Here is a 115,343-nt window from a genome sequence, read left to right as displayed (position 1 = left end):
AAAAAAACGCAGGATCCGGTGATTATCGCCAATGCAGAGAACACCTTTAAAGACTGCAAAAAGGAAAAAGACCGGCTGGAAATCTTCAAAAAAGACCTCGGCAGCTTTGTCCGTTTCTACGAGTTCATTTCGCAGATCGTCGATTACGATAATAAAGATCTGGAGAAACTGAGCCTGTTCGCACGGCATCTGCGCCCGTTACTGCGTGAGCAAAACGTGCAGGAAGACGACGTGGATTTGCATAACGTGGTGATGAGCCATTACCGTTTATCGAAAATACGCGAGCAAAGTCTGCGGCTTGCCGACAGCAGTCGTGACGACCGGTTGCAACCCGGCAATGACGTCGGCTCGGCGAAACCCAAAGACAAGAAAGAGGATTTTCTGTCGCATGTGCTGGAGCGTTTAAACGAACTGTTTATTACCGATAATCTGACGGATAAAGATTTGATCAGCGGCTTACACACTGTTTGCGGCAAGATTTCTGAAAACCAGACGGTTATGACACAACTTGCCAATAATACGTCTGAGCAGGTGATGCTGGGAGACTTTCCAAAAGCAGTTGATGAAGCCATCATGGACTGTAACGCCGCCCAGCAGGAAATCATGCTGCAATATCTCTCCAGTCCCGCCATCGCTAAAGGCTATGCAAGAGTCATTTTAGATATGCTGAAAGCCGGTTAACACATGAATGGGCTGCGGCGAAAGCCGCAGCGACACCAACAGATACTTATTTAATCGAAGATGTTCTCTCTAAAATCGCGCTCAGTGAATTTTTCTTGTGCCAGCTAACCAGTAAACTCTGAGTCGCCCGTGTAAAGCCAACATATAACCGGCGAACAGAATTTGTAAGATCTTCACCAACCTCAATAAGATGGCTGCTGTCTATTACTGCAACTGAATTAAATTCCAGACCCTTACTGCTGGGTAATGGAATAACACATATTTTATCCTCGGAGGGATTGTATTTCTTTTTTTCATAGGAAGAGGATAAAAAATTACAAGGGATATCTTTGTTAGAAAATTCACTTTTCAAACGATCAATGATTTTTATTGAGGTGCAGATAATCGCGATGTCATTCCACTGTACTCCTCGTGAACGTTCATTGTTAATCCATGTAATAAGGTGAGAGATTTCCTCGGACAGTGAAGTAAATGATTTTATGACAGGTCGATGTCCTATTACACCAACTGCTTCCGGTTGCATAAAGGCCATATGCTCGTCGTCATGAGAGTCAAAGTATTGTTTTGAAAACGCATAGGAGAAATTCAAGATCTCTTTGGTGTTTCTATAATTCAGTTTCAGAATTGAAGTTCTGCCCAGAGCTTGTATACCAACGCTGGCGAGAGAGAAACCCAGCGCGGCTCGTTTTTTATATATTGATTGTGCATCGTCATACATGAAAAGAAGTGCATTTGTTTTTTCATCGACCATCTTAGTTATAAGAGATAACCATGCTGAATCGAAATCATGCCCTTCATCAATCAATATTGCGCCATATTGACCCACTGGAATCTGGCCATTTTCGACGCCCAGTATTACTGCATCCACCTGCAGTTCCCAGGTTTTATCTGTATTTTGAGTTTTAATATTAAATTTATCGAGCTGATTTTTGCACCAGCCATGAAAGTGAAATATTTCTATTCTGTTTGCCAAGCCGCGCTCGGCAATCAGGTTTCTAAGTTTGGCAGCAAGTGTGACATTAAAACAAATCACCAGAATTGGCGTAGAAATAGCTGCAGCAAGATGAAGGCATCTGTATAAAAGAATTAAGGTCTTACCTGAACCCGCAACGCCATGAATAACTCTATGCCCCTCACCCAAACTTCGAGCAAGAAGCTCCTGTTGGATATCCATAATTTTAATTATTTCAGGAGGTTCTGAATATGATGAACTTTGCTCCTTTGTCGTTTCTTCTCCAAACAAATCAAGTTGAGTATGGTTGATCCTGATTTCAGGGAATAAATGCCAGCGTATACGATCAATTTGTGAAGGTTCTAATGGCTTTTTAAAATCATAACGAAACATCTTCCACACTCTGTCAGAAAAATCTTGTTTACTGACAGATTCAGTCATTTCATCACTACAAATAACCTGATGAGGAGGGAGTATCTCTTCTTGTATTTCAAGGGGGATGGCCGAGTTTAGCTGTCTTCGGGTGATATTGCTGAAAACAACCCCCCAGCTATAGGGAACACATAATTTCCCTTTATATCGTTCATTATCCTGCTGTAATTTTATGTCACGTTCTAACTGATTAATTGCAGAGTAACCGGACTGACGGACCTGTTCAAAAGGATTAGATTTTATTTTGACGCCATCATTACCTTGAAACTTAACGCTACATTTGTCGATTTGCAGGATATTTTGAATTGACCAATCCTTCACTTCCAGAAACAATAATCCGCGCTCTGGATTGAGAATGATGAAATCAGGATAACGTCGCGATTTTCCAACAGGAATGTCGTACCAGCATAAGCAGTTATCATTTAGAGTTGCTTCAATTTTTCTCGCAAGCCGTTTCTCCCCGAAAGTTGATTTACCTGGGAAACTATTAATAGTTGGAATTATTTCAGCCATGATGAGCCTAAAGTTTTTAAAGTGTAATGAAAATTACCATGATAACCACTTTTTTTAAAAGGCTATTCATCATTTTATAGATGCAGTTCAGATAAATTATGCAGGTAATAATGCGAGGAATCATATAATTTATGATGAGACCCGTTTCAGGAAATACTACCAGGGTCTTTGCATGCTATTACATATTTATAAAACTTAATTTACATCTGACTCTGATTAATCATAATCAGCAAAAAAATTATTGCCCTTCATTTTTATGAAGGGCAGCCTCAGTACTTACTCTTCGCCAGTCTTCTTCTTATCCACATGCCCCAGCGGTCTGTCCGGGAAACAGATATCGCGCACGCGCTGTTTGAGCGGCGCGGCATCCGGAAAACCGCCGTCGCGTTTGCGTTCCCAGATAATTTCATCATCGACTTTGATTTCGTAAATGCCACCGGTGCCGGGAACCAGCGTCACGGAAGCCAGATCGGTACTGAACGAATTCAGCAGTTCCTGCGCCATCCATGCGGCGCGAAGCATCCAGTTGCATTGAGAACAATAAGTGATGGTAATAGCAGGCAGTTTTTCCATGGTGCTGACCCTTTTTGGAAGATTTTATCGATGTTTTAGAAAGCAGATATTAGTGTCCGCTACAGACCTGCGCCAGTTGTTGTCTAAGCCACTGATGCGCCGCAGAAAGATGCGAGCGTTCGTGCCACGCGGCGACTTTAGTAAAGCCGGGAATGTCCAGCGGTGGCGGCATGACTTCCAGCCCTGTGACGTCGCGCACCAGCCGTTCCGGTACCACGGCGATCAAATCTGTGGTCTGTAAGACCGGCGGCAGCACCAGAAAACTGTTTACCGACAGCACCACATTGCGCTTTTTACCCAGCGCCTGAAGCGCGGTATCCGTCACGCCGGTAAAATTCTCTCCGCTCAGCGACACCAGCGCATGATCGTACTGACAAAAAGTCTCGAGCGAAATCGTCCCTTGTTCCAGCGCCGGATGGCCTTTGCGCAGCGTACAAACATAGCGCTCATCGTATAAATGGCGGATATGCAGATCAGGCGGGGTTGTCTCCGGCGTCAGCAGCGCGAGGTCGATTTCACCGCGCTCCAGCCGCCCCTGGATGGTCGAATCCTCAACCCGCTGGACTGACAGATGAATGCCGGGCGCCAGCTTCTGTAGCAGGGAAAAGAACGGCACGATAATCACACTTAGCGCGTAATCGGTGGCGGCGAGGGTAAACGTCATCTCGCAGTCAGCGGGCACAAAGACTTCCGGTTGCAACAGCGCCTCGATTTCCGCCATCACCCGTTTCACCGGTTTAGCCAGCGCCAGCGCGCGTTCGGTCGGTACGATGCCGTAGCGCGCCCGCACAAATAACGGGTCGTCAAAACTTTCCCGCAGGCGCGTCAGCATGCTGCTCACGGCGGGTTGAGTCAGGGAAAGACGCTCTGCGGCGCGGGTCACGTTGCGTTCGTCGAGCAATGCATCGAAAGTCTTTAGCAGGTTGAGGTCGAGACTTTTCAGATTGCGCATGGGCAGGGCACCGATTGAGTTATAACGAAATTTGATACGCACTATAATATTTCTACACTTCTGCTTATAGCTCTTTGGCAGCACTCTGAGTGCTGAATGTGCCAATCCACCGAGGAAATATTATGTCTGCACTATTTACGCCGTTTACGTTGAAAGACGTCACCTTAAAAAACCGCATTGCGGTTCCGCCTATGTGCCAGTATTCCGCCACTGATGGCGTGCCGAATGACTGGCATCAGGTGCATTACGCCACGCTGGCACGCGGCGGCGCGAGCCTGGTGATTGTCGAAGCGACGGCGGTTTCACCGGAAGGCCGTATCACACCGGGATGTCTGGGGATCTGGAACGATGAACAGGCTGCTGAACTGGCGAAGATCGCCAAATCCATCAAAGCCGCAGGCGCAGTACCGGGGATCCAGATTGGTCACGCAGGCCGCAAAGCCAGCGCCAATCTGCCATGGGAAGGGGACGACCATATTGCTGAAGGCGATCCGCGTGGCTGGGCGACCATTGCGCCATCCGCGGTAGCATTCGGCAAACATCTGCCAAAAGTGCCGAAAGAAATGACCAAAGCCGATATCCAGCGCGTGATGGCCGATTTTGTCGCTGCCGCAAAACGCGCACGCGATGCCGGTTTTGAATGGCTGGAACTGCATTTCGCCCACGGCTATCTGGCGCAAAGCTTCTTCTCCGTGCATTCCAACACCCGCACCGACGAATACGGCGGTGATTTCGCTGGTCGCAGCCGTTTCCTGATTGAAACTTTCGATGCCGTGAATGCCGTCTGGCCGAAAAACCTGCCGATCACCGCGCGTTTTGGCGTGATCGAATACGATGGCCGTGATGAAGAAACCCTGGCGGAATCTATCGAACTGACCCGTATTCTGCGTGAGAAAGGGCTGGATATGCTTAACGTCAGCGTCGGTTTCTCGACCTGGGAAGCACAGATCCCATGGGGTGCTGGTTTCCTGGCACCGGTGTCGCGCCGCGTACGTGCCGAAGCCGGTTTACCGGTGGCAAGTTCATGGGGCGTCGCTTCCGCTGAAATCGCCGAGCGTTGTATCAGCGAACAAGATATGGATCTGGTGATGATTGGCCGCGCTATGCTCGCCAACCCGCATTATCCGTATGCGCTGGCGAAAGAACTGGGCGAGGACAACCCTTCATGGGTTCTGCCTGCGCCTTACGCGCACTGGCTTGAGCGTTACAGCATCAGCTGATATTCGTTTTACATCAGCGCATTAACTGACAGGCAGAAGCTTTCTTCTGCCTGTTTTTTTGTCCGGCGCTCAGATATAAAAATAATGAATATTTATCATCACGAGCGGTAATTTCCGTAATATCTCAGCGATGCGTATTCTTTGTGAACACCAGCCAGCGGGCTGTTCCACAGATAAAAAGGAAACACACATGAATGCGATTAACTGGCCACAGGGCTATATTCCCGGCGAAACCGACAACTTCGCATCTAACGAAATGATCATCACCGGTGTGACCGTGGAAGAACTCTGGGCACAACTCGATAACACGGCCGCCTGGCCGGTTTACTACAGTAATGCATCTGATATTGACTTCCACGACGGCAGCGGACCGGGCCTGAGCGACGGCGCACGTTTTCGTTTCAGCACCTTCGGTTTTCCGGTGGAAGCGCAGGTTAATGAATACGTCCCGCCGGTCAAAGGCCAGCCAGCGCGAATGGCGTGGCACGGCTGGGCAGAAGGCGATGCCGACACCCGTCTCGACGTGCATCACGCGTGGCTTATCGAAGAGCTGTCCGGCGGCCGCGTACGTATCCTGACGCAGGAAACCCAAAATGGAAAACCCGCACGCGAACTGGCAATAACGCGACCTAACCCGATGATCAACGGTCATCAGGAATGGCTGGACGGGATGATTAAAGCGGCGCGGGGATAAGTTAATATATGCGTGTTTATAAAATAAAATGGCGGGAATAACCCCGCCTTTTGTTTGATTTTAATAAAAAATGGATTCAATTACAGCTTTTTATATTAAAGTTATCTTATTAGAATTTTTGTCTTCCACAGATGTTATTATGCATTCAGTTGGGTTAAGGTCTTTGTCGTACTGACATAGGTTTTTACAACCCTAAATATTTTATCTTTTAATGCGTTCCTTAATTGGTAGTCGAAGGGTTTTGTTTTCTCATTTTGATACTCTAAGGTATTTTTAAAGTAAATCTCCCCAGAGAGATATGCTTCAACCTTAATAGGTAAACCAGTTGAGTTGGATTTATGGCTTGATATAACATCACCTGTTTTACTGTTAATTTCTTTATCTAAAAGTCCATTTTTGTCATATGTATATGACAATGCTCCAAACTTATCTGTTTTGGAAATTATTTGACAAGTACTGTTTAGTTTTAAAACTATATCAGATGTATTACCCATATCTGACACTTCAGTCCCCAATAAACCCTCGGTTGCTTTTCTCATTGTCATACTATAACCAATTGTAAGGTTTTTTACGTAAAAACTATCAATGCATCCAGATTTATCAAGTGCTAATTCACTTTCGTATGTAACCTCACCATTATTTTTTTTGATAACGCTATGAATAGACTTTACATTCCCTCTCACAGCATCGAAATCGTACATGGTAGCGAGATTTAAGACGATTGGGTTATATGCTGGGAGTGAGTCAGCATGAATAGTGAATGAACCCAATAGTAATAAAAGAAAATAGTTTTTTAATTTCATGTTGATCAGTTTTATTTATCGATAAATTTAACATTAGTTAACACTTTGTTCTTATCAAATGTCAGGATGAGTGTTTTATTAACATCCCGGTTTATTGGTACTATAAGAAAAATGTGGCGCTCTGTTTTCTGAGAGTAATAAATCCATGTATCTTTGAAGTTATAAACCTCCGGAGATGTAGGGGCTCCAAGTAAACCTATGACTTCTTTCTTTGTTGTTTTGCCTACCACAAATGATTCATTAATATTCTTTTCAGAATAGTCCCTTAAAACAGTTTCTCGCGTTTTGTCTATATTACTTAGACACCCCGTAATGAGTAATGATAATGTCGCTACTATAATTAATTTCATTTTTCAAGTCCTTTTATATTTTTTTCAATATAGGCATTGTTTTCTTTATCATAAACAATTTCTGTGGCGTACATTACGCAATAACCTGATTTGTCTGTTGTGTTAGCTCGGAACTGATAGAGTGCCTTTGATTTTGGAATGAATTTCATTTTTATATGGCAATTTAAGCCATAAAATATTTGAGTTTCTTTTTCCGGTATAAGATAAGTTTCAAAATATCCATCCGCGTAGATATTATTATATTTAGGGGGTTTTACGAAACCAGCATCTTTTATAAATGAAGTCATAAAGTTAGGCCAGTGATCCAGTATGAGTTCATCTCCCCTTGATTTTTCAGAGGTGTTTTGGCTGAGTGAAAAATAATAGGGGTTACCTACAAATCTTACTTTTGCTGCATTTTTCGTATCAGATGGCGGGGTGTATAAAGTATGTACTCTTTGGGGGAAGAGAGCGCAACCGGAAACAAGAGTAATAAGGATCATTAGAACTTTTTTATAATACATACGAGAAAACTCCCTTATAAATGATGATTTTTTAGTGTATTTTCTTTTTTGGTTTGTAATTTTTTTGACCAGTAACGATTTTTTTCCTGACTAAGACTTACCCTTTTTTGAAGGCTGGCGGAGTACTTGACGATGGGCTGAGTAGGAATGAAGGATAAAAGATCCCGGCGACTTGACCGGGATTAAAATCAGCATAACCATTTTCTAAATTGCATTAAAATAAAGTCGTACGCATCATCTTCTTTAACAAAGGAAGCGAGCATACAAGGTATGTCTCTTTCAACGTAATAAACAACCCAAAAATCCGATTCTCTGACAACGCAGATACAATCGCTGTTTCGCAATGCTCCTAAAGAATAACTATTCTTATTTACACCTAAGATATCTAATTGAGTTATAAGTTCTTCCGCTTTCATTTTTCTACCTTTTTCATATAGTCATTATCCAAATACCATTGTACCGATTGAGGCAATTCATACTGAGTTCCTGTACCTTTTTGTCCAAACCACGGCAAAATGTTTGATTTAGGAACATCTGGTACTGGCTTAATAATTTCGTATTGGAAATATGGTTTGGTTGTTTCATAAGATGAAGGTAACGCTCGATTCTCGAACGGGACACCAACAGGTGATACAAAACTACCTCCAGGATAACCATAGCGATCAACAACCGTTCCTGTCGGTAAAGTTACTTGCTCAACGGGTCCATAAGCACCTCGATTAGGTGGCCAAATCCCCAGCGATTCCTGAATAGCCCCTTCAGCCTTAATAAACTGGCTAAAATTAGATGACTCACGTGATTTTTTGCTAAGAGCTATATTCTCTTTTACGTAGTCTGCTAATGAGTTAGTAGATTTCGCGGTTTGTTCTGTTACAGAACTACCTTTTCCACTAAACGTCACTTTACTTGACGGCACAACTATTCCCGTCAATATTCCTGCCAGATTCTCCAGGGCAACCTGATCGCCCTGAGAGGCTTTCACTGCTGTTGTCTGGATCGCATTCCATGCATCACCACTAACCAGTGAATTAAGAACGTTTCCAGCGGCCTGATCTTTCTTGCTCAGGTCACTGATGGCTGTGCTGCAATAACTGTCGCCTGTTGCACAGCTTGCAAGTGCCATAGCCGCATCCAGTATCGTATCACCACCGGCCATCGCGACATCACCCGCTTCACTCACTGCGTTCAGCACGCCGTTGGTTAGCTGAGAAGCAAGATTGTCCCCCATCTTTTCACGCACGTGAGCTTTCATTTCCTCAGCGCTTTTTTTCACCGCTGCCCGCGCTTTGTCTCCACTCAGTGAGTTATTCTCAACCTCATTCTTCCCGCCCTTAGCCCCATCAATCCCCGAGCTTACATCTCCTCCGACTACGCCACCGGCGATCCCCGAGGCTAACGTTGCCAGCGCAACTACGCCTTGTTTCTCTTCTTCGCTCAGATTTTTGATGTCTTTGCCGGGATAGAGCGCTTCGGCGATGTACTTCGCGCCTGCGGCTGAAAGCCCGGCACCGGCCGCGCCTGCTGCCGCATTGCCGCCTTGCATGTCGGCGACGACGGCACCGGCCAGCGCGTGGCTGATGATGCGTTCAGCGCCTTCGGCGGTATGGGTTTTGATGTATTCAGCCATGTAAGGCGCGGCTGCGCCCGCCACGGCGGAGCCCCAGTCGCCGCCCGTCAGACCTTGTATGGCGGCGGTGATCGCCTGTACGGCTTTCTGTTTATCGCTGCCGGTGCCGTAGTCGTTTAGCGCCGTGTCGTAGGCGCGTCTGGCGATGTCTTCACTGGTTGGCGATTTCCCTTCGGCTTCCAGCGCGGCTTTCGCCGCGGCGAGATTGTCGGGATTTTTCGCCGCTTCCTGTGCCGCGATTTTCCCTTCGGTGCGCACGATGTCCGCGACCTGCGAGCCAATCTGCGCGATGGCGCGGTTCTCATCGATGCGCTGCTGTTCTTTAGCAGCATCGAAGATCGGCGCCAGCGTGCTGTGGGCGTTGTCGGTGTCGCGGCTTAACTCAGCAACATCCTGCGTCTGTTTCTCTTTATCGCGGATGACGATCGTGCCGTCCGCGACAGCGGAACCGGTGGTGCTGGCGGCGCTGCCGTCGTTGTTCAGCCCGGCGAGCATGCCGTTAGCCATATTGCCCATGAACTGTGAGGCGGTGTTGCCGCTGGAGCTCATGCTGGCGCTGCTGCTCTCGACGCTGTAATCGGCTTTGTTGCGGATGTCGTTCCAGCCCAGCGTGCCGGTATCGAGGCGGTTTTTGTCCGACGTGGCACCGGAGGCAATCACGCCGCCGTTAAGCTGGGTGTGGTTGCCGACGGTGATGTCGAAGCCGCCGCTGCCCGCGAATATGCCGCTCTGGTCGGTGACGCTGGCATAGTCGGCGTTCATTTTGTCCTGCGTCAGGCTGATGTACCCGCTGCCGCCACCGCCGCCCCAGGTGAAGCTGCCGCCCGCTGCGGCGCTCTGCTGTTTCGAATCGAAATGTTCGGTGTCCTGCAGGCTTTCGACCGTCAGGTTGCGGCCAATCTCAGCGGTGATCTGCTCACCGGAAACCTGTGCGCCCCTGATGTTCAGATCGTTACCGGCATTGATGTTCAGGTTGTTGCCTGCGCCGATTTCGGAATTGGTCCAGGTGGTGCCGTCGCCGTGGTTTTTGCCTGCGGCAGCGTTGACGTCGGCGAAAATGCTCAGCCCGGCTTTTTCACCGCTGATGCCGAAACTGATGCCGATATCGCCGCCGGCGCTGCTGTTTTTGCCGGTGGTTTTTTGGGTGTTATCGGCCGCCAGCAGATTGATGTCGTCGGCCGCGGACAAGCTCAGATCACCGTCAGCTTTGATTTTGCTGCCGATAACGTTGAGGTCGCCCTCGCGTGCTTCGATCGTGGCGCTGCCGCCAGCCATCACCGACGAACCAGTGGCGGCGCGTTGATCGGTTATTTGCTCGGATCGGCTTTCCTGATGGCTGATGGAGGCCGAGATGCCGATAAAGCTATTTTCCCCGCTGTTGTTGCCGTCGAGCTGGGTACCCTGATACGCCTGATAGCCGTTCAGTCCGGCTTTGATGCCATCAAGTGCTGCCATCCGGCCGCTGCTGTCATCACTGGCACTTTGTGCGGCGGTATAGCCGCTGTTAGCTGCTGCACCGGCGGTACCCGACAGGGCGATGTTCAGGCCGGTGGTTTTTTGCTCGAAAGTCTCTTTGCGGTGCAGGGCGTCCTGACCGGGGTCAATCTGCACGCTTTTGCCGCTGATCAGCATGTCCTGAGTGGAGATCACGTCCGAGCCGCTGACGTGGACGTTGTTGCCCGCCATCAGGCTGATGTCGCCGCCGAGGCTGCCAATCGAGCTTGCGCTCTGGCTTTGTGTGGTGCCGTCTTCGTTGACGCGGTGGCGGGTTTCGGTGGTACCGAGGGTGAAGCCCAGTCCGCCGCCGCTGAACAGGCCGCTTTTTTTCTTCTCATCCAGACGGTAGGCGGATTGTTCTTCGGTGGACGCCAGAACGTTGATGTCGTTGCCTGCCAGCAGGCTGACATTGCTGTCGCCGATGACGCTGGATCCATTAACGTTGAGGTCGTGACCGGCCATCATCGAAACATTGTCGCCGCCGAGCTGAGTACCTTTCTCGTGAGTCGCGTAATCTTCGCGCACTGTGTGTGTGGTGGTTTTTGAGAAAATACCGCCCGAGGTTTTCGTCTGCTCGAAGAAGGAATAATCGCTTTCCGTGACGCTGTTAAGGGTGATGTCGCGTCCGGCGGTAACAGCCAGATCGCCCGTAGCATCGACTTGTGCGCCATTGAAGGTCACGTCCTGACCGGCCTGAATGCGGGTGTCGCCGCCGCTGGTCAGTCCGGTGCCTTGCTGACGGATTTGCTCATCGATCTGCTGTTTTTTCTTGCCGTGAGATTCGCTGTAGCTGCTGATGGCTTCGGCGTTCAGATTAACGTCACGTCCGGCCGCTAATGTGGCGTTATTGCCCGCACTCATGCTGGCTGCCTGCGAATTAAGGTCACGACCGACCACCAGCGTTAAATCTCCACCTGCGTTAAGCGTGGTGTTATCCACCAGGCTGAGGCGTTGTTCGCTGTTGCTGGTTTTGCTGCGGGCGCTCTGTTCCTGCGTTTGCAGGTTAATGTCGTTGCCGGCTTTGAGCGTGGCATCGCCTTTTGCGGCAATCTGACTGGCGCTGATGTTCAGGTCATGACCGGCCTGCATGGCGAGGCTGCCACCAGCGGAAATGCTGCTGGCCTGCGTGTCGGTACTCTCCGTCAGGGTGTTCTGGCCGCGAGAACTGCGCTGGTCAAGCTCACGGGTCTGGTTGGCGCTGATATTGATATCGCCGAGCGCCTGCATGGCAAGATCGCTGCCTGCGCTGAGGTGTGCACCGGTGATATCGATACTTTTACCGGCGTACATCGACAGGGAATCGCCCGCCGTGATTGAGGCCATATCGCCGGTCTGGGTGTCTGAGAGGGCGAGGGTATCGACGCCGGATTTACCCGCAGCGTTCCACTGGCTGGTCAGTGTCTTGTTGATCAGGTTGCCGTCGAAGCTGACCAGCGAAACGCTCTGGCCGCTGATGGTCGAGCCGATGTTACTGATGTCGCCAAGCGCGAACAGGCTGAGATCGCCACCCGCTTTCATCAGCCCGGCATCGAGGTTATCAATGGTGCTCTGGCCCGAAACGTAAAGACCGGAGCTGGCCTGCATCGTCGAACCGCTGTTGGTGACCGTGCCGCCCGCCAGCTGAATATTGTTACCGGCGATCACGCTGCCGGTAGCCGGGGCGACATCTTTCGGGGAAAGGTACAGTTTGGGGATCAGCACATTCTGGCCGTTCACTACGCTGTTTTCCCACCACAAAATACTTTTATCCAGTGAGGCCACTTGTGCCGCGGTCAGCGCCACGCCAAAGGATAAACCGAGTGACTGTTGCGCGAGGGCAGCGTTATCCATCAGATATTGCATCTGCGCCAGATCGGAGCCAAATCCGTTGATGTAGCGGCTGCCGGTGGTGTTAATCAGCGCGTTGCTGACGTAGCGGGTATCGAATGCCGCATCCCCGAGGAAGCGATAATCGTAATCAGGGTGCAGATTCAGGCGGTCGAGGAAATAGGCTGAGCCGATAAACGAGGATTCTTCCGTGTACTGGCGGCCGGTTTCACGTGGCGCGACCGGCGCTTTCATTCCCTGCATCGCATAGATTTCGTTGAACAGGCTGTTATCCAGTTGTCCGAGTCCGTCCAGTTTCGGATTGGTGATAATGAGATACGGACTTTGCGGGTCGGTGCTCACCACGAAATAGCCGCTGTTGCTGGTGGGCAGCGGGTAATCGCTGCTGTTGAGCGTCGTGCCGCCGTTCAGGGTTTGCAAGGCATCGGCAATACTGTCACGCCATTGCGGGGCGGTGATCTCTTCCTGTGAGGCGCTGGCCAGATCCTGCGACGATGCACCGGTGAATTCAGCCGGTGCGCTGAGGGAATTCAGCGCAGGGGCAGAAAGTTCATGGCTGATGCTGCCGGCATGGGCAGAGGATGAAGTGTTGCTGATATCGCTGGCAAAGGTAGCGGTCAGGTTGCCACCGGCCTGGATCACCGCGCGGTAAGCGGCGGCATCGCTGCTGGTTTCATAAACCGGTGCGCCGGTCAGGTCAAAACGAACGGTAGTTGATGATGCCTTCTGAGTGGCATATTCCGTCGCGCTCACAGATTCACGGCAACCGGCGGCTTTTGCACAGTTGTAATGATAAATCTGGTAGGCCGAGACGGTGCCGGTGTCGACAGAATTGTTGTTCAGCCGGTCGCCCGACAGCGTCATGTTACCGCCCGATAGCAGGCTGCTGGCATTATTGTCCAGCGTACTGGCCTGCACGGTGAGATCACGGCCTGCTGCAATCCTGGCCGCATTACCTCCCGCCGTTGCCGTCCATGTTTCATCGCTGATGAGGACTTTTTGATCCTCAAGTTGCGGGCTGATCAGTACAAAATAGCGGGTCGTACAGTGGTCGTTGACGCCGCCACCGCAAAGGGTTTCTTTATCGTAGGTCAGTAAAGCGGGATCAATGTCTTTCAGTGAAACGTCAATATAGGCCTGACCCGCCGGGACATACTGATGAGTTTCATGGGAGAAACTCAGCCCGTTGCGTTCATTGAGCAGATGGCCGGTGTAAATCGAGATATCGCCATGGGTTGTTTCGATGGTCCCGGAGCTGTTGACCGTTTCACTGCTGGCATTCCCTGCGGCATCTTTCATCATCCACAGGTTGTTTCCTGCCAGAATGTCGCCCTGAATATTACTGATCCGGTCAGCCAAAAGTGTCATGTCGAGCGCGGAATAGAGCAGGGCGCTGTTGGTCAGTGTGCCGGTGGCGCTCAGAAGCAGGTTCCCGGCAGTGCCGATAAACCCGCTGTTGGCGATATCTGCGCGGCTTTCAAGGCTGACATCACCGCCAGATTGCAGGCTGCCGCTGGCATTCTGCCGGATGTTTCCTGCACGGATGCTGAAGGTGCCGTCACCGCCCGTCAGGGTTCCCTGATTGCTGAAGTTGCCCCCGCTGGTCAGTAAGAGGCTTTGCCCCTGCATCGTGCCGTTTTGGATGAAATCACCTGACGTGCCGACGTTTAATGCCTTTCCCGCCGCCACTGTGCCGTTTTGGGTTAATGCTTCCAGCAACGTCAGCGTGACATTCCCCAGCGCCACAATCTGGCCGTTTTGCGCCAGCGTGCGGCTGTTCAGTGTGATATCGCCTGCACTGAAAATTTTCGCATTGCTGGCGTTGGCGAGCGTCTGTGTCGTCAGGTTGAGCATTTGCGCGGCAAACAACGTACCGGTGTTATTCACGCTGGCCTGATCAAGCGTCAGCGCACCTGCCTGAACCGTTCCGCTGTTTTCCAGCGCATTCCCGCCGAGCGTGGCCTGATTTTGGGCAATCAGCGTGCCGCGGTTGGTCAGCGTATTTGTGATATTCAGGTTAAGGCTGTCACTTTGCAGCCAGCCGGTGTTGAGGAAATCAGGGGCATCAAGGCTTAACTGGCCGCCGGACAGCAAACGTCCCTGATTACTGATGCCCTGCGAGAGCTCAAAGGTGGCGCGCGTCGTGCCCTGCGCGATGCCGTCGTTGTTAAACGTCGTTGCGTTAAGATTCAGCGTGCCGTCGCTGAGGATCACACCACCGGCATGGTTTTGTGCATCGCCGGTCAGGGTCAGATCCATTGATTCCCGCGCCTGCAGGGTGCCGCTGTTATCAAGACGGGCAGTATTCAGTGTCAGCGCGCGGGTTTGCAGTTGTCCTGCGTTATCAAGGTGGCTGGCGGTGATCTCTGTGCTGCCGTTACTTTGCAGTTTGCCGGAGGATTGCTGAGTCAGTGCGTTTTGCAGCGTGAGAGCCAGTCCGTCCACACCAGATATTTCGCCTTCATTATTCAGCGTGTTACCGGAGATGCTCAGGTTTTTGGCGATCCACTGCCCCTGATTGGTCAGCGCCAGTGCCTGAAGTGCCGCCGTTCCGCTGGCAGTCAGTTTGCTGTTTTTACCACTGATGAAGTTCTGCGTGAGCGTGAGTGTCAGCGCATCGGCGCTTTGAATCGTGCCGTTGTTGGTGAGCTGCTGGCCGCTGAGCAAAATATTCTGCCCCTGCCAGATACCGTCATTGACGACGGATTGTGCGGAAACCGACAGGTCGCCCTGAGAGAGCAATGCGCCTTGCTGACTGTTACTGAGATCCTGCAACAACGTCATCGCCAGCGTATTAAGACCAGTCAGCGCACCACGGTTATCCACCTGCGTTTGCTGGATATTAAGCTGGCTGGCCTGCACGGTGCCGCTGTTGGTCAGCCGGTTACCGTTCAGCGCGAGGCTGCCTTCACTGAGCAGGGAACCGCTGTTTTCCAGCGTTTCTGCGCTGATTTGCATCGCGCCATGGCTCATCAGTTTGCCGGTATTATCAAGCTGATGGCTGACCGTGGCCTCAAGTGATTGCTGCCCCAGCACGCTGCCACTGTTGGTAAAATCTGTGGCGAAGAGACGGGCGTTTTCACCCTGAATGATGCCGGCGTTGCCCAGTTGCGTCGCGCTGAGCGTCAGATCTGCGCCGCTCAGCAGACGACCCGACGCCGCATTGCCGAGCGTGTCGGCATGGATATCCAGCAGGGAAGAGCCCTGAATTGTGCCGGTGTTATTGAGTGAATCTGAGGTCAGGGAGAAGCTGTCCGCCAGCAGCAAACCGGCATTATTGAGTTGTGGCAGAGTAAGATCGAGCGCGCCACCGGTGACAATCTGGCCGCTGCTCAGGTTATTCAGCGAGGCGACATCCAGTTGCATGGCGCTGTTGCCCTGAAGGATCCCGCTGTTGATGAGTGAATCCGTGCTCAGACGCAACGTCTCAGCCGACACGTTGCCGCCGTTACTCAGGTTGTCCGCGCGCAGGCTGACATGTTGTGCCGCCGTTTGTCCCTTATGATTAAGCGTAACGGCCTGAATCGCCAGATTGTCCCCGGCGACCTGCGTTCCCTGCAAATCAGCCGATTCCTTCAGCGTTAAGGTCATGTCCTGTTGCGACTGCAAGTGCGCCTGCGTGCTGGTCACCAGCCGGTCTGCGTTGAGTGTCAGCGTGCCGAGTGAGGCCAGCTGGCCGTCAATTTGTGCATCGGACAGATGAAGCGACAACCCGCCGTCGCTGGTCAGTGAACTGTTCTGTGAACCGGTAAAACGATCGCCCTGAAGGGAGACCAGATTGTTTCCTTTGGCGGTACCGGCCAGAGAAAACTGACTGAACGTCAGCCCCAGATCATGTCCGGCAAGCAACTGCCCGTCAGCGTCCAGGTTCAGGGACGAACCGGTAAACGTCAGATCCTTTCCTGCGCTGACCGTGCCGCTGAGGGTGGCGGTTTGTGTGCTCATCGCCAGTGACCCGCCTGACAGCAAGTCTCCGGAATTATTCAGGGTGCTCAAGTCCAGAGTGAAATCGCCCTGAGACTGAAGTTTTCCTTTATTTTCCAGCGTGGCGGCGTGAACAACGGTGTTGCGGCTGGCGGTAATATTTCCCTGATTACTCAGCTTATTACCCGTGAGCCGGACATCCTGCCCGGCAGTCAGGTTACCCTGCAAGGCAAGGTCGCCGTTGCTGGTCAGCTCCACATCACGCTGTGCATCGATATGCGTACTGTTATCCGCCGTTAACCGGGCGCTTTGCATTTTCACCGTTTGACCAGAGGTTATCTGGCTGCCACTTGCCTGCAACTGACCATTGCTGGTCAGGGTGAGATTCTCGTTGCTGGTGATGGTGGCGTTATGCAGCTGCATTTCGCCCTGGCTGTTCATCGCGACGGACTGCGCCTGATGCTTGCCGCTGAGCTGAATGTCCTGCGCATTGGCAGCGAGCGAGCCTGCCGTCGCGCTGTTGCTGAGTGTCAGCCTGCCATTGGCGTCAAGCTGCATATCGCCCTGACGCGCATTGATATTGCTGAGATTGACGCCGACGCCTTTATCGCTTGAAACCAGTTTAATGCGATTGGCATACATGCCGCCCAGCGCGCCGGTGTCGATGGCAACGCGAGGGGTGTCGCCTTTGCCCGCTAACGGCGTGACCTTGCCGCTGGCGTCAACGCGGTTGGCTCCTGCGATCACGGTCAGATCCTGCGCATTAAGTTGCGCATTGATTTCTGTTGCGCGGGAAATCAGAGAGAAATAGCCACTCTGGCTGGCGTCCAGCCCTTTGCCTTCAACGGTGATCGCGCCTTGCGTGACTTCCAGGGATTGCAGTTTGCCGTCAGCACCCAGTACCGGTTTACCGGTGGTCAGGGTGGCATTCGGCGTATTGATAAATCCGCAGCCGTTACAGGTGATGCCGTAAGGGTTAGCAACCATTACGCTGGCGCCTTTCCCCGCCACTTCCATATATCCGTTGAGTTGTGAACGGTTTGCAGACGTGACTTCGTTAATGATGGCTTTGGCTTCCTGCCCGGCCTTCAGATTAGGGTTGTTCTGGATCAGGCCGCCGAGCTGGCTTTGGGTCAGCCGGTCAGTGCCGTTATTGAGGATTAAGCCTTCGGTGCCGACGTTGAAATTCTGATACTGGTTATGGGATACGCCCGCCTGATTCGGTGTCGCGATGTTAACCACCGGCACGCCGTTTCCTGCCTGATCGACCTGCGTCGCGCCGTTTGCCACCTGCACACCTGCCGCCACGGCAGGCATCACCGGCTGAATGGCGAGAAAGGTCATCAGGATGTAACTCATCAGACGACGCCAGACAGCGACCGGCGGTAACGTATTCTTTTCCATTTTCGATATCCTTATCAGAAATTACAGCACGACATTCAGGTGGTAATACACCGTGACGCGGTCAGGCGCTAAGTCGCCGGGGTAACGCAGGGGCCAGCCGACGGTAAACTGGCTGGAGAGATGACCGGCGCTGCTGCTGAGTCCTACCGCGCCGCCCCACAGCGTGCCTGCCGCGTTAACGTCGTGATTGTCATGATGCAGATATCCGCCATCCACAGCGGCCACCGCGCTGACTGCGCCCAGCAAAGGCATACTGAACAGCGCCGTGTTGAGTTCGTTGCGCCAGTAACCGCCGTTATCACCGGAAAGGTATTGCTCTTTGAAGCCACGCACCGAGCTTTCGCCGCCAATCGTCAGGCGTTCGTTGCCGTAAAGACGGTCGCCGGTCCACTGACCGTAAACGCTGGAAAGAAAGGTGACTTTCTGGCTGACCGGCTTGTAGTAACTGCCGGACAGTGACCATTTGGAGAACTCTGCTTTGGGCGCATCGTCCGGTTTATGCTGATCGTCTTCCGCGCCTAACCAGGGCACGCCGCGGCTGAATGTCGGGTTCAGCGTGGACAATCCTCCCCACAGTTTCTGGCTATGGTTGATGCCCACGCTGACATTGCTGAGCTTGCGGCTGCTGCTGGCCAGCGGAGCATCATTAAGATAGTTACGCGCCATATTGTTGCTGATCCCGACAGATACGCCGGTTTTGATATCGCTGTTTCGAAATACGACGCGGGAAAGATTGACGCGATGGGTTTGGGAATCGCCGGTTGACCGCCAGCCGAAGCCCTGAGAATTCACCGTGCTGAGATAATCGCTGTAGCTGTAACTGTAATTCATCAGCCAGTAGCCATAAGGCACGCTCATGCCAGCCTGCACGCTGCGGGCGTCGTGGCTGCTGGAGAAATCGCTGCTTTTCGCGCCGCTGACAAACCACTGATCCGCCAGTCCGAGCACGTTACTGGCGATCAGAGAGCCGTTCATCTGGCCGGTGCCGGTGCTTTTTTGCCCGCTGTTATCGAATCCCACACCCAGGCTGAGTGGAAACTCCGGCGTGGCGGTTAAATTCACAATGGAGTAACCCGGTTGTTCAGCCGGAAGGATCTCTATCTGGACCGGTGTCTGGCGCAACCGGTTAATCTGTTCCATGCCCTGTTCGATATCGCGCAGATTGAGGATTTTGCCTTTAAGGCCAGGGAAAGCCATCGCCAAAATACGGTCGCTGTGTTTATCTAATTGAATATCCTGAAGCTTGCCTTCCATCACGGTAATATTCAGCTCTCCCCGTGAGAGATCCTGCTCGGGAAGAAAAGCACGGCTGGTGATATACCCGCTTTCGATATAGGCATCAGATATTTCCTGCACGAGCTGGGTAATTCTCTTAATGCCTAAACACTTTCCAATTAAAGGTTTCGTTAACTTGTCTTGAGTGCTGGAAGATAAATGATTGGCTTGAGTAATATTGATAGTGGAAATAGTAAAGCACGGTTTTTCGTCAGCGTTAGCCGGGGCGGGGGCGGGTAAAGAGAGCGTCTGGCTTCTTTCCAGCTCATCACGCTGCATTTGCTGTTGTTGCAGGCGATCTCTTTGTTGTTGCTCAATATTGTCCTTGTCTGCCGGACTGAGCAAAGCGGCATGCACCGGAAAGGTGGCCAGAACGATAGCCCAGCAGATGGCTTTAATATTCATTGTAAATGTCCTTATTTACGAATCAATTAGTTTTAGTTATGCGTCAAAGGCCTGACGCCGTCTTTATATCAGTTTACGTTTCATTACACAAAATCTCATTTCTTAATATTTCTAAAACTCAGATTTTTATTTCAGATAAATAGAAAATCATTAGTATTCTTAGTATTTTATGAAAACTCTTAGTTAAACGATTGAATAAAAAGATCTGATAACCGAAAAACAAAGTTAACTCTCCGGCGGGATGAGGATGTCTTCTGGCCCTGCCTCTTTTCTTTTCTGTCCTTTCAATCCTTTCCAAATCAACGCAAAATCTCAACCCTGACAGGCGATAACAAGGGATGCGGGTGTGAATTCAGGTTTGATGGTATTACACGGAAATCACTCAGAAGCGCTGAGGGACGTGCTGGTCTCGTGGATGGCGGCGCATCCGCTTTCACCGCTGGAAAACGAAGTGATTCTGGTGCAGAGCAACGGCATCAATCAGTGGCTGAAACTGGCGCTGGCGCGCGATGTGGCAGAAGGCGGTTGCGGCATTGCGGCGGCGCTGGATATCAAACTACCGGCGCGCTTTTTCTGGCAGGTTTACCGTGCGGTGCTCGGCAAAGAACAGGTGCCGGAATCGTCGCCGTTCGACCGTCCGTTGCTGACCTGGCGCCTGATCCGCCTGTTGCCCGAACTGCTTGCCGAACCGGTGTTTGCACCGCTGGCCCGTTTCTTAAAAGATGACGGCGATATGCGTAAGCTGCATCAGCTGTCACAGCGGCTGGCGGATTTATTCGATCAGTATCAGGTTTACCGCGCCGACTGGCTGGAAGACTGGGGCAACGGGCTGGACGTCCTGCGCACCAGCCGCACAGGCAGCGAGCCGTTGCCGGAAAACCTGCTGTGGCAGCCGCAACTGTGGCGTGCGCTGCTGGCGGATGTGCCTGAAAACGAGCGCAACACCAGCCGTGCGGCGCTGCATCAGCGTTTCCTGCAACATGCGCAGACCCTTCCTGAAGACCAGCGTCCGGCCGGTTTACCCGCGCGGCTGGTGGTGTTTGGCATCTCCTCGTTACCGCAACAATCTCTTGAAGTGCTGGCAGTGCTGGGCCGCTGGACACACATCTTTATGTGCGTGCATAACCCGTGCGAGCACGACTGGAGCGATATCATTGCCGATAAAGATCTGCTGCGTGCGGAACGTAAGCGCCAGTTGCGTAAGCCGGGCATGCCGCAGGTGATTGCCGAAGATGAACTCCATCAGCATGCCCATCCGCTGCTGGCGGCGTGGGGCAAGCAGGGGCGCGACTATATCGGTCTGCTCAATGAATATGACAACCACGAATCCTATGCCTCGCAGCTGGCGCCGGTGATCCCGCGCATCGATCTCTTTACGTCGAACGGTACCGATACCCTGTTGCATCAGCTGCAGGAAGATATTTTGCAGCTGCGCCCGCTGGCTGAAACGATCGATGAATGGCCTCCGGCAGATGTTCAGCATGACGATTCCCTGCGTTTTTATATTACCCACAGCGCCCAGCGTGAAGTGGAAGTGCTGCATGACCGTCTGCTGGCGGCGCTGGCGGCAGATCCGACGCTGAAAGCCCGCGATATCATCGTGATGGTGCCGGATATTAACGGCTATGCACCGCACATTCAGGCGGTATTCGGCCTGACGGAGCGCAGCGATCCGCGCTACATCCCGTTCACCGTTGCCGATCAGGGACCGCGCCAGAACAACTCGTTACTCGGTGCGCTGGAAAGCCTGCTGGAACTGCCGCAGTCGCGTTTTGCGGTCAGCGATTTGCTGGATTTACTCGACGTACCGTCTGTGCGTCAGCGTTTCGGCATTGAGGAAGAACAACTGCCGCTGCTGCACCGCTGGATCCGCGCCGCCAATGTGCGCTGGGGGCTGCATGCGGAACAGCGTCAGAGCCTTGAACTGCCGTTATCGCCGGAACAGAACAGCTGGTTCTTTGGCCTGCAACGTATGCTGCTGGGTTACGCGGTAGGCAGTGGTGAAGCCTGGGAAAACATCGAGCCGCTGGATGAAATCGGCGGACTGGATGCGGCGCTGATCGGTCCGCTGTCGCATCTGCTGAACTGCCTTGATGACACCTGGCGTCAGTTGCGGGAACCTGCCGCACCGCAGGTATGGGGCGAGCGCCTGCGCACGATCCTTTCCCAATACTTTGCCGAAGATGACGGCGAAGACGGCTTTATTTTAGTGCGTCTGCACGGCGAACTGGAAACCTGGCTGGAAGCCTGCGAAAGCGTCGATCTGCAGGCTGAACTGCCGTTGTCGGTGGTGCGCGATCACTGGCTGGCGCAGTTTGACCAGTCCGGCCTGACACAACCGTTTTTTGGCGGCGCGGTGACCTTCGCCACGCTGATGCCAATGCGTGCCATTCCTTTCCGCCACGTCTATCTGCTGGGGATGAACGACGGTGATTATCCGCGTAACCGCGTGCCGATGGATTTCGATCTGATGGGGCGTGATTACCGCCCCGGCGACCGTTCGCGTCGTGAAGATGACCGCTATCTGTTCCTCGAAGCGCTGCTTTCAGCGCGTGAACGCTTACATATCAGCTGGGTAGGCCGCAGCATTCATGACAACACCGAACGCCCGCCGTCCGTGCTGGTGGCGCAGTTGCGTGATCATCTGGCGGCAGGCTGGAAAGCCGAAAACGGCGAAGATTTGCTGCATGCGCTGACCGTAGAGCATCGCCTGCAACCGTTCAACCGCGACTATTTCAGTCAGGAAAGTTCGTTGTTCAGCTATGCCCACGAATGGCGTGCCGGACTGGAAGCGGAAGCTGCGTCCGTGGCTGTACAACCGCTGCAACCGGTGGAACAGGAAGGTGCGCTGACACTGCGTCAGTTGTCGGATTTTCTGTCGGATCCGGTGCGCAGTTTCTTCCGTCAGCGGCTGAATATCTATTTCGAACTGGAAGATCCCGGCAGTGAAGATCAGGAGCCGTTCGACATTAATGCGCTGGAAAACTGGCGCTTGCAGGACGAACTGATCCGCGCGCAGAAATGGGCGCTGGAAGCGGGTGTTTCGCGTCAGGACGTTTTACGTCAGCAACTCGAACGCATTGAACGGCGCGGCGAGCTGGCACCGGGGGAATTCGCTGCGGTGCTGAGTGAAGATCTGGCCGAGCCGATGGACACCTTGTTTGCCAGTTATCAGCAGGTACTCGATAACTGGCCGCAAACGCTGGCAAATGAGGCGCTGGAAGATGACACCGGCGGCATGATGTTCTCCGACTGGCTGAGTGAACTGCGGGCAAATGCGGCGGGCGACCGCGCGCGCGTGGTGCTGGAAAGTATCGGCATCATGACGAAGGAGCGCAGTTACCGCTTCGACCGGCTGCTGCCTTACTGGGTCGCGCATATTGCAGGGCATCTCGACGGAAAGCCGATGCACACCGTGATTGTCAGTAAAAACGGCACGGCTGAATTGCCGCCGCTGGATATTGAACAGGCGCGCAATTTATGGGAAACGCTGATTGAAACGTGGAAAGCGGGTCAGCTGCGTCCGTTGCCGCTGGCAGTGAAAACCGCGTTTGTCTGGCTGAAAAAAGAGGGCACGGAGCACAGCGCACCCGACAGCGATGCCTGGTTTGCCGCCCGCGACAATTATGAAAATCATGACCCGGCGAACATGAAATTTGGTGAGCGTGACAGTAACGCCTATCTGGCCCGCGCGTGGCCGGATTTCGCCGCACTCTGGTCGGACGGTGAATTTGCCCGTCTCGCCGATACACTGCTGGCACCGCTGAGAAATCATCTGGCACGCAGCAAAAAAGGAGCGAAGGAATGACGGAGCAGACGTTGCCATCCACCCTGAACGTGCTGAGTTTTCCGCTGACAGGCAGCCGCCTGATTGAAGCCAGCGCCGGTACCGGCAAAACCTTTACCATCGCCGCGCTGTATGTGCGGCTGGTGCTCGGGCACGGCGGGGATAATGCTTTCAGTCGTCCGCTGACGCCGCCGGAAATTCTGGTGGTGACCTTCACCGATGCGGCGACCAAAGAGCTGCGTGACCGTATCCGTGCGCGCTTGTCGCAAGCGGCGGGATATTTTTTAGGTAATCCTGAAGCGGAAAAAGACAGCGACGAATTTTTGCAAAATTTGCGCGAGGAATATTCACCGGAGCAATGGCCGGGTTGTGCCCGTAAGCTGCAACTGGCGGCGGAATGGATGGATGAATCCGCCGTTTCCACCATTCACGGCTGGTGTAACCGTATGCTCGGCGAGCACGCGTTCGACAGCGACAGCCTGTTTACCCAGACGCTGGAAACCGATCAGACCGAACTGCTGATGAACGTGGTGCGCGATTACTGGCGCAGTTTCTATTTTCCGCTGAGTGAGCAGGAAATCCGTACGCTGCGTGGCTGGTGGCGTGCGCCGGAAGATTTACACCGCAGCGTGATGCCGTTGCTGGAATACGCTGAAGAGTTAGGCTCAGAACAGACGCCAGCCGACGTAGTCGAAACGGTAAACAACCAGAAAGCGGCTGAACTGGCCGCGCTGAAACAAGACTGGCCGCAATGGACGCAGGAACTTCGCACCCTGCTGGAAGGCGCAGTGGCGGCGAAAGTGGTCGATGGCAAAAAAATTCAGGCGCGATTTTTCAATCCGTGGCTGGAAAAGCTGTACACCTGGGCGACGTCCGATGAAGTGATACCGGATCTGAAAACCGGCTGGACGCGTCTGACACCGGAAGGTTTGGCGGAATGCTGGAAGCAGGGCGAACCGCCTGCGCATCCGGCGCTGACCGCGATGGAAACCCTGAAATCCCGCCTTGAAAGTTTGCCGGATGCGCGCAGCGGTTTGCTGCAACATGCCTGCCGCTGGATAAAAAATCGTTTTGACCTCGAGCAGCAGAAACGGGCGCAAATGGGCTTCAACGATTTACTGACCCGTCTGGATTCAGCCCTGCGCAGTGACAACGGCGCGCGGCTCGCAGAGATCATTCGCACGCAATTTCCGGTGGCGATGATCGACGAATTCCAGGACACCGATCCGCTGCAATACCGCATTTTTGATACCGTCTATCGTGTGGCAGAAAACGTGCCGGAGCAGGGACTGATCCTGATCGGCGATCCGAAACAGGCGATTTACGCCTTCCGGGGCGCTGACATTTATACCTATCTGCGCGCCCGCCGCGATACCGGCGGTCGCCACTACACGCTGGCGACCAACTTCCGTTCCACCCGCGCCATGGTAGCGGCAGTTAATGAAGTGTTCGAATTAGCCGAAAACCGCCGCGCCGGCGAGGGCGCTTTCCTGTTCCGTCAGGGTGATGAAAATCAGGTGCCGTTCCTGCCGGTAGCAGCCAAAGGACGTGCCGACACACTGGTCATTGACGATACCGAAGCCACTGCGCTGACACTGTGGTACCCCGAAAATCAGACGGAAACGCTGCCTAAAACGCAATACGTACAGCTGATGGCAGACGGCTGTGCGGCAAAAATCGTCCAGTTGCTGCGCCTTGGCCAGCAGGGTTCCGCCGGTTTTGGTCAGCCCGGTGAAATATTAAAACCGGTGATGCCGGGGGATATCGCGGTGCTGGTGAATACCGGCCGTGAAGCGGCGGCGATACGCCTCGCGCTGTCAAAAAGTGGCGTGCGCAGCGTGTATCTTTCTGATAAAGAATCGATTTTTGAAAGTGCGCAGGCAGGCGAATTACAGTACTGGCTGGCGGCCTGTGCCGCGCCGGAAAACGACCGTCTGCTGCGCGCGGCTCTCGGGACGCCTTCGCTGAACCTGAGCTGGGAAGCGCTGGACCGGCTGAATCAGGATGAAAACGAGTGGGAACGCTACGTTCAGCAGTTTCAGGCATTGCGAACCTGCTGGCGCAAACAGGGCATTCTGCCGATGCTGCGCCGACTGATGTGGGAATTCGACGTGCCGCGCCGTCTGCTCGGGCGTGGTGACGAACGCGCGCTGACTGATTTGCTGCATCTTTCTGAACTGCTGCAACAGGCCAGCGTGCAGCTCGATGGTGAACATGCGCTGATCCGTTATCTGGCGGAGCAATGTCAGGACGAACATCAGGGCGGCGATGCCCGCAAACTGCGTCTCGAAAGCGATGCGGATCTGGTGAAAGTGGTTACCGTGCATAAATCCAAAGGTCTGGAATATCCGCTGGTATTCCTGCCCTTTGCCTGTGCATTCCGCGCCGTGAAAAAGCAGGATTCACCGCTGAAATGGCATACGCCGGAAGGTGAGCTGGAAGTGGCACTGAGTGCATCCGATGAGCAACTGGTGCTGGCTGACCGCGAGCGGCTGGGAGAAGACCTGCGTAAGTTTTACGTGGCGCTGACCCGTTCGCGTTACGCGCTGTGGCTGGGCATGGCCCCGCTGAAAGACTTTGAAAAGAGCGCACCCGGTTATTTATTTTTCAGTGACCTTTTTAACGGCGGCGAGACGATGGATGCAGAGGCGCTTCCTGCCAGTTTGCAGGCACTGGAAACGGCGCATATTCGCGCGTGGCCGTTGCCGGTATCTGACGGCGCAGTGTATCGCAGCGAGCAGACATTGCCGGAACTCGGGCCGCGTCCGCCGCTGCGTCTGCATAAAGGGCCGCGCTGGTGGGTGACGAGTTTCTCCGGTCTGCAAATTGCGCCGGCAGGCACGTATATCATGCCGGAGACCCTGAACCGCGAGCCGCAGAGAGAAATCGAAAGCGCCGCGCAGGACAGTTATCTGGAAGATCAGAAAACGCAAAACAACGCGAAAGAGCCAGTGAAGGAGCCGCTGCATGAACTGTCGCAGCCTATGACCGGCGAGAATTTGTATGCCTTCCCGCGCGGCCCAGCGCCGGGTAATTTCCTGCACGGTTTGCTGGAATGGGCGGGTGACGAAGGGTTTGCAGCGCTGGCGGCAGACCCGGAAAGGATTGCCGATCAGGTTGCGCGGCGTTGCAATACGCGTGGCTGGGAAAAGTGGATTGTGCCGCTGACTGGCTGGCTGACCGCGCTGCTGACGCAGCCTTTACCGCTGCCGGGAGGCAATACTTTTAACCTGGCAGAACTGCCGCCGTATCAGGTTGAAATGGAGTTCTGGTTCTCGCTGACAAAGGTGCCGACACGACGTCTCGACACGCTGGTTCAGCAATATACGCTGGACGGCGCGGAGCGTGCGCCGTTACTTGCGGAAGATCTCAACGGTATGCTGAAAGGCTTTATCGATCTGGTGTTCGAACATGACGGGCGTTATTACGTGCTGGATTACAAATCCAACTGGCTCGGTGATGACGCCAGCGGCTACGACCAGGAAAATATGACGCAGTCCATGCGCGATCACCGCTATGACTTGCAGTTCTCACTGTATCTGTTTGCGCTGCATCGCCTGCTGAAATCCCGCATACCGGATTACGATTACGACCGGCATATCGGCGGCGCAGTCTATTTATTCCTGCGCGGCAGCCACGCGCCGGGTAACGGCGTCTGCGTTCAGCGACCGGATAAAGCCTTAATGGAACAACTCGACGCTCTGTTCAGCGGCACGGAGGAACACGCATGAAAATCAACAGCCGTGAAGCGCTTGCGCAACTGCTGGCGAGCTGGGTGGAATGTGGCTGGCTGCGGGAACTGGATCGCGCACTGGTGACGTTTCTGGCAAAAGAAGCGCCGGACGCGCATCCGTTGTTATTGCTGGCGACCGCACTGACCAGCTATCAGCTGGGGCGCGGGCATGTGTGTCTGGATTTGCAGGCCACGCTCGACGACAGCGCATTTTCACTCTCGCTGCCACCGGAAGGCGATCACGCTGACGGCGCGGTGATCCGCCCCGCAGCAGTGCTGGACGAGCTGAGTTTGCAGGAATGGCTGGCGGCGCTGGCGCACCCGACACTGGTCGGGCACGGCGAGGGGAATTCTCCGCTGGTGCTGAGCGGGCAGCGCCTGTATCTGCGCCGTTACTGGCAGTACGAACAGAATGTGCGCGCAGCGATAGAACAGCGTCTGACCCGCAGTGCGCTGCACACATTACCGGCGCAAACTTTACAGGCACCCCTGACGGCATTATTCCCGGCGGTGAACTCTGCCACCGTTAACTGGCAGAAACTGGCCTGTGCGCTGGCGGCGGTCAACGCGTTCAGCATCATTACCGGCGGACCGGGCACCGGGAAAACCACGACGGTGGTGCGTCTGCTGGCGCTGTTGCAAACACTGGCGCTGGAGGATACCGGCCAGCCGCTGCGTATCCGCCTTGCCGCACCAACCGGTAAGGCGGCGGCGCGTCTGAATGAGTCGATTGCCGGTGCGGTCTCTAAGCTGGATCTCAGCGGGCTCGGTAACGGCAATGATGTGCGTGAGAGTATTAATACGGAAGTGGTCACGCTGCACCGTTTGCTGGGCAGCCGCCCGGATACCCGCCATTTCCGCCATCATCCGGGAAATCCGCTGATGCTGGATGTGCTGGTGGTAGACGAAGCATCGATGGTCGATCTGGAAATGATGGCGGCGCTGCTGGCGGCATTGCCAGATCATGCGCGCCTGATCCTGCTCGGTGATAAAGATCAGCTGGCGTCGGTAGAAGCGGGCGCATTGCTGAGTGAATTATGTCAGCGTGCGGCGGGCGGACATTATCTGCCGCAAACCCGCGACTGGCTGCAAAGTGCAACCGGTGAGCAGATCCCGGATACGCTGGTGGATCCGCAAGGCACAGCGATGGATCAGGCGGTCGTCATGCTGCGCCACAGTTACCGTTTTGATGCACAGAGCGGCATCGGCCAACTGGCGGAAGCGGTCAACGACGGGGACGTTAGCGCGCTGAAACAGGTCTGGAAACACGGATATGCCGATCTCGCACAACTGACGTTAAGCGCTGACGATGACAGCGAACTGCGCAACTGGGTGGTTAAGGGCAGCGCAGCGCAGTTTCCTGCGGCGGCAAAACGCGAAGGCACCGAGCCGCCGGTCGGTTATCAGCATTATCTCAACGTGATGATCAGGGAGCGGCCTGCGGACGACGAACCGCAGGAAGCCTTCAACCGCTGGGCGACAAAAGTGCTGCTGGCCTACAGTCAGTTTCAGTTGCTGTGCGCCTTACGTGGCGGGCGCTGGGGCGTGGAAGGACTTAATAAGCGCATCGCTGAAATTTTGTATAAAGAAGGATTGCTCAAGGCTTCGGTCGGCTGGTATCCGGGACGTCCGGTGCTGGTGACCCGTAACGATTACAGCCAGCGCCTGATGAATGGCGACATCGGCATCACGCTGGAAATTCCGCAACGGCTGGCGGACGGTTCAGTCGTGCCGCTGCTGCGGGTGGCGTTTCTGGCCGGAGACGGTACGCAGGATATCCGCTGGGTCATGCCGGGGCGTTTGCAGGCGGTGGAAACGGTGTTTGCTATGACAGTGCATAAATCGCAGGGATCGGAGTTCACCCACACCGCGTTGCTGCTGCCGGAAAATCTGAGCCCGATATTAACCCGCGAGCTGATCTACACCGGTATCACACGTGCGCGTCACTGGTTCAGTCTGGGATGTGCCGGAGGCGTGAATGCGGTATTGCCGGAGGCCGTGAAGCGGCGGGTGTTACGTGCCAGCGGATTGATCGAAAGCGAGTAAGGCTTTGCAGAAGAGAAGCAATCAGTATTCGTATGCGTGAATTCTGACCGGTTTACGCAGCGTGCGGGCCTTGTTGCCCGCCACTTTGGTGGCTTTGTCCGGATCGCCTGCGACAAATTCCAGCGTCGGTGAGTAATAAAAAGGCAGCCAGCCGCCGTAGCCATTTTCCCACTCCCAGCGAACCGGGCAGGGCCACAGAATGTCTTCGTACATAATGTAATAGGTCCATCGCCCGTGGGGACGACGAGGTTTGCGGTTATTCATAAGCAGGCGGCAGGCTCTTAAAAAACACTAAGGATATTCTGGCTTGCGCAGCAGAAGGTTTCAAGCCCGCCGGCCGGGTTGTTGATTATTTAACCAGTGGTTATGGGGCAAATTTGCAAAACTTTACCCCCAGATCATCGCCGCCCAGCGCAACAGCATCAATGCGCCACAGATACACAGCAGTACTACAACCATTTTCCAGTGTTTGGTCATCATCCTTTTCGTTACCATAACTCCTCCTGCCATCAGGGCATTTTAGTGCGCCATGTGTTCATCCACATAGTGAATAACCTGCTCTTTCAGTTCAGGCACCGCCTGATCTGCCAGCCATTCGAACGCGATTAGCAGCAGGGCTGCGGCGAGAATCACTGACAAAAGTATAACGGCTTTATTACGTGCTTCCATTGTTCTCATTGTTTCTGTTTTGCCTGTTTTTTAGTCTGCCAGAAAAAGTGGCTTCCGGCAGATATTCAGGCATCTGGTTCCGGAAAGGTTTAGGAAATTATACCTTTCCAGCCGTTTCTAAACTTTGATCCTGTTCCTGCTCACTAGGATTTTGTGCAGTTTTGTCATGGCGGGCACCGGGCATGAAGCCGTGCTTTTTAGCGCGCCAGGCAATAATCAGTCCTGCCGCCAGCAGAATCAGCATTGTCTGCGGAAAAGTTTTAACACCGGCGGTTTCCAGCAAAATCCCTCCGGTTAAGCCGCCGCCCGCAATCGCGAGATTCCACGCCACGACCACCATCGACTGCGCCATATCGGCGTGTTCACCGGTGGCATCTGCGATAGCCGTTTGCAGTAAGGTCGCCGCGCCGCCGAACGTCAGTCCCCACAGCGCCACGCATAAAACCACCATCACGGGAGTCTGACTAAAAAACACCAGCGTCAGCGAAATCAGTGCGAACAGCAGAAGGCTGAACAGCAGAGTCTGGCGCAAGCGCCGGTCAACCAGCAGGCCTGTGATACCAATGCCAGCCAGCGCGCCAATGCCGAAGACCAGTAATATCTGGTCAGCCCGTGCGCTAAGACCGGATAAGTGCAGGAACGGCACAATGTAGGTGTAGAGCAGATTATGCGTCAGCATCCACAGCAGGATCACCAGCAAAATACTGCGCACGCCAGGCATCATCACCACATGAAGCAACGACTGGCGCTGACTGGCGGCCTGTCCGGGATAGTCCGGTACTTTTCGAATAACCCAGACCACCAGAATCAGCGTGAGCGCGGACATCACGCCGAACGCCAGCCGCCAGCCGAGCAGAGAACCCATCCAGGTGCCGAGCGGGACACCCACTGAAAGCGCCAGCGGTGTGCCGACCATCGCTACTGACAATGCCCGCCCTTGTTGCTCAACCGGCACCATCCGCCGCGCATAGCCTGCCAGCAAACCCCACGCCAGCCCTGCCGCTGCTCCGGCCATCCAGCGGGCCACAAGCGTCAGGATGTAATGCGTGGAAAAAGTGGTGAGTGTGTTGAAAACCAGAAAGCCGACGATGGCGGTCAATAATGCCGTGCGGCGGTTCCAGCCCCGGGTCAGCGCCGCAAGCGGGATCACCGCCATCAGCGAACCGGCGGCATACAGCGTGATTAATTGTCCGGCCATGGCCTGCGAAACATTCAGACCGGCGGCGATTTGCGGCAGTAATCCGGCGGGCAGGGTTTCGGTCATGATGGCGATAAAGCCAGTCAGCGCCATCGCCAGTAAAGCCGAAAGCGGCAGCGGGGATTTTTGTACAGCAGTATTCATGGCGTCTCTCAGTTTCTGAAAAAGTTAAATCACGATAGAGAACTCCCTGTTGCGGAAAAAGTAGGGTAGATTTCCAGAGTATGCGGACGCTGATGTCCGCAATCGGAGGTGAGGGTGGAAAGTCTTAGCAGCCTGAATACGTTTGTGCACGTGGCGGAAACCCGCAGCTTTGTCGCCGCCGGGCGGATCTTAGGGATTTCCGCGTCGGCGGTGGGTAAAAGTATTTCGCGGATGGAAACCAAACTGAATGTACGGCTGTTTCACCGCAGTACCCGCAGCGTGACGCTGACGGCGGAAGGTTCGCTGTTTCTCGAGCGTTGCCGGCGCATTGTGGCGGAGCTCGAGGCGGCAGAAAGTGAGCTGTCGCAACTGGCGGAATGTCCGCGCGGCAGGCTGCGGCTGAGTCTGCCGCAGGTCAGCACGCTGCTGTTGCCGGTGCTGGGCGAGTTTATGCGCCGTTATCCCGACATTGAACTGGATCTGGATTTCACCGATCGCATTGTTGACGTGGTGGAAGAAGGTTTCGACGCCGTGGTGCGAACGGGGCAGATGGCTGATTCACGGTTATCGATGCGCAAGCTCGGCACTTTCCATCATTTGCTGGTCGGCGCACCGGCTTACTTTGAGCAGTACGGCAGGCCTGCGAAACCGCATGATCTGGCCGATCACCGTTGTCTGCATTTCCGCTTTCCGAATAGCGGAAAACTCGAATCCTGGCCTTTGCCGGAATATCAGGATTTAGCGCTGCCGGTTTCGATGGTTTGCAATAATATAGAAACACGTCATTGCTTTGCCCTGCAGGGGTTGGGCATCGCCTGTCTGCCGGATTTCAGTATCCGCAAAGAACTGGCCCGCGGGCAGCTGGTGACTGTGCTGGATGAGCACGTGAAGCGCAGTGCCGACTTTTTTATTTTGTGGCCGTCGGGCGGTTATATGACACCGAAACTTCGGGTATTAATCGACTTTTTCAGCGAGCGGGTATTCCCTGAAAACCCGGAGCTGGCACTGCTATGTCCTAATTAAACTCAGGGAGTGTGCGATGAGTCATTCTGTCTTAATTGAACGCTTTTCTGCTGCAGATCAGCGCGGCGTGATTGATGTGATTTTGCCGATCCAGAATCAGGAATTTGGCATTCCGATAAGCGAACAGCAGCAGCCAGATTTGCACGATATTCCGCAGTTTTATCAGCGCGGAACCGGGGATTTCTGGATCGCCCGCTGTGACGGAAAAGTGGTGGGGACGCTGGGCCTGAAAGATATCGGCAATGCCCAGGCGGCTCTGCGCAAAATGTTTGTGAGCGCGCCTTATCGTGGCCGCGATTACGGCGTGGCGGCATTATTGCTGAAGGCGTTACTGCAACATGCACAGGCCGAAAAAGTGAAAGACGTTTTTCTGGGCACGACCGACAAATTTCTGGCGGCCCATCGTTTTTATGAAAAGAACGGATTTCAGGAGATACCGGTATCCGCGTTGCCGGAAGCTTTTCCGCTGATGGCGGTAGACAGTAAGTTTTACCGGCTAACTTTCTGATCACTAAGGCTGTCAGCGGGCTGTCGTGTCTGTGTCAGGTTGCTGTCGTGTTGATTTCTGATCCGGCGTTGCATGCTTATTAGGTGTTCAACATTCACTCTAAGGATTAATTATGAATCAGAGCAAAATCAGGCAACTTCGGATTTCCCGTGCATGGTCTCAGGAACAACTGGCAGAGCTTTCTTCGCTCAGCGTTCGCACAGTGCAGCGCATTGAGAACGGCGAACAGGCCAGCCTCGACACGCTTGGTGCTATCGCAGCAGCGTTTGACATCAAAGTTTCAGAACTGACGGAAAACGATACGCGAGATGGCAATTCGCCGGAACACGCGCTTGACGATCAGATTGAAAGGGCCAGGCAACAGGTGGCGGAGGAAAGCAGTTTTTACCGCTCTGTTCTGTTGTGGGCGGGGGTCAATGCGGGTCTGTTCGCGCTTAACCATTACACCTCGCCGGATTCCTTCTGGTTCGCATGGCCACTATGTATCTGGGGCGGTATTCTGCTGCTGCGCGGTTTACGCATTTTTGTTTTCCGGGGAACTGTAGAGCGCTGGCAGAAAGCGCGTTTACAGAAGTTAATCCGCAAACCCTGAGCAGTAAAAAGGCTAATGTGCAATTTTTAATCGCCAGTAAAACCGTCCTGACTGCGGCATATCAAAACCATGAGTAAACATACTGCTATCCTCTGTAATATTCGTGGTCATTTGCTCAACGGACAGAGAATGCGGCAGCACCGGCGGTTTGCTTTTGATCTTAAGAGATTGATATTGCTTCTGGCGCTGGTGAGTACGGTTATTACCTTGCTCACCAGTTATCTGGCAATTTTTCAGGTAGAAAAAAAACTTCTCATCGAATCGTCATTGCGGGCGAGTCAGTCGTATGCGGCCAGACTGTCGCTGACGGCCGATTTGTTTTTCAATGCGGCACAAAAACAGGTGGCCTACAGCGCGGATTTGCTGGGTGATGAATTTGATAATAGTGATGCCATCACCGAAGAAGCTGACCGTTTACAGGTACAGAGCAAGCGTTTCAGCTCGGTGCTGGTGGTGGATAAAACCGGTGTGGTGCGCGCGGCCTCAAGAAATTCGGCGGAGATGGTCGGTTTAAAACTGGTATCCGGCGCCAATACGGCAGCACTTTCAACCCAAAATCCGGTGCTCAGTTCGCCGTTTCGCACCGCGCAAGGCAATCACATCATGGTGCTTTCCTCGCCCATTCGTAATGCGCGCGGCGGTTATCTGGGGTACCTGGCGACTGAAATTGATCTCAGCAAAAGCAGTATCGTCGATACGCTGATTAATGCCCGCAATTACCGCAAAGACGCCTATATCTATGTCATCGACCGCGAGGGCGATGTGTTGTATCGCGACGCATCGGGATGGATCGAAAGCGTGCCGCAGGGCCATGTGAATAAGGCGCTGTTAGGCGATCGTGAGCAGGGTTTTCTGCTTATGGACAATCTGCAAGGTGAGGCGTCGCTGGCGGGTTTCGCCACCATGGAAGTGGCAGGCTGGACAGTGCTGGTGCTGCATCCCGCCAGGGCCGATGTGGTGCTGCTGTATAACGTGATGATGCAGGTATTGCTCTACACGCTGCCGATTGTGATTCTTGTTTTCATCTGCATCTGGTTGCTGACGCGCTATATTTCGATGCCGCTTCGCCAGCTCGCGTCCCGTGCTGACACGATGGATTCAGAGGACGTTTCTCAGGAAATTGAGCAGATCAACGCCTGGTATTATGAATCGTCTAAGCTGAAAACCGTGATGTTGCAGGGGATCCGACTGTTGCATCAGCGCATCGAAAAGCTCAGCACCGAAGCGCATACCGACCCGATGACCGGTCTGCTGAACCGGCGCGGTTTTTATGAGTTAGTGGATAAACAACTGACAGAGGTTTCACGGATTGCGGTCATTACGCTGGATATCGATCACTTCAAAAAAATTAATGACACTTACGGCCATGACGTCGGTGACGTGGTGATTACACAGCTTGCACGCCTGATTCTGGACAGCTCAAGGGAAGGGGATTTGCTGTGCCGCATGGGCGGCGAAGAATTTCTTTTACTGCTGCCCGGCGCGTCAGTCACGCAGGCTATCCAGCTGGCGGAACGGTTACGACGGCAGGTCGAGTCTCATCATTTTGAGGGCGCGGGTAACGTCACAATTTCGCTCGGCGTAACGCATTTCTATCCCGGCAGGGATAATATCGACGGCGCACTGAAAGCGGTGGATAAAGCGTTGTATCAGGCCAAGAATGAAGGGCGTAACCGGGTAATCAATCTGTAATGGCGGATGGCTGTAATAGCGGATGGTTTTAATAGCGGATAGCGATGAAAAGGCTCAGGCAGATTGCCCGGGCCTTTTTTGTGTTTTAGCGCGAGCCCGGCAACAAAGACTCTGTGCACTTGAAGACATCTTCGCGGAATTTGCGGGAAGCTTCATCCAGATCTGCCTGATTCGCGACGTCAGCGCGGTTGGCTTCCAGCGCCTGATTCACGGCGATAGTAAACGCGTTTTCCTGGCTGGCATTGAGCACATTGCCGACGCTGCCAAACAGCAGGCGCATGGCAGAAATCTGCACCAGAAGTTCACGGTTTACGCGCTCGAGCTGATCAACGCGTTTGTTCAGGGTATCGTCATTCATAGGTGTCTCCTTATTTAATTGCCGCACACCATAACAAAAGCACCGCCATGAAAAAACCGCCTTACGGCGGTCTGTATGCTGGCTGCGGGTTTAACGCACCATTTGTTGCATCTGGCGGCTCAGCTGCATCAGCTGCGCATTCAGCGGCACCAGCTTTTGCTGGATAGCATTGTATTTATCCAGTTGTTTCTGGTTGGCAAATTGCAGACGGTTACCAGTGATGGTGACATTCTTACCCTGACTTTTGATGAAATCGGCTTTCTCGACAATCAGGTTCAGCACCTGCGGCAGTAAGTCGAATACCTGTCCGGTGATCGCCGAAGGCTGAACGATGGTTTTATCGTAAGCCTGGTCATAGACTTTTTTCAGATCATCAGGCTGTTTCAGTGCCGCGTGTTGCGTGTCGGCCTGCGTTTTCAGCAGCGTGATTTTTTCTTTCCATCTTTCGCTGCTGTCCGCCATTTTCTTTAAATCGTCGCGTTGTTCAAGCAGGTTATTGACGCTGTTCACGCCGTTCATCCCTGCAAACACCGGCACCAGCGAGGAATCCAGTTCAATATTCATCTGATGATGAAAGCCGGTGATGATGGCGTAATCTTTACTGTAATCGCCAAACTCTTTCTGCTGCGCCTCGGTCAGCTGCGGCACGGCAAGCACGGGTTTATCCAGAATACGGGTCTGAAGAAAATCGATGAATGCTTTTCGCTGTGCTGGCTCTTTATCGCCACAGCCGCTGAGGGCAAACATCATCAGTAACAGCATAAAAGGCAGCAAAAATACGCGGTGCAGGGGTGTTGTCCGGGTCGCAGAATGCATCATTTCCTTGTTCCTTTATCTCCATCATCAGAGCTTTAACCTTAACGCATAAAGATAATTTTTTGCTAGATCAGCATGGCTATCTTCGTTAACGTCACTCTCAGAGTCATTAATTCAGGGAATGTATAACTTTGAAGCATAAGTCATTTTCGATAAAACACATTGCGCCAGTGCTGGCTATGATGATCCTTGCCGGTTGTACATCAACGAAAAAAAGTGAGGCACCGGCGCAAAATCCGCATGATGTGAAAGCGGACATTGTGCGGCTGATGCCTGCCAGCGCGCCGGACAAAAAAGGCTGGGCGACAGACATTACCGTCGCATTCACCACGCAAAACATTCCGGCGACTACCGAAAACATCTGTTCGGTGCTGGCGGTTGCGCAGCAGGAGTCCAATTTCAATACGGATGCGCCTGTGCCGGGCTTAGGCAAAATTGCGTGGAAAGAAATTGACCGTCGCGCCGATGCGGTTCATGTGCCTCATTTCCTGGTGCATACCGCGCTGCTGTTAAAATCGCCGAACGGAAAATCCTACAGCGAGCGGCTGGATAACGTAAAAACAGAGAAGCAACTGAGCGCGATTTTCGATGACTTCATTGATATGGTGCCGATGGGACAGACGTTGTTTGGCAACCTGAATCCGGTGCATACCGGCGGTCCGATGCAGGTCAGCATCGCGTTCGCTGAGCAGAATGCTAAGGGATATCCGTATAAAATTGACGGCTCAATTCGTCACGAAGTCTTCAGCCGTCGTGGCGGTGTGTGGTTCGGCGTGAAACATCTGCTGGGCTATCCGACCAACTACTCGCAATCACTTTACCGCTTTGCTGATTTCAATGCCGGCTGGTACGCCAGCCGTAACGCCGCGTTCCAGAGCGCGGTCAGTAAAGTGTCTGGCATTCCGCTGGCGCTGGACGGCGACCTGATAAACTACGGCACCGATAAACCGGGCAGCACTGAGCTGGCGGTCCGCACGCTGAGTAAACGTCTGGATATCAGCAACGGCGCAATCCGTAAAGCGCTGGAGAAGGGTGAGCAGCTGGAATTCGAAGACACGACGCTCTATAAGCAGGTTTATGCACTGGCGGATAAAACCACCGGTAAACGTCAGCCGCGTGAAATGCTGCCGGGGATTACGCTGGAAAGTCCAAAAATCACCCGCAAACTGACCACCGCCTGGTTCGCAAAACGGGTAGACGGGCGACGTGCGGACTGTGTAAAACGCGCTAACGCCAGCTAATGTAAGGTAAAGATTCTTAAAGCCTGTCAGATATTGGCAGGCTTAATATCCTCCTGATCAGGCTGCAGCCACCGTCAGTGGCGGGCTGTGCGTTATTTCATACAGAAATACAAATCCCATGAATATAATTCCGATGAAATTAACGCTTGCTTAATAAATCCCACTATGTGTAAATAGCGTCAACGGTTTGTGGTTAAGACCTATTTATGTAAGACATTTTAGTAAAGCAGTTCCTGGTTCAAGTGATATAGCAAATCCTTTCTCCGACGAATTTCCTTCTCTGATGCATCCATAAGTATTTCAAATAAAAACAGACCTATATTGCCCTATGGCATCATAAAATAAAAACGAAGAAGGTATTTCCTATGTCTAATAAAATGACTGGTTTAGTAAAATGGTTTGACGCTGGTAAAGGTTTCGGTTTCATCAGCCCTGCAGATGGCAGCAAAGACGTGTTCGTTCACTTCTCTGCAATCCAGAGCAATGATTTCAAAACCCTGGACGAAGGTCAGAACGTTGAGTTCACCATCGAACAAGGTCAGAAAGGCCCATCAGCCGGTAACGTTGTCGTTCTGTAATGTCGCCAGATATTGAAGTGAATACTCTGCAATAGCGAAGATGGGTTAAACCCGGAGCAGACAGAATAAATATTTCAGTATCGACATACTCAATGACAAAAATAAGCCCTGGCCAACGCCGGGGTTTATTATTTAAAAGCTTCTGAATTTATTTCCAGGAGCCACAACAGAAAAGCCGGTTGAATTATTTATCTCCCAGTCGATTTTTCTGTTGTGAAAAGGCCGTGCTCAGGCCGTGCAACGTTGGAGTGTACGATGGACGCTTGCACCATAATATGACGGCCGGGAAAGCACCGGCACTTCTTCCCTTCATACTTCAAGCCGCAGGTGCGTTGGCCGCACTCAGTCACCCGAATCACTTACATAAGTAAGCTCATCGGGACTCCTTCTCTTGCCGCCTTCCTGCAACTCGAATTATTCGTGAATAAGAGCAAATCGCTCATCTCCCCAAATGCTTTGTAGATAAGCTTTTTATTCAATCCAATCCAATTCAATCCAATTCAATCCCAATGGCTGCCTTTGCCGGAAAACAGGCAAAAAAAAGCCCGCACGCGGCGGGCAAAATAACAGGGTTCTACAGGGGTATTACACAGGGACATCACACAACATTTGATGGATTTAAGATATCAAACGCTGTGTATGGTTTTGTCATCACCCGGTAAGGTTAGTCCAGCAGATGTAAGGCTTATTTGTCGGCGTAATGTGAGATAACCTGATCGATTTTGGCGTCCGCCAGCGCAATTCCTTTCTGAATCAATGATTCAGAACCTATGCTTGCCAGTACAATGACGACGGCAACAATCATTAATCCTTTGTAGGTCATGTTTCAATCCTTCCGCTTTGACTGCTCAATGGCAGCATTATGCGGCGATACCGGTTGTATCGCCACGTGGCAAAACGGAAAACGGAAGAAAAAACGTTACGCGGCCAGGTGGGTGACAGTGAAATGCGTGACCAGACCGATGATGATCAGTAGCGCAATCGCAGCGGCGGTATAGAGGATAATGCGTTTAGGGCTGTAGAATTTCATTTAATATCCTTATTTTTCTGATGCATACAACGTTGCAGGATTAGAGAAACTCCATCATCAAAGCCATCATATAGCCGATCCCGACAGAGCCTCCGGCCATCATTAACCAAAATGCAGTTGCCTTCATTTCACACTCCTTGTGTAGGTTTGATCATTCAGATAATCAATTCACCGCAGAAATTATATCAAACATAGAAATTATAGGGATAAATATCTGCTCTAATTTTGATCACTTAGTCTGAAAAATCTCATGAAGTGCGGTCAGGAGGACGTTTGACCGCAAAACGCCGGGCAAGCGCAAAGGATTTATTTCAGGTAATCGCTGCTGGCGGTCAGTTTGGTATGCGCGCTGGCGTCGATGGTTGTGGAAGGGCGGGTACCGCTTTCACTGGCTTTACGGTTAATTTCGGAAGCCACTTCCTGTGCGCTGGAGGGATAAGCCTGGGCGAAACTGTTGAAAGTGGTCATTACGATCATCAGGCTAAAAAGAGCGAGGGTGGTGCGTTTCATTTTGCAGGTGTCCGGTCTGTTCACATTTTGTCATAAGGGTTGCGTGATTCAGCGGCCGATTTTAACTGCTTTATTCATAAGAAACGGGAGCAAATTGTGCTCCCGTTCATCATTTATGCTGCGATCAACTGCTGCTTTACACGTGCTGGAGCGTATTATGACCTGCTTCTGATTTATTCGGTAAGCGAATCGTGGCAGAAAGAACCAATGATACGATCAATAATACGGTGATGATGCTGAACGTCACCGCGAAGCCCCCGAACAGGGAAGCGACCAGGGAAGCAAAGATGCTGCCGATACCGAAGCCCAGATACAGCAGACCGTAGTTTTTGGTCATGTTGTTCAGGCCAAAGAAGTCGCTGACCAGTGACGGGTAAACCGTAATAGTCCCGCCGAAGCTGAAGGCGACGCAGGCGACCGAGAGGAAGAACATCATTTCGTTCATCTGAGTGAACAACATCAGGCTCATCCCTGCCAGTGACACAATCTGCGCGATGGAAATAACGCGGATACGCTGCATTTTGTCGGACAATACACCCAGCACCAGACGACCACTCAGGTTGGCAATCGCAATCACGGTTACGGCGTTGGCGGCGGTCATTGCATCCAGTTTTACCAGGCTCTGACCGATATCTTTCGCCACACCAATCACATATAAACCGCTCATGCAGGCCGTCAGGAACATCAGTGCCAGCATCCAGTATTGCGGCGCGCGGATGGCTTCTGCCAGGGTGAAATCTCGGGTGTCATTGGTGCTGTCATTCAGGCTGTTTTCTTCGCGGGTGACGTCTGCGGTTTCCTGTTTCGGCGCATCTTTCATCATCATCGCACCGGCAATAACCATCACCATCGCGATGCCGCCCCAGATCATGAAGGTATTTTGCAGGCCTTCTGTCGCCAGCAAATGACCGCAAACGAATTTGAATAACAGACTGCCCAGACCGTAAGCGCCGATTGAACAGGCGGAGATCAGACCTTTGCGTTCAGGGAACCATTTCACGCAGTTGGTCAGCGTCAGCAGATAACCGGCACCGTCCGCCAGACCGACCAGCACACCGGCGCTGATGTAAAGCATCAGAACATTGTCAGAATGTGCAGTCAGTGCAAAACCGGCAGCCATCAGCAAACCTGCGGCAATGGTCACGGTGCGCACGCCAAAACGTTCCTGAAGTTTACCGGCGACGGAAGAGGCCAGCGCCAGACACAGGCTCAGGATCCCAAAGGTCAGTGCCACGCGGCTCACCGGTTCACCCAGTTTCTCAGACAACTGACCGTTAAACAGACTCCATGTATAAACGGAACCCAGTGCAAGCTGAGTCAGGATAGTGCCGATTAACGTCAGTACGCGTGTGCGGTTGTAATTCTGGATGCCAGATTTGTCACTCATAGTGGGTTCTCCCGAGCGAAGTAGATTCAATTAACTGTGGCTATGATAAGTCTGGCGATGTGGGGCGGCGCATTTGCGGAGTGAGATGCATGAGTTGCGGAATGAAATGCATCCATGACGGTATGAGTCGCCATTTTTGGGCTAAAAACACCCCGGAATTGGACTTAAAACACCGCTGCAGCCCTTGCGGGGCGCGGGTTTTAGTTGATCTGGATCACTAATCCGTCATTTAGTTTTTCAGTCGCGGTTACAAATTTTGTTACAAAGGTTTCGTTGTATCATTTGGTACATAACGTTGTGCTCACCGGCATTTGGTCGTACCCTTCCGGCACTCCTCATTTTTACTTTCAGTGCTAACAAATGACTCTTTCTGCGGAACCGGCGCCTGCGTCACCGCTCCAGCGCGCCCGATTTCTGACGCCACGCCGGTGTTTTATTCTCAGCCTGCTGCTGTTGCTGGCCGGAATAATATATTCACTGACCATTGGCAGATATCCGGTTTCATTTGGCAGATTGATGAATTTCATCGGCTCTGATGCGTCAGCGCCGGATCACGCGCTGCTGCATAACATTATTATTGATTCACGTTTGCCACGGATTGTGGCAGCGGTGCTGGTTGGCGCCGGGTTGTCGGTTTCCGGTGCAGCGTATCAGGCTGTGTTTCGTAATCCGCTGGTGTCGCCGGGCTTGCTTGGCGTGCTGAGCGGTTGCGCATTCGGTGCGGCGCTCGGCATCGTGATCGGGCTAAACGGTTTGTGGATCCCCGCGCTGGCCTGTGCGGCGGGTTTACTGGCGGTGGCGCTGGGTGTGAGTATCGCCAGCCTGTTTGCCTCATCGTCCATTCTGATGCTGATCCTGGGCGGCATCATCAGCAATGCCTTGTTTACCGGACTGTTATCGATCGTGAAATACGTCGCTGATCCGCAGGATCAGTTGCCAGCGATTGTGTACTGGATGCTCGGAAGTCTGAGTGCGGTCGATAATCACGCGCTGTTGCTGACCGCGCCGGTGCTGGTTGTCGCCATTGTGCTGCTGGCCGCTATCGGGCGGGTGCTGGATGTGATGACACTCAGTGAGGATGAGGCATACAGCCTTGGCGTGCCGGTGCGTTTTTACCGCTATGGCATCATTATTCTGGCGACACTGATCTCTGCGCTGACGGTCAGTATTGCCGGCATGGTGGGCTGGGTCGGGTTACTTATCCCGCATCTGACTCGTCTGCTGGTGGGCGCGAGTAACGTCTGGTTATTGCCGGTAGCGGTCTGTCTGGGCGGCTGTTTTCTGTTGCTGTGCGACGGTCTGGCGCGGACGCTGGCACCGGGCGAAATTCCGCTGGGCATCATCACCGAACTTCTCGGTGCGCTGGCATTTATCGCGCTGCTGAAAACTGTCCGGCGGGGCTGGGCATGACTGCTTCTGCTAAACGTCTCTCGGTTAAAAATCTCTCATATCGGCTGGGTCAGCGCACCTTGCTCGATAACATTTCTTTCGACCTGAAGGCCGGAGAATGCGTGGCGTTACTTGGCGCGAACGGGGCGGGAAAAAGCACGCTGCTGAAATTGTTGTTGCGCTTGATAGCGCCCGCCAGCGGCCACATTGAACTGGTTGGAATGCCGCTTTCCACCCTGAAACGGCGCGAAATAGCCCGTCATATTGCCTATGTCCCACAACATCATCAGCCCCATTTTCCTTTCACTGCCTGGCAGGTGGTCATGCAGGGAAGATTGCCCGTAAATGGCATGGTCAGAAGCCCGTCGCCGCAGGATATTTCGCGCGTTGAGCTGGCGTTTGAAGACAACGGTATCGCACATTTATCTGCACGCATTTACACCGATCTTTCCGGCGGCGAGCGCCAGCGGGTGCTGATCACCCGCGCGCTGGTGCAGGACACGCCGGTCATTCTGCTCGATGAACCGGTGAATGGCCTCGATTACGGCCATCAGTTGCATCTGCTGACGCAGCTTAAAACCCTGGCTGCAAAAGGTTACACGTTACTGATGATCACTCATCAGCCGGAACACGCACTGATGGCCGCCAGCCGGGCATTAGTGCTGCACGAAAGTCGGCTGATAGCCGATGGCGCGCCGTCAGAAGTGGTGGACAGTGCGTTGATTTCCCGCATTTATCAGACACAGGTACAACAAATCGATCTGAACAGCGGACACCGTTTTTTTATTCCTTAAGGGACTGAACACAAATGCAAAGTAAAATAAAGGCGCCGCTTCTGGCTGGCGCTTGCGGCCTTCTTTTGTCTGCAGGATCTGCGCTGGCAGCCGGAACATCCGACACCATTACGGTTAACGGCAGTGCGAAAAATGCCGACATCGATGCCGGGGATCCCTCCGCCTCCAGTTCGCAAAGCGCCACGATGGGCGTGCTGGGCAAACGCGATGTGCTCAATACGCCTTATTCCGTACAGTCCGTGCCGGAAAGTGTCATCACCCGCCAGCAGGTCAAAAGCGTCAAAGACGTGTACAAATACCTGCCATCGGTACAGGGTGACGGCGCCCGCCCGCAGACGCGTGGGATCCAGGGCAGCGTGGTGCAGAACTCAATGATCGACGGACTTAATGTCGTATCGACCACCGATTATCCGGCGGAACAATTCCAGCAAATTGAAGTGCTCAACGGGCTGGCGGGTTCGCTTTACGGGCCGGCAAACCCGGCAGGGATGTTTAATTTTGTCTCCAAACGTCCGGGCTACACCACGAAAAACAGCCTGACGCTGGGTATGGGAACCGGGATTTCCGGACTGGGTGCGCTGGATGTAAGCGGTCCGCTGGACAGCGGCGAGCGCGTACGTTATCGCCTGAATCTGCTCAATGATCAGGGTGGAAGTTATACCTCAGGCAGCAGAAAAAAACGCCAGCTTGCCAGTCTGGCGCTGGATTTTAAGCTCAACGATCAGACCGTACTGGAAACCAATTTCAGCTATTACCGCTATGTGACAAAAGGCCTGCCTGGCACCTTTGCACTGGCGAGCGGCGTGGCATTCCCGAAAGCCATGAACCCGACGCAGCGTAATCTTGGGCAAACTTATGCCGGTGATGACAATCACACCAGCACCTACAGCGCGCATCTCAAACATGATTTTGACGGTAACTGGCAGTCGGATATTGGCTTCCTGCATCAGGTTGCCGATCGCCAGTCAACGGCGGTGACCAATACACTGGTCAATAATAAAGGCGATTACAAAACCACGGTGTCGAGCGCGACGGCGACGCGTTTTGTCATCAACAGTTATATGGCGACCCTGAACGGCACGGTGAATACCGGCTGGCTGCAGCATGATGTAGCCTTGGGTATGCGCGGTTTCGTGTGGAAAAACTACAACCCGATTAATGGCGGTACAGCGACGCTGGGCAGCGGCAATATCAATGATTTGCAACATTTCGCCGAGCCGGATTACCCCGATTTCTCTGACCGTTATCATTCCGCGACCAGCACCCAGCAGGCATTCTCGGTGGGCGATACGCTGACCTTCTCGCCAAAATGGAGTCTGTTACTGGCAGGCAGCGAAAGCTTCCTGACCTCGGCGAACTATGCCAAAACCCGTCAGCGCACCAGCGACTCAAACGACAGCGGTTTCAGCGGTTCGGCCAGTCTGATGTATAAACCGGTTGATAACCTGACGCTTTATACCACCTACGCCGACAGCCTGCAGCAGGGCGATACCGCGCCGGCTGGCTCGACCAACGCAGGGCAAATCACCGCACCGTACCGCAGCAAGCAGATTGAAGTCGGCAGCAAATTGCGTGTCGGTAAAGCGAATCTGTCGGCGGCGTTGTTCCAGATTGATCGTCCGTTTGCTTACACGTTGCAGGACGGCGAGTTTGCCAACGACGGCAACCAGCGCAACCGTGGGCTGGAACTGATGGCAGATGGCAACGTGAGCCGCGACGTGCACATTTTTGGCGGCGTGACCTTCCTTGATCCAAAACTGCGTGATACCGCGTCGGCTTCCAGCGAGAACAAACAAATCGTCGGCTTGTCCCGTGTGACCGCAAATCTGCTGACAGTCTGGAGTCTGCCACAGGTTGAAGGTTTGGATCTGGACGCGAACGTGCATTATGTCGGCAAACGCCCGACGGATAACGCCAACGATAACTGGGTTGGCAGCTACGCAGTGTTTGATGCCGGAAGCAGCTACCGCACGCGTCTGTTCAATACCAACACCACGTTCCGCTTCGATCTGACTAACCTGACCAATCGCCATTACTGGACCAATATTGTGCCTGGTGGCCTGAACGGTTACAGCGGTGCGGGTAATGCGTCAGCACAACTCGGCGCGCCACGCATGGCGCAGGTATCGATGCAGCTTGAGTTTTAAGTCCTCTGAGGAACAGAAATGAAATTACCGACAGGTTTGATTCTGGCGCTCGGGCTGAGTCTTTTCAGTCTGGGCAGCATCAGTGCAACCCGCGAAGTGACGGATGATTCAGGAAAACAGGTTTTGCTGCCTGCCAGGGTGGATCGGATCGCTGATGCCTGGTACGCGCATCATTCCCTGCTGATGACGCTCGGCGCAGGAGGGGAAATCGTTGCTACGGTAAATCATCCCGAAAGCCAGCCGTGGATGTTTCACATTCAGCCGTCGCTGAATCAGGCGCTGTCGGTAAAAGGCACCACCTTTAATGCTGAAAGTCTGCTGGCGATGAGAGTGGATGTAGTGTTTGTCAGTGCCGGTAACCGTGATGCGGTTGCGCTGCGTCAGGCTGGTTTACCGGTGGTTGAGATGAAATTCACCGATTTCGATTCCATGAAGCATTCCCTGCGCACCACCGCGCAGGTGCTGGGCACGCCGCAGGCTGCAAAACGTGCAGAGGATTACATTCATTATCTGGACGATCATTTACAGACGATTGCCTCGAGAACGGTAAGCCTGAACGTACAGCAGCGTCCGCGTGTATTACATATTCAGTCACTGGATCCGCTGAAAGTGGACGGCAGCGATACGCTGATCGACCAGTGGATCCGCGCAGCTGGGGGGCGTAATGCGGCCGACGGGCTGAAGGGCAATATGCAGTCGGTCTCCGCTGAACAACTGCTGGCGTGGCAGCCGGATGTGATTATTCTGGCTGCCAGCGCCGGAGATATTTCAACATCGGCGTATGCCAGTCAGTTTGCGCTGCTGGACGCGGTGAAACGGGGGCGCGTGTGGCGAAATCCGGCAGGCGTTTTTCCCTGGGATCGTTATGGCACGGAGACCGCGCTACAAATCCAGTGGGCGGCTCAGAAGCTGCATCCGGCGCTATTCCCGGATCTGAATATGGTGCAGGCCACCCAGGACTTTTACCGCCGTTTCTTTGATTATCCCCTGACGCCGGAAGAGGCACAGAAGATTCTGGCAGGGAAATTTTAAGCGGATTAAAAGCCGCAATATATATTTTTCAAATTGTCATTTTTTCAAGGTTTTAGTCCCTGTTGCAGGGATACACTTCCGGCGTGCATGAGGACGTATGCACGCTGGTGTTGACGAATGTCAACGGGTGGTTATACTACAGCAACAGGAGGCCAATGAAGGCACATCCTAATAAACATATTCACGCAGCCATTGAATATGCGATTTCTAAAGGCTGGCATTTTGTCGGTGGCGGCAGCAGCTCACACTGCTTTGGTCGGATTCGGTGTGGAATACCTGCTCATCGGGAACATATGATGAGTATCTGGTCTACTCCCCGAAATCCGGAAAATCATGCTGCTCAGATCGTCAGAAGGGTAGAACCTTGCTCTCCCGATAAGCCGTAATTCTAGGCGGGAAACCGCCTTTTTCTGCCCCCTGAATAAGGAAATTCTTTGCCACTTCATAACTTCACACTGACACTTTCAGGTGTCACCTCCGATACTACAAGGCTGGAAGATGCGCTCTTCGAGAGCGGTTGTGACGATGCCCTGATTGCCTTTTATGGCACCTCAGTTTATCTGGAATTTGACCGGGAAAGTGATTCCCTGGCAAAAGCAATCATGACAGCTATCCGTGACATTGAATCTGCAGGCCTGAATGCACGTGTTGAGTCAGTGGATACTGTTTTAGTCGGGCTGAGTGATATTGCCGGGCTGACGGGACTGACCCGGCAGTCAGTGGCGTTATTGAAGGAAGGTGCAAGAGGTCCGCGTAATTTCCCCAATCCTGTCCAGCGGCTTAAGGGGAATTCGCCTCTCTGGCGATGGAAAGACGTTGCGGGCTGGTTGGTCAGCGAAGGACGTATCACGGCCAGTGATGTGCTGGTTGAAAGCGCAGGAATATTGGAAAACATTAATCTGGCACTGCAATTGCGTTCTGCTCCTGAGCCCAAACAAGTCAGCCAGTTTGCGTACCTGCTTGAGCATCAGGAAGATATCACTGTTTTTTCGTTATGACTTACAACGCCTGTGCATTCAGCGCGGTATTAATTGCCGCCGCCACACCCGTCGGGTTTTCCCACATCATCGAATGACCTGCCTGCGGCACGACAGCGGTCTGAATGCCATGCAGCGGCAGAACGGCGACATCAGGCTCTGGAAGTGAAAACTCACCAAACAATACGGTCGCGGGCATTTTCAGGTGATAAAGCTGTTCGCGCCACGGCACCTTTTCGCCATTGACCAGCCCTACCGCCTGACGGTGGATCGCCAGCGGTGAGGCAATGCCCATGCATCCTGCCCAGATGTGATCATTTCCGCGAACCGCCACCTTAATCAGATGCCCGTGGCCTTCGCGCAGATAGTCTTCTTCAGAATACTGGGCAACTGCGCGGCTGAATATTCCGCCCCCGGCGTCCAGATTCGGCTCGGCGACAATCAGACGCTGGATCAGATCAGGGCGTTGCGCCGCTACCATAATGGCGATACTGCCGCCCATGCTATGACCGATTAAGTTGACCTGCGGTACGCCGAGGCTTTCAAGCCAGACAATCACGCAATCAACATGTGCCTGCAGGCTGTAGCTGAAATCATCGGGCTTATCGCTGTAGCCTGAACCTGCCAAATCGAGCAACAGTGAGCGGCGCGGACGTAATGAAGCATCAGTCGCCACGCGCGGAAAATCGCAGGAAGACGCACATCCCAGACCGTGAATAAAAACCAGCGGAACCCCCATCCCGGACAATTCATGGAAGCGTAAATGCATTTGCGTACCGGGTACTTTAAACGATTTCATCTCGATCCTTTGCTGACGGCTCACGTACTATTTTGCTTAAGAACAATCTGGCTTAAGAACAATCTGGCTTAAGTACAATCTGCGAATTATAGGCAGAAACTTCCTTACCGGCAGTACAAATAATAAGTAAACAAACAGAGTACGAAAACAGGCAAAAAGCTTTCCTTTTTTGTCCAGATAATCATCACATCACCGGTGCTTATTCAATAATTTGGCTTAAAGTATTTAGCCTGTGAATATTTCTTCGACAGGCTCTTTCTATCAGCCAGACAAGTGATAGCATGGGCCTCTTGCTCACTTTATGGATTCATCTGATGGTCAGGTTAGGCAGTTGTGTGACGGTGATTTTGGCGCTGGCGTCGTTTTCAGCATCGGCTGTCACGCAGTATCAGTGCGTGTTAACTCATCATACTCAGTCTGATGATGGCAATGATGTTTCTGAAGTCGTGAACAAAAATGCCCAGGTTTATGATGCGGGGAATACGTTCAGTTTCTCCCCTGATGGCAGCAAAATGGTCACCAGCCCTGAACTGACGGATATCATCGGCAAAGATAATCAGCCCATGAAAGCGGGCGCGCAAGATAACCTGATGTATATTCACGTCAAAGACAGCTTTGTTGTGGCAACCCAGACCGAAGGGTATGTTTACGGTGATTGCAAAGTGAATACCGCGAAGTAAAAATCTTTATCCGGGCGTTTTCTGAGCCCTGTGGGCGCATGAGCCATGTCTCAGCGCCCTGCAATATCGCACTGCAATAAATAGAAACACTCCTGCCAGTTCATTAGCACACTTCTTATAGTCGTCCGTGGCATGACGGGCTATCCTTTCGCACTTTTCCAGTCTCCGTTTATTCATTTCGCCCGCTTCAAGAAGCAGACAAAAAAGGTATTTGCCCGCTTATGGCCTTACTTAACGACGAAATTCGCGACCATACCGCCGAGTCCGTCCTTTTCGTTCGTCGTGCCGTGATTGCATTTTTGGTCGTGATCCTGCTGTCTTCTGCGCTGGTGTTCAATCTGTACCATCTGCAGGTGGGCATGCACGATTTTTACCAGACCCGCTCAAATCAGAATGACATCAAAATGCTGCCGATCGCCCCAAGCCGCGGGCTGATTATGGATCGCAACGGCGTGGTGCTGGCGCAAAATATTACCCTCTATCAGATTGAAGTGATCCCGGGCAAAGTGCCGGATCTTAACGCCACGCTGAACGCACTGAAACCGATTGTCGATCTCACACAAGACGATCTGGACAGTTTCCACGACGCCATGATCCACGGCCGTCGTTTTGCACAGATCCCGCTGAAGCTGGCGCTGACCGATGTGGAAGTCGCCCGTTTTTCCGTGAACCAGTTTGATTTCCCCGGCGTTTCCATCAGCACGTATCAGCAGCGTCGTTATCCTTATGGCGCGGAGCTGGCGCACGTGGTCGGCTACGTGTCTAAAATTAACGATAAAGATGCCAAACGTCTTGATGCCGAAGGTATTTCGGAGAATTACGCTGCTGACCACGATATCGGCAAGCAGGGCGTTGAAAAGTACTATGAAAATATTCTGCATGGCCGTACCGGTTATCAGGAAGTGGAAGTGGATAACCACGGCCACGTGGTGCGCCTGCTCAAAGAGGTTCCGCCGCAGGCCGGACAAAATATCTATCTGACGCTGGATCTGGGGTTGCAGCAGTACATCGAGAAAGTCCTGAAAGGTCAGCGTGCGGCGGTGGTGGTGATGGATCCCCGGGACGGCGGCATTAAAGCCATGGTCTCCAGCCCGAGTTATGATCCGAATCCGTTTGTGAACGGAATTTCCACTAAGCAATACAGTGCGTTACTGAAAAACCCTGACCTGCCGTTGATCAACCGTGTTACGCAGGGGCTTTATCCGCCAGCTTCCACGGTCAAACCTTTTATGGCCACGTCGGCGTTGTTTGAAGGGGTGATCACTCCGCAAACCACCTTCTTTGGTGCGCCGACCTGGACGCTGCCGGGCACCGAACGCCATTACCGCGACTGGCTGAAAACCGGCCACGGTATGCTGAACGTGACCAAAGCGATTGAGGAGTCTGCCGATACCTTCTTCTATCAGGTGGCCTATGAAATGGGCATCGATCGTATTCATACCTGGCTGAGTAAATTTGGCTACGGGCAGTCGAGCGGGATAGATCTCGACGAGCAATATAGTGGCGTGCTGCCAAGTCGTGAATGGAAAATGAAAGTCCATAAAAAAGGCTGGTATCAGGGGGATACGGTTTCTGTCGGCATCGGGCAGGGCTATTGGGTTGCGACGCCAATTCAGATGGTGCGTGCGCTCAGTGCGCTGGTGAATAACGGTAAGCTGGAAACGCCACATCTGCTTTATTCAGCAAAAAGCGGCAAAGTGATTACGCCATATAAAATGCCGCCGACGCAGCAAATAGCGGATCCGAAATCGCCGATCTGGGGGATTGTGAAAAACGGCATGTTTGGCATGGCCAATTTCCCGAATGGTACCGGCTATAAATTATTCCACACCGCGCCTTATCAGATTGCGGCGAAATCCGGCACCTCGCAGGTTTTCAGCCTGCGTGAGAATCAGGTTTATAACGCTAAAATGACGCCGGTTCGCTTACGTGACCACATCTTCTACACGGCGTTTGCGCCTTACAAACATCCGACGGTGGTGATGGCGCTGATCATGGAAAATGGCGGCGGTGACGGCGTGGTGGCCGGGCCGACCGCGCGTGCCATACTCGACCATATTTTCCTGCCGCCGCAGGCGGTGATGTGTGATCCGGCGAAAGCTGATAATCCGGCAGACTGCGAACAACCGGTTCCGGCACCTAATTCGCTGGGCTTTAGCGAGCATTGATGCCGGCCGTTGAGTCAGATCATCTCGAAGGGCACGTTGTTGAGCCGGGCAACGTGTTTTCCGATCTCTTCCGTGCTCTTCATGTGATCAAAATGGACATTACTGTAGTCAGGGAACAGGGTTCTATCGACGCCTAACACTTTGGTCACCCGGATGTTTTGAGTGGGAGGCAGCCCTGCATATAAATTCAGGCCCGGGCGTCCGATAACGAGTATTTCATTGTGGCTGTATTGTTTACGAATCAGATTATCTTGCGTCATGAGATTTGCAGGCGTTAATAGTTGCTGGTATCCACCGGCACATCTGAATTTCCCTTTCCCTCTGCCGCTCTTAATACAGTCCACAAGTTCGTAGGGTCTGACCACCGCTCCTGCGGGGTTGTAGTATTCCCGTCCTGCATGGTTGATAAAATTAACGTCACGCGGGAATGTGCCGAGTATATTTTGTCGGGGGACTTCAAGTACCAGCGCGACGTTGTGATACATCCCGGTGTACCTTGAGGTCTCTGCCGTGAGTTTTTTAATATCTTTTAAATCAACCAGTGATGTGCTGAAGATATCCCAGCCATTAAACAAAGAAGCGGCATCCTGGCGGCAGAACGGACTTTCGTGCAGTTGGAAAGTGTGGACTAAGACATGGTCCTCAGGAAGAACAGACCAGCTTTGCAGGGTGGCCATTCTCTGCATTTCGAGCATTTTTTTATTTTCCTGCTCAGCTAGCAGTAGTCCTTCCGGGGATAGTTTTGCGGTTTTTTTTTTGAGAAATGGCATTTTCTACATCCTGTAAACGTGCGTATTGTTATTGATTCGGGAGAGTCAAACAAAGCGACAACAGATGAAAAATATATCATGTTCATGTTTTTCATATAGTTAATAACATATTAAGAATAATTACAGGGGAAAACCTCTTACATTAACAGCCCGATATTGTCTGAGGGATTGTAATGTTGGGCTGGAAATCAGAACGGAGGATGCGGGTTGTTACCTTTATTGCTGATGGCGCCTGTTTTACTTTACAGACTTCTCTGAAGATGATGCCATCTTCAGCGTATTACGGGCGTTTCAATGTATCGAAAAGTATTATTGGTAATAAAAATCCTAATTTAATCTTATTTAAAACTAGCGGCGCACTCCCATCTTCTGCGCACATGCCATTCTCGATAATGCCATCATGCTTGTACACAGCACCCAACGCGATGAGTGTGTTTATGATAATCCGCTGGAGACCGGCGATCCGGGTGTGCAGGCCTTACTGGCAGATTCTGATCAGGCGATGTACAGCCATAAACAGCTTAGTAAAAAGGTTGTGATCAACCACTGACAGCCAGATGTCATAAAATGACGACAATGGACGTTATTGTTGTCTCTTTTTGGCGACATTTAATTTTATGATATTTAAAGGATATTTTTTTATTTCTCAATTGTGTTGTTTTTTGGCGACGCAAAGGTTGTTTATTCATCAAGTTAACCGTGCTTTTGCCGGTGCCTGAAAATGATTTAACTATAAATATCCTTTAAATACAGCTATATGATAATTTTTATTAAACATTGGCACGGAACGTGCTAGATTAGCGCAGTTGCTCATTCACCTGATTATGATTGGCTCACGCGAAAGCGTTGATATGCTCATAATGTCCGAATGACGCCAAAGAAACGGTGCCTATCGTTCACCCGACCGATAATCGTTGCGCAAGCACGTTATCAAACATCGAACGACACGTTGAGTGAGGCACCACCTCTTCCGGTTTGCTGAACATCCGTCTGGATGTTCAGCAATACCCACCCTTCATACTTCTCATACTTCTCATACTTCGCCCATTTAAACACTTTTCGTATCCTCTCAGACACTGGCTGTTTAAACCGTTGTCCGCTAGCATGACTTTATCTGTGATAAATGAGATGAATGCGTTGAAAAGAGGACGTTTATTCCCCGGTTCGCTACGTCAGCTGGTACTGATGGCTTTCCTGCTGGTGCTGCTGCCCTTGCTGGTGCTCGCCTATCAGGCCTATGACAGCCTTGATCAACTGAGCCGTCAGGCGGCGCGAATCAACCGGACTACGCTCAGTGACGCCCGCCGCAGCGAATCGATGTCCAGTATTGCGCTGGAAATGGAGCGCAGTTATCGCCAGTATTGCGTTCTCGACGATCCGACACTTTCCCGCCTTTATCAGAATCAGCACAAACAATATTCCCAGCTGCTGGATGCTCATGCCTCAGTACTGCCGGATTTACGTTATTATCAGACACTCCGCACCTTGCTGACGCAGCTTACACAGCCGACCTGCCAGAATAACTCCCCGGATAAAGATGCTTCTGCGCGTCTTGAGAATTTCTCGCGCACTAATGCCGAAATGGTACAGGCGACGCGGGAAGTCGTATTCTCACGCGGACAACAACTTCAGCGCGCGATTGCCGAACGCGGTCAGTTCTTTGGCTGGCAGGCGCTGGTGCTTTTCCTGCTCAGTGGCGCGCTGGTGCTGCTTTTCACCCGCATGATTATCGGGCCGGTAAAAGGCGTCGAACGGATGATTAACCGGCTGGGGGAAGGGCGTAATCTGGGGGATGTCACCCGATTTAAAGGGCCACGCGAAATCCGTTCTCTGGTGCAGCGCATCGTCTGGCTGAGCGAGCGTCTGGCATGGCTGGAATCGCAGCGTCACGAATTCCTGCGCCATATTTCCCACGAACTTAAAACCCCGCTCGCCAGCATGCGTGAAGGGACAGAACTGCTGGCGGATGAAGTCGCCGGTCCGCTGACGTCAGATCAAAAAGAAGTGGTGGCTATCCTCAACAGCAGCAGCCGCCATTTGCAGACGCTTATCGAACAACTGCTTGATTACAATCGCCAACTGGCTGATGTGCCGACGCTCAGTGTGGCCGTTGATCTGAAATCGCTGGTTGATGATGTCGTGACGGCTAACAGCCTGCCGGCACGCGCCAAGAAGATCCGCAGTGAGGTCACGATTGATGCGCCGACCTGTCTGGCTGAGCCGACATTATTGCGGCGCGTGGTGGACAATCTCTATTCCAATGCGGTGCACTACGGGGCTGAATCCGGTACTATTTGGGTCCGCAGCCGGGAATTACACGGACGGGTTATTATCGAGGTGGCAAACACCGGAACCCCGATCCCGCAGGCCGAGCGCGCGATGATATTTGAACCTTTTTACCAGGGTAGCCAGCAACGAAAAGGGGCTGTGAAAGGCAGCGGTCTGGGGTTGAGTATCGCCCAGGACTGTATTCGCCGCATGCATGGAGAGCTGCAACTGGTTGCCGTTGAAGATGCGGACGTTTGTTTCCGTATTGAATTACCCCTGACGGCTGAGAAGAAATAATAATGATGCTATTTGCTGACTGGTGCGTCTGATGAGCGCATTGTCTTTTATCACCCATATCACCACCCGTCTGGTGCGCGCCGTACTGCGCAGCCGGGCGTTTTTACTCAGTGCGCCACTGGCGCTGGCGGGCTGTGTCCCGCATTCTGCCGACAACCGTTATTTCCAGCAGGTGTCTGATCAGGTCGTCCCTGACAGCAAAGTGATCGACTTTCGTATCGCTCCTTGTGAAACCCTCTGGACACTCGATGACAATGACGCCGTAACGAACTCACTGTACTGGTTACGGGCGATGGACTGCGCCGATCGTATGAGTGATGCGCAGGCGCGCTATCAGGCGCAGCAGATACAAGCGACGACCTGGGATCAGGTATTTAAACAAAGTATTCTGCTCTCCGGTGCGGATCCCGATCAGCAGCAGCGCCGTGCGTTACTGGCAAAAGTCAGCGCGTATCGTGGCCAGATGCCGGGACAAATTCGTCCGCTGGTGCAGTTATGGCGAGAACGTCAGAATTTACAGGTCGTGCTGGGCGATGAAAAAGCCCGTAATGTCCGCCAGCAGGCAGTGAATGAAGAAAAACTTCAGGCGATGACTGAACAGCAGCAGGTTCTGGAACATAATCTCGCCGATACCCGCCGTAAGCTGGAAAACCTGACGGACATTGAGCGACAGCTCTCTTCGCGCAAACAGATCCAGGGCGATTTGCCGGATAATGAGGCGACTGCGCCTGCTAAAGCGGCTTCGGATAATCCGGTAAAACCGGCCGAGACTTACACGCCACCGGCTAAGGATTCGAACGCAAAATGACGTTACGTAAAGCAGCCAGTTTATTGCTGGTCGATGACGATCCGAGCTTACTGAAGCTTTTGGGAATGCGCCTGACCAGTGAAGGTTTTCGTGTCACCACCGCCGAAAGCGGGGCGGAAGCGCTGCGTGTGCTGCACCGTGAACGTATCGATCTGGTGCTGAGTGATTTGCGTATGGATGAAATGGATGGCATGGCGCTGTTCGCTGAAATCCAGAAATTCCAGCCCGGAATGCCGGTGATTATTCTGACTGCGCACGGTTCCATTCCCGATGCGGTGGCCGCGACCCAGCAGGGTGTGTTTAGTTTCCTCACCAAGCCGGTCGATCGCGATGCGCTGTATAAAGCCATCGATGAAGCGCTGGCACAGTCCAGCCCGTCGGCCGATGAAAGCTGGCGCGAATCGATTGTTACCCGCAGCCCGATCATGCTGCGGTTGCTTGAACAGGCCAATATGGTCGCGCAGTCTGACGTCAGCGTGCTGATTAACGGGCAGAGCGGCACCGGTAAAGAAGTGCTGGCGCAGGCCATTCACGGGGCGAGCCCGCGTGGCAAGAAAGCCTTTATTGCCATTAACTGCGGTGCGTTGCCTGAACAGTTGCTGGAATCCGAATTATTTGGTCATGCCAAAGGTGCGTTTACCGGCGCGGTAAGCAGCCGCGAAGGGTTGTTCCAGGCGGCGACCGGCGGCACGTTGTTCCTCGATGAAATCGGCGATATGCCGCTGTCGTTGCAGGTGAAATTGCTGCGTGTGTTGCAGGAGCGCAAGGTGCGTCCGCTGGGCAGCAATCATGATGTGGATGTTGATGTGCGCATTATTTCTGCGACACACCGTGATTTGCCGAAAGCGATGGAGAAGGGCGAGTTTCGCGAAGACCTGTTCTATCGTCTTAACGTTGTCGGCCTGAAACTGCCGACCCTGAGCGAACGCTCTGAAGATATTCCGCTGCTGGCTAATCATCTGCTGCGCGTGGCGGCGCAGCGGCATAAACCTTTCGTTCGTAGCTTTTCAACCGATGCCCTTAAACGTCTGATGGCCGCCAGCTGGCCGGGCAATGTGCGCCAGTTAGTGAACGTGATCGAGCAATGCGTGGCGCTGACGTCTGCACCGGTGATCAGCGAAGCGCTGGTTCAGCAGGCGCTGGAAGGTGAAAACACCGCGCTGCCGACATTTGCCGATGCGCGTAATCAGTTCGAATTGAATTATCTGCGTAAATTGCTGCAAATTACCAAAGGCAACGTCACGCAGGCGGCACGTATCGCCGGGCGCAACCGCACTGAGTTTTATAAGTTGCTGTCACGCCATGAGCTGGAAGCGACCGATTTTAAAGAGTAACGGGAATTTACTTTCAGAGGCTGGAGGTACATTCCTGCGGCTGAACTATGATACCTTTAGCGCCTTCGCATGCCTCTGGCATCCGAAACCAGATTGTGAACCATGCTGCCGCTCAGGAAGGCGGAGAGCAAACGAATGATTATAAGGGTCCGCCATGAAAAAGATTGATGCGATTATCAAGCCATTCAAACTCGACGATGTCCGTGAAGCACTGGCTGAAGTTGGGATTACCGGGATGACCGTGACCGAAGTGAAAGGCTTTGGCCGTCAGAAAGGTCACACAGAACTGTACCGTGGTGCGGAATACATGGTCGATTTCCTGCCAAAAGTAAAAATCGAAATCGTAGTGGCGGATGACATCGTGGATACCTGCGTGGAAACCATTATGACCACTGCGCAGACCGGTAAAATCGGCGACGGTAAAATCTTCGTGTTCGATGTGGCGCGCGTAGTGCGTATCCGTACCGGCGAGCAGGACGAAGAAGCGATTTAATGTTTCATCAGGGCGGGTAATGTCATGTTACCGGCCCTGAGTATTTCCTCTGTTATTCTCCCTTTCCCTCCTATCTTGTTATACCAATCATTTTTTAACCTAGTCACTTCTCAACTCATTGTTTATCCGGTTTTTAGCCGTTATTTCTGCTCATCAGCACCCAAAGTTCCTCTCCGCCTGCAATCACAAAAAATGCTATTTGTTAGTTTTATGTGAAGTTTGTGGGGTTTTTATTGTGACTTCATTGAAAAAGTGCGAGTAAAATCACGTTTGTTGTTATACCAGTTCGATAAACCTGTCAGATACGTTGTAATCACCGACTAAAACAATTCAGGGTGAAAGTATCTGGCTGCCGGAACTGGTGTGGATTGATCTCCGTTGATCGTGGTTTTCACACCCATTCAAAAGGCTTTGCAATGTCACAACCAGAAAAACCCATACGCATTTCCCGTCGCGTATTTTTAGGGGGCGCACTGGCGGCGCTTTCCGTTCCGCTGATGAACAAGCTTTTGCTCAGCCCGGTTTATGCCGCGCCGGTAGCGGGCTTGTCGCAGGCAAAACAGGACTTCACCCAACTCTCGCTGTATCTGACCGGTCATGACCAGCTGGATCCGGCCCTTTCTGAACGTTATTACCAGACTATGTTGCAGCTGTACCCGGACTTCACCGCGCAGGTTCAGGCGTTGCAGGCGTTTATCACGGCCAGTCACATTGATGCCGCTGACCTGCAAAAAGCGCTGGATACACAGCAGCCCGCGCTGGCGAAATTGCCGCGCAGCATCCTTCAGGCGTGGTATCTCGGCGTGGTCGGCGATGGCAAACAGGCGGTTTGTCTGGCGTATGAAAACGCGCTGATGAATGTCGCGGTACGCGATCACCTCAATCCACCGAGCTATGCCTACGGCGCTTACGGTACCTGGGCAAAACAGCCTGTCTGAAAATAACGTTCAAAAAGGGTTAAGCAATGAGTGAACAACTTTCCGCTGACGTCGTCGTCATCGGCTCGGGGATCTGCGGCTCGCTGGTCGCACAGCGTCTGGCAAAACAGGGTATCTCCGTCATTATTCTCGAATCCGGCCCGCGTATTGATCGCGGTACGCTGACCGAAAATTTCCGTAATTCGCCGCGCAAAAAAGACTTTATGTCGCCGTATCCGTACTCGGACTGGTCGCCGCATCCGGTGTATAAACCGGAAGATAATGATTATCTGCAACAGCAGGGGCCGTATCCGTTCCCGGCGGAATATATCCGCATTATGGGCGGCACCACCTGGCACTGGGCGGCGCAGGCGTGGCGCGTTTTGCCCAACGATATGAAGATCAAAACGCTTTACGGCGTCGGGCGTGACTGGCCGTTATCGTACGACGAGCTGGAACCGTTTTATTACGAAGCCGAAGTGAAAATGGGCGTGTCCGGCGCACCCAATAACGGTTCACCGCGTACCCAGCCGTTCCCGATGGAACCGGTCGCTGAATCCTGGCTGCAACAGCGTTTTCGCGAGCGTCTGGCGCCGGGCGGTTATGACGTGATCGTGAACACCACCGCACGTAACAGCCGTAACTACGACGGGCGTCCGGCCTGTTGTGGCAACAACAACTGCATGCCCATCTGCCCGATTGATGCGCAATATCACGGCGGTATCGCTGCGCAGGCTGCGGAAGCGGCGGGTGCAAAATTGATTACCAGCGCGGTGGTGTATCGCCTTGAGCATGACGAAAAGGGGCGTATTGTCGCCGCACATTATTACGATCCCGATAAAGGTGAGCATAAAGTCACGGCGAAAAACTTCGTTCTGGCTGCCAACGGCATCGAAAGTCCGAAACTGCTGCTGATTTCCGCCAGCGATAAATACCCGGACGGACTGGCAAACAGTTCCGGCACCGTCGGGCGTCACCTGATGGATCACCCAAGCAACTCGCTGACGTTTGAAACTGAAGAACCGCTGTGGGCGGGGCGCGGCCCAATGAGTCCGGCGTCCATCAACAGCCTGCGCGACGGCGATTTCCGCAAAGATTACGCCTCGTTCCGTATTGATATCGCCAACTCTTCACAAGTGCAGTCAGTGACGCAGGATTTGCTGGCGGAAGGCGTTTACGGCATCAGCCTGGATAACGAAATCCGTCGCCGTGCGTCGCACCAGACCAGCCTGAAAAACGTGATGGAACAGCTGCCAAACTACGATAACCGCATCATTCTCAGCGACAAAAAAGACAAACTGGGTATCCCTAAACCGGCAGCGATTTATCACATGGACGATTACGTGCATCGCGGTATGGCGCGAGCCGTGAAGGAATATACCGAGATCGCCAGACTGATGGGCGGCACCAATTTGCGTTTCAGTAAGCCGGGCGTTTACGGCAACAACCAGCACATTACCGGCACGATGAGCATGGGTCATGACCCGAAAGACTCCGTGGTGGATGCGTTCGGACGCACCCATGACCACGAAAATCTGTTCATCACCAGTACCGGCGTGATGCCGACGTCGGCCACGGTCAACTCCACGCTGACCGCCGTCGCACTGGCGTTACGTACCGCTGATCATCTTGCCAAAACTGCGCTATAGGCTGACTGAAATGACTCTGAATCGTTTATCTCAAAAACGTCTGACGGGCGCATTGCTGGCCTTTGGCCTGAGCCTGATGGCAGGCACGGCTTACGCCGCGCTTTCGCCGGAACAGGATGCGCTGATCAAGAAAGGCGAATACGTCGCGATAGCCGGTGACTGTGTGGCCTGCCATTCCACCGAAGGCGGCAAACCGTTCGCCGGTGGCCTCGGGCTGGCAACGCCGCTGGGCACCATTTATTCGAGCAACATCACGCCATCTAAAAAAGACGGTATCGGTAATTACACACTGGAGCAGTTTGAACACGCGGTGCGTGACGGCGTGCGCGGCGACGGTGCGAATCTGTATCCGGCAATGCCGTACACCTCGTATGCCAAAATCAGCGATGACGACATGAAAGCGTTGTACGCTTATTTTATGCAGGGCGTGCAACCGGTGGATGCCCCGTCAACGCCGACGGCGCTGCCGTTCCCGTTCAACGTGCGTTTGTCGATGGCTGGCTGGAATCTGCTGTTCCTCGAGAAAGGCGCGTTTAAAGCCGATCCGTCGAAAAGCGATCAGGTTAACCGTGGCGCGTATCTTGGCGAAGCGCTGGCGCACTGCAGCACCTGCCATACGCCGCGTAATGCGCTGATGGCGGAGCAGGGCGATAAAGCGCTGGGCGGCAGCAGTCTGGGCACCTGGTTTGCACCAAACATTACGTCGGACGCAGTCAGCGGAACAGGTAACTGGAGCACCGATGAAATCGCCGGTTACCTGAAAACCGGTCATGCGCCGGGCAAGGCGCAGGCGGCAGGGCCGATGGCGGAAGCGATCGACCACAGCCTCAGCCATCTGAGCGACAGTGATTTGCAGGCGATTGCCGTGTGGCTGAAACAAACCACGCCGGTCAGTCAGCAAGGGCAGGCGAGGGCAGCGGACCAGTTCGGCTCACCGGCGAATTATGTCGATACTTTGCGTGGCGTTCCGCGTCCTGCTGATGCTGACAAAATGACCGGCTGGCAGGTGTATGACGGCTATTGCGCCAGTTGCCATCAGCCCGACGGGCGTGGCAGCAAGGATGGCGGCTTGCCATCGCTCATCAACAACACTGCGCTGGGGCATCTGAACAGCGACAATCTGGTGATGGCGATTTTGCACGGCGTACAGCGCGGCGCGGAAAGCAAAGATGTGGCGATGCCTGCGTTTGAGCATTTATTGTCAGACACACAGGTTGCCACGCTGAGTAATCAGTTGTTGCAGCAGTTTGGTAACGATCAGGCGAGTGTGACGCCGCAGCGGGTGAAAGAACTGCGCGCTGGCGGTAAACCTTCGCCGTTGCTGGAGCTGGCGCACTGGGGAATGGGCATTGCAGGGCTGCTGGTTATCCTGCTGATTGCGCTGTTCTTTGTTCGCCGTCGCCGTCGTCATTAATCCAAACTGGCGCAGCGATAAAAAAGGCTGACATTCTGTGTCAGCCTTTTTCTTTTCAGGGCAGGAATTAAATTACTTTATGCGGACCGAAGCATTCGTAGTGAATATTCGCTTCGCTGATGTTCATCGCCAGCAACTGTTTGGCCGCGAACTGCATAAAGCCGACGGGACCGCACAGGTAGAAATGCATCGCCGGATCATTCAGCTGTTCGCTGACTTTGCTCAGATCCATCAGCCCCTGATACTGAAAGTCCTCTCCCGGCAAATCATTTGCCTGTGGCTGGTTATACCAGACATGGCTCTCCAGCTGCGGCAGGTTTTTCTGCGCGCTTTTCACTTCACCGGCAAACGCATGAACCGCGCCGTTTTCAGCCGCGTGCAGCCACTGAACAGGCGCATGATGTCCGCGTTCTGCCAGCGTATTGAGCATACCTAACATCGGCGTCTGACCGACACCGGCAGAAATCAGCGCGACCGGCGTGGTATCGCTGATATCCATAAAGAAATCGCCGTGCGGGGCGGCCAGATGAATGATGTCGCCCGGCTGCGCAAAGTGATGCAGGAAGTTTGATACCGCGCCCTGGCCTTCGCGTTTAACGGCAATGCGGTAGGTTTTACCGTTCGGTGCCTGCGTCAGGGAATACTGACGGATTTCCTGATTTTCCAGCGAGGCATCGCGGATATACACCGCCAGATATTGTCCCGGCTGGAAATCCACCACCGGCAATCCATCGACAGGTTCCAGCAGGAAAGAGGTGATCAGTTCACTTTGCGGTTGTTTTTCGGCGATGCGGAATTCACGCGTACCGCGCCAGCCACCGGTTTTTTCTGCGCTGTCCTGATAAATCTCTGCTTCACGGTTGATAAACACATTCGCCAGCACGCCGTAGGCTTTGCCCCACGCATCCAGCACTTCCTGACCCGGGCTTAACATTTCATCCAGCGTTGCCAGCAGGTGTTCGCCGACAATGTTGTATTGATCCGGCTGAATGGTAAAGCTGGTGTGCTTTTGCGCGATGCGCTCCACCGCAGGTAATAATGCCGCCAGATTTTCGATATTGGCGGCGTAAGCACAGATGGCATCAAACAGCGCCTGACGCTGATCGCCGTTGCGCTGGTTGCTCATATTGAAAATGTCTTTGAGCTCGGGATTGTGCTCGAACATGCGGTCATAGAAGTGCGCGGTCAGTTTCGGACCGGTCGCTGCAAGCAAAGGAATAGTGGATTTAACGGTAGCGATAGTGGCTGAATCAAGCATAGTGAACTCCGTGTCTTTGTCGATTTCATTAAACATGTATTTTAAATGCATCTTATATAAACCCACAATTTCTGTAAACCCCCCTAAAGGGGTAAGGGCTTTTTAAGGTGAAGGGTGTGATGGAGCAGTGCGATGGGGGCTGAGTCACAAAGCTGAAATTTGTACATGTTCAGATGAATATTTATCCCTTGATTACGGGCAGAGGTTCGCAGATCAAAGCCTTGCTGTATCTGGAGCCAATCGTTTGCCTAAAAACCTCAAACTGACCCTATCCGAAGGGCGCTTAAACATTTACACTGTTGCGCAGAACCCGGAAGGGGCTTTTATTTTTAGTTTGTTGAGTCAGGAGATGCGGATGTTAAAGCGTGAAATGAACATTGCCGATTATGATGCTGAGCTGTGGGCAGCAATGGAAAAAGAAGTTGTTCGTCAGGAAGAACATATCGAGCTGATTGCGTCAGAAAACTATACCAGCCCGCGCGTTATGCAGGCTCAGGGTTCGCAGCTGACCAACAAATATGCCGAAGGCTACCCGGGCAAACGTTACTACGGTGGTTGTGAGTACGTCGACATCGTTGAACAACTGGCTATCGACCGTGCAAAAGAATTGTTCGGTGCAGATTTCGCTAACGTTCAGCCACACTCCGGCTCACAGGCGAACTTCGCGGTTTACACCGCACTGCTGCAACCAGGCGACACCATTCTGGGGATGAACCTCGGCCATGGCGGTCACCTGACGCACGGTTCACCGGTTAACCTGTCCGGTAAACTGTACAACGTGGTGCCTTACGGTATCGACGAAAGCGGCGACATCGATTATGACGACGTAAAACGTCAGGCCGAAGCGCACAAACCAAAAATGATCATCGGCGGTTTCTCCGCGTTCTCCGGTATCGTTGACTGGGCAAAAATGCGTGAAATCGCCGACAGCGTTGGTGCTTACTTCTTCGTCGACATGGCACACGTTGCCGGTCTGATTGCTGCGGGCGTTTACCCGAACCCGGTTCCGCACGCGCACATCGTGACCACCACCACGCACAAAACGCTGGCTGGCCCACGCGGTGGTCTGATTCTGGCGAAAGGCGGTGATGAAGAGTTCTACAAAAAACTGAACTCCGCTGTCTTCCCTGGTGGCCAGGGCGGCCCGCTGATGCACGTGATTGCCGGTAAAGCGGTAGCACTGAAAGAAGCGATGGAACCTGAGTTCAAAACCTACCAGCAGCAAGTGGCTAAAAATGCTCAGGCAATGGTCGCTGTGGTTCTGGAACGTGGCTACAAAGTGGTTTCCGGCGGTACGCACAACCACCTGTTCCTGATGGATCTGGTTGATAAAAACCTGACCGGTAAAGAAGCCGATGCCGCACTGGGCCGCGCTAACATTACTGTGAACAAAAACAGCGTGCCTAACGATCCGAAGAGCCCGTTCGTGACTTCCGGTGTACGTATCGGTACTCCGGCTATCACCCGTCGCGGCTTTAAAGAAGCTGAAGCGCGTGAACTGGCTGGCTGGATCTGCGACGTGCTGGACAACGTGAACGACGAAGGCACTATCGAACGCGTTAAACAGAAAGTTCTCGACATCTGTGCACGCTTCCCGGTTTACGCGTAATATTTGCGAAGCCGTAAAGCTGCTAAAACCCGCTCCGGCGGGTTTTTTTATGGGCATCTATCAGAATTTGTGAGCTGGCAGACATTACTGGAGTATGAAAGCGTCTGCGGATTGCTAGCGATTGTGAGCTTTGTCAAAGTATTGGCCTCACACCGGAGGATTTATGGAATTGCGTTCCACGCGCTGGCTTGCACTCAGTTATTTCACCTATTTTTTCAGTTACGGTATTTTTCTTCCCTTCTGGGGCTTATGGCTTAAAGGCGAGGGTATTTCCTCCGAAAGCATCGGCCTGTTGCTCGGCGCCGGTTTAGTCGCCCGTTTTCTTGGCACGTTAATCATTTCTCCCTCCATCAAAGACCCTTCGCATCTCATCACCGGTTTACGCATCCTCGCGTTGCTCACGCTGGCGTTTGCCGTCGGGTTCTGGTTTGGCAACGGCTGGGCGTGGCTGATGATCAACATTGCCGGTTTCAGCCTGTTCTTTGGTCCGCTGGTTCCGCTGACCGATGCGCTGGCCGGTACGCTGCAACGCCAGATCAATATGGATTACGGCAAAGTGCGCGTCTGGGGCTCGATTGCCTTTGTGATTGGCTCGGCGGTCACCGGTAAACTGGTGGAGGTCTACGGGCACAACGCGATCCTCTATACGCTGACCGCAGGCGTGGCTGCCATGTTGCTGGGAATGTTACTGCGCCCAAGCGTTAAACCGGTGGGAGAACCGCGGACCAGCGGTGCGCCGGCCATTTCGTGGAAAGCATTACTCGGCGAAAAACCGGTCTGGCGGTTCCTGTTATGCGTAACGTTATTACAGGGCGCACACGCCGCATACTACGGTTTCAGCGCGATTTACTGGCAGGATATCGGGTATTCTTCGACCACCATCGGGTATTTATGGTCGCTCGGCGTGGTCGCAGAAGTGCTGGTCTTCACTTTCAGTAAACAGCTGTTCAGCCGCTGGTCGGCGCGCAATATGTTGCTGCTATCCGCCGTGTGTGGCGTGGTGCGCTGGGGCATGATGGGCGCATTTACCGCATTGCCGTGGCTGATCGTGATTCAGATTTTGCACTGCGGTACCTTCACGGTTTGCCATCTGGCGGGGATGCGGTTTATCGCGGCGCGTCCGCGAGATCAGGTTATCCGCCTGCAATCGGTGTATTCCGCGCTGGCAATGGGCGGCGGTGTGGCGGTGATGACCATGGTGTCCGGCTTCCTGTTCGAACATCTGCACGCGGGATTGTTCTGGGTGATGGCGCTGCTGGTGGTGCCGGCGATTTTCCTGCGTCCGCAGGTCACGCCGTCAGCGCCTGAGGTGTCAGCCAGCTAGGGGGCTTCGAGCAGCGAGCGGATACGTTTTCGCTGCTCTTTGGCCAGTGGCAGTTGCGTGTGGATCACCAGCGGGTCGGCGTCGGTGCTGCGGGTGGCGTAAGGTGTGACAATCATCGCCACGCCGCTCGGGGCACCGAATTTATAGAAATCCGCCAGCGTCTGATATTTAATGTTCAGCGGCAGCAGCGTCGCCTCGCGGATTTGCTGTTCGACTGCTTCTTCCAGTTCAGGATTATCATGCGTCAGCAGCAGAATTTGTTTCTCCTGCAAGGCGTTACCCTGCATCAGCCATGCGCCGAAGGTGATCGCTACTAATCCGATTTCATCCTCTGAAAGCGTAATCAGATATTCGTGCTCAAACCCCGCCAACGCCTCACGAGTGGTGCGCACCAGTCGCGGATACATACGGTTCACTTCTTCCTGCATCAGATTGTCGATGCCAATGCCAAAATGACAGCGTTCAATCGCCGGACCCAGATGGGCGAAAAGCTGGCCGACCAGCCCTTCGTAGCTGCTGAATTTCATCCCGGCGATGTCCTGAAAACGCGCCACCATATTTTCAATTTCTAACAGCAGGCGCTGATCTTCCGTCGAACCGGAACTCTGATAACTGTGGTTTTTCAGCATCCGTAACATCAGGGTGAAAAACTCACATTCGCAGTCATCCAGCAGGCCGTTACTGAGTTCCTGTAACTGGATAAACAGTTCACGGGCGGCAGCATATTCGGGCTTTTCGCGCAGCCAGCGCCGCTGTTGTTCGGTAAAGCGTAAACCGGTCTGATCATTGTTCTGCCACAGACAGTATTGAAGACAAATCAGCATCAGCTGACGGTCATGACCGCTCAGCGGTTTGGGTAATAACGTGCCGCAGTCTTCCAGCATCATGCCCAGAAGATCGGTGCGCAGTGCCGCCTTCGGGCAGGTCTGGCCTTCGAAGGCGATGTGCAGCCAGGGGATAAAATGGCGGGAAACGAAGTCCGGTGAAATGCGTAATGTGCGGCGTAATCCCTGAAATAAACACAGCCGCTGGGCGAGCGTATCACCCTGAATGCGGCATTCTTTTTCGCTGTATTGCAGTACATCAAGCTGATGGATGCGCTGAATTTCACAGGTCACTTCTGCCAGATCGTCCCAGGTGGTGGCTAATCCGACGCCGTTAATTTCGCTGATGATCTCCAGCTGAACTGCCGTCAGCGGCGCGTACAGCATCAGCAACACGTGGCAGCGGCGTTGCGTAGCGGAAAGCGCTGGGGAGGGCTGTTTGTCTGGATTCATATCACCTGCCGGAAAGGTATCGCCTGAAATTATTAGTCAAGCATAGCAAAGCGAAAGCCCGCATTAGGGGGCGGGGATTGGGTTTTACTCCGGCTTACAACTCAGATCACAGATATTTTTGACGACCGCTTAAATGCACAGCAAAATAGTGTTACTTAGTAACAATATATGGCGCTGATATGGAAATGACGTTACACCAGGCCCGGAACCGGCCTTTCTCCCGTTACGGCAAATGGCTGGGAGTTGCGCTGTTCTGCCTGCCCGCCACGGTCATGGCGCACCCGCACAGTTTCATCGATATGCAGACGACGCTGGTGGCGAATGACACCTCGCTGACCGGGCTGAAAATGGTCTGGACGATGGACGAAATTACATCCGCAGATTTGCTGTACGACGCGCAGAACGCCAAACCCGGTTCAGATATCTGGAAAAAACTGGCGGCGGAAGTCATGGCGCGGGTGCTCAGTCAGCATTACTTCACTGACTTTTATCGCGAAGGTAAACCGGTTAAATATCTCGACTTGCCAAGCGAATATCAGCTGTCGCGTAGAGGCGATCAGGCGGTGCTGGAATTCGTGTTGCCGCTGGCGAAGCCTCAGACACTGGCCGGTAAACCGATGGAATTCTCTACCTTCGATCCTTCGTATTTTGTTGATATGACGTATAAAGATAAAACCGCACTGCATCTGCCGCCGGAACTGGAAAAACGTTGCACGCTGGCGCTGTTTACGCCCAAGCCTGATGCCTCGCTGCAAAACTACGCGCTGTCTCTCGATAAGGCTGATGCCCCGCCTGAAGATATGGATCTTGGTCAGCAATTTGCTCAGAAGGTCACGCTGGAATGTCATTAATCTCCACCCCAACGAAAACACTGTCATGGCGCGATCTGTGGCCGCTGGCGATATTTCTGTTGTTGCTGGCGGGCGGCATTTTTCTTCTCATCCATTACTGGCCGAGGATTTTGCTGAGCAGCATTATCTGGCAGCGGGAATTGCATCAGGAACTGGCCGGGCTGTTGCGGCAGGTGAAAGAAAATCCGGTGCAGTCGGGCATGACGCTGGCCGGTTTCAGCCTGATTTATGGCGTGATCCACGCCATCGGGCCGGGGCACGGTAAAATTGTCATCACCACCTATCTGGCAACCCATCCTTCGCGACTGAAAAGCAGCCTGAAACTGACGTTTGCCTCGGCGATAGTGCAGGGACTGGTGGCGATATTGCTGGTCAGCGTGGTGCTCGGTGTGCTGCAACTTTCCTCGCGTCAGCTGCATCAGAGCAGTTTCTGGATGGAGCGGGGCAGCTTCATTCTGGTGATGTTGCTCGGGTTATTGCTGTGCTGGCGGGCGCTGAAACGGGTGTGGCAGACGATAAAAAGTCTGCGTCCCGCGCCGGCAATGAAAATCCACAGCCTGTCGCCGATGGGCAGTGAAACACATGTCCACGATGAACATTGCGGCTGCGGACATCAGCATGTACCGAGCGATCAGCAACTTCAGGCGGGCGGCGATTTACGCACACAGATAGCGATTGTGCTGGCGATGGGATTACGCCCGTGCTCCGGTGCGATCATGGTGTTGCTGTTTTCCAAAGTGATCGGCGTGTACAGCTGGGGCGTGATTTCAGCCATTACGATGGCCATCGGCACCTCGCTGACCGTCTCGCTGATTGGCGTACTGGTGTTTTACAGCCGTGCGCTGGCGGTGAAACTGAGCGCAACCCGTACGCCTGCGGCCTGGCAGCGGATCACCTGGTCGTTGCTGGCGCTGACCGGTGGGATGGTAATGCTGGTGGCGGGGATAGTGCTCTACAGCACCGGCGGCGGAGATGTTTCGCCAATCACCGGCGGGCCTTTCCGGGGATAAGTTCCGGGGCGCAACCTTCATGGGATAAACAGCAGACATAAAAAAACGGACGCCCGAAAGGACGTCCGTTTTTCTTTGTATTTCTTTCTATCAATAACCGGCGAAATTAACGCTTCAGCGCTTCGCTCAGTTCATCACGCATGGTCATCAGGATACCTTTAACGACGCGTGGGTTGCCTGCAACGATGTTGCCAGACGAGAAGTGGTTATGGCCGCCAACGAAGTCAGTCACAACGCCGCCTGATTCACGAACCAGCAGTTCGCCACCGGCGAAATCCCAAGGCTTGAGGGCGATTTCGAAGAAACCGTCAACGCGGCCAGCCGCCACGTAAGCCAGATCCAGCGCAGCAGAACCGGTGCGACGGAAATCTGCACATTCGGTGAACAGTTTGCCAACCACATTCATGTAGCTGGTCGCGTGTTGTTTTGCTTTGAACGGGAAGCCGGTCGCCAGAATGGTGCCGTCGAGATCTTTCGCGTTAGTACCGCGCAGACGATAACCGTTCAGCTGTGCGCCCTGACCACGGGTTGCGGTGAACAGTTCGTTACGCATTGGATCGTAAACTACCGCGACTTCAGTGCGGCCTTTGATGCGCACGGCGATAGAAACAGCGAAGTGTGGGAAGCGTTTAACGAAGTTGGTGGTGCCATCCAGCGGGTCGATAATCCATTGTACGTCTTTGTCTTCGCCTTCCAGTTCGCCACACTCTTCACTGATGATGGTGTGTTTTGGATAGGATTTGCGAATGACATCGATAATCATGTGTTCTGCATCGCGGTCTACGTTGGTAACAAAATCGTTGGTACCTTTTTGTGTAGATTCTACAGAGTCTGGCGTTTCGTAATGTTTGGCAATCAGGTTACCGGCCTTGCGCGCAGCGCGCACGGCGATGGTGAGCATCGGATGCATGGATATCTTCCAACTAGGATGTTAAAGAACGGGAATACGGGAAACGGCGCGCAGTATAGCAGGGGTTCTGAAAATTAACTACCGTTGTGTTAGGCTGTTGTGATTTTCCGTCTGGCTAAGAGTTCCTATGCTGCCCAATATCCGCATTGTATTAGTAGAAACGTCTCACACTGGCAATATGGGCTCTACCGCCCGTGCCATGAAAACCATGGGTTTATCAAGTCTTTATCTGGTGAATCCGCTGGTAAAACCTGACTCTCAGGCTATCTCTTTGTCGGCCGGTGCCAGTGATGTCATCGGTAATGCGACAATTGTTGATACCCTCGACGAAGCGCTGGCCGGTTGTAGTCTGGTGATCGGCACCAGTGCGCGTTCCCGCACACTGCCGTGGCCGATGCTTGAACCGCGTGAATGTGGTGAGCACAGTGCGAAAGCGGCACAAACCGCGCCGGTTGCGCTGGTGTTTGGCCGCGAACGCGTCGGGCTGACTAACGAAGAACTGCAAAAATGTAACTACCACGTGTGTATTCCGGCGAACCCTGAATACAGCTCGCTGAATCTGGCGATGGCCGTGCAGATTATTGCCTATGAAGTGCGCGTTGCGCATCTGGCGTTGCTGGAAGCGGCAAAACCGCAAATCGAATACGAAGAAACGCCGTATCCGCTGGTCGACGATCTCGAACGTTTCTATCAGCATCTGGAAAAAACCTTGCTGGAAACCGGCTTTATTCGTCAGGCACATCCGGGGCAGGTGATGAGCAAATTACGCCGTCTGTTTACCCGTGCGCGACCTGAATCTCAGGAATTAAACATCCTGCGCGGTATCCTGACGTCGATTGAAAAGACAAATAGCAACAAAGAATAAGCGAAGGGATTTGATTATAAAAACAGTATTCAGTTTTTTAATCAAAAGGTTATGCGTTGTTCGTGAATGACAAAATTAGTGCGGAATGGCCGGGTTTGTAATACTTGAGTAAAACAGTAGGTTAAATAGTTGACTGTTTTACTCGGGAATGGCAGACTCGTTTGCATGTTCCGCACTATTGAATTTTTAAGTCATTTTAAACAGGTAACCATGCTATGAGACTGACATCCAAAGGCCGTTATGCCGTGACCGCTATGCTCGACGTTGCACTGCATTCACAGGAAGGACCAGTACCACTGGCTGACATTTCTGAGCGTCAGGGTATTTCCCTTTCTTACCTGGAGCAGCTTTTCTCGCGCTTACGCAAAAATGGTCTGGTTGCCAGTGTTCGCGGTCCGGGCGGTGGTTATCTGTTAGGCAAAGATTCTGGCGATATCGCGGTAGGTGCTGTGATCACAGCCGTTGACGAATCTGTCGATGCGACCCGTTGCCAGGGTAAAGAAGGCTGCCAGAATGGCGAACGTTGCCTGACTCACACGTTGTGGCGTGATCTCAGCGAGCGCATCAGCGGCTTCCTGAACAACATTACACTGGCAGAACTGGTCAACAACCAGGAAATCCTGGAAGTGGCCGACCGTCAGAACGGTGAAATCCGTCGTCAGCCGAATGGCCGACAAATGGAAACTATCAACGTCAATCTTCGAGCCTAATCCCCGTCATCCTTCGCGTCACCTCGGCGTTGGCTGCTGTCGCAAACCCCGGTCACATACTATTGTATGCTTCCGGGGATTTGCTCCGTTGCCGCCTTGATGCGACACGAATGATTTAGGGGATGCATGTGAATTTTTACGTTACTAAAAGCCCGCGGAAATGCAGATTTCCGCGGGCTTTTGCTTTTCAGGCGTCAATTCTTACCGATTAGTGCCCGCAAAGTGTCATTTCCCTTTTAAGAATCTGTGAACCCGTTTTAAACTGGTTGTCGTTTTTTTAATTCTTTCGTTCGAAGCCGAACGCGCAGTCCGGAGCTTACCTGCCATGAAATTACCTATTTATCTCGATTATTCTGCTACCACGCCGGTTGATCCGCGTGTGGCGAAAATGATGATGCAGTGTTTAACACTCGACGGTACTTTCGGTAATCCGGCCTCCCGTTCTCACCGTTTTGGCTGGCAGGCCGAAGAGGCGGTGGATGTGGCGCGCAACCAGATTGCCGAGCTGATTAATGCCGACCCGCGTGAAATTGTCTTCACCTCTGGCGCGACAGAGTCGGACAATCTGGCGATTAAAGGTGCCGCCCACGCGCAGCGTGAGAAAGGCAGACACATCATTACCAGCCAGACGGAGCACAAAGCGGTGCTGGACACCTGTGGTCAGCTGGAAACCGAAGGCTTCGACGTCACCTATTTAGCGCCTCAGGCTGACGGTTTTATCCCTCCAGCTATGATTGAAGCAGCACTGCGCCCGGACACCATTTTGGTATCCATCATGCAGGTAAATAATGAAATCGGCGTGGTGCAGGATATTGCTACAATCGGTGAGCTGTGCCGCAGTCGTGGCATTCTTTTCCATGTGGATGCAACCCAGAGCGTGGGCAAGATTGCGATTGATGTCAGTGAGCTGAAAGTGGATCTGATGTCATTTTCCGCGCATAAAATCTACGGTCCGAAAGGGATTGGCGCGCTGTATGTCAGCCGTAAACCGAAAGTGCGGATAGACGCGCAAATCCACGGCGGCGGTCATGAGCGCGGTATGCGTTCAGGTACCTTGCCGGTGCATCAGATTGTCGGTATGGGCGAAGCGTATCGTATCGCCAAAGAGGAAATGACCACGGAAGTAGCGCGTCTGAGCGCATTGCGCGATCGGTTGTGGAAAGGCATTCAGCAGCTTGATCAGGTGTTTCTCAACGGTACGCCTAAACATGCCGCGCCAAACATTCTTAACGTCAGTTTTGCCGATGTTGAAGGTGAATCCCTGATTATGGCGCTGAAAGATTTGGCGGTGTCGTCCGGTTCTGCCTGTACGTCTGCCAGCCTTGAACCTTCCTACGTTTTGCGAGCCATAGGATTAAGCGAAGAGCTGGCACATGGCTCAATCCGTTTTTCCCTCGGGCGCTGGACAACGGAAGAAGAAATTGATTATGCGATTGCGCTGGTGGTGAAATCAGTCCGCCGCCTGCGTGAGTTGCCCCCTGTTTATACGAAATGAAGTGCCACCCGCTGAACGGGTGATTTGCCTGTCATTGATAATGAATATTCATTGAAGATAAAAACAATCAGGAGTCCTGTTATGAGTTCCGAAGTAACGACCAATGAAGCGATGTCCGTCTTCCTTTCCTCTGAGCCAGCTGATGCACGCTGGGGCGAAAAGGCAACACTGAGCACGGATTCCGCCGGTATGACCATTCACCTGAAAGACGGCGAGGCGCTGACGGCTATTTCCCGCGCTGCCCGCCGCATCGACGGTCAGGGCGTTAAAAACGTCAAACTGGCGGGTGAAGGCTGGGATCTCGAAAACAGCTGGGCATTCTGGCAGGGCTTCCGTGGTCCGAAAGGCACACGCAATGTTGAATGGGCTGAACTGTCTGAAGATGACGCGAACACGCTGAAACAACGTCTGAAAATTATCGACTGGGTACGTAACACCATCAATACCCCGGCAGAAGATTTGTCTCCTGAACAACTGGCGACCCGCGCCGTTGATCTGATGTGTGAATTTGGCAACGAAAAAGTCAGCTACCGCATCACCAAAGGCGACGATCTGCGTCAGCAAAGTTACATGGGGATCCACACCGTCGGTCGTGGTTCTGACCGTCCGCCGGTCCTGCTGGCACTGGATTACAACCCGAGCGGCGACGCGGATGCCCCGGTTTATGCCTGTCTGGTCGGCAAAGGTATCACCTTCGATACCGGTGGTTACAGCCTGAAACCAAGCGCTTCCATGGATTCCATGAAAGCTGATATGGGCGGCGCAGCCACCCTGACTGGCGCACTGGCGCTGGCGGCGGCTAACGGCCTGAACAAGCGCGTAAAACTCTACCTGTGCTGCGCGGATAACATGGTCAGCGGCAACGCGCTGAAACTCGGCGATATCATCCGTTACCGTAACGGCAAAACCGTAGAAGTGATGAACACCGATGCCGAAGGCCGTCTGGTGCTGGCCGATGGCCTGATCGACGCGTCTGCGCAAAATCCTGAACTGATCATTGATGCGGCAACGCTGACGGGTGCGGCAAAAACGGCACTGGGCAACGATTATCACGCGCTGTTCAGCTTTGACGATGCACTGGCAGGTGAACTGCTGGAAAGCGCGAAAGCTGAACACGAACCGTTCTGGCGCCTGCCGCTGGAAGAGTTCCACCGTTCACATCTGCCGTCTAACTTTGCAGAGCTGAACAACATTGCCGGTCCTGCACACACTGCGGGCGCGAGCACGGCGGCGGCGTTCCTGTCTCATTTCGTCACTGAATATAAGAAAGGCTGGCTGCACATCGACTGTTCTGCGACTTATCGCAAAAGCGCAGCGGATCAGTGGTCTGCCGGTGCAACCGGTCTGGGTGTGCGTACCGTGGCTAACCTGTTGTTAGCTAAAGCGAAGTAAGTTTCAGAAAGCAATGCATACATGATGCACAACGGGGCGCTTAACGGCGCCCCGTTTTATACTACTACCGGAGTTAAGAATCATGAGTGTCCCACACGATCATCTTCCTGCTGGCGCGGCGGCTACCGACGGTGAAAACGAGCTGGAGCGTCTGCTTCGCCTGTCTGTCACCGCACCGGCATGGCGTCCGGCGTTTTATCAAACTTTGCTGGAATCCACCGTTTTTGTGCTGGGTGATGCAGGGCAGGATGACGCTGAAAAGCAGGGCAGTGTGGCGATCACCGCAGGCAGTGAACTGAATATTTTGCACTGGGAAAAGCAGGATGGCAGTTCGATCATTCCTTTCTTTTCTTCGGTTGATGTCCTGGAAAAAGCCAGTGCCGGTGAAAGCCCGGATGAACAGGCGTTTGTCGCGCTGCCTGCCCGTGTGTTGTTTGAAATGACACAAGGGGAAGAATTGTTTCTGAATCCCAAGTCGGAATACGGCAAAGAATTCACCCCAAATGAAGTCACGCTGTTGCTGAGCAATGGCGGACTGAATGCGCCGTCGGAGCTGGTGCTGGATAAAGAAAGCCAGCTGCTGATTGGTCAGCCGGAGGAATATCCTTCCGCTATGATCGACGCGCTGACCACACTGTTCACGCAGAAAAAGCCGGTGCGCCGCGCCTTTATGGCACTGATCCATGATAAAGCCGTGGACGATCAGCCGAACCTGTTAATTGGTGTTGAGGCTGACGGTGATGAGCAGGAAATCGATGCGCTGATCCGCGAGGCGGGGAATGTGGCGAGCGAAACGTCACCCGATGATCGTCCGGTGGATTTCTGTATCGTTTCCGAAAAGGAGCGCGGTATCAGCCATTATCTGATCAGCCACACGCAGCCGTTCTACCAGCGCAAGTGGGGAAGCTGGTTACGGAACATTATTCCGTCGTCCGGTCAGGCATAAAATCAGGGGGTAAAGCAGGGCAGAACGCCGTTTTGCCCTTGTTTTGTTTAAGGGAAATAGGCGGTTTAGGTTCGATAGTGAATCAATCACACATTTTTTTAATTAAATGTTGTGATTCGGGTAGGCAATCTTAACTTCGCTCCCTATAATCACCGCCATTTTACGGCAGGTATAACATTAAATTAACCGGCCCTACCTATAAAAGTCAGACAGAGGTTTTTTCATGACTATCGAACGTACTTTCTCCATCATCAAGCCAAACTCCGTAGCTAACAACGACATCGGTGCTATCTACGCACGTTTCGAACGCGCAGGTTTCACTATCATCGCGTCTAAAATGCTGAAACTGACTAAAGAACAAGCTGAAGGCTTCTACGCAGAACACAAAGGCCGTCCTTTCTTCGACGGTCTGGTTGAGTTCATGACTTCTGGCCCGATCATGGTTCAGGTTCTGGAAGGCGAAAACGCAGTTCAGCGTAACCGTGACATCATGGGCGCAACTAACCCGGACAACGCTCTGGCAGGCACCCTGCGTGCAGACTTCGCTGACAGCTTCACTGCTAATGCGGTTCACGGTTCTGACGCTGTAGAATCTGCACAACGCGAAATCGCTTATTTCTTCACCGAAAGCGAAATCTGCCCGCGTTAAGATTTTTGGGTGAGCTTTGCTGGAAGATGTGCCGCAAATTCGTAAGAATTTTGTAACAGGCGCCTACCAAACATGGCAACCGTGCCCTAAAATTTGTACAATGTTGCGCCCCGAATGAGCCAGCCTCTTCGGGGCGCAATTTATTTGCAGGCCATCTGTTTGTACTGATTGCACTATATGTAAAAGATATATGTAAAGGATACATCCGGCTCTGCACTTCCAATACGCCATAACGTGTAACAACGAGGCCATTTTTTCATGTCAGAATTCAACACGCCCGAGCAAACCTTGTCTGAGACTACCCAAGCTTCCGCAGAAGCCGTCGCCGTTGTCGCGCCTGCTGCCGCAAAAATTAACCTTCTTGACCTTAACCGCAAACAAATGCGTGAGTTCTTCATCAACATGGGCGAAAAACCGTTCCGTGCTGATCAGGTCATGAAGTGGATGTACCACTACTGCAGCGATGATTTCGAGCAAATGACCGATATCAACAAAGTGCTGCGTGAAAAGCTGGCCCGCGTTGCCGAAATTCGTGCACCGGAAGTCGCTTCAGAACAACGTTCCACTGACGGCACCATCAAATGGGCCATTCAGGTAGGCGGACAACTGGTCGAAACCGTGTATATCCCGGACGGCGACCGTGCGACGCTTTGTGTTTCTTCTCAGGTTGGTTGTGCGCTGGAATGTACTTTCTGTTCCACGGCGCAACAGGGCTTTAACCGTAACCTGCGCGTGTCCGAAATTATCGGTCAGGTGTGGCGTGCGGCAAAAATTATCGGTGCCGCGAAAGTGGCCGGTACGCGTCCTATCACCAACGTGGTGATGATGGGCATGGGCGAACCTCTGCTGAACCTGAATAACGTGGTTCCGGCGATGGAAATCATGCTCGACGATTTCGGTTTTGGCCTGTCAAAACGTCGCGTAACGCTTTCCACATCAGGCGTCGTGCCTGCGCTGGATAAACTGGGCGATATGATTGACGTCGCACTGGCGATTTCCCTGCACGCGCCGAACGACACCATTCGTGACGAAATCGTGCCGATTAACCGCAAATACAATATCGATACCTTCCTGGCAGCGGTTGAGCGCTATATTGGCAAATCTAACGCCAACCAGGGGCGCGTCACCATCGAGTACGTTATGCTGGATCACATCAATGATGGCACCGAGCATGCGCACGAACTGGCAGAGCGTCTGAAAAACACGCCATGCAAGATTAACCTGATCCCATGGAACCCGTTCCCGGGCGCGCCGTATGGCCGCAGCTCCAACAGCCGTATCGATCGTTTCTCTAAAGTGCTGATGGATTATGGCTTTACAGTTATCGTGCGCAAAACACGTGGCGATGACATTGATGCCGCGTGTGGTCAGCTGGCCGGTGATGTTATCGACCGTACCAAACGTACATTGAAGAAAAAAATGGCAGGCGAGCAACAGATTTCCGTAAAAGCCGTCTGATCCCAATGGGCTTCGCCACGGTATTCCGTCGAAGCCCGCTGTTTTATTGTCGCTGGCAGGGTAAAGGGAATTAAGCATGACAATGAAGGGCAGTGTGAAAATGTTGATAGCTGCAGGCATGTCGGTGGCTTTGCTGGCAGGCTGTTCCAGTTCACCCAAGGAGTCGCAACCGGCCAGTGGCGCAGCACAAACGCGCCTGGAGTTGGGTATGGCTTACCTGAATCAGGGGAACATGGACGCGGCAAAACAGAATTTGCAGAAAGCCGTTGACGGTGCGCCGCAGGATTATCGGACGCAGCTGGGCATGGCGCTTTACGAGCAAAAAAACGGCAATCAGAAAGCCGCAGAAAGCCGCTACCAGCAAGCGCTGAAGCTGGCGCCGCAAAATGGGACGGTGTTAAATAATTACGGTGCGTTTTTGTGTAGTTTAGGGCAGTATGTACCGGCACAACAGCAGTTTAGCGCCGCAGCTAATGCGCCTGATTACGGTCAGGTTGCTGACAGTCTGGAAAATGCAGGCTACTGTTTTCTGAAGGCCAATCAGAATGAGGAAGCGCGAGTGTTACTGAGCCGGGCATTGAAAGTTGATCCCGATAAAGGCGCACCCTTGCTGACTGAGGCAACCAAAGAATTTGGGGAAGGGAACCGCGCTCAGGCGAAACTTTTACTGGATGTATATCAACATGTTCTGCCAGCCACCGCTGAGAGTCTCATGTTGCAAATTCGATTCGCTGCGTTAGCGGGCAATCCGGATAGCGTTCAACGCTACGGTAAGCAACTTGCGCGTAGTTATCCACAATCTAAACAGTACCAGCAGTTCTTAGCCAATGAATACTGAAGCCCCTCAAGAAAATAATGCAAAACTGACAACAGGCGAACGTCTGCGTCAGGCTCGTGAACAGTTAGGTCTTAGTCATCAGGCCGTTGCAGAACGCCTGTGTCTGAAAGTCTCGACTATTCGCCAAATTGAAGAAGAAACGACGCCGGCCGATCTTGCGCCGACTTTCCTGCGTGGTTATCTCCGTTCTTATGCCAAGCTGGTTCATGTACCTGAAGAAGAATTATTAGGTCTGATCGGTAAACAAGCGCCGATCAAAGTGCCTAAAGTGGCGTCAATGCAAGGGTTCTCTCTCGGTAAGTCTCGCAAAAAACGCGATGGCTGGCTGATGGGCTTTACCTGGCTGGTGGTGTTTGTCGTGATTGGCCTGACGGGTGCGTGGTGGTGGCAAAATCATCAGGCGCAGCAGCAGGAAATCGCCACCATGGCCGATCAGTCATCGGCACAGCTGAATCAGGATAACGGCCAGGGGCAGACCATTCCTCTGGGCGATAACGCAAATTCTGCACCGACCACAGACGATACGGCTTCTGAGCCAGCGACTGCTGCAAATGCACCGCAAGCACAGAACAGCATTCCGTTGAACACAGCACCGGCGGCGACCGCCAACAGTGCGCCAGCGACGACGACTGCGCCAGCTGAACAGGCACCTGCTGCCGTTTCTACCAGCCAGCCAGCAGCCACCGCTGAAAACGGTCTGCCAACCGGTGATGCACAAACTGCTGCGGCAGCGGGTGCGGATCCACAAGCGGTCACTTTTACCTTTAAAGCTGACTGCTGGTTCCAGATTGATGACGCGTCAGGCAAAACCCTGTTCAGCGGCATGAAGAAAGGCGGTGAAACCTTCAGCGTGAAGGGCACTGCACCGTATAAACTGAAAATCGGTGCGCCGGGTGCAGTAGATATCCAGTTCCAGGGCAAACCGGTTGATTTAAGTCGTTTTGTAAAATCAAGCCGTGTTGCGCGCCTGACCTTAGCTGCCGAGTAATCGGCAGTTTGTCAGACGATTGCAACGATGGAGAGTGAAGTAATGCATAACCAGTCACCCATTACCCGTCGCAAATCAACCCGGATTTATGTCGGCAAGGTGCCTGTAGGTGACGGAGCACCGATTGCAGTGCAATCGATGACCAACACCCGCACCACAGATGTCGCGGCGACTGTCGCACAGATCAAATCACTGGAACGCGTGGGTGTCGATATTGTTCGCGTTTCTGTGCCTACGATGGATGCAGCAGAAGCATTCAAACTTATCAAACAGCAGGTTAATGTCCCGCTGGTCGCTGATATTCATTTCGATTACCGCATCGCCCTGCAGGTTGCAGAATATGGTGTAGATTGCCTGCGTATTAACCCGGGTAACATTGGTAACGAATCCCGCATCCGCTCTGTGGTGGATTGCGCGCGCGACAAAAATATTCCTATCCGTATCGGTGTGAACGGCGGCTCTCTGGAAAAAGACATCCAGGAAAAGTACGGCGAACCTACGCCGCAGGCGCTGCTGGAATCGGCGATGCGTCATGTCGATATTCTCGACCGTCTCAACTTTGACCAGTTTAAAGTCAGCGTTAAAGCGTCTGACGTATTCCTGGCCGTTGAGTCATACCGTTTGCTGGCCAAACAGATTGTTCAGCCATTGCATCTGGGGATTACGGAAGCGGGTGGCCTGCGTGCAGGTTCCGTTAAATCGGCGATTGGCTTAGGGTTGCTGCTGTCTGAAGGCATCGGCGACACGCTGCGTATTTCGCTGGCGGCTGATCCGATTGAAGAAGTTAAGGTCGGCTTTGATATCCTCAAATCCCTGCGTATCCGTTCCCGTGGTATCAACTTTATTGCCTGCCCGACCTGTTCGCGTCAGGAGTTTGATGTCATCGGCACCGTTAATGCGCTGGAGCAACGTCTGGAAGATATCATCACGCCAATGGACGTTTCGATTATCGGCTGTGTGGTTAACGGTCCGGGCGAAGCGCTGGTTTCCACTATGGGCGTGACCGGCGGTCATAACAAAAGCGGTTTCTACGAAGACGGTGTTCGTCAGAGAGAGCGCTTTGACAACAACGACATGATCGACCAGTTAGAAGCTAAAATTCGCGCCAAAGCAGCGCTGATGGATGAGAGTAAACGTATCGTTATCAATCATCTTGAAAAGTAACATCGGTTGCGGGTCATAATACTTATACCCAATAATTCGTGTTGCACAAAGGCGGCAATCGAACGAATCCCGATGAGCTTACTCAGGTAAGTGATTCGGATAAGTGAAGGCGGCCAACGCATCTGCGACTCGAAGAATGACGGGTATAGACCTGCATAATTATATTGAACCCGAATGGGGTAATGGCGTCTGTGCGTTGAACCACAGCCCATAAAGCCCCTATAATCGGGTTCATTTTTTATAAAACGATAGAGAACTGACGTGGCAAAGAATATCCAGGCCATTCGCGGCATGAACGACTACCTGCCAGAAGACACGGCACTGTGGCAACGCATTGAAGGTTCGTTGAAACAGGTGCTTGGCAGCTACGGCTACAATGAAATCCGTATGCCGATTGTAGAGCAGACCCCATTGTTTAAACGCGCTATCGGCGAAGTGACCGATGTCGTGGAAAAAGAAATGTATACCTTTGAAGACCGCAACGGTGAAAGCCTGACGCTGCGTCCGGAAGGTACGGCGGGCTGCGTGCGCGCCGGTATTGAACATGGTCTGCTGTACAATCAGGAACAGCGTCTGTGGTACATCGGTCCGATGTTCCGCTACGAGCGCCCGCAAAAAGGCCGCTATCGTCAGTTTAATCAGCTGGGTGTGGAAGTTTTTGGTCTGCAAGGCCCGGACGTTGATGCAGAATTAATCCTGCTGACAGCCCGCTGGTGGCGTGCGCTGGGGATTTCCGAGCACGTCGCACTGGAACTGAACTCTATCGGTTCACTGGAAGCACGCGCCAACTATCGTGACGCGCTGGTGGCTTTCCTTGAACAGCATAAAGACAAGCTGGATGAAGACTGCAAACGTCGCATGTACAGCAATCCGCTGCGCGTTCTGGACTCTAAAAATCCGGACATTCAGGCGTTATTAAACGATGCACCGGAACTCGGTGATTATCTTGATGACGAATCAAGAGAACACTTTGCAGGTCTGTGTGAACTTTTAGAGCAGTCTGGTATCCCATATACGGTTAATCAGCGACTTGTGCGCGGTCTGGATTATTACAACCGCACCGTGTTCGAATGGGTAACTCACAGCTTAGGCTCGCAAGGTACCGTTTGTGCCGGTGGTCGTTACGACGGTCTGGTCGAACAACTGGGCGGTCGTGCAACGCCGGCCGTCGGTTTTGCGATGGGGCTGGAGCGTCTGGTATTACTGGTTCAGGCCGTAAATCCTGACTTCAAAGCACCGGCAACTGTTGACGCTTACGTGATTTCTTCCGGTGCCGGAACGCAAAGCGCAGCCATGCAACTGGCTGAAAAATTGCGTGACGCGCTGCCTGAGCTGAAAGTAATGACTAACTACGGTGGTGGTAACTTCAAAAAGCAATTCGCCCGTGCAGATAAATGGGGTGCGCGCGTTGCCCTGGTATTAGGCGAAGATGAAGTTGCTAATCAGCAGGTTGTAGTAAAAGACCTGCAAAGTGGAACGCAAGAAACGCTGGCGCAGAGCGAAATCGCCGCGCGTCTGGCTTCGATGTTGGGTTAAGGAGAAGGACACTGTGGAAGTCTACACCACTGAGAATGAACAGGTTGATGCTGTACGTCGCTTCTTTGCCGAAAATGGTAAAGCGCTGGCCATCGGCGTTGTTCTGGGTATTGCAGCCCTGGGCGGCTGGCGTTTCTGGCAGAGTCACCAGGACACAGCCCTGACGGAAGCTTCTGCGTCTTTCCAGAAAGCGAATCAGTCGATGACGGGTAATAATGCGCAAGGCGTGGCCAGTCTCGAGAAGTTTGCTCAGAGCAATGACAATAATTACGGGGTGTTTGCTGCCCTGCAACTGGCTGATCATTTCGTTGAGACCAAAGATTTCGCGAATGCTGAAAAGCAGTTAGTCCAGGCGCAAGGTCAGGCTAAAGAAGACAATTTACGTTCGCTGGTGAATTTACGTCTGGCTCGTATCCAGATGCAGCAAGGCAAATTTGATGATGCACTCAAAACGTTAGATGGCGTGAAGGGTGAAGGCTGGGCGGCTATGCAGCAAGGCATCCGTGGTGATGTTCTGCTTGCGAAAGGCGATGCAAAAGGCGCACGTGAAGCCTACAGCAAAGGACTCGATTCTAAACCCTCTCAAACGCTGCAAACTATGCTGCGTATGAAATTGAACAACTTAGCCAGCTAAGGGGAACCCCGATGCAATTGCGTAAAACACTCTTGGTAGGATGGGTTTCAGTTGCCCTGCTGAGTGGCTGTTCATTGTTTAACAGCGAAGAAGACGTGGTAAAAATGTCTCCGCTGCCAAAAGTTGAGAATCAATTTACTCCGACCAAAGTCTGGAGCAAATCCGTAGGCGACGGCGTAGGCGATTTCTACTCCCACCTGCGTCCGGCCTGGCAGGACAGCACTATTTATGCTGCTGATCGTTTTGGTGTGGTTAAAGCACTCGACGCTGACAGCGGTAAAGAAAAATGGAGCGTGAATCTGTCTCAAAAGACCGGCTTCCTCTCCCGTAATATTTCAGCACAACTTTCTGGCGGCCTGACGGTTTCCGGTAGCCATGTGTATGTCGGCAGCGAGAAAGCCGTGGTTTACGCATTGAACACCACTGACGGCACCGTGGCATGGCAGACTAAAGTCGCGGGTGAAGCGCTTTCCCGTCCTGTCGTCAGCGATGGTCTGGTGCTGGTGCATACCGGCAACGGTATGTTGCAGGGGCTGAGTGAGTCCGATGGTACTATCCAGTGGACAGCTAACCTCGATATGCCAACACTTTCCCTGCGTGGCGAATCGGCTCCGGCCGTGGCGTTTGGTGCGGCTATCGTCGGTGGTGACAACGGTCGTGTCAGCGCAGTGCTGATGAAAGAAGGCCAGTTGATCTGGCAACAACGTATCTCTCAGACTACCGGTACAACTGAAATTGACCGTCTGAGCGATGTGGATACCACACCGGTAATCGTTGATGGCATTGTGTATGCACTGGCCTATAACGGCAACCTGGTGGCGATGGATCTTCGTTCTGGTCAGATCATGTGGAAACGTGATGTGGGTTCAGTCAACGACATCATCGTTGATGGCGGCCGTATCTATATGGTTGACCAGGATGACCGCGTGATGGCGCTTGATACCCAGGGCGGTGTCAGCGTGTGGCGTCAGAGTGAATTATTGCACCGTAACCTGACAGCCCCGGTGTTGTATAATGGTTACATTGTGGTCGGTGATTCCGAAGGTTATCTGCACTGGATTAACACCACAGACGGTCGCTTTGTGGCTCAGCAGAAAGTCGACAGTGATGGCTTCCTGAGCGGACCGATTGTGGCCAGTGACAAGCTGGTCGTGCAGGCGAAAGGTGGCGAAGTTTACTCCTTCACCCGTTAATATCGCGACTTGCGTCAGGCTCTGAGATCGGTTGATCCCGGGCTTTAAAACGGCTCCTGAATTGCTCAGGGGCCGTTTCGTATTCTGAAATCTGCGTAAACGGTTTAAACCGATTGCGTTGTAACAATTTGAATTATAGTGGTTTGTATTGAAATTCTGCAGGCCCGCTATTTGCGTTTTGCACCATATTAAAAAAACTGAGGCTTCAAAATGATACCTGTCGTTGCGCTTGTAGGGCGCCCGAATGTGGGTAAATCCACTTTATTTAACCGCTTGACCAAAACGCGTGACGCGTTGGTTGCGGATTTCCCGGGGCTTACGCGTGACCGCAAGTATGGTCGTGCCGAAATTGAGGGTAATGAATTCATCATCGTGGATACCGGCGGTATCGACGGTACCGAAGACGGCGTTGAAACCCGCATGGCGGGGCAGTCTCTGCTCGCTATCGAAGAAGCGGATATCGTGCTGTTCATGGTCGATGCCCGTGCGGGTCTGATGCCTGCCGATCAGGGCATTGCCCAGCATCTGCGCAGCCGTGAAAAAGCCACTTTCCTGGTCGCCAACAAAACTGATGGTTTGGATCCGGACAGCGCCACCGGCGATTTCTACTCGCTGGGCCTTGGCGAAGTCTATGCCATCGCCGCATCCCACGGTCGTGGCGTCACGCAGCTTATCGAACACGTTCTGATCCCGTTCGTGGGCGAAAAGCCGGAAGAAGTCGAACTCACCGAAGAAGAGGCGAATGCCGCTTACTGGGCTGAGCAGGAAGGCACCGGCGATGAAATCCCTGAAGACGTGGAAGACGATTTCGACCCGCAGTCTCTGCCAATCAAACTGGCTATCGTGGGGCGTCCGAACGTAGGTAAGTCCACACTGACTAACCGTATTCTGGGCGAAGAGCGCGTCGTGGTATACGACATGCCGGGCACGACCCGTGACAGTATTTATATCCCGATGGTGCGTGACGAGCGTGAATACGTTCTGATTGATACCGCCGGTGTGCGTAAGCGCGGAAAAGTGACTGAAACCGTTGAGAAATTCTCGGTAATCAAAACCTTGCAGGCGATTGAAGACGCCAACGTGGTGATGCTGGTCATCGATGCCCGCGAAGGTATTTCCGATCAGGATCTCTCGCTGTTAGGTTTCATCCTCAATAGCGGGCGCTCACTGGTGATTGTCGTCAACAAGTGGGACGGCATGAACGAAGAAGCGCGTGCGCAGGTGAAAGACCAGCTGGAACTGCGCCTTGGTTTCGTCGATTTCGCGCGTATTCACTTCATCTCTGCCCTGCACGGCAGCGGCGTAGGTAACCTGTTTGAATCCGTGAACGAAGCCTATACCTGTGCGACCACGCGTGTAAGTACTTCCTTACTGACCCGTATCATGCAGATGGCCGCTGACGATCACCAGCCACCACTGGTTAACGGTCGTCGCGTTAAGCTGAAATATGCTCACGCCGGGGGTTATAACCCGCCAATCGTGGTTATCCACGGTAACCAGGTAAAAGATCTGGCTGATTCCTACAAACGCTATCTGATGAACTATTTCCGCCGTTCACTGAAAGTGATGGGTACGCCAATCCGCATCCAGTTCAAAGAAGGTGAGAACCCGTATGAAGGCAAGAAAAACTCGCTTTCTCCTCACCAGCAGCGCAAGCGCCGACGTCTGATGCAGCACCTGAAAAACAAATCCTAAACGAATGGGGTGCATGAAAATGTACCCCTTTTTTTGTCTTCATTTTCCCGCAAGGAGCTGGCTGGATGTTCTGGCAGACCTGGAGTTTTGCATTTGGCGTTACGATTCCCAATTTATTGATCTTGCTGCTGGGCGTGTTTTTACGCCGCACTGGCCTGATGGATGACAGTTTTAACGAAAAAGCCAGCCGTCTGGTATTCAATATCGCCTTACCTTGCCTGCTTTTTTTCAGCGTGGCACAAGGGCATGATTCCTCGGGTTCTAACTTACCGCTCGCCATTTATGGCGGACTTGGTACCGTCGTGACTTTTTTGTTGCTGGAACTGGTGGCGATTAAGTTGATAAAAGACCCGCGTGAGCGCGGCATTTTTGTGCAGGGCGGATTTCGAGCGAATACCGGTATTGCCGGGCTGGCTTATGCGTCGCTGGCGTTTGGCAGCGAGGGTATTGCGCTGGGGTCGATGTATCTGGCGGTCACAGTGATCCTCTTCAACGTGCTGTCCGTGATTACGCTGACCCGCAGCCTGAAAGGCGGGCAGGGCAAACGTATCGGCCTTAAACCCATCATGCATGGCATCGTCACTAATCCGCTGATTATCGGACTGGTGCTCGGGCTGGCGTTTCAGTACAGCCATTTACCGATGCCGGCGACGATTGCCAGCACCGGTGATTTTATTTCAGGTATGGCGCTGCCGCTGGCGATGTTGTGTGCCGGGGCAAGTCTTGACTGGAAAGCGATGTTTCGCAGCTCAAACGTGGCGGCCTGGTCTTCAGCCTCACGCGTGATATTTGTTCCCGCGCTGATGACTTTCGGTGCATGGCTGTTTGGCTTTCGCGATGCGGCGCTCGGCGTTATATTTCTCTTTTCCTGTACACCCACTGCGGCGGGCAGCTATGTCATGACCCGTGCGATGGGCGGTAATGCTACGCTGGCGGCCAATATTATTGCCGTCACGACGCTGGGATCATTTTTCACGACGGCTCTGGGTCTGTATTTACTGCGGACGCTGGGCGTCATTTAGAGGGGAAATACGATGGATGCGCTCTGTCCGGTTTGCGGCCAGCCGATGAGCTGGGTAAGCGGTCACTTTCATTGTGATGCGTGCCATACCGATTATCAGCAAACGGCATTATGCCCGGATTGTCAGCAACCGTTGCAGGAACTGAAAGCCTGCGGCGCGGTGGATTATTTCTGCCAAAACGGGCACGGAATGATTTCTAAAAAACGGGTAACGTTTACCTATTCACTCTGTTGACCCTATTCGCAAGAGTGATCGTCGGGCGGAGCCTGTTTCCATAAATCCACCAGTTCTTCGGGAGTCTCGGTTTCGGGAATAATCACCACCAGACTGGCGGAATGCTCTGCCGACGCGTAATAAATCTCGAGACGGAAATAACGCTGGTCACCCCGACCGGCGTTTTCTTTTTCCTGAGCATAAGGCAGAGCTTTGTTGATGAGCTGGCAAATTTCCCGCCGTTTGTCATCACTCATACCTGAAAGCTCAACCCGTCGCGGTCCGCTGAGTTTGGGGATAAAAGCAACCCCTCCCTCACGGTAGATTTCAATTACCGTATTACTTTCCAGCGAATCTAAAGGTTTCATTTACATCACTCCAACCTGCTCCCAGGCTTCACGAACGGCTTGTGCGACTGAATCGTCAAAGCGTTTGCCCGCATTTTTGACAGTGAGTTGAGCGAAGGCGACAAAGTCAGCATCTTTCGACAGGGATTTATCGCAGACCGTGTCATACCAGACGTAACCCGCACGTTCCCAAGCGTTACCTCCCAGTTTAGTGGCCGCCAGATAAAATGCGCGGTTAGGGATCCCCGAATTGATATGTACACCGCCGTTATCGTCACGGGTATTCACATAGCCTTTCATGTCGGCAGGCTGCGGATCTTTGCCGAGTAACGGATCGTCATAGGCCGTACCGGGGTGGGACATCGAACGCAGGCCGGTTCCATGAATGCCTTTTGCCAGCAAACCTTCACCAATGATCCAGTCCGCTTTATCGGCGGTTTGCCTGAGATGGAACTGCTTCACCAGCGAGCCAAACACGTCTGACAGGGATTCATTGAGCGCTCCCGATTGTCCGTTATAGTTCAGACCGGCTTCAGATTCAGTCACACCGTGGGAAAGTTCGTGTCCCACCACATCAATGGCGATAGTGAAGCGGTTGAAGATTTCCCCGTCGCCGTCACCAAACACCATCTGCTGACCGTTCCAGAAAGCATTCTGATAGCCTTTGTCGTAGTGAACCGTGCCTAGCAACGCCAGCCCTTTGCCGTCTAGTGAGTTGCGTTGGTACGCCTGCCAGAAGAAATCATAGGTCACACCAAGATAGTCATAGGCTTCATCAACAGATACATCGCCGTTACTGGCCTGACCTTCTTTACGAACCGATTCACCGGGCAGCTGCGTGGTGTTTTTGGCATCGTAAATATCACGCTCAACCTGACCCGCTTTGGCAGTCACAATCTTCTGCGGTTTCGCATAAGGCTGCGCCATTAACGTATTGACGTGGACCAGAGTCTGTTTCGCGCAACGGCGCTGAGGTTCTGAGCCGTGCTCAATAATGCGGTTGAGCATGTATGGCGGGATAACGCTGTTGTAACGCTTCGCTGAACTATGATTCATCGTGAATCTCCTTATCAAGGGTCACCCGAAGGTGAAGGCAAGGTGTTCTGACCGACTGATACTGAAAGACGGCTAATGATTAGTCATCAATGGTCAGTATAGGACTGTCGGGCGATTCGTCTGTTAAAGATGAGATTTATCTGTCCGGCTGCGGGTCATACAACGTGTGCGGATGACAGGTCACGGCGCGTCCGCTGGCTTTTCTGACTGACTCGCGCACCACCAGTTTTCCCTGTAAAAGCTGGGTGGTGTGAGGCGCATCGGGGCGCAACATACGTCGTTGCAAAAGGGAAATAGCTTCAGCGCCCAGTTCATCGCGGGGCACATGCACCGCCGTCAGCGGTACGTCATGAATTTCTGCCAGATTGAATCCGTCGGTGCTGATCACACTGATATCGTCGGGTACAGAGAAACCTCGCTTTGCCAGCGCGGCGACTACGCCGGAAGCCATAAAATCCCCACCGGCCAGGATCGCCGTTGGCATCGGCTGACCGGGCGGTAAACCATCGAGGTATTCCAGTAATGTCTGTTCGCTTTCCTGCGCGCCGAATCCTGAGGTATTCAGCAAATGCTGGCTGTCACTGAAAGTCAGATGATGGCGGGCGAACGCCTGTCTGATGCCGGTCAGGCGCAGTTCCATCGTATGACGACGCAGGCATTGTACGGTCACGATGTGGTTATGCCCCTGAGAAAACAGGTAGTCGCAGGCGAAATCGCCCATCGTCTGATGGTCCGGGCTGACGTTGTCATGGCGCATGTGCCGGTCATGGCAATTGACCAGCACGCACGGCTTGCCCATTTCGGCCGCCAGCTGATGAATATGCGGGTCGTCTATACCGACCAGCAATATGGCTTCGGTCTGAGGATCGGTCATTTTGGTGATGAACAGCGCGGCGTCGGCGTTTTCCTCCTCCAGCGCGCAGTAGCGGACACGCACTTCATGATGGGCGGTGGCAGCCAGAATGCCCTGGATCACCTTGTAGTAAAAAATATCGCTGCGTACATCAAAAGCGCGGGCGGGGGCGAAAATCAAAATGTTATTGAGCATCAGCCTGCCGGTGGAAAGACCATTGAGCACGCCCTGAGATTTGGCACACTCAAGCACGCTGTCGCGCGCCTTGCTGCTGGTGTTATTTTTTCCGGCTAAAACACGTGAAACGGTACTGATCGACAGCCCTGTCTGGTCGGCAATTTGCTGGATATTTAACTTTCCTTTCAAACTGTGATCTCCTTCAAAATCGTCCATGCAAAATTTTTCATATCAGAAGATGTGCTGCCTGTGAGCTTTTATCCTCCCTGACTTCCTCCTGCAGTTATAGCGTGAAAGCTTTTGCAAAAAATCACGTTTCACTCACAAATCCAGCTGCCTACTCTGCAGAAGTACCTCACATAACACATCATCTGCGGCCAGGCCGACGGGTGGGAGAGCGGACATGACAATTCAAATAAATACCGGGACGGCTGCGGTTGTACAACGCAGGAAAATAAAAGCCTTACGCTGGTGGATGCTGGCGCTGTTTCTCCTTGGCGTGACGGTGAACTATGTCACGCGAAATTCTCTGGGTCTGCTGGCGGCTGAACTGAAAACCAGCCTGAACATGACCACTGAACAATATTCTTACATCGTTGCGGCATTTCAGGCGGCATACACCATCTTCCAGCCTTTATGCGGCTGGCTGATTGACGTGATCGGCCTGAAGCTGGGCTTTCTGATTTGTGCCTCAATCTGGGCGGTAGTTTGCATGATGCACGCGGGTGCCGGCAGCTGGATCCAGCTTGCCGTTCTGCGCTTCTTTATGGGCAGCGCCGAGGCGGCGGCCACACCGGCCAACGCCAAAGCGATTTCTGACTGGTTTCCGCGTAAGGAACGTCCGGTTGCTGCAGGCTGGGCGGGCGTAGGCTTCTCGATTGGTGCCATGCTGGCACCGCCGATTATTCTGGTCGCACATGTGTCATTTGGCTGGCGCGGAGCGTTCCTGTTCTGCGGTGTGCTGTCAATGCTGTGGGTTCTGTTGTGGTGGAAGTTCTACCATTCACCGGAAACGCATCCGAACTTAAGCAAAGATGAACTGGCGCTGATCCGTTCCGATAACGAACCGCAACAAACGCGACTGCCGTTTATCAAATCACTGAAAATCGTTTGTAAAAACAAGAAATTCTACGGTATCGCCATTCCGGCATTTCTGGCCGAACCCGCATGGGCTGTATTCAGTTTCTGGGTGCCGCTGTATCTCGCCAATGAACGCGGGATGGACTTAAAACACATCGTGATGTTTGCCTGGCTGCCGTTCCTGGCCGCCGATCTGGGCAGTATTGCCAGCGGCTATCTCACCACGCTGTACCGCAAAGTGTTTGGTTGCACACGCATCAACTCCATCGTCGCCAGTTCTGTTACCGGCGCATTCATGATGCTGTCGCTGGCGCTGGTCGCCGTCACGCAAAGCCCTTACGCCGCCATTGCCCTGATCTCCATCGGCGGATTTGGTCATCAGGTGATTTCCTGCATGTTAAGCGCGGTGGTGGTGGAGACATTCGATAAAAGTCAGGTAGCGACGGTCAACGGTATGCGCGGTTCTTCCGCATGGATCGCCAGCTTCCTGTTTTCGCTGTTGATCGGCGCAGTTGCCGACAAAATGGGTTTCAATCCGCTGTTTATTGCGATGGGTTTCTTTGATTTGATTGGCGCAGTCTTCCTGATTGCCCTGATCGCCGAACGCCGCAATCCGGCAAAAAGGGAGAGTGTATGAAGACGTTAAAACACTGGGAGCTTGCCGGGCAGGATGACGCAGGCGTGGATTTGCGCGTTGATGGCAAACATCTGTTTTCTCTGCGTGTACTGGAACAAGGTTTAGTCCGCGTATTCATTCAGCGCAACGGCGAACTGGCGCTGGATCGTACCTGGAGCATCGCACCCCAAAATAGTACCGCACCCGAAAATAGTACCGCACCCGAAAATAGTATCGCGCCCCTGAACGATGTGCCCTGGGAAGGGCGTGACCGTCTGAGCAACGAAGGCTTTTCATTGCCGGGCTATCAGCTGGAACAAAGTGATGACCGTCTGACAGTGACCACTGACGCGCTACGTGTCACTGTTCATCAGCCATTGTGGCTGGAATGGGAATACAAAAACGAGGCGGGTGCCTGGCAACCGCTGGTGAAAGATCGTAAAACCGGCGCGTATATGCTCGGCGTGAAAAACGACGCGTCGGCGCACTATCAGCTGCGTGAGGCGCAGGACGGCGTGTACGGACTGGGAGAGAAAGCCGGCGATCTCAACCGCAGCGGTCGTCGTTTCGAAATGCGTAATCTGGATGCCATGGGCTATAACGCCGCCAGCACCGATCCGCTGTACAAACATATTCCGTTTACAATGACGCGCCGCAATGAAGTGAGTTTTGGCGTTTTCTACGACAATCTCAGCAATGTCTGGCTTGATCTCGGCAATGAACTGGATAATTACCATCTGCCCTATCGTCGTTTCAGTGCTGAAGCGGGCGATCTGGATTACTACCTGTTTATCGGGCCGACGTCACTGGGAGTCACCAAAAAGCTGGTCCGCCTGACCGGTAAAACCACTTTCGGGCCGAAATGGAGTCTCGGTTACAGCGGCTCTACCATGTATTACACCGATGCGCCGGACGCCCAGCAGCAACTGATGAAATTCATCACGCTGTGTCAGCAACATGAAATTCCCTGCGATTCATTCCAGCTTTCATCGGGTTACACCTCGATCGGCAACAAGCGTTACGTGTTCAACTGGAACTACGACAAAGTGCCGGAACCGGAAGTGATGTCGAAGGCATTTCTCGATGCAGGTATCCGTCTGGCCGCCAACATCAAACCGTGTCTGTTGCAGGATCACCCGCAGTACGGGCAGGTGGCGGAACAGGGGCTGTTTATCCGTGACAGCGAAAACAATGTGCCGGAACGTTCTGTTTTCTGGGACGACGAGGGGTCGCACCTCGATTTCACCCATCCTTCTGCCGTGCGCTGGTGGCAGAAAGGCGTGACGCAACAGTTGCTGGAAAAAGGCATCGGTTCGACGTGGAATGATAATAACGAATACGAAGTCTGGGACAGCGATGCGCGTTGCCACGGTTTCGGCAAGTCTATCGCCATCAAACATATCCGTCCGGTGATGCCGTTGCTGATGATGCGCGCGTCTTTTGAAGCGCAGCAACGTTTTGCGCCGGAAACCCGCCCGTATCTGATTTCACGTTCCGGTTGCGCCGGGATGCAGCGTTATGTGCAAACGTGGAGCGGTGATAACCGCACTAACTGGCAGACGCTGCGCTACAACACGCGCATGGGCATCGGCATGAGTTTATCCGGTTTGTATAACGTCGGGCACGATGTTGGCGGATTCTCAGGGGATAAGCCGGATGCTGAACTGTTTGTCCGTTGGGTGCAAAACGGCGTGATGCATCCGCGTTTCACCATTCATTCCTGGAATGACGATCACACTGTTAATGAGCCGTGGATGTATCCGCAGGTGACGCCGCTTATTCGCGACGCTATTCGTCTGCGATACCGTCTGCTGCCGTATTTCTACACCTTGCTTTGGCAGGCTCATGCGGATGACGAGCCGATGCTGCGCCCGACATTCCTCGATCACGAGCACGACAAAAACACCTTCGCGGAAACCGACGATTTCCTGATGGGACGTGATTTACTTGTCGCCAGCGTGGTGGATGAAGGGCTGCGTGAACGGAATGTTTACCTGCCGGATAACGGCATTGGCTGGTGCGATTTCTATACCGGCGAATGGTTTGCGGGTGGCCAGACCATCATCCTCGACGCACCACTGGACAAGTTGCCGCTGCTGGTTCGCGCGGGCGCTGCACTGCCGCAATCCTGCCGTCTCGCACATGTTGATGCCAGCAAAGATGCACTGCGTGAATTGCATGTGTATCCGGCTCCGGGTCAGGCGACCTCATCCGGCATGCTGTTTGAGGACGACGGCGAAAGCCATCGCTGGGAGCAGAATCATGCGCTGTGGCTCAACTGGGATATTTGCAGTGACGAGCAGCGAATCAATATCACGCTGACGCAGCGCGGCGATTTCAAACCTGCCTGGAAAACCCTGGATATCGTGTTGCCGGAAGGTGAAACGCGCGAAGTGTTGGTCAATGGTGTGAAGACAAAGAGCTATAATCTGTAAGCTTTTCAATCTCCTCTCCCCGTAAAGGGGCCGATTGTTTTTTAGCGCCTCCCCCTGCGCAGGGGGAGCCGGGGAGGGAGTTTCAAACCCAACGCTTATTTAACCGCACGTTTCCGCGCTTTTTTCTCTACCACGATCGATTTCACTTCACTTTCAATCCAGCCATCGGCCAGACGTGTTTTCAATGTTTCGCCCGGAGCGGTCTGCGTGGTCTTCTTCAGCAATGCGCCTTGTGGCGTCGTCGTCACGCTATAACCACGGGCGAGAGTCGCCAGCGGACTGACGCCTTCCAGTTGTGTACAGGCGGTACCAAAACGCTGACGGCTTTCGGTCAGCAGCGATGACATCGCCTGTTGCAGCCGGTACTGAAGCTGCTGAACCCGTTGCTGAGCACGGTGAATGCGCGGCTGTGGCTGCTGTTGCGTCAGGCGTTGCTGCAAGCGATCGGTGCGGCGCAGCATCTGACGCAGCTGGTTTTGCATGGCTTCATCAAGACGACGCCGCAGTTTAAACAAGGCGGTTTGCTGACGCGCCAGACGTAAATGTGGATGCTGTTGTTGCAGACGGTGATTCAGACGCGTGAAGCGCTGGGTCAGCTGCGCGAGATAATAATCCATCGCCATTTCGAGGCGCTGCTGCTGTGACTGTATCTGGCGCAGCAGTTCCAGCTGATTACGGCTGATCAGCTCGGCGGCAGCAGACGGCGTCGGTGCGCGTAAATCCGCGACAAAATCGGCAATCGTCACATCGGTTTCGTGGCCGACGGCGCTGACGATAGGAATGCGGCTGGCAAAAATTGCCCGTGCCACACGCTCATCGTTAAAGCTCCACAAATCTTCCAGCGAACCACCGCCGCGTCCGACAATCAGCACATCCACTTCTTCGCGGGCGTTCGCTAACTGAATGGCACGGACAATCTGGCCCGGCGCATCTGCGCCCTGAACGGACGTCGGATAGATAATGACGGGCAACGACGGGTCACGACGCTTTAAGACATTCAGGACGTCATGCAGCGCAGCGCCGCTGGCGGAAGTAATCACCCCCACGCATTTAGCGGGCGAGGGCAGCGGTTGTTTAAACTGCGCATCAAACAGACCTTCGGCGGCCAGTTGTTGTTTCAGTAAATCGAATTTCTGCTGTAACAGACCGTCGCCCGCTTCCTGCATGCTTTCTGCAATCAGCTGATAATCGCCACGCGGTTCGTACAACGTAATCGTCGCGCGCACCAAAACCTGCTGGCCGTTTTGCGGACGGAACGTCGTGCGGCGATTGGAATTGCGGAACATCGCGCATTTGACCTGCGCACGGTCATCTTTGAGCGTGAAATACCAGTGGCCGGAGGAAGGCTGAGAGAAGTTTGAAATCTCACCGGAGAGCCAGACCTGACCCATTTCGTTTTCCAGCAACTGTCGGACCGTCTGATTGAGGCGGCTTACGGTAAAAATAGGAGGCGAAGAAGGTAGCGACATGTGATCCAGATCAAATTCAAAAACAGAGACTTAATCGAACGATACTACATGCCCGCAAAAGGTAATCAAGAAGTTTTTGAAATAGTTCTGGTCGAAATGCCTACTCACCTGTATACTCCCGCTGCAATATTTTATCTTTTCCGCATCCACCTTGGTGAGATATTGCCCATGCTACGTATCGCAAAAGAAGCACTAACGTTCGACGACGTTCTCCTTGTTCCAGCCCACTCCACAGTTCTGCCCAATACTGCCGACCTCGGTACTCAACTGACCGCTAAAATCCGTCTGAATATCCCTATGCTGTCCGCAGCCATGGATACCGTGACTGAAGCGAATCTGGCGATTGCTCTGGCGCAGGAAGGCGGCCTCGGATTCATCCACAAGAACATGTCTATTGAGCGTCAGGCGGAAGAAGTCCGTCGCGTGAAGAAGCATGAAAGCGGCGTTGTTGCTGACCCTAAAACAGTCACACCATCGACCACTTTGCGTCAGGTTAAAGAACTCACCGAAATTAACGGTTTTGCCGGTTATCCGGTCGTGACTGAAGAAAACGAACTGGTCGGTATTATTACCGGTCGTGACGTGCGCTTCGTGACCGATCTGGAACAGCCTGTGACTGCGGTCATGACGCCGAAAGAGCGTCTGGTCACCGTCAAAGAAGGCGAAGCCCGCGAAGTCGTGCTGCAAAAAATGCACGAAAAACGTGTAGAGAAAGCGCTGGTTGTTGACGCGCAATTCCATCTGCTCGGTATGATCACCGTAAAAGACTTCCAGAAAGCTGAGCGTAAACCAAATGCCTGTAAAGATGAGCAGGGCAGCCTGCGCGTCGGTGCAGCGGTTGGTGCAGGCGCGGGCAATGAAGAACGTATCGATGCGCTGGTTGCTGCCGGTGTTGACGTCCTGCTGATTGACTCCTCTCACGGCCATTCCGAAGGTGTTCTGGAACGTATCCGCGCCACCCGCGCTAAATACCCGGATCTGCAAATCATTGGCGGTAACGTTGCCACTGGCGCAGGTGCTCTGGCACTGGCGAAAGCCGGTGTGAGCGCAGTGAAAGTCGGTATCGGTCCTGGCTCCATCTGTACCACCCGTATCGTGACCGGCGTTGGTGTTCCACAAATCACCGCTGTTTCTGACGCGGTTGAAGCGCTGGAAGGCACCGGTATTCCGGTTATCGCTGACGGCGGTATCCGCTTCTCCGGTGACATCGCAAAAGCCATCGCTGCTGGCGCAAGCTGTGTGATGGTTGGCGGGATGCTGGCTGGTACAGAAGAATCTCCGGGCGAAATCGAGCTGTATCAGGGGCGTTCGTACAAATCTTACCGCGGCATGGGTTCTCTGGGCGCGATGTCCAAAGGCTCTTCTGACCGTTACTTCCAGACTGATAACGCCGCCGACAAACTGGTACCGGAAGGTATTGAAGGTCGCGTCGCATATAAAGGCCGTCTGAAAGAAATCATCCACCAGCAAATGGGCGGTCTGCGCTCCTGTATGGGGCTGACTGGTTGTGCTACCATCGACGACCTGCGCACCAAGGCTGAGTTTGTCCGCATCAGCGGTGCAGGGATCCAGGAAAGCCACGTACATGACGTGACGATTACCAAAGAGTCACCGAACTACCGCATGGGTTCTTAATCCCATAGTCGCTGCTGCGCGTCGGCGAGCCGGCGTTGGAAGCTGGCTCAAAATGCTCATTTACGTCATGTAAACTGCGCTTTTTCGCCAGCTTCCGCCTTGCCTAATCTTAGCTCGCGAGCGCCTGGATCGAGTCACTACAAATTAATACCCAGCCCGTTATTTCCGGGCTGATTAATATTCCGTTTTAACGCTTTTATTGCTTTCTGGAAAACGCCCCCTCATGAGCGAAAATATTCACAAGCACCGTATCCTGATCCTCGATTTCGGCTCCCAGTACACCCAACTTGTTGCGCGCCGCGTGCGTGAACTGGGTGTCTATTGCGAACTCTGGGCCTGGGACGTAACCGAAGCCCAAATCCGCGAATTCAATCCGAACGGGATCATCCTGTCCGGCGGCCCGGAAAGTACCACCGAGCATGACAGCCCGCGCGCCCCTGATTACGTTTTCGAAGCCGGTGTACCGGTTCTGGGCGTCTGCTACGGCATGCAAACCATGGCGATGCAGTTAGGCGGCCATGTTGAAGGCTCAAACGAGCGCGAATTTGGTTATGCGCAGGTTGAAGTTCAGACTGAAAGCGCGCTGATCCGCGACATTCAGGATGCCCTGAGCGAGAACAACAAACCGCTGCTCGACGTCTGGATGAGCCACGGCGATAAAGTGACGGCTATCCCGTCTGATTTCGTGACCGTTGCCAGCACCGAGACCTGCCCGTTTGCCATTATGGCCAACGAAGAAAAACGCTTCTACGGGGTGCAGTTCCACCCGGAAGTGACGCACACCCGTCAGGGTCTGCGTATGCTCGAGCGTTTCGTGATGGATATCTGCGAGTGCGAAGCCCTGTGGACGCCAGCGAAAATCATCGAAGACGCCGTAGAACGTCTGCGTGTACAGATTGGCGACGACCACGTGATCCTCGGCCTGTCCGGCGGCGTTGACTCCTCCGTCACCGCCATGCTGCTGCACCGTGCAATCGGTGAGCGTCTGACCTGCGTATTCGTGGATAACGGCCTGCTGCGTCTAAATGAAGCGGATCAGGTTCTGGAAATGTTCGGCGACCGTTTCGGTCTGAATATCGTTCACGTTGCCGCCGAAGAGCGTTTCCTGTCTGCGCTGGCTGGGGTTGATGAGCCAGAAGCCAAACGTAAAATCATTGGCCGCGTCTTCGTAGAAGTGTTTGACGAAGAAGCCTGCAAGCAGGATGAAGTGAAATGGCTGGCGCAGGGCACTATTTACCCTGACGTCATCGAATCTGCAGCGTCTGCCACCGGTAAAGCGCACGTGATCAAATCGCACCACAACGTGGGCGGTCTGCCGAAAGAAATGAAACTGGGTCTGGTTGAGCCGCTGAAAGAGCTGTTCAAAGACGAAGTGCGTAAAATCGGTCTGGAACTCGGTCTGCCATACGACATGCTTTACCGTCACCCGTTCCCGGGGCCAGGTTTAGGCGTTCGCGTGCTGGGCGAAGTGAAGAAAGAGTATTGCGACCTGTTGCGTCGCGCCGATGCGATCTTCATCGAAGAACTGCATAAAGCCGATCTGTACAACAAAGTCAGCCAGGCCTTTACCGTCTTCCTGCCAGTCCGCTCCGTTGGCGTGATGGGCGATGGCCGTAAATACGACTGGGTGGTTTCCCTGCGCGCAGTTGAAACTATCGACTTCATGACCGCGCACTGGGCGCACCTGCCGTATGATTTCCTCGGCCGCTGCTCCAACCGCATCATCAACGAAGTCAACGGCATTTCCCGTGTGGTGTATGACATCTCCGGTAAACCGCCGGCAACGATTGAGTGGGAATGATTCGGCAATATATCCTTAGCCGATAACTAGCTCTTAAAGCCCGCTGCTGTTGCAGGGGGCTTTTTTTTATATCTGTTTTAATTGTTGTCATAGCCAATGACTTTGTTAGCTTTTCGCTTTAGGCACTATTGCCGATAGTGAAATAAAGATCCCTGAAATTGCTGAAAAAATGAGTGGAAAAATAAATGCATCAGAATTTCTCAGAGGATTATTTATATCCAGTAAAATAACAATAAAGAAAAGACTATTGGCAAAAGTGGCTGATGAAAATATTTCCCCTACTTTATATTGGAGGTTCTCCAGTGAAAATGCCGGTGTTTTTATCGAAAATGCATCCCATGTCAGATGAACAAAAATATAACTCACGCAGAGATAACAATAGAAGTGCGCAAGCTGATCTGAATTGACGGGAAGGTACCAGTGTAATTCTCGCAACTCACTTTCTCCGTATGCTCTTTAGATACAGGAGTGGCAACAACACCGCACCGATGGCCGCCATTGAAAGCAACAGTCTGTCCGTGACGATAAGTTCCGGTAGTGCAAGAGAAATACCGCCAGTGAATGCATATCCTGCACCTGCGCCGCCGAGTATGGCTTTGAAAAATGTCGTGATGTCGAATTCCATTTTTAATCTCCCTGATAACGAAAGGCAGATTACTCAAGTTTTAAAACACCTGCAAATTAAAACGGAATTTGTGATAGTTATATTTTCATAGTTACGAGGCCTGTTCCAAAAAACATAACGCCAGAATGCTGGGGAGATACCCTTGCATTAATAAATGTTCAGGTAACATAAAACGTTATTTCAGATGCGCCGGGAACCCATTTATCCCCGGTGTAATGTCCGGCTGCAGTGTCAGTACCGGAATATCACATCACCGCCATTTTGCTGACGGCATCCAGCGCGGATTTCCATTCATCAGTGGCTGCGTGAGTTTATTGCTGATTCAGTATGAAAAAAGGCAGCCATCTGGCTGCCCTGATTGTGATGCGGTGACGAAAATTACTCGTTAAACAACCTGGTGTCGTTCGCCAAACTATCAACCACGGTTTTCAAATCGTTCGCGGTGACTTTTTGTGTATCGTTAGAAACTTGTTTTCCGAAGCCTTTACGGACGACTTTAATTACCGGTTTACCGGTTGCTGAGTCAATCAGCTCGCCTTCGAAATACACTTCGGTATCACGCGTGCGGTGGCCGGTCGCGGTTTCAGTACCGGCAATGACCAGCGCAACCGGGATCACTTCATAGAATTGCAGACCTTCAGCCGAAGTATTCACACCGGTGATTGCACCTTTAAAGATCAAGGTACGCGGCCCCGCGTGATCTGTCAGAGGCAAACGCTCAGCGAGCGCAGGTTTCATACGGCTGTTAGCATAATCCAGAACGCCCTGCAGGGTTTCCTTGCTGATTTGCTCAGTAGGCTGAGGCTCCGGATAGAACTTAATCGGTTCGTATTTGATGTAGGAGTAGTTGGCTTTTTTGAACGAAGGGTCAATCCAGCGAAGAACCGGATTGCCACCTGCAGTTTTGACTTCCTTAAGGCCGGAATAGTCCCCCAGGAAACCAGAGAATTTATCCGCTTGAGTGACGTGGTTGGTACAACCGGCTAAAAACAGTACGCCAGCGACTGCAGCAACCTGCATCAGTTTTATTCTTTTCATTCGTACCCTCGAAATATTTTAAGGAAGACCAAGTATGTATAGCACTGTTGCGGAATTTAACCTGTTAACTACAAAGAAAAATTGATATCCGTCAGGATCGCAAAAAAACGGTTGTGTGAGGTAATCATTTCTTCTTCAATTATTTTTTTGATGAATGAAACAGATAGTATTCGCCCTTTGGACTTTCCCCTGTAGCCATGATGTTCCAGCCTTTTGACAGGTAAAAATCGACTGATTTTTTACTCTTTACTAAACATTTCAGAGAGCCCTGACGGGTAAACGTCTCTTGCGCCGCGCGAAGCAACGCCGAACCTGCGCCGGTTCCCTGATATTTGGGATCAACAAACAGGTTATGCAGGAAATCCTCCTGAGTGAAAATCGAGGCGAAGCCCAGCAAATGTCCGTCACGTTCCGCGACCAGTATCTTTTCGCCGATAACCGCACGATCAAAATCTTCCAGCTGAAAATCATCCTCCAGCCATGTCCAGGTGTGCTTTCGGGAGGCCAGATACAACGTGCGTAAAAACGGGCGGTCTGCTTCTTCATAAGGCCGGATTTTGAGGGGTGATGGCAAAACGTACTCTCCCTGAAAGCAAATGCTTAAAAATTTATCTATCGCATCTCATGTTTATGGGAGATGCGATTACAAGACGTAATATTACAGATAACCCGTTAATTATTGAACGGATTATGCCAGGGAGGCCCGTAAATCTTAAATGAGAATGTTGCCTCTGTTGGCATCCCATCTATAAATGCTTGCCATTCTTTAGAATGTTGACTGTTTATTTCTTCCGGGCCATATATTGTTCCATTATACATAGTATAAGGATTGGATTTTTTATAGGCATACCAGGTAATCGCATTTCCCTGAGTGCTGTCCCGTGCTGATAATCTGAGTGTATATTTAGAACCTTTCAATAAAGGTGTTGAATTAAAATCAAAAGAATTCCAGGCATTGTCGTTGATTCTATTTATATTTAAGTTTTGCTTTGCGATGACTTTGCCTGAGTTGTCAGTTATTTCCAGTGACAGTATGCCAGTGTTGATTCTTGCGTACGTAGCCAGATTCAGATCAACCTTATCCACCGAATTATACTGGGCAATAAAACTTTGCTCAAATGCGTGATCTTTTGTGAGTTCACCTAATACTGTATTGGTATTAGTTTGTCCAAAATAAGGGTGGGTTATATTGATTACTGAAGGATAAAATGCAGGGTAAAAAGAAGATAAAGTCGTGCAAGATATTAACAGACCAAGGGTTAGCTTTATAAAATTGTTCTTTATACTATGAATGGCTATGGCGTAAATGATAACCATGGCAGGGAGAAAACCAAAGAAATATCGTGCTTGCATAGCACCGGGATATCCCGTTTTAACATTTAGCCTATGTATAGTAATGAAGTAAAAAAGCATGAACAATGAGAATGATATCCAGCTTAAAGCAATAAATCGCCATTGTGTTGAACGTTCTTTGATTTTTCTATAAATGACGATTAAAGATAATATTGGCAACAAGAACAATGTCAGACCCAGGATTTGTCGTCTGATGTCCCAGTCATCGAATGGTTTGTGTCCATATGGCGATAATAAGGTATATAAGTTTGACTCGTAAAAAGCAGTGATATACTCCATTTTTGTATAGCGTGGTGCGTCAGGATTAGCTGCATGGAACCAATCGCTGGGATCTCCCTGAGGAGCCGGGAAAAATTTGCCATACGTGAATTGCATATAACCATAATACCCCGCAACACATAACATTGAGAGGAGAACGTAGATAAAGTCCACACGTTTTAACTGACTGCACTTTATGAGCAGTTTTTTGTTTTCAATAATGGTGAAAATAAAAAGAATACAAACGACAGACAAAGCCCCTGTGGCCTTTGTCAGAGAAACGATAACCCCTCCCGCTAATATATAATGCAATGTTTTTCTGGTTGGACCACAATTATAATACAGGCTAAGACCATAGAACACCAGAGCACACCCAAAAATCATCAGAGGGTCATTATTTATTGAGGCACTCAGCAGGACAAACATCGGTATGCTGATAAGAACCAGCATTGAGAGAATAACTGATTCATTATTTACTCTAAAAGCCTTCAGGCTTTTGTAGATAAACAGTAACGTAAGTGAAGATATGAAGAAATTGACAATACGTAAAGATTTATAAAGCGGTGAGTTGAGAAAAATGGCAATTTTATCTATTGCACCCGCGATGATATAATAAAGCGCTGGGTGTTCGAGCCTGTTCAGTTTTATCGAATCGTATGTTTTCCCATTTGCATAATCAGGGAAGCCGTGTTTGGCAACATCGAGAACATAGCCGAGATGCGGGTTTTCATCAGGAAAATAACCCAAGCCTGAATTTAAATAGTATCCTGTGCAAAGTATCAAAAAAATCACCAGAATGAGTATGGCAATTTTATTTATATGTAACAGGCTCATGATTTTTTATCCCTTTTGCCGTTTGACAGAGTAAATGCATAAAAGTAGAAGATGACATCCCCGATAACGGTGACGAAACGTCCTAATACCACAGCCAGCAATAATTCAGATTCCGGAATAATAGATTGCAGGCAGAAAACGATAACTAATTCTCTAATGCCTACTCCTGCTGGAGCCCCCGGCGTGACCAGTCCGGCAAGCCATGCAATGGTGTAAGCTCCAAATATATAAACATAGTAGCTGAATTGAATCCGATCTTTGAATGAAATTTCCGTTAATATAAAGGTGAATATTATTGATGAAATGGAAAGAAATAACAATTGCAATAAGAAGGCATATGACATCGCCCGACTCAGAAGCAGTTTTATTACAGTGAATGTCGTGATAATACTTAACGCGGTGATTATTATTCCGACTATTTGTGGTATGGACGGAAATACAATCGGAATAATTAAAAATATAGAGGTGGCACCCGCTATTGCTATCAATATTAATTCATACAAGCTGGATTTTAGAACACCTTTTGAAGGATATCCTGAAGCCATAGCAATAGCTTGCCTTCCCGCTATGTGAAAAATATTTCCGGGAATATATTTAGCCAGTTGAGATATGCCATAGGTTTTGATTGCCCATTTTTTTTTGACTGAAATATCGAAATGAAGCAAAATGTTTTTCCATGCAACAGCCAGCAACAAGTTTATCATGCCATAACATATTGCCATTAACGCAATTAATATCCACGAAGAAAGAGGTAAAGATTGGATGTGAGCTTTTTGCCAATAACTATGCAAACGCACCACGACAAAAATGACACCAATTATTGCCAATCCACTCCCCACGCAATTAAGCGCAATCTTTATCGTCGATTTATTAAATTTTAACGCTGACGACATAAAATCATTGTCCATGGTAATGGGCTTTTCACTTCAACAATAATGAAGTGTTTTTCGACTAGTTCTATAAATGATTTTTTTGACCAATGTTGTAAGTGGCCAGGAGTATTCCCCATATCTTTGATATATTTCCCGCGGGCAAGATTAAGTACACGCCACAGAGGTTCTCTGGGAACACTCAATATCACATAATCATCGGCGACTTTTTTTATTGCCTTTAATCCTGCTTCAGGATCTTCCAGATGCTCAAGAACCTCGCAGCAGACAATCAGTTCGGCTGAATCCTCCTCTTTGTTGAGGTCGTAAATACTTCTTGTTTTGAATAATGAAGCAGGCAAATTTGTCGCGGTAGAGTTTTCTTTTGCAATATTAATGACTTGCTGTGAAAAGTCACATCCCCTTGCATCAATTCCTTCTTTATTCCACTTGAGAACCCAATATCCTTCACCACAGCCCACTTCATGGATCGTCTTCGGGGCGACGGTGGCGACAAGCCCCGAAAGAGAATTCTCAAATCCTTTCATCATCCAGCGTACTATTGGGTTTTTAGACGCATATTTATCGTAATTATTACCTACAACAATACCATCTTCCGTTTTTCCACCTGCTATTTTTATGGCCATCATTTATCCTGTTGTAATAATTTTCTATTGTTTATAATTTATCTTTTTCAACGTCATTATTTTTGCGATCAAAAAATTGAGGTTCTCTGTTATGCAATTGTGCAGTTTTAAACCTCAAATCCTCAAGCAATTTCCTGTTAGCAGAAAGTAAGTCTGCAACAAATGCAATCAGTATGGTCTGGAATCCCATACCCAACAAGATGGATGCCAATATCAGAGACTGTATATTCCCAGCACCATCTCCCGTGAAGTATTTGAATAGGAAACGCAAGCCGATTAAAAATCCAATGGAAAAAAGCGTCAGGCCAATTGTTCCAAAAAATCTGAATGGTCGATAGATAACGAATATTCTTATGATTGTTATTATGCTTCTTTTGATATATGAAAATGTACTTTTCACCAGTCTTGAAGGGCGTAAGTCTTCATTTACTCTTACAGGTACGGAAGTAATCGATATATTTTTTTGCCCAGCCTGGATAATAGTTTCAAGCGTATAAGTATAATCACTGAAAACGATGAGTTTTTGAGCCGTTTCGCGATTAATTGCACGAAAACCACTTGGCGCGTCAGGAATGTTTGTTTTACTGGCTGTCCGGACAACCCAACTTCCCAGCTTTTGTAGTGATTTTTTTAGGGGAGAAAAATGTTCAATCGCCTGAATTGGCCTTTCTCCGACAACGAATTCTGCCTGCTGAGCAAGAATGGGGGCAACTAACTTTGGAATATCATCTGCATTATATTGGTTATCAGCATCAGTGTTGACGATGACGTCGGCGCCACGTTTCAAACAGGCATCAATCCCGGTCATGAAAGCGTAAGCCAAACCTTTGTTTGTTTTATGACTGATTATATGGTCTACACCATTTTTTTTGGCCACTTCAACGGTATCATCCAAACTGCCATCATCAATGATAAGCCATTCAACACTATCGAAGCCTTCAACATGTCGGGGCAAAGCATTCAGTGCAATTGCGAGCGTACCACCTTCATTAAAGCAAGGTATTTGTATGATTAGTTTCACACCGCATTCCTCTGTTAATTCAAACTTATAATATCAATAACTTCAATGTAATTAATTAGATAAATCGGAAAGTTCCTGGCTATTTTATGGCCAGTTTAAAGCCAGTCAATACCATGTACAGACTAGCAGAAGTGTCATATTAATCTAAAAAACCACTAAGAGAGAAGACGTCATCATGGATGTATCCCCTGTGACAGGGGCAAACAGCGGAACGGGGTTATCTCCGATAGCAGTGACTTTTATCGCATTTCCTGATTGATCTTCTGACCCTCGCCACCAATAATGCTTCCTTGACTCGGGGTGCCCGCTGTAAAGCAGGGCTGAGATTTTACCCGTATTACCTGATCTGGATTATGCCAGCGTAGGGAAGTCAGGTATCTCTCCTGATACCGCCTTCTTTAGCGCCGGTAGGGAGACTTATGAATACCCGACCTACCTTGTTGCCCGGCTCTACAGCCGCCACTTCTCTGAAACAACTCCGCCTCTCTGCGCCGCTGGTCCACTGCCTGACCAACGACGTCGTGCAATCTTTTACTGCCAATGTCCTGCTGGCGCTGGGGGCGTCCCCTGCGATGGTGGTTGATCCCGCCGAAGCCGCGCAGTTCAGTGCCATTGCTGATGCTTTGCTGGTGAATGTCGGCACGCTGACCCGTCTTCATGCCGATGCGATGCTGGCAGCTGTTCACGCGGCTCATCAGGCCGGAAAGCCCTGGGTACTGGATCCCGTCGCTGTCGGTGGCCTGAGCTGGCGCACCGAATTTTGCCTTGAACTCATCACGCTTAAACCTGCTGCCATTCGTGGTAATGCGTCCGAAATTCTTGCGCTCAGCGGACTCAGCGCGTCCGGCCGTGGCGTTGACAGCGGTGATGACTCCCTGTCAGCTTTACCTGCCGCACAACAGCTGGCGCGTAACACCGGCGCGATTGTCGCTGTCACCGGTGAAACGGATTATGTCACTGACGGCGAACGCAGCCGGTCCGTAGCAGGCGGGCATACGATGATGACCCGCATTGTTGGCACCGGATGCGCCCTGTCAGCCGTGGTGGCGGCCTTTGTGGCTTTACCGGGCGACCGGCTGGATAACGTTGCCGCTGCCTGTCGCGTGATGTCATGTGCCGGTGAACGTGCCTGTGCAGCCGTAAACGGACCGGGCAGTTTCACGCCTCAGTTCCTCGATAATCTGTATTTGATAGATGAGCAGTGGCTGAACGGGAAGGAGAGGCAATGAAACGGATTAATGCACTGACGATTGCAGGCACGGATCCGAGCGGCGGAGCGGGGATCCAGGCAGATTTAAAAGCCTTCTCGGCGCTGGGTGCGTACGGTACCAGCGTGATCACCGCGCTGGTGGCGCAGAATACCCGCGGCGTGCAGTCAGTTTATAACATTGAGCCGGAGTTTGTTTCGGCGCAGCTGGATTCCGTACTGAGCGACGTTCGTATCGACAGCACGAAAATCGGCATGCTGGCAAACAGTCAGATTGTGGACGTGGTTGCGGAGCGGCTCAGACATTATCAGCCGCCTTTTGTGGTGCTGGATACCGTGATGCTGGCGAAAAGTGGCGATCCGCTGCTACTGCCGGAAGCCGTGGATGCCGTGCGCCGTTTGCTGATCCCGCAGGTATCCATTATTACGCCAAATCTGCCGGAAGCCGCCGCGTTGCTGGAGTGTGCGACTGCGACTAATGAAACCGAAATGCGGGAGCAGGGAGAAGCGTTACTGGCGATGGGATGTGGCGCGGTGCTGATGAAAGGCGGTCATCTGAGTGATGAGGAAAGCCCTGACTGGCTGTTTGAGGCAGGTTCACGCGAGCGGTTTACCGCGCCGCGTGTGGACACCCGTCACACCCATGGCACAGGATGCACGTTATCTGCGGCGCTTGCAGCATTGCGACCGCGGCATAACAACTGGGCCGATACCGTACGCGAAGCCAAAGAATATTTGCAGCAGGCGCTGATGCAGGCCGATTCTCTGGAGGTTGGTCACGGCATCGGCCCGGTCCATCATTTCCACCGCTGGTGGTAACAGCAGATTACGCGCGGCGCTGGGTTTCGCTCAGCGCCTGTTCAGCCTGATGAAATTTAGTCAGAGCCTGTTGCAGATGCACGGCGTCAAACGGGTTCAGCGGATAGAATTTCTCCTCTTTACGCGGACGCAGCATGATGCGGATTTTGTTCGCTGAAACCCTTTCAAACAGATAGCTGGCGATATCCTCGTTTTCTTCGTCCTTCCATGACAGCAGTAATGCCGCGTGCTCACCGGTGCGGCGGCCAATAAATTGTTCGTGCGACCACAAGCCTTCAAATTCGCCATCTTTTTGTAGTTTTTTACCGCTGAACCACGATGATTCTGCCAGTGTCCACAAAGCCTGTGGTGAGATTTCCTGATGTAACTGACGCCACAGCGGGCGGTTGTTGTCCATTTGCCAGCAGGCCATGCCGAGATAATCATTCAGCTCGCGCCAGTCACTTTCCAGCCTTTCCCGTAATTCAGGATCCTGCACATGGATAAATTGTTGCAGGCCGGTCGCCTGTTCGCCCAGTTTGTTATAGGCAATGACGGTCATTGTGCGGGGCTTGCGACGGAAGGTCACCCACAACAAAAATTTAGGGATGCGGAAGGTAATAGCCTGGACGGTGAGTTTGTAACGGTTGCCACTTGATAGCACCAGGCCATTCGACGTGCCGCGTTTATCCTGATAATTTCTGACGACCACAACGCTGTTCTGGCCCATCCAGCCCATCACGTAATGTTCTTTTTCACTTTCAGCCACATCCAGATCTTGCACGATTTGCGTGATTTTTTCGTTATCGAGTTGAGAGAGGGAAAGTGACTGATCGGCGCTGTAATAGCTTTTATTCTGGGGGACGGCAGCTGGCATAAGAGTATCCACGGTGTTGATGTGGTTTACAGCTTACACTAAGTTGTCATACAGATTTTAGGGCTAACCCGCAAAATTTGCACTTCGTCGTGAACTTTCTGTGTCACAGAGGCGGTTATTAATGAGGGCAAGGACGAAATTTTACGAGGCGTCTCGACAAAAATAACATGGAGTATTGTTAATTGCAGAGTGGGGATTATTCTTTCGGCATTATTTTGATGCGCGGGAATAAGCAGGATATATGACGTTACATGAAAAGATAATTTGCGAAACATTATCGACGATGAATGCGGCTTTTGTTCAGTTAAATGTTCCGCTTATTATAAGGCGTATTCGCCGGAGTGATATTATCTGGCAGCAGCGTCGTGCGAGACGTAATTTACTGCAACCTGAGAAAAATCTGCTTAACTGGCAATGGTTATTTAAGCAGTATAGAAAAAATAAACCTCGTGAATCCGGTTTAGAACAGACGGCTTATGTGTTTTGTCTCAACAATCCTCAGCAGGAGCGGGCTGCGTTCTTGCTAAAGTCATGCCGGCCTGTGACCGGACCTCTCGAGTTAAACTCGCTGGAAAATTTTTTTCGCAAGACAAAAGGGCATCCTCTCATGGGAAAAATGCTACGTTATAGTTTAAGTATGATGGTTATCTATGCCGACAGTCTTAATGAAAATAAAATTCTGAAAAAAGAGAGTGCTAAATTCATTATCAAGGATATTGTTAACGAAGCTGTTATGAGCTTTTATATCTATGAAGCACCAATGACTCAGGTGGCTGGAAAGATGGAATGCGAGTCTACGTACTATTTGTTGAATGAATATGTGAAAGCTAATTTTGTTAATCGACATTGTTAGTAATTGATTTAATCATTTTTAATAATACTGGATATATAACCAATATAATTTACTTATCAGGAGTTGCACATGGAATTGGACATGGAAAAAATGCGTCATTTGACCCCACGACAGGTGAAGATGGTGGAGAAAATTGTCGGATTTCTGAGATATTGCGATGAGATACGTCCAGAGGGAGACGCAGACGATCTCGACGTCTTTGGTCCGCCGGAAGCTTACTACCATCCATCAAACAACTTCAGTAAATTACCCTGAAGTGAAGTATCGCCTCCCGCGGTTGTGTTGATTTCACAGCGCGGGAAGTAAAATTTTACTCGGCATCAAACCAGTCGCTGTTTTGCTCGGCAATCGGTGTGATGGTTGAAATCATTTCCTGCAGATGGATACGGATGGCTTTTTCCGCGGCATCCGGGTCACGGGCTTTGAGCCCTTCAAAGATGGCGTAATGCTGCGCAATCAGACTTTCCGGAGGTGACACCTTACTCAGCGTTAAAAAGCGCACGCGATCCATCGTCGCTTTAATGTGTTCGACCGTTTCCCACGCCAGTTTGCAATCTATGACCTGCGCAATTGTGCGGTGGAATTCATCATCGAGAAGTAAAAATTCCTGCGTCTGCTGACTTTTTGCTGCCAGAGTTTGGCGTTCGAGATTGTGTTCGAGCAGCGCCAGATCTTTGTCTGTCGCGACCATTGCCGCACGGCGTACCACGGCAGTTTCGACGGCTTCACGAATGAAACGGCCGTCCGCTACACGTTTAGATGAAATTTTCATCACATAGGTACCGCGCTGCGGCAAAACTTGTACCAGTCCGGCTTCGGCCAGTTTGATAAAGGCTTCGCGAACGGGCTGGCGGGACACATTGAAACGGGTGGATATTTCCTTTTCCGACAGAAATGCTCCCGGTGCGATGGCACAGGTGACGATGTCCTGACGCAAGGTGCGGTAAATCTGCTGATTAACCGGCACATTACTGAGAAATTCAAAGGAGTCTGTCATGGGCAAATGTTGTCTTTATAGTCGGGAAGCCATAATACTAACATGAGTTTTCTCAGGATTTTGAGATTGTTAGCGCAAGAATTACTGTGAATTGATATGTTCACGACAATACAGTTTTTTGTAGGCGGCGGGTGTGATGCCCAGCAGTTTGCGAAATACCCGGCGGAAATAGGCCACATCATTAAAGCCGGTCAGGCGAGCAACGTCCGCCACATTGCCGGTATTGGCCAGTAAAAGCTTTTCAGCTGCCGTCACCCGTTGCTTATGCAGCGCATCGGTCAGCGTCATCTGGAACGTCAGACGAAAAACCCGCCCGAGATAATCTGCGTTGCAGTGCAGGCGTTCAGCCAGCCCCGTCGCACCCAGTGGTAAATGAAATTGTGTTGTGATCAGCTGGCGCGCTTTATACGCCAGCGCAACGCCGGGACCATCAGGTTCGACGTTTTCCGGCCAGGCGCGACAGACTTCCTGTAAAAGTAATAGCAAGAACAACTCAAGGGAATTTCCGCCGCGTTCCTGTTCATATAAAAATAATCTGAAGAGCGTCAGAATAGTCTCCCGGTCTTTGACTTTACAGTGTTGTGGAATATCCAGCTGTATAGAGGGATTATTTTGCTGTGATTGGATAATTGCCACGTCTTTCACGAAATCAAAATGCAACCAGTAAAATTTTAAATCAGAATCGAATGTGGTTAGCCCTTTATGTGCACGTCCGGGGAATAATAATAAACTTTCGCCTTCATGCACGTCAAAACGTGTATTTTCCTCCTGCAATGACAAGGTGCCATGGACCACATAAATTAACTCATGCGAACTGAGTCTCCGGGTCGGATGTGTGCCAATTCCTCTTGAAATGAACAGGCCGCCATTTTGAACTTTCACGGGGTAATTTACTGGAAAAGCAAGGCATTCAGTCATTTTACAGGCTTCCGGCGGGATGTTTAAGCCTGACCCTAGCACAGGGATGGGCGACTGCCAGTGACGTGGCGGGAGGTTTTGATCTGCTTCACAGATTGAAACTGCAAGTCGGAATTGTCCCGTTTAACTACTTTATCCTCCTCTTGTTGACGTGATGCCTCTGTGCCAGATTGACCGCGTACCTTATTTATTCTTCGGAATGATGTGAATAATCAGCCTTATTTATCCTGTTCCTGATGCTTATTAATAACGATATAAAAGCGAGGAAAAAACATGTCAACGGATTCCATTAATACCGGCGCATCCCCGGTAACGGGTGAGGGAGGAATAATTTCAGCCAACGCTAAACTTTCTGTGAGTGAGAAAATAGGTTATGGGCTGGGAGATGCTGGTGGCACGATAATAACCTGTCTGATCACCAGTTTTCTGACATTTTTTTATACCGATGTTTTCGGCCTGACGCCTGCGATTGTCGGCACGCTGTTTATTTCCCTGCGTGTGATTGACGCGATTTCTGATCCACTGATGGGCATTCTGGCTGACCGCACGCAAAGCCGCTGGGGACGTTTCCGGCCGTGGCAATTGTGGATTGCGTTACCGATTGGCGTCGTGGGTTTCCTGACGTTTACCGTGCCCGGTCTGAGTGGCGACGCCAAAATTGCCTACGCCTTTTTCACGTATTTTCTGCTGTCCGTGTCTTACACGGCGATCAATGTGCCGTACTGTGCCCTGATTAACACCATGACCACCGATCATCGTGAGGTCATTTCCTGCCAGTCCTGGCGTTTTGTGCTCTGCGGTGTGGCGGGATTCATGGTGTCTGTCGGGTTGCCCTGGCTGGTACAGGTGCTGGGCAAAGGGAATGCTGCAGCCGGATATCAGCAGGGTGTCGGTCTGTTGTGCGCCGTTGCGGTGGTGATGTTTCTGTGGTGCTTCTTCACTGTGCGTGAGCGCCTGCCGCTGGCGCTGCTCGGCCAGTTCAGCGTTAAAGAACATATCCGTGGCATGTTGAAAAACGACCAGTTGCTGCTGGTATTGCTGATGTCTTTCCTGCTCATCAACGTGTTTAACCTGCGCGGTGGCGGCTACATGTATTTCATCACTTACGTGCTGAAAGGCGGCGCGGGCTATGCCTCGATGTTCTTCGGCATGGTGACGCTGGCATCAATTCTTGGCGCGGTGATCGTCAATCAGCTGACCAAATTTATCGACAGCGTCCGGTTGTACATGATCACCAATCTGGTGCTGGCGGTATTTTCTCTGCTGCTGTGGTTTATGCCCGCCGGTGAGCAGCATCAGACGCTGTGGCTGGGCATCATCTTTGTTCACTGCGTGATCCTCGGTTTCACGCTGCCGCTGCACTTTTCCCTGATGGCCTTCGCCGATGATTACGGACACTGGAAAAATGGTATCCGTTCTTCCGGGATGAATTTCGCGTTCAACCTTTTCTTCATCAAATTAGCCTGGGCATCGAGCGCCGGGATCATCAGCCTGGTGTTCATTCTTGTCTCTTATCAGGCTGGCGCGGAGCACCAGACTGCGGCGTCGCTGAGCGGGATCACTCTTCTGGAAACCCTGTTGCCTGCGGCGATGCATCTTCTGCTGGCGATCACTCTGATGTTCTGCAAGCTCGATAACACATTGCTGACGCGGATGTCGCATGAACTGGCCGCGAAAATTTAATCGTTATTTTTCTATTCAGGAGGTTGTATGTCGTTTTCTCCGGTTGAATCTTTAGAAGTGCCGCTCGATAAGGTCAATATTTCTGACGCGTTCTGGCTGGAATATCAGCGACTGGTCAAAGACGTCGTCGTGCCATATCAGTGGAACGCCCTTAATGATGAGGTCGCTGATGCAGAACCGAGTCATGCCATTGAGAACTTCCGCATTGCTGCCGGGCAAAGTGATGGCGAGTTTTACGGGATGGTTTTCCAGGACAGCGATGTGGCGAAGTGGCTGGAAGCTGTCGGCTATTTACTGGCAAAAACGCCGGATCCTGCGCTGGAAGAAACGGCAGACCAGGTGATCGAACTGGTGGGCGCGGTGCAGCAACCGGACGGCTATCTGAATACGTATTTCACCGTGAAAGAGCCGCAACAGCGGTGGAGGAATCTCGCCGAATGTCACGAGCTTTACTGTGCCGGACATCTGATCGAAGCCGGCGTGGCTTACACTCAGGCAACCGGAAAAACGCGCTTGCTGGAGATCGTCTGTAAACTTGCCGATCACATTGCGGATGTTTTCGGGCCTGGAGATAAACAGCTGCACGGCTATCCCGGTCATCCGGAAATCGAACTGGCGCTGATGCGTTTATATGAAGCTACCGGTGAAACCCGTTATCTCGAGCTGACCCGCTATTTTGTCGAGCAGCGCGGTACAGAGCCGCATTTTTACGATATTGAATATGAAAAACGCGGCAAAACATCGCACTGGAATACTTACGGTCCGGCGTGGATGGTCAAAGATAAAGCTTACAGTCAGGCCCATAAGCCGGTTGCGTTACAGAAGACGGCTATCGGACACGCAGTGCGCTTTGTGTATTTGTACGCCGGCGTCGCTCATCTGGCGCGGTTGAGTCAGGATCAGGAAAAGCGCGAGGTCTGCCAGCGGTTGTGGGAAAACATGACTCAGCGGCAAATGTATATCACCGGTTCAATCGGCTCACAAAGCAGCGGCGAAGCGTTTTCTTCCGATTACGATTTGCCGAATGACACGGCGTACACCGAAACCTGTGCGTCGATCGGGCTGATGATGTTTGCCAACCGTATGTTGCAGATGGATCCTGACAGTCGCTATGCCGATGTGATGGAACGCGCGCTCTACAATACCGTACTGGCCGGAATGGCGCTCGATGGCAAACATTTCTTCTACGTGAATCCGCTGGAAGTGCATCCGAAAAGTATTCCGTTCAATCATATCTATGATCACGTAAAACCAGTGCGTCAGCGCTGGTTCGGTTGTGCCTGCTGCCCGCCAAACATCGCACGACTGCTGGCTTCACTCGGCCATTACATTTATACCCAGCGCCCGGACGGCGTGGACATCAACCTGTATATCGGCAGTGACGTGCAGGCGATGGTCGGCGGTAAACCGTTGCGGCTGAAGCAGTCCGGTGGTTATCCGTGGACAGAGCATGTTCAGATTGAAATAGACACCGATCAGCCGCTTGAAGCCACGCTGGCGCTGCGTTTACCCGACTGGTGCGCCAGTCCGCAGGTGACGCTTAATGGTAAACCGCTGACGCTTTCCACTCTTACGCGCAGCGGATATTTACGTCTGACGCAGGACTGGCAGAAAGGCGATCGCATTGAAATGACATTACCGATGCCGGTAACGCGCGTGAAGGGGAACGCCCTGTTGCGGCACGTTGCAGGTAAAGTGGCAATACAGCGTGGCCCGCTGGTGTATTGCCTTGAACAGGCCGACAACGGCAGTGAACTGCATAACTTTCGCCTGCCTCAGGATGCACAATTCCGCCTGATCTCCGGCAGCGGACTGCTCGCTGGTAAAACGTTATTGCAGACGCAAGGCCTGCGCCGGTTATCAGTTCATGCCGGTCGGCAACCGTTATATAGCTTCAATCCTCCGGAAGAAGAAACGACGATGCAAAGCATGACATTTGTGCCTTACTTTAGCTGGGCGAACAGGGGAGAAGGGGAGATGCGTGTGTGGGTTGATGAGGCGTGATTTGAGTTGATTTGAGCAGAGTTAAGTTTAAGAAAACCCGGCATGATAACCGGGTTTTTTCATGATGCTCAGAACAAGATGTTCAGAACATCAGTTGTGAGACAGGGTCGTGGCCGGGGTCTGTTTGGGTGGTTTAATCACGAAGAACACCAGAATTGCGCCCAGTGCGGCGACGCCACCGGCCAGAATAAAGGCGCTGTCGAAGCGACCAGTGTTTTGTACGATGAAGCCGGTCACGACCGGACCGATGATGCCCGACACGCTGCCGACCAGATGGATAAATCCGCTGGTGCCGCCGACGCGGGATTTATGTACCACGTCCTGAATAATCGCCCAGTAAATAGCGCCGGTTGTGTACAGGAAGAAAATAGATACAGACATCAGGATAACCGCCGGAACCACGCTGGTGACCACGCCAGCCAGTGCGACACAAATCGCTGCGGCTAACAGACTGACGACTAATATAATTTTACGTGACAGTAATAAACGGCCAGTGATATTAAAAATCTTATCGGAAATATATCCGCCCAGAGCCAGGCCGACGAATCCGACAATCCACGGAATAACCGTTGTCAGGCTCATTTCTTTAATGTTCAGACCATGCGCTTGCACCAGATATGCCGGGAACCAGCTGAGGAAGAAGAATAAAATATAGTTGTAGCAGAAGAAGGCAAAAGCCGTCACCAGGATAATGGGCTGGCGTAAATAATAGCCCAGACCATGCGCAGCTTGTGCCAGATCTTCTTCTTCACTGATATTTTCATTTTTCATCTGATCAACTAAACGTAATTCTTCCGGTGAAACACGTTTACTTTTTAGCGGATTGTCCGCAACGGTAAAGAACCAGACCGCCATCCAGATAATCCCGATGGAAGCGATCACCATAAAGGCCGGGCGCCAGCCGAAGGAAATCGCTAAATACCCGACAATCGGCCCGGCAACAGCACCGCCGAGAGGTGAACCGGCGCTGAGCAGTCCCATCGCGGTAGCCGCCTGTTTCTTCGGAAACCATCCGTTGATCATCTTATTTGCCGAGGCACAAATCGGCCCTTCAGCCATACCGAATAATACCCGCAGAATTAACATGGAATAAAAGCCGGTCGCGAAAGCGGTCATACCACAAAATACCGACCATAATCCGACGGCTAATCCCATCACCAGCGTCGGGCCGAATTTATCCACGGCCAGGCCGCCGATAAAGTTAAATATCGCGTAACCGAAGAAGAAACTGCCAAATATCATGCCGAATTGTTCGGGATTAATGGTCAGCTCTTTTTCTATCATCGGGACAGTGATCGACAGCGCCACGCGGTCGAGGTAATTGATCATGTAAACCAGGAACAGCAGGAATACGATGACCCAGCGTAAGTTCTTGAACATAGGTGCTCCACTTGTCGGTGTTGTTTTAATAGTGTTGCGTTTTTTTGTAGGTAGAATATGAGGTACTGCGGACGGGAGGATATTTAAAATCCTCCCGTCATTTTTCAAAAATTGCCAAATATCAGAATGTCAGTAAAACCTTGCAGCAGGAACGCTGATCTTTCTCAAACAGCGTTAATGCAGCTTCCACTTCCCCGGCAGGCATCCAGTGCGTCACCAGCTTTTCGGGCGCGATTTTCCCTTGCTCCATCCATTTAATCACCTGCGGGAACCGGTGGCTGTTCAGGCGCGATGAAAACAGTGAAATCTCCTTGCTGGTAATACTCTGCTGTGTAACCGAACTCGGCTCGCCGGAAAAACCCATCATGCCGATGCGCGCTGCCGGAGAGGCAAGCAAAATCGCTTCCTGCAAAATGGCCGGGTGGCAGGCGGCATCGACAATAAGCGTCGGGCGTACACCTTCGGCAGCCAGTTCATCTGCCACGCTGCGCTCGCTGTTGTTGATGATCCAGTCCGCGCCACTGGCCTGCGCCATCTGCAACCGCTCGTCGATACGGTCGGCGACAATCACTTTCTGCACGCCGTACACGCCCTT

At 52.2% G+C, this 115,343-nt stretch carries 97 protein-coding genes and 1 riboswitch (2 of these 98 running past the window's edge); of the genes, 58 read left to right on the top strand and 39 right to left on the bottom strand.

Features of this window, described 5'->3' with window-relative positions:
• Positions 1-681: the final stretch of a type I restriction endonuclease subunit R gene (locus ACM615_RS04260; protein WP_431011494.1), read on the top strand. It extends 2,568 nt beyond the left edge of the window; only the last 681 of its 3,249 coding nucleotides appear in the window; its start codon lies off the left edge, out of view; it ends in the stop codon at positions 679-681.
• Positions 682-727: 46 nt separating this feature from the next.
• On the opposite strand, the gene ACM615_RS04255 is transcribed toward ACM615_RS04260, so the two are convergent.
• The 3 genes from ACM615_RS04255 to ACM615_RS04245 all read right to left on the bottom strand — a co-directional run bounded on the left by ACM615_RS04255 (position 728) and on the right by ACM615_RS04245 (position 4,103).
• Entirely contained in the window at positions 728-2,578 is a 1,851-nt protein-coding gene (locus ACM615_RS04255) for a 3'-5' exonuclease (RefSeq protein WP_431011493.1), read from the bottom strand.
• A gap of 276 nt (positions 2,579-2,854) precedes the next feature.
• Positions 2,855-3,151: a SelT/SelW/SelH family protein gene (locus tag ACM615_RS04250; protein ID WP_159282609.1), complete on the bottom strand. Its 297-nt coding sequence runs from the start codon at positions 3,149-3,151 to the stop codon at positions 2,855-2,857.
• A gap of 49 nt (positions 3,152-3,200) precedes the next feature.
• Positions 3,201-4,103, bottom strand: a complete 903-nt coding sequence (locus ACM615_RS04245) for a LysR family transcriptional regulator (RefSeq protein WP_207914779.1) — start codon at positions 4,101-4,103, stop codon at positions 3,201-3,203.
• A 122-nt stretch (positions 4,104-4,225) separates the two neighbouring features.
• Here ACM615_RS04245 and ACM615_RS04240 point away from each other — a divergent pair, with 122 nt between their 5' ends.
• Entirely contained in the window at positions 4,226-5,323 is a 1,098-nt protein-coding gene (locus tag ACM615_RS04240; protein WP_112290884.1) for an NADH:flavin oxidoreductase/NADH oxidase, read from the top strand.
• A gap of 190 nt (positions 5,324-5,513) precedes the next feature.
• Positions 5,514-6,017: an SRPBCC domain-containing protein gene (locus tag ACM615_RS04235; protein ID WP_129639154.1), complete on the top strand. Its 504-nt coding sequence runs from the start codon at positions 5,514-5,516 to the stop codon at positions 6,015-6,017.
• A gap of 137 nt (positions 6,018-6,154) precedes the next feature.
• Here ACM615_RS04235 and ACM615_RS04230 read toward each other — a convergent pair whose 3' ends face one another.
• The 6 genes from ACM615_RS04230 to ACM615_RS04205 all read right to left on the bottom strand — a co-directional run bounded on the left by ACM615_RS04230 (position 6,155) and on the right by ACM615_RS04205 (position 19,632).
• The gene (locus ACM615_RS04230) at positions 6,155-6,820 is read right to left on the bottom strand and encodes a YnfC family lipoprotein (protein ID WP_431011492.1); all 666 of its coding nucleotides are present in this window, start codon (positions 6,818-6,820) and stop codon (positions 6,155-6,157) included.
• Between the two features lie 11 nt (positions 6,821-6,831).
• Positions 6,832-7,170: an outer membrane protein assembly factor BamE domain-containing protein gene (gene bamE, locus ACM615_RS04225; protein WP_426785403.1), complete on the bottom strand. Its 339-nt coding sequence runs from the start codon at positions 7,168-7,170 to the stop codon at positions 6,832-6,834.
• Complete coding sequence (locus tag ACM615_RS04220; protein WP_431011491.1) at positions 7,167-7,673, bottom strand: hypothetical protein; 507 nt, start codon at positions 7,671-7,673, stop codon at positions 7,167-7,169. The genes bamE and ACM615_RS04220 overlap by 4 nt, the downstream gene beginning before the upstream one ends.
• Positions 7,674-7,861: 188 nt before the next feature.
• On the bottom strand, positions 7,862-8,089 hold the full coding sequence (locus tag ACM615_RS04215; RefSeq protein WP_431011490.1) for a hypothetical protein: 228 nt from the start codon (positions 8,087-8,089) through the stop codon (positions 7,862-7,864).
• A complete protein-coding gene (locus tag ACM615_RS04210) occupies positions 8,086-17,952 on the bottom strand; it encodes a hemagglutinin repeat-containing protein (RefSeq protein ID WP_431011489.1) in 9,867 nt (3,288 codons plus the stop codon). The genes ACM615_RS04215 and ACM615_RS04210 overlap by 4 nt, the downstream gene beginning before the upstream one ends.
• A 21-nt stretch (positions 17,953-17,973) precedes the next feature.
• Entirely contained in the window at positions 17,974-19,632 is a 1,659-nt protein-coding gene (locus tag ACM615_RS04205; RefSeq protein WP_431011488.1) for a ShlB/FhaC/HecB family hemolysin secretion/activation protein, read from the bottom strand.
• A gap of 346 nt (positions 19,633-19,978) precedes the next feature.
• On the opposite strand from ACM615_RS04205, the gene recC reads away from it, so the two are divergent.
• Genes recC through recD form a run of 3 tightly spaced genes read left to right on the top strand, consistent with a single transcriptional unit; the run spans position 19,979 to position 29,198 of the window.
• Positions 19,979-23,440: an exodeoxyribonuclease V subunit gamma gene (recC, locus tag ACM615_RS04200; protein WP_431011487.1), complete on the top strand. Its 3,462-nt coding sequence runs from the start codon at positions 19,979-19,981 to the stop codon at positions 23,438-23,440.
• Positions 23,437-27,150, top strand: a complete 3,714-nt coding sequence (gene recB, locus ACM615_RS04195) for an exodeoxyribonuclease V subunit beta (RefSeq protein WP_431011486.1) — start codon at positions 23,437-23,439, stop codon at positions 27,148-27,150. Before recC ends, recB begins: the two co-directional genes overlap by 4 nt.
• A complete protein-coding gene (recD, locus tag ACM615_RS04190; RefSeq protein WP_431011485.1) occupies positions 27,147-29,198 on the top strand; it encodes an exodeoxyribonuclease V subunit alpha in 2,052 nt (683 codons plus the stop codon). Before recB ends, recD begins: the two co-directional genes overlap by 4 nt.
• Before the next feature lie 21 nt (positions 29,199-29,219).
• Here the strand turns inward: recD and ACM615_RS04185 are convergent, their stop codons facing one another.
• The 4 genes from ACM615_RS04185 to ACM615_RS04170 all read right to left on the bottom strand — a co-directional run bounded on the left by ACM615_RS04185 (position 29,220) and on the right by ACM615_RS04170 (position 31,209).
• The gene (locus ACM615_RS04185) at positions 29,220-29,462 is read right to left on the bottom strand and encodes a hypothetical protein (protein WP_181955537.1); all 243 of its coding nucleotides are present in this window, start codon (positions 29,460-29,462) and stop codon (positions 29,220-29,222) included.
• Positions 29,463-29,585: 123 nt separating this feature from the next.
• Positions 29,586-29,693: a small membrane protein YniD gene (gene yniD, locus ACM615_RS04180; RefSeq protein ID WP_013574326.1), complete on the bottom strand. Its 108-nt coding sequence runs from the start codon at positions 29,691-29,693 to the stop codon at positions 29,586-29,588.
• Positions 29,694-29,717: 24 nt separating this feature from the next.
• Complete coding sequence (locus ACM615_RS04175) at positions 29,718-29,867, bottom strand: hypothetical protein (protein ID WP_165353117.1); 150 nt, start codon at positions 29,865-29,867, stop codon at positions 29,718-29,720.
• Between the two features lie 97 nt (positions 29,868-29,964).
• Positions 29,965-31,209 carry an MFS transporter gene (locus ACM615_RS04170; protein WP_431011484.1) on the bottom strand — a complete coding sequence of 415 codons (1,245 nt, stop codon included), beginning with the start codon at positions 31,207-31,209 and terminating at the stop codon, positions 29,965-29,967.
• Positions 31,210-31,323: 114 nt separating this feature from the next.
• Here ACM615_RS04170 and ACM615_RS04165 point away from each other — a divergent pair, with 114 nt between their 5' ends.
• The 4 genes from ACM615_RS04165 (at position 31,324) to ACM615_RS04150 (ending at position 35,024) form a co-directional block, all read left to right on the top strand.
• Entirely contained in the window at positions 31,324-32,232 is a 909-nt protein-coding gene (locus tag ACM615_RS04165; RefSeq protein ID WP_431011483.1) for a LysR family transcriptional regulator, read from the top strand.
• A gap of 16 nt (positions 32,233-32,248) precedes the next feature.
• A complete protein-coding gene (locus ACM615_RS04160; RefSeq protein WP_113875947.1) occupies positions 32,249-32,740 on the top strand; it encodes a GNAT family N-acetyltransferase in 492 nt (163 codons plus the stop codon).
• 112 nt (positions 32,741-32,852) lie between these two features.
• Positions 32,853-33,332, top strand: coding sequence for a 2TM domain-containing protein (locus ACM615_RS04155; protein WP_113875948.1), 480 nt, complete (start codon positions 32,853-32,855; stop codon positions 33,330-33,332).
• 69 nt (positions 33,333-33,401) lie between these two features.
• Positions 33,402-35,024: a diguanylate cyclase gene (locus tag ACM615_RS04150; RefSeq protein WP_431011482.1), complete on the top strand. Its 1,623-nt coding sequence runs from the start codon at positions 33,402-33,404 to the stop codon at positions 35,022-35,024.
• 85 nt (positions 35,025-35,109) lie between these two features.
• Here ACM615_RS04150 and ACM615_RS04145 read toward each other — a convergent pair whose 3' ends face one another.
• Both ACM615_RS04145 and ACM615_RS04140 read right to left on the bottom strand, forming a co-directional pair.
• On the bottom strand, positions 35,110-35,382 hold the full coding sequence (locus tag ACM615_RS04145; RefSeq protein ID WP_113875950.1) for a hypothetical protein: 273 nt from the start codon (positions 35,380-35,382) through the stop codon (positions 35,110-35,112).
• A gap of 90 nt (positions 35,383-35,472) precedes the next feature.
• Positions 35,473-36,201, bottom strand: a complete 729-nt coding sequence (locus ACM615_RS04140) for a DUF3053 domain-containing protein (RefSeq protein ID WP_112288952.1) — start codon at positions 36,199-36,201, stop codon at positions 35,473-35,475.
• Between the two features lie 176 nt (positions 36,202-36,377).
• On the opposite strand from ACM615_RS04140, the gene ACM615_RS04135 reads away from it, so the two are divergent.
• On the top strand, positions 36,378-37,439 hold the full coding sequence (locus ACM615_RS04135) for a DUF1615 domain-containing protein (RefSeq protein ID WP_165929053.1): 1,062 nt from the start codon (positions 36,378-36,380) through the stop codon (positions 37,437-37,439).
• A 365-nt stretch (positions 37,440-37,804) separates the two neighbouring features.
• Positions 37,805-38,017 (top strand): transcription antiterminator/RNA stability regulator CspE, encoded by a 213-nt coding sequence (cspE, locus tag ACM615_RS04130; RefSeq protein WP_056781364.1) that lies wholly within the window; start codon positions 37,805-37,807, stop codon positions 38,015-38,017.
• Positions 38,018-38,702: 685 nt separating this feature from the next.
• On the opposite strand, the gene ACM615_RS04125 is transcribed toward cspE, so the two are convergent.
• From ACM615_RS04125 to ACM615_RS04115, 3 genes are all read right to left on the bottom strand, one after another.
• Positions 38,703-38,840, bottom strand: coding sequence for a hypothetical protein (locus tag ACM615_RS04125; protein ID WP_162940740.1), 138 nt, complete (start codon positions 38,838-38,840; stop codon positions 38,703-38,705).
• 513 nt (positions 38,841-39,353) lie between these two features.
• Positions 39,354-39,557, bottom strand: a complete 204-nt coding sequence (locus ACM615_RS04120; RefSeq protein ID WP_113875952.1) for a hypothetical protein — start codon at positions 39,555-39,557, stop codon at positions 39,354-39,356.
• A 136-nt stretch (positions 39,558-39,693) separates the two neighbouring features.
• Positions 39,694-40,944 (bottom strand): L-lactate MFS transporter, encoded by a 1,251-nt coding sequence (locus tag ACM615_RS04115; protein ID WP_113875953.1) that lies wholly within the window; start codon positions 40,942-40,944, stop codon positions 39,694-39,696.
• 360 nt (positions 40,945-41,304) lie between these two features.
• Here ACM615_RS04115 and ACM615_RS04110 point away from each other — a divergent pair, with 360 nt between their 5' ends.
• The 6 genes from ACM615_RS04110 to ACM615_RS04085 all read left to right on the top strand — a co-directional run bounded on the left by ACM615_RS04110 (position 41,305) and on the right by ACM615_RS04085 (position 47,304).
• A complete protein-coding gene (locus ACM615_RS04110; protein WP_431011481.1) occupies positions 41,305-42,354 on the top strand; it encodes a FecCD family ABC transporter permease in 1,050 nt (349 codons plus the stop codon).
• Positions 42,351-43,127 carry an ABC transporter ATP-binding protein gene (locus ACM615_RS04105; protein WP_431011480.1) on the top strand — a complete coding sequence of 259 codons (777 nt, stop codon included), beginning with the start codon at positions 42,351-42,353 and terminating at the stop codon, positions 43,125-43,127. Before ACM615_RS04110 ends, ACM615_RS04105 begins: the two co-directional genes overlap by 4 nt.
• 14 nt (positions 43,128-43,141) lie before the next feature.
• Positions 43,142-45,274 carry a TonB-dependent receptor gene (locus tag ACM615_RS04100; RefSeq protein WP_431011479.1) on the top strand — a complete coding sequence of 711 codons (2,133 nt, stop codon included), beginning with the start codon at positions 43,142-43,144 and terminating at the stop codon, positions 45,272-45,274.
• A gap of 18 nt (positions 45,275-45,292) precedes the next feature.
• The gene (locus tag ACM615_RS04095) at positions 45,293-46,306 is read left to right on the top strand and encodes an ABC transporter substrate-binding protein (protein WP_431011478.1); all 1,014 of its coding nucleotides are present in this window, start codon (positions 45,293-45,295) and stop codon (positions 46,304-46,306) included.
• A 155-nt stretch (positions 46,307-46,461) separates the two neighbouring features.
• Positions 46,462-46,692 carry a hypothetical protein gene (locus tag ACM615_RS04090; protein ID WP_120161506.1) on the top strand — a complete coding sequence of 77 codons (231 nt, stop codon included), beginning with the start codon at positions 46,462-46,464 and terminating at the stop codon, positions 46,690-46,692.
• Between the two features lie 48 nt (positions 46,693-46,740).
• The gene (locus ACM615_RS04085; protein WP_113875959.1) at positions 46,741-47,304 is read left to right on the top strand and encodes a DNA-binding protein; all 564 of its coding nucleotides are present in this window, start codon (positions 46,741-46,743) and stop codon (positions 47,302-47,304) included.
• Position 47,305: 1 nt separating this feature from the next.
• Here the strand turns inward: ACM615_RS04085 and ACM615_RS04080 are convergent, their stop codons facing one another.
• The gene (locus tag ACM615_RS04080; protein ID WP_159282032.1) at positions 47,306-48,082 is read right to left on the bottom strand and encodes an alpha/beta fold hydrolase; all 777 of its coding nucleotides are present in this window, start codon (positions 48,080-48,082) and stop codon (positions 47,306-47,308) included.
• 314 nt (positions 48,083-48,396) lie between these two features.
• Between ACM615_RS04080 and ACM615_RS04075 the strand changes: the two genes are divergently transcribed.
• Both ACM615_RS04075 and mrdA read left to right on the top strand, forming a co-directional pair.
• Positions 48,397-48,762, top strand: coding sequence for a hypothetical protein (locus tag ACM615_RS04075; RefSeq protein WP_112288972.1), 366 nt, complete (start codon positions 48,397-48,399; stop codon positions 48,760-48,762).
• A gap of 221 nt (positions 48,763-48,983) precedes the next feature.
• Positions 48,984-50,930, top strand: a complete 1,947-nt coding sequence (mrdA, locus tag ACM615_RS04070) for a penicillin-binding protein 2 (RefSeq protein ID WP_129639137.1) — start codon at positions 48,984-48,986, stop codon at positions 50,928-50,930.
• A gap of 14 nt (positions 50,931-50,944) precedes the next feature.
• Here the strand turns inward: mrdA and ACM615_RS04065 are convergent, their stop codons facing one another.
• A complete protein-coding gene (locus ACM615_RS04065) occupies positions 50,945-51,700 on the bottom strand; it encodes a hypothetical protein (RefSeq protein ID WP_431011477.1) in 756 nt (251 codons plus the stop codon).
• 400 nt (positions 51,701-52,100) lie between these two features.
• Here ACM615_RS04065 and ACM615_RS04060 point away from each other — a divergent pair, with 400 nt between their 5' ends.
• The 8 genes from ACM615_RS04060 to ACM615_RS04025 all read left to right on the top strand — a co-directional run bounded on the left by ACM615_RS04060 (position 52,101) and on the right by ACM615_RS04025 (position 60,880).
• Positions 52,101-52,250, top strand: a complete 150-nt coding sequence (locus ACM615_RS04060) for a hypothetical protein (protein WP_159282031.1) — start codon at positions 52,101-52,103, stop codon at positions 52,248-52,250.
• A 578-nt stretch (positions 52,251-52,828) separates the two neighbouring features.
• The gene (locus ACM615_RS04055; RefSeq protein WP_132966776.1) at positions 52,829-54,265 is read left to right on the top strand and encodes a sensor histidine kinase; all 1,437 of its coding nucleotides are present in this window, start codon (positions 52,829-52,831) and stop codon (positions 54,263-54,265) included.
• Between the two features lie 31 nt (positions 54,266-54,296).
• Positions 54,297-55,073, top strand: coding sequence for a two-component system QseEF-associated lipoprotein QseG (gene qseG / locus ACM615_RS04050; protein WP_132966773.1), 777 nt, complete (start codon positions 54,297-54,299; stop codon positions 55,071-55,073).
• Complete coding sequence (gene glrR / locus ACM615_RS04045) at positions 55,070-56,407, top strand: two-component system response regulator GlrR (protein ID WP_112288943.1); 1,338 nt, start codon at positions 55,070-55,072, stop codon at positions 56,405-56,407. Before qseG ends, glrR begins: the two co-directional genes overlap by 4 nt.
• Before the next feature lie 154 nt (positions 56,408-56,561).
• Positions 56,562-56,900 (top strand): nitrogen regulatory protein P-II, encoded by a 339-nt coding sequence (gene glnB, locus ACM615_RS04040; RefSeq protein ID WP_013574351.1) that lies wholly within the window; start codon positions 56,562-56,564, stop codon positions 56,898-56,900.
• Between the two features lie 416 nt (positions 56,901-57,316).
• On the top strand, positions 57,317-57,838 hold the full coding sequence (locus ACM615_RS04035) for a sorbitol dehydrogenase family protein (RefSeq protein WP_112288942.1): 522 nt from the start codon (positions 57,317-57,319) through the stop codon (positions 57,836-57,838).
• 26 nt (positions 57,839-57,864) lie between these two features.
• On the top strand, positions 57,865-59,466 hold the full coding sequence (locus tag ACM615_RS04030) for a GMC family oxidoreductase (RefSeq protein WP_113875966.1): 1,602 nt from the start codon (positions 57,865-57,867) through the stop codon (positions 59,464-59,466).
• A gap of 10 nt (positions 59,467-59,476) precedes the next feature.
• Positions 59,477-60,880: a c-type cytochrome gene (locus ACM615_RS04025; protein ID WP_112288940.1), complete on the top strand. Its 1,404-nt coding sequence runs from the start codon at positions 59,477-59,479 to the stop codon at positions 60,878-60,880.
• Positions 60,881-60,947: 67 nt separating this feature from the next.
• Here ACM615_RS04025 and hmpA read toward each other — a convergent pair whose 3' ends face one another.
• Positions 60,948-62,189, bottom strand: coding sequence for an NO-inducible flavohemoprotein (hmpA, locus tag ACM615_RS04020; RefSeq protein WP_198659709.1), 1,242 nt, complete (start codon positions 62,187-62,189; stop codon positions 60,948-60,950).
• Positions 62,190-62,493: 304 nt separating this feature from the next.
• On the opposite strand from hmpA, the gene glyA reads away from it, so the two are divergent.
• Positions 62,494-63,747, top strand: coding sequence for a serine hydroxymethyltransferase (gene glyA / locus ACM615_RS04015; RefSeq protein WP_113875968.1), 1,254 nt, complete (start codon positions 62,494-62,496; stop codon positions 63,745-63,747).
• Between the two features lie 163 nt (positions 63,748-63,910).
• Positions 63,911-65,071, top strand: coding sequence for a 3-phenylpropionate MFS transporter (locus ACM615_RS04010; protein WP_129639133.1), 1,161 nt, complete (start codon positions 63,911-63,913; stop codon positions 65,069-65,071).
• Here the strand turns inward: ACM615_RS04010 and csiE are convergent.
• Entirely contained in the window at positions 65,068-66,348 is a 1,281-nt protein-coding gene (gene csiE, locus ACM615_RS04005; protein ID WP_431011476.1) for a stationary phase inducible protein CsiE, read from the bottom strand. The genes ACM615_RS04010 and csiE overlap by 4 nt on opposite strands.
• A gap of 185 nt (positions 66,349-66,533) precedes the next feature.
• On the opposite strand from csiE, the gene ACM615_RS04000 reads away from it, so the two are divergent.
• Both ACM615_RS04000 and ACM615_RS03995 read left to right on the top strand, forming a co-directional pair.
• The gene (locus ACM615_RS04000) at positions 66,534-67,199 is read left to right on the top strand and encodes a DUF1007 family protein (RefSeq protein ID WP_374756910.1); all 666 of its coding nucleotides are present in this window, start codon (positions 66,534-66,536) and stop codon (positions 67,197-67,199) included.
• Positions 67,190-68,209: a nickel/cobalt transporter gene (locus tag ACM615_RS03995; RefSeq protein ID WP_431011475.1), complete on the top strand. Its 1,020-nt coding sequence runs from the start codon at positions 67,190-67,192 to the stop codon at positions 68,207-68,209. The genes ACM615_RS04000 and ACM615_RS03995 overlap by 10 nt, the downstream gene beginning before the upstream one ends.
• 106 nt (positions 68,210-68,315) lie before the next feature.
• Here ACM615_RS03995 and suhB read toward each other — a convergent pair whose 3' ends face one another.
• Positions 68,316-69,119 (bottom strand): inositol-1-monophosphatase, encoded by an 804-nt coding sequence (gene suhB, locus ACM615_RS03990; protein WP_112288934.1) that lies wholly within the window; start codon positions 69,117-69,119, stop codon positions 68,316-68,318.
• A gap of 127 nt (positions 69,120-69,246) precedes the next feature.
• Here suhB and trmJ point away from each other — a divergent pair, with 127 nt between their 5' ends.
• From trmJ to ACM615_RS03910, 16 genes are all read left to right on the top strand, one after another.
• Entirely contained in the window at positions 69,247-69,984 is a 738-nt protein-coding gene (trmJ, locus tag ACM615_RS03985) for a tRNA (cytosine(32)/uridine(32)-2'-O)-methyltransferase TrmJ (protein ID WP_112288933.1), read from the top strand.
• 215 nt (positions 69,985-70,199) lie between these two features.
• On the top strand, positions 70,200-70,694 hold the full coding sequence (iscR, locus tag ACM615_RS03980; RefSeq protein WP_101076364.1) for a Fe-S cluster assembly transcriptional regulator IscR: 495 nt from the start codon (positions 70,200-70,202) through the stop codon (positions 70,692-70,694).
• A 325-nt stretch (positions 70,695-71,019) separates the two neighbouring features.
• On the top strand, positions 71,020-72,189 hold the full coding sequence (locus tag ACM615_RS03975; RefSeq protein WP_431011474.1) for an IscS subfamily cysteine desulfurase: 1,170 nt from the start codon (positions 71,020-71,022) through the stop codon (positions 72,187-72,189).
• A gap of 81 nt (positions 72,190-72,270) precedes the next feature.
• Positions 72,271-73,581 carry an aminopeptidase PepB gene (pepB, locus tag ACM615_RS03970; RefSeq protein ID WP_165353151.1) on the top strand — a complete coding sequence of 437 codons (1,311 nt, stop codon included), beginning with the start codon at positions 72,271-72,273 and terminating at the stop codon, positions 73,579-73,581.
• Between the two features lie 82 nt (positions 73,582-73,663).
• Positions 73,664-74,527, top strand: a complete 864-nt coding sequence (gene sseB, locus ACM615_RS03965; protein WP_113875976.1) for an enhanced serine sensitivity protein SseB — start codon at positions 73,664-73,666, stop codon at positions 74,525-74,527.
• 223 nt (positions 74,528-74,750) lie between these two features.
• Positions 74,751-75,176, top strand: a complete 426-nt coding sequence (ndk, locus tag ACM615_RS03960) for a nucleoside-diphosphate kinase (protein WP_013574367.1) — start codon at positions 74,751-74,753, stop codon at positions 75,174-75,176.
• A 258-nt stretch (positions 75,177-75,434) separates the two neighbouring features.
• A complete protein-coding gene (locus ACM615_RS03955) occupies positions 75,435-76,634 on the top strand; it encodes a bifunctional tRNA (adenosine(37)-C2)-methyltransferase TrmG/ribosomal RNA large subunit methyltransferase RlmN (RefSeq protein ID WP_255563945.1) in 1,200 nt (399 codons plus the stop codon).
• A gap of 100 nt (positions 76,635-76,734) precedes the next feature.
• On the top strand, positions 76,735-77,472 hold the full coding sequence (gene pilW / locus ACM615_RS03950) for a type IV pilus biogenesis/stability protein PilW (protein WP_181955543.1): 738 nt from the start codon (positions 76,735-76,737) through the stop codon (positions 77,470-77,472).
• Positions 77,462-78,460, top strand: coding sequence for a cytoskeleton protein RodZ (gene rodZ, locus ACM615_RS03945; protein ID WP_113875977.1), 999 nt, complete (start codon positions 77,462-77,464; stop codon positions 78,458-78,460). The genes pilW and rodZ overlap by 11 nt, the downstream gene beginning before the upstream one ends.
• Positions 78,461-78,502: 42 nt before the next feature.
• Positions 78,503-79,624 carry a flavodoxin-dependent (E)-4-hydroxy-3-methylbut-2-enyl-diphosphate synthase gene (ispG, locus tag ACM615_RS03940; RefSeq protein ID WP_112288928.1) on the top strand — a complete coding sequence of 374 codons (1,122 nt, stop codon included), beginning with the start codon at positions 78,503-78,505 and terminating at the stop codon, positions 79,622-79,624.
• A 261-nt stretch (positions 79,625-79,885) separates the two neighbouring features.
• Positions 79,886-81,160, top strand: coding sequence for a histidine--tRNA ligase (hisS, locus tag ACM615_RS03935; RefSeq protein ID WP_129639130.1), 1,275 nt, complete (start codon positions 79,886-79,888; stop codon positions 81,158-81,160).
• Between the two features lie 13 nt (positions 81,161-81,173).
• On the top strand, positions 81,174-81,794 hold the full coding sequence (locus ACM615_RS03930; RefSeq protein ID WP_112288926.1) for a YfgM family protein: 621 nt from the start codon (positions 81,174-81,176) through the stop codon (positions 81,792-81,794).
• An 11-nt stretch (positions 81,795-81,805) separates the two neighbouring features.
• Complete coding sequence (bamB, locus tag ACM615_RS03925; protein WP_113875980.1) at positions 81,806-82,987, top strand: outer membrane protein assembly factor BamB; 1,182 nt, start codon at positions 81,806-81,808, stop codon at positions 82,985-82,987.
• Between the two features lie 210 nt (positions 82,988-83,197).
• Positions 83,198-84,682, top strand: a complete 1,485-nt coding sequence (gene der / locus ACM615_RS03920) for a ribosome biogenesis GTPase Der (RefSeq protein WP_113875981.1) — start codon at positions 83,198-83,200, stop codon at positions 84,680-84,682.
• 65 nt (positions 84,683-84,747) lie between these two features.
• Positions 84,748-85,704 carry an AEC family transporter gene (locus tag ACM615_RS03915; protein ID WP_431011473.1) on the top strand — a complete coding sequence of 319 codons (957 nt, stop codon included), beginning with the start codon at positions 84,748-84,750 and terminating at the stop codon, positions 85,702-85,704.
• A gap of 12 nt (positions 85,705-85,716) precedes the next feature.
• Positions 85,717-85,938, top strand: coding sequence for a zinc ribbon domain-containing protein (locus ACM615_RS03910; RefSeq protein ID WP_431011472.1), 222 nt, complete (start codon positions 85,717-85,719; stop codon positions 85,936-85,938).
• Positions 85,939-85,940: 2 nt separating this feature from the next.
• On the opposite strand, the gene ACM615_RS03905 is transcribed toward ACM615_RS03910, so the two are convergent.
• The 3 genes from ACM615_RS03905 to ACM615_RS03895 all read right to left on the bottom strand — a co-directional run bounded on the left by ACM615_RS03905 (position 85,941) and on the right by ACM615_RS03895 (position 88,539).
• Positions 85,941-86,285, bottom strand: a complete 345-nt coding sequence (locus tag ACM615_RS03905; RefSeq protein WP_113875984.1) for a protealysin inhibitor emfourin — start codon at positions 86,283-86,285, stop codon at positions 85,941-85,943.
• Entirely contained in the window at positions 86,286-87,320 is a 1,035-nt protein-coding gene (locus ACM615_RS03900) for a M4 family metallopeptidase (RefSeq protein WP_129639127.1), read from the bottom strand.
• A 136-nt stretch (positions 87,321-87,456) separates the two neighbouring features.
• Positions 87,457-88,539 (bottom strand): LacI family DNA-binding transcriptional regulator, encoded by a 1,083-nt coding sequence (locus ACM615_RS03895; protein ID WP_113876243.1) that lies wholly within the window; start codon positions 88,537-88,539, stop codon positions 87,457-87,459.
• Positions 88,540-88,753: 214 nt separating this feature from the next.
• Here ACM615_RS03895 and ACM615_RS03890 point away from each other — a divergent pair, with 214 nt between their 5' ends.
• Both ACM615_RS03890 and ACM615_RS03885 read left to right on the top strand, forming a co-directional pair.
• Entirely contained in the window at positions 88,754-90,067 is a 1,314-nt protein-coding gene (locus tag ACM615_RS03890) for an MFS transporter (RefSeq protein WP_113875986.1), read from the top strand.
• A complete protein-coding gene (locus tag ACM615_RS03885; protein ID WP_431011471.1) occupies positions 90,064-92,481 on the top strand; it encodes a TIM-barrel domain-containing protein in 2,418 nt (805 codons plus the stop codon). The genes ACM615_RS03890 and ACM615_RS03885 overlap by 4 nt, the downstream gene beginning before the upstream one ends.
• 95 nt (positions 92,482-92,576) lie before the next feature.
• On the opposite strand, the gene xseA is transcribed toward ACM615_RS03885, so the two are convergent.
• Positions 92,577-93,950: an exodeoxyribonuclease VII large subunit gene (xseA, locus tag ACM615_RS03880; RefSeq protein ID WP_113875988.1), complete on the bottom strand. Its 1,374-nt coding sequence runs from the start codon at positions 93,948-93,950 to the stop codon at positions 92,577-92,579.
• A gap of 168 nt (positions 93,951-94,118) precedes the next feature.
• Here xseA and guaB point away from each other — a divergent pair, with 168 nt between their 5' ends.
• Positions 94,119-95,585, top strand: a complete 1,467-nt coding sequence (gene guaB / locus ACM615_RS03875) for an IMP dehydrogenase (protein ID WP_015689478.1) — start codon at positions 94,119-94,121, stop codon at positions 95,583-95,585.
• A gap of 223 nt (positions 95,586-95,808) precedes the next feature.
• A complete protein-coding gene (guaA, locus tag ACM615_RS03870) occupies positions 95,809-97,386 on the top strand; it encodes a glutamine-hydrolyzing GMP synthase (RefSeq protein WP_120161557.1) in 1,578 nt (525 codons plus the stop codon).
• A 436-nt stretch (positions 97,387-97,822) separates the two neighbouring features.
• Here guaA and ACM615_RS03865 read toward each other — a convergent pair whose 3' ends face one another.
• From ACM615_RS03865 to ACM615_RS03835, 7 genes are all read right to left on the bottom strand, one after another.
• On the bottom strand, positions 97,823-98,011 hold the full coding sequence (locus ACM615_RS03865) for a hypothetical protein (RefSeq protein WP_112288915.1): 189 nt from the start codon (positions 98,009-98,011) through the stop codon (positions 97,823-97,825).
• A 378-nt stretch (positions 98,012-98,389) separates the two neighbouring features.
• Positions 98,390-99,049, bottom strand: coding sequence for a DUF3313 domain-containing protein (locus tag ACM615_RS03860; protein WP_112288914.1), 660 nt, complete (start codon positions 99,047-99,049; stop codon positions 98,390-98,392).
• A 139-nt stretch (positions 99,050-99,188) separates the two neighbouring features.
• The gene (locus ACM615_RS03855) at positions 99,189-99,623 is read right to left on the bottom strand and encodes a GNAT family N-acetyltransferase (protein WP_431011470.1); all 435 of its coding nucleotides are present in this window, start codon (positions 99,621-99,623) and stop codon (positions 99,189-99,191) included.
• A gap of 98 nt (positions 99,624-99,721) precedes the next feature.
• Positions 99,722-101,494 (bottom strand): ArnT family glycosyltransferase, encoded by a 1,773-nt coding sequence (locus tag ACM615_RS03850; RefSeq protein ID WP_113875991.1) that lies wholly within the window; start codon positions 101,492-101,494, stop codon positions 99,722-99,724.
• Positions 101,491-102,387 (bottom strand): hypothetical protein, encoded by an 897-nt coding sequence (locus ACM615_RS03845; RefSeq protein ID WP_113875992.1) that lies wholly within the window; start codon positions 102,385-102,387, stop codon positions 101,491-101,493. Before ACM615_RS03845 ends, ACM615_RS03850 begins: the two co-directional genes overlap by 4 nt.
• Positions 102,372-103,010: a class I SAM-dependent methyltransferase gene (locus ACM615_RS03840; protein ID WP_431011469.1), complete on the bottom strand. Its 639-nt coding sequence runs from the start codon at positions 103,008-103,010 to the stop codon at positions 102,372-102,374. Before ACM615_RS03840 ends, ACM615_RS03845 begins: the two co-directional genes overlap by 16 nt.
• A gap of 31 nt (positions 103,011-103,041) precedes the next feature.
• Positions 103,042-104,031 carry a glycosyltransferase family 2 protein gene (locus ACM615_RS03835; RefSeq protein ID WP_113875993.1) on the bottom strand — a complete coding sequence of 330 codons (990 nt, stop codon included), beginning with the start codon at positions 104,029-104,031 and terminating at the stop codon, positions 103,042-103,044.
• Between the two features lie 286 nt (positions 104,032-104,317).
• Positions 104,318-104,416: riboswitch (TPP riboswitch) on the top strand.
• A gap of 34 nt (positions 104,417-104,450) precedes the next feature.
• On the opposite strand from ACM615_RS03835, the gene thiM reads away from it, so the two are divergent.
• Positions 104,451-105,260 carry a hydroxyethylthiazole kinase gene (gene thiM, locus ACM615_RS03830; RefSeq protein ID WP_431011468.1) on the top strand — a complete coding sequence of 270 codons (810 nt, stop codon included), beginning with the start codon at positions 104,451-104,453 and terminating at the stop codon, positions 105,258-105,260.
• Positions 105,257-106,057, top strand: a complete 801-nt coding sequence (gene thiD, locus ACM615_RS03825; RefSeq protein WP_112288911.1) for a bifunctional hydroxymethylpyrimidine kinase/phosphomethylpyrimidine kinase — start codon at positions 105,257-105,259, stop codon at positions 106,055-106,057. Before thiM ends, thiD begins: the two co-directional genes overlap by 4 nt.
• A 7-nt stretch (positions 106,058-106,064) precedes the next feature.
• Here the strand turns inward: thiD and ACM615_RS03820 are convergent, their stop codons facing one another.
• Positions 106,065-106,913 carry a hypothetical protein gene (locus tag ACM615_RS03820; protein WP_431011467.1) on the bottom strand — a complete coding sequence of 283 codons (849 nt, stop codon included), beginning with the start codon at positions 106,911-106,913 and terminating at the stop codon, positions 106,065-106,067.
• Between the two features lie 241 nt (positions 106,914-107,154).
• On the opposite strand from ACM615_RS03820, the gene ACM615_RS03815 reads away from it, so the two are divergent.
• Both ACM615_RS03815 and ACM615_RS03810 read left to right on the top strand, forming a co-directional pair.
• Positions 107,155-107,766 carry a hypothetical protein gene (locus ACM615_RS03815; RefSeq protein ID WP_431011466.1) on the top strand — a complete coding sequence of 204 codons (612 nt, stop codon included), beginning with the start codon at positions 107,155-107,157 and terminating at the stop codon, positions 107,764-107,766.
• A 69-nt stretch (positions 107,767-107,835) separates the two neighbouring features.
• Positions 107,836-108,021 (top strand): hypothetical protein, encoded by a 186-nt coding sequence (locus tag ACM615_RS03810; RefSeq protein ID WP_113875996.1) that lies wholly within the window; start codon positions 107,836-107,838, stop codon positions 108,019-108,021.
• 55 nt (positions 108,022-108,076) lie between these two features.
• On the opposite strand, the gene ACM615_RS03805 is transcribed toward ACM615_RS03810, so the two are convergent.
• A complete protein-coding gene (locus ACM615_RS03805) occupies positions 108,077-108,763 on the bottom strand; it encodes a GntR family transcriptional regulator (RefSeq protein WP_113875997.1) in 687 nt (228 codons plus the stop codon).
• An 81-nt stretch (positions 108,764-108,844) separates the two neighbouring features.
• Positions 108,845-109,681, bottom strand: coding sequence for a helix-turn-helix domain-containing protein (locus tag ACM615_RS03800; RefSeq protein WP_431011465.1), 837 nt, complete (start codon positions 109,679-109,681; stop codon positions 108,845-108,847).
• 273 nt (positions 109,682-109,954) lie between these two features.
• Between ACM615_RS03800 and ACM615_RS03795 the strand changes: the two genes are divergently transcribed.
• A complete protein-coding gene (locus ACM615_RS03795) occupies positions 109,955-111,364 on the top strand; it encodes an MFS transporter (protein ID WP_431011464.1) in 1,410 nt (469 codons plus the stop codon).
• A 27-nt stretch (positions 111,365-111,391) separates the two neighbouring features.
• Entirely contained in the window at positions 111,392-113,368 is a 1,977-nt protein-coding gene (locus ACM615_RS03790; protein ID WP_431011463.1) for a glycoside hydrolase family 127 protein, read from the top strand.
• Between the two features lie 90 nt (positions 113,369-113,458).
• On the opposite strand, the gene ACM615_RS03785 is transcribed toward ACM615_RS03790, so the two are convergent.
• Positions 113,459-114,748, bottom strand: a complete 1,290-nt coding sequence (locus tag ACM615_RS03785; RefSeq protein ID WP_112288903.1) for an MFS transporter — start codon at positions 114,746-114,748, stop codon at positions 113,459-113,461.
• Between the two features lie 121 nt (positions 114,749-114,869).
• Positions 114,870-115,343, bottom strand: the end of a protein-coding gene (locus ACM615_RS03780; protein WP_132967104.1) for a Zn-dependent oxidoreductase. Its footprint extends 540 nt past the window's final position; the window shows 474 of its 1,014 coding nt (coding positions 541-1,014); the start codon falls outside the window, past its right edge — the gene reads right to left on this strand; its stop codon occupies positions 114,870-114,872.

The organism is Rahnella sp. PAMC25617, from assembly GCF_050606005.1.
Classification (GTDB): domain Bacteria; phylum Pseudomonadota; class Gammaproteobacteria; order Enterobacterales; family Enterobacteriaceae; genus Rahnella; species Rahnella variigena.
The sequence above is the reverse complement of the archived record's forward strand: the minus strand, read 5'-3'. Positions and strand labels throughout refer to the sequence as shown.

Bases quoted from the DNA above. Each gene is read 5' to 3' on its own strand.
- ACM615_RS04220 (WP_431011491.1), bottom strand. From the start codon at position 7,673: ATGTATTATAAAAAAGTTCTAATGATCCTTATTACTCTTGTTTCCGGT.
- ACM615_RS03975 (WP_431011474.1), top strand. From the start codon at position 71,020: ATGAAATTACCTATTTATCTCGATTATTCTGCTACCACGCCGGTTGAT.
- ACM615_RS04110 (WP_431011481.1), top strand. From the start codon at position 41,305: ATGACTCTTTCTGCGGAACCGGCGCCTGCGTCACCGCTCCAGCGCGCC.
- ACM615_RS04115 (WP_113875953.1), bottom strand. From the start codon at position 40,944: ATGAGTGACAAATCTGGCATCCAGAATTACAACCGCACACGCGTACTG.
- ACM615_RS04235 (WP_129639154.1), top strand. From the start codon at position 5,514: ATGAATGCGATTAACTGGCCACAGGGCTATATTCCCGGCGAAACCGAC.
- sseB (WP_113875976.1), top strand. From the start codon at position 73,664: ATGAGTGTCCCACACGATCATCTTCCTGCTGGCGCGGCGGCTACCGAC.
- ACM615_RS04035 (WP_112288942.1), top strand. From the start codon at position 57,317: ATGTCACAACCAGAAAAACCCATACGCATTTCCCGTCGCGTATTTTTA.
- ACM615_RS03890 (WP_113875986.1), top strand. From the start codon at position 88,754: ATGACAATTCAAATAAATACCGGGACGGCTGCGGTTGTACAACGCAGG.
- iscR (WP_101076364.1), top strand. From the start codon at position 70,200: ATGAGACTGACATCCAAAGGCCGTTATGCCGTGACCGCTATGCTCGAC.
- ACM615_RS04205 (WP_431011488.1), bottom strand. From the start codon at position 19,632: ATGAATATTAAAGCCATCTGCTGGGCTATCGTTCTGGCCACCTTTCCG.
- xseA (WP_113875988.1), bottom strand. From the start codon at position 93,950: ATGTCGCTACCTTCTTCGCCTCCTATTTTTACCGTAAGCCGCCTCAAT.
- ACM615_RS04025 (WP_112288940.1), top strand. From the start codon at position 59,477: ATGACTCTGAATCGTTTATCTCAAAAACGTCTGACGGGCGCATTGCTG.
- ACM615_RS03865 (WP_112288915.1), bottom strand. From the start codon at position 98,011: ATGGAATTCGACATCACGACATTTTTCAAAGCCATACTCGGCGGCGCA.
- qseG (WP_132966773.1), top strand. From the start codon at position 54,297: ATGAGCGCATTGTCTTTTATCACCCATATCACCACCCGTCTGGTGCGC.
- ACM615_RS03915 (WP_431011473.1), top strand. From the start codon at position 84,748: ATGTTCTGGCAGACCTGGAGTTTTGCATTTGGCGTTACGATTCCCAAT.
- cspE (WP_056781364.1), top strand. From the start codon at position 37,805: ATGTCTAATAAAATGACTGGTTTAGTAAAATGGTTTGACGCTGGTAAA.
- ispG (WP_112288928.1), top strand. From the start codon at position 78,503: ATGCATAACCAGTCACCCATTACCCGTCGCAAATCAACCCGGATTTAT.
- recD (WP_431011485.1), top strand. From the start codon at position 27,147: ATGAAAATCAACAGCCGTGAAGCGCTTGCGCAACTGCTGGCGAGCTGG.
- hmpA (WP_198659709.1), bottom strand. From the start codon at position 62,189: ATGCATTTAAAATACATGTTTAATGAAATCGACAAAGACACGGAGTTC.
- ACM615_RS04080 (WP_159282032.1), bottom strand. From the start codon at position 48,082: ATGAAATCGTTTAAAGTACCCGGTACGCAAATGCATTTACGCTTCCAT.
- ACM615_RS04230 (WP_431011492.1), bottom strand. From the start codon at position 6,820: ATGAAATTAAAAAACTATTTTCTTTTATTACTATTGGGTTCATTCACT.
- csiE (WP_431011476.1), bottom strand. From the start codon at position 66,348: ATGAATCCAGACAAACAGCCCTCCCCAGCGCTTTCCGCTACGCAACGC.
- trmJ (WP_112288933.1), top strand. From the start codon at position 69,247: ATGCTGCCCAATATCCGCATTGTATTAGTAGAAACGTCTCACACTGGC.
- ACM615_RS04060 (WP_159282031.1), top strand. From the start codon at position 52,101: ATGCTTGTACACAGCACCCAACGCGATGAGTGTGTTTATGATAATCCG.
- ACM615_RS04010 (WP_129639133.1), top strand. From the start codon at position 63,911: ATGGAATTGCGTTCCACGCGCTGGCTTGCACTCAGTTATTTCACCTAT.
- thiD (WP_112288911.1), top strand. From the start codon at position 105,257: ATGAAACGGATTAATGCACTGACGATTGCAGGCACGGATCCGAGCGGC.
- ACM615_RS04245 (WP_207914779.1), bottom strand. From the start codon at position 4,103: ATGCGCAATCTGAAAAGTCTCGACCTCAACCTGCTAAAGACTTTCGAT.
- ACM615_RS04065 (WP_431011477.1), bottom strand. From the start codon at position 51,700: ATGCCATTTCTCAAAAAAAAAACCGCAAAACTATCCCCGGAAGGACTA.
- ACM615_RS03905 (WP_113875984.1), bottom strand. From the start codon at position 86,285: ATGAAACCTTTAGATTCGCTGGAAAGTAATACGGTAATTGAAATCTAC.
- ACM615_RS03860 (WP_112288914.1), bottom strand. From the start codon at position 99,049: ATGAAAAGAATAAAACTGATGCAGGTTGCTGCAGTCGCTGGCGTACTG.
- rodZ (WP_113875977.1), top strand. From the start codon at position 77,462: ATGAATACTGAAGCCCCTCAAGAAAATAATGCAAAACTGACAACAGGC.
- ACM615_RS04250 (WP_159282609.1), bottom strand. From the start codon at position 3,151: ATGGAAAAACTGCCTGCTATTACCATCACTTATTGTTCTCAATGCAAC.
- ACM615_RS04185 (WP_181955537.1), bottom strand. From the start codon at position 29,462: ATGAATAACCGCAAACCTCGTCGTCCCCACGGGCGATGGACCTATTAC.
- ACM615_RS04075 (WP_112288972.1), top strand. From the start codon at position 48,397: ATGGTCAGGTTAGGCAGTTGTGTGACGGTGATTTTGGCGCTGGCGTCG.
- ACM615_RS03885 (WP_431011471.1), top strand. From the start codon at position 90,064: ATGAAGACGTTAAAACACTGGGAGCTTGCCGGGCAGGATGACGCAGGC.
- pilW (WP_181955543.1), top strand. From the start codon at position 76,735: ATGTTGATAGCTGCAGGCATGTCGGTGGCTTTGCTGGCAGGCTGTTCC.
- ACM615_RS04240 (WP_112290884.1), top strand. From the start codon at position 4,226: ATGTCTGCACTATTTACGCCGTTTACGTTGAAAGACGTCACCTTAAAA.
- ACM615_RS04145 (WP_113875950.1), bottom strand. From the start codon at position 35,382: ATGAATGACGATACCCTGAACAAACGCGTTGATCAGCTCGAGCGCGTA.
- glrR (WP_112288943.1), top strand. From the start codon at position 55,070: ATGACGTTACGTAAAGCAGCCAGTTTATTGCTGGTCGATGACGATCCG.
- ACM615_RS04105 (WP_431011480.1), top strand. From the start codon at position 42,351: ATGACTGCTTCTGCTAAACGTCTCTCGGTTAAAAATCTCTCATATCGG.
- ACM615_RS03795 (WP_431011464.1), top strand. From the start codon at position 109,955: ATGTCAACGGATTCCATTAATACCGGCGCATCCCCGGTAACGGGTGAG.
- ACM615_RS03900 (WP_129639127.1), bottom strand. From the start codon at position 87,320: ATGAATCATAGTTCAGCGAAGCGTTACAACAGCGTTATCCCGCCATAC.
- ACM615_RS03840 (WP_431011469.1), bottom strand. From the start codon at position 103,010: ATGGCCATAAAAATAGCAGGTGGAAAAACGGAAGATGGTATTGTTGTA.
- ACM615_RS03850 (WP_113875991.1), bottom strand. From the start codon at position 101,494: ATGAGCCTGTTACATATAAATAAAATTGCCATACTCATTCTGGTGATT.
- ACM615_RS04215 (WP_431011490.1), bottom strand. From the start codon at position 8,089: ATGAAAGCGGAAGAACTTATAACTCAATTAGATATCTTAGGTGTAAAT.
- ACM615_RS03955 (WP_255563945.1), top strand. From the start codon at position 75,435: ATGTCAGAATTCAACACGCCCGAGCAAACCTTGTCTGAGACTACCCAA.
- glyA (WP_113875968.1), top strand. From the start codon at position 62,494: ATGTTAAAGCGTGAAATGAACATTGCCGATTATGATGCTGAGCTGTGG.
- yniD (WP_013574326.1), bottom strand. From the start codon at position 29,693: ATGGTAACGAAAAGGATGATGACCAAACACTGGAAAATGGTTGTAGTA.
- ACM615_RS04030 (WP_113875966.1), top strand. From the start codon at position 57,865: ATGAGTGAACAACTTTCCGCTGACGTCGTCGTCATCGGCTCGGGGATC.
- ACM615_RS03790 (WP_431011463.1), top strand. From the start codon at position 111,392: ATGTCGTTTTCTCCGGTTGAATCTTTAGAAGTGCCGCTCGATAAGGTC.
- ACM615_RS04255 (WP_431011493.1), bottom strand. From the start codon at position 2,578: ATGGCTGAAATAATTCCAACTATTAATAGTTTCCCAGGTAAATCAACT.
- ndk (WP_013574367.1), top strand. From the start codon at position 74,751: ATGACTATCGAACGTACTTTCTCCATCATCAAGCCAAACTCCGTAGCT.
- thiM (WP_431011468.1), top strand. From the start codon at position 104,451: ATGAATACCCGACCTACCTTGTTGCCCGGCTCTACAGCCGCCACTTCT.
- bamB (WP_113875980.1), top strand. From the start codon at position 81,806: ATGCAATTGCGTAAAACACTCTTGGTAGGATGGGTTTCAGTTGCCCTG.
- ACM615_RS04120 (WP_113875952.1), bottom strand. From the start codon at position 39,557: ATGAAACGCACCACCCTCGCTCTTTTTAGCCTGATGATCGTAATGACC.
- bamE (WP_426785403.1), bottom strand. From the start codon at position 7,170: ATGAAATTAATTATAGTAGCGACATTATCATTACTCATTACGGGGTGT.
- ACM615_RS04150 (WP_431011482.1), top strand. From the start codon at position 33,402: ATGAGTAAACATACTGCTATCCTCTGTAATATTCGTGGTCATTTGCTC.
- ACM615_RS04125 (WP_162940740.1), bottom strand. From the start codon at position 38,840: ATGACCTACAAAGGATTAATGATTGTTGCCGTCGTCATTGTACTGGCA.
- ACM615_RS04170 (WP_431011484.1), bottom strand. From the start codon at position 31,209: ATGAATACTGCTGTACAAAAATCCCCGCTGCCGCTTTCGGCTTTACTG.
- ACM615_RS04090 (WP_120161506.1), top strand. From the start codon at position 46,462: ATGAAGGCACATCCTAATAAACATATTCACGCAGCCATTGAATATGCG.
- guaB (WP_015689478.1), top strand. From the start codon at position 94,119: ATGCTACGTATCGCAAAAGAAGCACTAACGTTCGACGACGTTCTCCTT.
- pepB (WP_165353151.1), top strand. From the start codon at position 72,271: ATGAGTTCCGAAGTAACGACCAATGAAGCGATGTCCGTCTTCCTTTCC.
- ACM615_RS03800 (WP_431011465.1), bottom strand. From the start codon at position 109,681: ATGACTGAATGCCTTGCTTTTCCAGTAAATTACCCCGTGAAAGTTCAA.
- ACM615_RS03910 (WP_431011472.1), top strand. From the start codon at position 85,717: ATGGATGCGCTCTGTCCGGTTTGCGGCCAGCCGATGAGCTGGGTAAGC.
- ACM615_RS04155 (WP_113875948.1), top strand. From the start codon at position 32,853: ATGAATCAGAGCAAAATCAGGCAACTTCGGATTTCCCGTGCATGGTCT.
- ACM615_RS03845 (WP_113875992.1), bottom strand. From the start codon at position 102,387: ATGTCGTCAGCGTTAAAATTTAATAAATCGACGATAAAGATTGCGCTT.
- ACM615_RS04095 (WP_431011478.1), top strand. From the start codon at position 45,293: ATGAAATTACCGACAGGTTTGATTCTGGCGCTCGGGCTGAGTCTTTTC.
- recB (WP_431011486.1), top strand. From the start codon at position 23,437: ATGACGGAGCAGACGTTGCCATCCACCCTGAACGTGCTGAGTTTTCCG.
- ACM615_RS03815 (WP_431011466.1), top strand. From the start codon at position 107,155: ATGACGTTACATGAAAAGATAATTTGCGAAACATTATCGACGATGAAT.
- ACM615_RS04000 (WP_374756910.1), top strand. From the start codon at position 66,534: ATGACGTTACACCAGGCCCGGAACCGGCCTTTCTCCCGTTACGGCAAA.
- mrdA (WP_129639137.1), top strand. From the start codon at position 48,984: ATGGCCTTACTTAACGACGAAATTCGCGACCATACCGCCGAGTCCGTC.
- der (WP_113875981.1), top strand. From the start codon at position 83,198: ATGATACCTGTCGTTGCGCTTGTAGGGCGCCCGAATGTGGGTAAATCC.
- ACM615_RS03820 (WP_431011467.1), bottom strand. From the start codon at position 106,913: ATGCCAGCTGCCGTCCCCCAGAATAAAAGCTATTACAGCGCCGATCAG.
- ACM615_RS04160 (WP_113875947.1), top strand. From the start codon at position 32,249: ATGAGTCATTCTGTCTTAATTGAACGCTTTTCTGCTGCAGATCAGCGC.
- ACM615_RS04175 (WP_165353117.1), bottom strand. From the start codon at position 29,867: ATGGAAGCACGTAATAAAGCCGTTATACTTTTGTCAGTGATTCTCGCC.
- glnB (WP_013574351.1), top strand. From the start codon at position 56,562: ATGAAAAAGATTGATGCGATTATCAAGCCATTCAAACTCGACGATGTC.
- ACM615_RS03810 (WP_113875996.1), top strand. From the start codon at position 107,836: ATGGAATTGGACATGGAAAAAATGCGTCATTTGACCCCACGACAGGTG.
- suhB (WP_112288934.1), bottom strand. From the start codon at position 69,119: ATGCATCCGATGCTCACCATCGCCGTGCGCGCTGCGCGCAAGGCCGGT.
- ACM615_RS04210 (WP_431011489.1), bottom strand. From the start codon at position 17,952: ATGGAAAAGAATACGTTACCGCCGGTCGCTGTCTGGCGTCGTCTGATG.
- ACM615_RS03995 (WP_431011475.1), top strand. From the start codon at position 67,190: ATGTCATTAATCTCCACCCCAACGAAAACACTGTCATGGCGCGATCTG.
- ACM615_RS04135 (WP_165929053.1), top strand. From the start codon at position 36,378: ATGATGATCCTTGCCGGTTGTACATCAACGAAAAAAAGTGAGGCACCG.
- ACM615_RS04055 (WP_132966776.1), top strand. From the start codon at position 52,829: ATGAATGCGTTGAAAAGAGGACGTTTATTCCCCGGTTCGCTACGTCAG.
- ACM615_RS03805 (WP_113875997.1), bottom strand. From the start codon at position 108,763: ATGACAGACTCCTTTGAATTTCTCAGTAATGTGCCGGTTAATCAGCAG.
- guaA (WP_120161557.1), top strand. From the start codon at position 95,809: ATGAGCGAAAATATTCACAAGCACCGTATCCTGATCCTCGATTTCGGC.
- ACM615_RS03785 (WP_112288903.1), bottom strand. From the start codon at position 114,748: ATGTTCAAGAACTTACGCTGGGTCATCGTATTCCTGCTGTTCCTGGTT.
- ACM615_RS04100 (WP_431011479.1), top strand. From the start codon at position 43,142: ATGCAAAGTAAAATAAAGGCGCCGCTTCTGGCTGGCGCTTGCGGCCTT.
- ACM615_RS04140 (WP_112288952.1), bottom strand. From the start codon at position 36,201: ATGATGCATTCTGCGACCCGGACAACACCCCTGCACCGCGTATTTTTG.